103 protein-coding genes and 10 tRNA genes are annotated in these 105,404 nt (G+C 48.8%); 48 read left to right on the forward strand and 65 right to left on the reverse strand.

Annotation, left to right across the window (positions count from 1 at the left end):
• Positions 1–264: 264 nt before the first annotated feature.
• The 16 genes from der to XMD530_RS10700 form a co-directional block, all read right to left on the reverse strand.
• A complete protein-coding gene (gene der, locus XMD530_RS10625) occupies positions 265–1,701 on the reverse strand; it encodes a ribosome biogenesis GTPase Der (protein ID WP_173480725.1) in 1,437 nt (478 codons plus the stop codon).
• An 81-nt stretch (positions 1,702–1,782) separates the two neighbouring features.
• Positions 1,783–2,931, reverse strand: coding sequence for an outer membrane protein assembly factor BamB (gene bamB, locus XMD530_RS10630; RefSeq protein WP_173507126.1), 1,149 nt, complete (start codon positions 2,929–2,931; stop codon positions 1,783–1,785).
• The gene (locus tag XMD530_RS10635) at positions 2,931–3,587 is read right to left on the reverse strand and encodes a tetratricopeptide repeat protein (RefSeq protein WP_173483754.1); all 657 of its coding nucleotides are present in this window, start codon (positions 3,585–3,587) and stop codon (positions 2,931–2,933) included. The genes bamB and XMD530_RS10635 overlap by 1 nt, the downstream gene beginning before the upstream one ends.
• Positions 3,588–3,600: 13 nt before the next feature.
• Entirely contained in the window at positions 3,601–4,878 is a 1,278-nt protein-coding gene (gene hisS, locus XMD530_RS10640; RefSeq protein WP_173480722.1) for a histidine--tRNA ligase, read from the reverse strand.
• 27 nt (positions 4,879–4,905) lie between these two features.
• Positions 4,906–5,892 (reverse strand): RodZ domain-containing protein, encoded by a 987-nt coding sequence (locus tag XMD530_RS10645; protein ID WP_173480721.1) that lies wholly within the window; start codon positions 5,890–5,892, stop codon positions 4,906–4,908.
• Positions 5,889–6,662, reverse strand: coding sequence for a type IV pilus biogenesis/stability protein PilW (gene pilW / locus XMD530_RS10650; protein ID WP_217364186.1), 774 nt, complete (start codon positions 6,660–6,662; stop codon positions 5,889–5,891). The genes XMD530_RS10645 and pilW overlap by 4 nt, the downstream gene beginning before the upstream one ends.
• A 62-nt stretch (positions 6,663–6,724) precedes the next feature.
• On the reverse strand, positions 6,725–7,834 hold the full coding sequence (rlmN, locus tag XMD530_RS10655) for a 23S rRNA (adenine(2503)-C(2))-methyltransferase RlmN (RefSeq protein ID WP_173507127.1): 1,110 nt from the start codon (positions 7,832–7,834) through the stop codon (positions 6,725–6,727).
• Positions 7,835–7,891: 57 nt separating this feature from the next.
• On the reverse strand, positions 7,892–8,299 hold the full coding sequence (ndk, locus tag XMD530_RS10660) for a nucleoside-diphosphate kinase (protein ID WP_169450197.1): 408 nt from the start codon (positions 8,297–8,299) through the stop codon (positions 7,892–7,894).
• Positions 8,300–8,438: 139 nt separating this feature from the next.
• Entirely contained in the window at positions 8,439–8,777 is a 339-nt protein-coding gene (fdx, locus tag XMD530_RS10665; RefSeq protein ID WP_173480719.1) for an ISC system 2Fe-2S type ferredoxin, read from the reverse strand.
• 9 nt (positions 8,778–8,786) lie between these two features.
• Positions 8,787–10,643 carry a Fe-S protein assembly chaperone HscA gene (gene hscA, locus XMD530_RS10670; RefSeq protein WP_173483756.1) on the reverse strand — a complete coding sequence of 619 codons (1,857 nt, stop codon included), beginning with the start codon at positions 10,641–10,643 and terminating at the stop codon, positions 8,787–8,789.
• Positions 10,644–10,645: 2 nt separating this feature from the next.
• Positions 10,646–11,179 carry a Fe-S protein assembly co-chaperone HscB gene (gene hscB, locus XMD530_RS10675; protein ID WP_173507128.1) on the reverse strand — a complete coding sequence of 178 codons (534 nt, stop codon included), beginning with the start codon at positions 11,177–11,179 and terminating at the stop codon, positions 10,646–10,648.
• 19 nt (positions 11,180–11,198) lie between these two features.
• Entirely contained in the window at positions 11,199–11,522 is a 324-nt protein-coding gene (gene iscA / locus XMD530_RS10680) for an iron-sulfur cluster assembly protein IscA (RefSeq protein WP_173480716.1), read from the reverse strand.
• A gap of 42 nt (positions 11,523–11,564) precedes the next feature.
• Positions 11,565–11,945 (reverse strand): Fe-S cluster assembly scaffold IscU, encoded by a 381-nt coding sequence (gene iscU / locus XMD530_RS10685; protein ID WP_173480715.1) that lies wholly within the window; start codon positions 11,943–11,945, stop codon positions 11,565–11,567.
• Positions 11,946–11,967: 22 nt separating this feature from the next.
• A complete protein-coding gene (locus XMD530_RS10690; protein WP_173480714.1) occupies positions 11,968–13,182 on the reverse strand; it encodes an IscS subfamily cysteine desulfurase in 1,215 nt (404 codons plus the stop codon).
• A gap of 37 nt (positions 13,183–13,219) precedes the next feature.
• On the reverse strand, positions 13,220–13,696 hold the full coding sequence (iscR, locus tag XMD530_RS10695; protein WP_173480713.1) for a Fe-S cluster assembly transcriptional regulator IscR: 477 nt from the start codon (positions 13,694–13,696) through the stop codon (positions 13,220–13,222).
• A gap of 89 nt (positions 13,697–13,785) precedes the next feature.
• A complete protein-coding gene (locus XMD530_RS10700; protein ID WP_173480712.1) occupies positions 13,786–14,535 on the reverse strand; it encodes an RNA methyltransferase in 750 nt (249 codons plus the stop codon).
• Between the two features lie 129 nt (positions 14,536–14,664).
• On the opposite strand from XMD530_RS10700, the gene XMD530_RS10705 reads away from it, so the two are divergent.
• The 3 genes from XMD530_RS10705 (at position 14,665) to XMD530_RS10715 (ending at position 18,006) form a co-directional block, all read left to right on the forward strand.
• Positions 14,665–15,465, forward strand: coding sequence for an inositol monophosphatase family protein (locus XMD530_RS10705; protein WP_254442795.1), 801 nt, complete (start codon positions 14,665–14,667; stop codon positions 15,463–15,465).
• Positions 15,466–15,539: 74 nt separating this feature from the next.
• The gene (nosP, locus tag XMD530_RS10710) at positions 15,540–16,685 is read left to right on the forward strand and encodes a nitric oxide-sensing protein NosP (RefSeq protein WP_173480711.1); all 1,146 of its coding nucleotides are present in this window, start codon (positions 15,540–15,542) and stop codon (positions 16,683–16,685) included.
• Positions 16,672–18,006, forward strand: a complete 1,335-nt coding sequence (locus XMD530_RS10715; RefSeq protein WP_173480710.1) for a hybrid sensor histidine kinase/response regulator — start codon at positions 16,672–16,674, stop codon at positions 18,004–18,006. Before nosP ends, XMD530_RS10715 begins: the two co-directional genes overlap by 14 nt.
• Here XMD530_RS10715 and XMD530_RS10720 read toward each other — a convergent pair.
• Positions 18,003–18,650: a response regulator transcription factor gene (locus XMD530_RS10720; protein WP_173507129.1), complete on the reverse strand. Its 648-nt coding sequence runs from the start codon at positions 18,648–18,650 to the stop codon at positions 18,003–18,005. The genes XMD530_RS10715 and XMD530_RS10720 overlap by 4 nt on opposite strands.
• 4 nt (positions 18,651–18,654) lie before the next feature.
• On the reverse strand, positions 18,655–19,107 hold the full coding sequence (locus tag XMD530_RS10725) for a GNAT family N-acetyltransferase (protein WP_173505610.1): 453 nt from the start codon (positions 19,105–19,107) through the stop codon (positions 18,655–18,657).
• 191 nt (positions 19,108–19,298) lie between these two features.
• Here XMD530_RS10725 and XMD530_RS10730 point away from each other — a divergent pair, with 191 nt between their 5' ends.
• A complete protein-coding gene (locus tag XMD530_RS10730; protein ID WP_173480707.1) occupies positions 19,299–20,819 on the forward strand; it encodes an aldehyde dehydrogenase family protein in 1,521 nt (506 codons plus the stop codon).
• A 207-nt stretch (positions 20,820–21,026) separates the two neighbouring features.
• On the opposite strand, the gene XMD530_RS10735 is transcribed toward XMD530_RS10730, so the two are convergent.
• From XMD530_RS10735 to XMD530_RS10790, 12 genes are all read right to left on the reverse strand, one after another.
• Complete coding sequence (locus XMD530_RS10735; protein WP_173483580.1) at positions 21,027–22,322, reverse strand: adenylosuccinate synthase; 1,296 nt, start codon at positions 22,320–22,322, stop codon at positions 21,027–21,029.
• A gap of 23 nt (positions 22,323–22,345) precedes the next feature.
• Positions 22,346–23,521 carry an ATP phosphoribosyltransferase regulatory subunit gene (locus XMD530_RS10740; RefSeq protein ID WP_173483579.1) on the reverse strand — a complete coding sequence of 392 codons (1,176 nt, stop codon included), beginning with the start codon at positions 23,519–23,521 and terminating at the stop codon, positions 22,346–22,348.
• 21 nt (positions 23,522–23,542) lie between these two features.
• Positions 23,543–23,737: a DUF2065 domain-containing protein gene (locus XMD530_RS10745; RefSeq protein ID WP_173480704.1), complete on the reverse strand. Its 195-nt coding sequence runs from the start codon at positions 23,735–23,737 to the stop codon at positions 23,543–23,545.
• 103 nt (positions 23,738–23,840) lie between these two features.
• Positions 23,841–24,722, reverse strand: a complete 882-nt coding sequence (hflC, locus tag XMD530_RS10750; RefSeq protein ID WP_173483577.1) for a protease modulator HflC — start codon at positions 24,720–24,722, stop codon at positions 23,841–23,843.
• A 1-nt stretch (position 24,723) separates the two neighbouring features.
• The gene (gene hflK / locus XMD530_RS10755) at positions 24,724–25,926 is read right to left on the reverse strand and encodes an FtsH protease activity modulator HflK (RefSeq protein ID WP_173507130.1); all 1,203 of its coding nucleotides are present in this window, start codon (positions 25,924–25,926) and stop codon (positions 24,724–24,726) included.
• Positions 25,927–25,970: 44 nt separating this feature from the next.
• On the reverse strand, positions 25,971–27,275 hold the full coding sequence (gene hflX, locus XMD530_RS10760) for a ribosome rescue GTPase HflX (RefSeq protein ID WP_173480701.1): 1,305 nt from the start codon (positions 27,273–27,275) through the stop codon (positions 25,971–25,973).
• A gap of 9 nt (positions 27,276–27,284) precedes the next feature.
• Entirely contained in the window at positions 27,285–27,524 is a 240-nt protein-coding gene (hfq, locus tag XMD530_RS10765) for an RNA chaperone Hfq (protein ID WP_173480700.1), read from the reverse strand.
• A gap of 112 nt (positions 27,525–27,636) precedes the next feature.
• Positions 27,637–28,560: a tRNA (adenosine(37)-N6)-dimethylallyltransferase MiaA gene (miaA, locus tag XMD530_RS10770; protein ID WP_371731766.1), complete on the reverse strand. Its 924-nt coding sequence runs from the start codon at positions 28,558–28,560 to the stop codon at positions 27,637–27,639.
• On the reverse strand, positions 28,560–30,437 hold the full coding sequence (mutL, locus tag XMD530_RS10775; protein ID WP_173483575.1) for a DNA mismatch repair endonuclease MutL: 1,878 nt from the start codon (positions 30,435–30,437) through the stop codon (positions 28,560–28,562). The genes miaA and mutL overlap by 1 nt, the downstream gene beginning before the upstream one ends.
• 1 nt (position 30,438) lies before the next feature.
• Positions 30,439–31,779 carry an N-acetylmuramoyl-L-alanine amidase gene (locus XMD530_RS10780; protein WP_254442794.1) on the reverse strand — a complete coding sequence of 447 codons (1,341 nt, stop codon included), beginning with the start codon at positions 31,777–31,779 and terminating at the stop codon, positions 30,439–30,441.
• Between the two features lie 26 nt (positions 31,780–31,805).
• Complete coding sequence (gene tsaE / locus XMD530_RS10785) at positions 31,806–32,285, reverse strand: tRNA (adenosine(37)-N6)-threonylcarbamoyltransferase complex ATPase subunit type 1 TsaE (protein WP_173483573.1); 480 nt, start codon at positions 32,283–32,285, stop codon at positions 31,806–31,808.
• A gap of 7 nt (positions 32,286–32,292) precedes the next feature.
• Positions 32,293–33,768: an NAD(P)H-hydrate dehydratase gene (locus tag XMD530_RS10790; RefSeq protein ID WP_173507131.1), complete on the reverse strand. Its 1,476-nt coding sequence runs from the start codon at positions 33,766–33,768 to the stop codon at positions 32,293–32,295.
• 66 nt (positions 33,769–33,834) lie between these two features.
• Here XMD530_RS10790 and queG point away from each other — a divergent pair, with 66 nt between their 5' ends.
• Positions 33,835–34,968, forward strand: coding sequence for a tRNA epoxyqueuosine(34) reductase QueG (gene queG, locus XMD530_RS10795; protein WP_173507132.1), 1,134 nt, complete (start codon positions 33,835–33,837; stop codon positions 34,966–34,968).
• On the opposite strand, the gene orn is transcribed toward queG, so the two are convergent.
• On the reverse strand, positions 34,957–35,499 hold the full coding sequence (orn, locus tag XMD530_RS10800) for an oligoribonuclease (protein ID WP_173483570.1): 543 nt from the start codon (positions 35,497–35,499) through the stop codon (positions 34,957–34,959). The two genes, queG and orn, sit on opposite strands and share 12 nt — an antisense overlap.
• Before the next feature lie 89 nt (positions 35,500–35,588).
• Between orn and rsgA the strand changes: the two genes are divergently transcribed.
• The 3 genes from rsgA to XMD530_RS10815 all read left to right on the forward strand — a co-directional run bounded on the left by rsgA (position 35,589) and on the right by XMD530_RS10815 (position 38,455).
• Positions 35,589–36,626: a small ribosomal subunit biogenesis GTPase RsgA gene (rsgA, locus tag XMD530_RS10805; protein WP_173483569.1), complete on the forward strand. Its 1,038-nt coding sequence runs from the start codon at positions 35,589–35,591 to the stop codon at positions 36,624–36,626.
• A gap of 65 nt (positions 36,627–36,691) precedes the next feature.
• Positions 36,692–37,552: an archaetidylserine decarboxylase gene (asd, locus tag XMD530_RS10810; RefSeq protein ID WP_173480692.1), complete on the forward strand. Its 861-nt coding sequence runs from the start codon at positions 36,692–36,694 to the stop codon at positions 37,550–37,552.
• A gap of 33 nt (positions 37,553–37,585) precedes the next feature.
• Positions 37,586–38,455, forward strand: a complete 870-nt coding sequence (locus XMD530_RS10815; RefSeq protein ID WP_173505614.1) for a folate-binding protein YgfZ — start codon at positions 37,586–37,588, stop codon at positions 38,453–38,455.
• A 3-nt stretch (positions 38,456–38,458) separates the two neighbouring features.
• On the opposite strand, the gene ung is transcribed toward XMD530_RS10815, so the two are convergent.
• Genes ung through prfB form a run of 4 tightly spaced genes read right to left on the reverse strand, consistent with a single transcriptional unit; the run spans position 38,459 to position 42,241 of the window.
• A complete protein-coding gene (gene ung, locus XMD530_RS10820; protein WP_173507133.1) occupies positions 38,459–39,151 on the reverse strand; it encodes a uracil-DNA glycosylase in 693 nt (230 codons plus the stop codon).
• A gap of 6 nt (positions 39,152–39,157) precedes the next feature.
• Positions 39,158–39,592 (reverse strand): hypothetical protein, encoded by a 435-nt coding sequence (locus XMD530_RS10825; protein WP_173507134.1) that lies wholly within the window; start codon positions 39,590–39,592, stop codon positions 39,158–39,160.
• Between the two features lie 30 nt (positions 39,593–39,622).
• On the reverse strand, positions 39,623–41,122 hold the full coding sequence (gene lysS, locus XMD530_RS10830; protein WP_173483567.1) for a lysine--tRNA ligase: 1,500 nt from the start codon (positions 41,120–41,122) through the stop codon (positions 39,623–39,625).
• A 24-nt stretch (positions 41,123–41,146) separates the two neighbouring features.
• Positions 41,147–42,241 (reverse strand): peptide chain release factor 2, encoded by a 1,095-nt coding sequence (gene prfB, locus XMD530_RS10835; protein WP_173480687.1) that lies wholly within the window; start codon positions 42,239–42,241, stop codon positions 41,147–41,149.
• A gap of 147 nt (positions 42,242–42,388) precedes the next feature.
• On the opposite strand from prfB, the gene nhaD reads away from it, so the two are divergent.
• Positions 42,389–43,750: a sodium:proton antiporter NhaD gene (gene nhaD, locus XMD530_RS10840; RefSeq protein WP_254442793.1), complete on the forward strand. Its 1,362-nt coding sequence runs from the start codon at positions 42,389–42,391 to the stop codon at positions 43,748–43,750.
• Between the two features lie 28 nt (positions 43,751–43,778).
• Positions 43,779–44,423 carry a cytochrome b/b6 domain-containing protein gene (locus XMD530_RS10845; protein ID WP_173495064.1) on the forward strand — a complete coding sequence of 215 codons (645 nt, stop codon included), beginning with the start codon at positions 43,779–43,781 and terminating at the stop codon, positions 44,421–44,423.
• Positions 44,424–44,431: 8 nt separating this feature from the next.
• Here XMD530_RS10845 and XMD530_RS10850 read toward each other — a convergent pair whose 3' ends face one another.
• Genes XMD530_RS10850 through XMD530_RS10860 form a run of 3 tightly spaced genes read right to left on the reverse strand, consistent with a single transcriptional unit; the run spans position 44,432 to position 45,736 of the window.
• The gene (locus XMD530_RS10850) at positions 44,432–44,881 is read right to left on the reverse strand and encodes a cytochrome c (RefSeq protein ID WP_173483564.1); all 450 of its coding nucleotides are present in this window, start codon (positions 44,879–44,881) and stop codon (positions 44,432–44,434) included.
• 27 nt (positions 44,882–44,908) lie between these two features.
• Complete coding sequence (locus XMD530_RS10855; RefSeq protein WP_173495063.1) at positions 44,909–45,415, reverse strand: flavodoxin; 507 nt, start codon at positions 45,413–45,415, stop codon at positions 44,909–44,911.
• A 3-nt stretch (positions 45,416–45,418) separates the two neighbouring features.
• Positions 45,419–45,736 carry a phasin family protein gene (locus tag XMD530_RS10860; RefSeq protein ID WP_173480682.1) on the reverse strand — a complete coding sequence of 106 codons (318 nt, stop codon included), beginning with the start codon at positions 45,734–45,736 and terminating at the stop codon, positions 45,419–45,421.
• A gap of 188 nt (positions 45,737–45,924) precedes the next feature.
• Here XMD530_RS10860 and XMD530_RS10865 point away from each other — a divergent pair, with 188 nt between their 5' ends.
• The 3 genes from XMD530_RS10865 to XMD530_RS10875 all read left to right on the forward strand — a co-directional run bounded on the left by XMD530_RS10865 (position 45,925) and on the right by XMD530_RS10875 (position 48,588).
• Positions 45,925–46,719, forward strand: coding sequence for a tetratricopeptide repeat protein (locus tag XMD530_RS10865; RefSeq protein WP_173507135.1), 795 nt, complete (start codon positions 45,925–45,927; stop codon positions 46,717–46,719).
• 150 nt (positions 46,720–46,869) lie between these two features.
• The gene (locus XMD530_RS10870; RefSeq protein ID WP_173498924.1) at positions 46,870–48,084 is read left to right on the forward strand and encodes a YeeE/YedE family protein; all 1,215 of its coding nucleotides are present in this window, start codon (positions 46,870–46,872) and stop codon (positions 48,082–48,084) included.
• 39 nt (positions 48,085–48,123) lie between these two features.
• The gene (locus XMD530_RS10875) at positions 48,124–48,588 is read left to right on the forward strand and encodes an RDD family protein (RefSeq protein WP_173480679.1); all 465 of its coding nucleotides are present in this window, start codon (positions 48,124–48,126) and stop codon (positions 48,586–48,588) included.
• On the opposite strand, the gene lptG is transcribed toward XMD530_RS10875, so the two are convergent.
• A complete protein-coding gene (gene lptG, locus XMD530_RS10880) occupies positions 48,585–49,658 on the reverse strand; it encodes an LPS export ABC transporter permease LptG (protein WP_173507136.1) in 1,074 nt (357 codons plus the stop codon). The genes XMD530_RS10875 and lptG overlap by 4 nt on opposite strands.
• Positions 49,655–50,824: an LPS export ABC transporter permease LptF gene (lptF, locus tag XMD530_RS10885; protein ID WP_173483560.1), complete on the reverse strand. Its 1,170-nt coding sequence runs from the start codon at positions 50,822–50,824 to the stop codon at positions 49,655–49,657. The genes lptG and lptF overlap by 4 nt, the downstream gene beginning before the upstream one ends.
• Before the next feature lie 43 nt (positions 50,825–50,867).
• On the opposite strand from lptF, the gene XMD530_RS10890 reads away from it, so the two are divergent.
• From XMD530_RS10890 to XMD530_RS10900, 3 genes are all read left to right on the forward strand, one after another.
• Entirely contained in the window at positions 50,868–52,367 is a 1,500-nt protein-coding gene (locus tag XMD530_RS10890) for a leucyl aminopeptidase (protein WP_173480676.1), read from the forward strand.
• 2 nt (positions 52,368–52,369) lie between these two features.
• A complete protein-coding gene (locus XMD530_RS10895) occupies positions 52,370–52,801 on the forward strand; it encodes a DNA polymerase III subunit chi (protein WP_173483558.1) in 432 nt (143 codons plus the stop codon).
• Positions 52,802–53,023: 222 nt separating this feature from the next.
• Positions 53,024–55,879 carry a valine--tRNA ligase gene (locus tag XMD530_RS10900; RefSeq protein ID WP_173507137.1) on the forward strand — a complete coding sequence of 952 codons (2,856 nt, stop codon included), beginning with the start codon at positions 53,024–53,026 and terminating at the stop codon, positions 55,877–55,879.
• Positions 55,880–55,928: 49 nt separating this feature from the next.
• Here the strand turns inward: XMD530_RS10900 and XMD530_RS10905 are convergent, their stop codons facing one another.
• The 4 genes from XMD530_RS10905 to pdxH form a co-directional block, all read right to left on the reverse strand.
• The gene (locus XMD530_RS10905) at positions 55,929–56,540 is read right to left on the reverse strand and encodes a YigZ family protein (RefSeq protein WP_173484565.1); all 612 of its coding nucleotides are present in this window, start codon (positions 56,538–56,540) and stop codon (positions 55,929–55,931) included.
• Positions 56,541–56,595: 55 nt separating this feature from the next.
• Positions 56,596–56,727 (reverse strand): hypothetical protein, encoded by a 132-nt coding sequence (locus XMD530_RS11460; RefSeq protein ID WP_256368167.1) that lies wholly within the window; start codon positions 56,725–56,727, stop codon positions 56,596–56,598.
• A gap of 136 nt (positions 56,728–56,863) precedes the next feature.
• Positions 56,864–57,325, reverse strand: a complete 462-nt coding sequence (locus tag XMD530_RS10910) for a peptidylprolyl isomerase (protein WP_173480669.1) — start codon at positions 57,323–57,325, stop codon at positions 56,864–56,866.
• Between the two features lie 12 nt (positions 57,326–57,337).
• The gene (pdxH, locus tag XMD530_RS10915; protein WP_173507138.1) at positions 57,338–57,973 is read right to left on the reverse strand and encodes a pyridoxamine 5'-phosphate oxidase; all 636 of its coding nucleotides are present in this window, start codon (positions 57,971–57,973) and stop codon (positions 57,338–57,340) included.
• Between the two features lie 345 nt (positions 57,974–58,318).
• Between pdxH and XMD530_RS10920 the strand changes: the two genes are divergently transcribed.
• Positions 58,319–59,011, forward strand: coding sequence for a hypothetical protein (locus XMD530_RS10920; protein WP_173507139.1), 693 nt, complete (start codon positions 58,319–58,321; stop codon positions 59,009–59,011).
• Here the strand turns inward: XMD530_RS10920 and XMD530_RS10925 are convergent.
• Together XMD530_RS10925 and XMD530_RS10930 are read right to left on the reverse strand one after the other, a co-directional pair.
• Positions 59,008–59,988 carry a hypothetical protein gene (locus XMD530_RS10925; RefSeq protein WP_173483550.1) on the reverse strand — a complete coding sequence of 327 codons (981 nt, stop codon included), beginning with the start codon at positions 59,986–59,988 and terminating at the stop codon, positions 59,008–59,010. The two genes, XMD530_RS10920 and XMD530_RS10925, sit on opposite strands and share 4 nt — an antisense overlap.
• Positions 59,988–60,833: an alpha/beta fold hydrolase gene (locus XMD530_RS10930; protein ID WP_173484566.1), complete on the reverse strand. Its 846-nt coding sequence runs from the start codon at positions 60,831–60,833 to the stop codon at positions 59,988–59,990. Before XMD530_RS10930 ends, XMD530_RS10925 begins: the two co-directional genes overlap by 1 nt.
• A 139-nt stretch (positions 60,834–60,972) precedes the next feature.
• Here XMD530_RS10930 and XMD530_RS10935 point away from each other — a divergent pair, with 139 nt between their 5' ends.
• The 10 genes from XMD530_RS10935 to greB all read left to right on the forward strand — a co-directional run bounded on the left by XMD530_RS10935 (position 60,973) and on the right by greB (position 71,932).
• Complete coding sequence (locus XMD530_RS10935) at positions 60,973–62,208, forward strand: HlyD family efflux transporter periplasmic adaptor subunit (protein ID WP_173507140.1); 1,236 nt, start codon at positions 60,973–60,975, stop codon at positions 62,206–62,208.
• Positions 62,205–65,348, forward strand: a complete 3,144-nt coding sequence (locus XMD530_RS10940) for an efflux RND transporter permease subunit (protein WP_173507141.1) — start codon at positions 62,205–62,207, stop codon at positions 65,346–65,348. The genes XMD530_RS10935 and XMD530_RS10940 overlap by 4 nt, the downstream gene beginning before the upstream one ends.
• Positions 65,349–65,464: 116 nt before the next feature.
• Positions 65,465–66,664: a succinyldiaminopimelate transaminase gene (gene dapC / locus XMD530_RS10945; RefSeq protein ID WP_173498546.1), complete on the forward strand. Its 1,200-nt coding sequence runs from the start codon at positions 65,465–65,467 to the stop codon at positions 66,662–66,664.
• An 8-nt stretch (positions 66,665–66,672) separates the two neighbouring features.
• Positions 66,673–67,014: an arsenate reductase gene (locus tag XMD530_RS10950; RefSeq protein ID WP_254445557.1), complete on the forward strand. Its 342-nt coding sequence runs from the start codon at positions 66,673–66,675 to the stop codon at positions 67,012–67,014.
• Between the two features lie 15 nt (positions 67,015–67,029).
• Complete coding sequence (gene dapD / locus XMD530_RS10955; RefSeq protein ID WP_173480660.1) at positions 67,030–68,061, forward strand: 2,3,4,5-tetrahydropyridine-2,6-dicarboxylate N-succinyltransferase; 1,032 nt, start codon at positions 67,030–67,032, stop codon at positions 68,059–68,061.
• Positions 68,062–68,087: 26 nt separating this feature from the next.
• Positions 68,088–69,230, forward strand: a complete 1,143-nt coding sequence (gene dapE, locus XMD530_RS10960; protein ID WP_173480659.1) for a succinyl-diaminopimelate desuccinylase — start codon at positions 68,088–68,090, stop codon at positions 69,228–69,230.
• 1 nt (position 69,231) lies between these two features.
• Positions 69,232–70,041, forward strand: coding sequence for a putative RNA methyltransferase (locus XMD530_RS10965; protein ID WP_173505624.1), 810 nt, complete (start codon positions 69,232–69,234; stop codon positions 70,039–70,041).
• Between the two features lie 39 nt (positions 70,042–70,080).
• On the forward strand, positions 70,081–70,464 hold the full coding sequence (locus XMD530_RS10970; RefSeq protein WP_173480657.1) for a hypothetical protein: 384 nt from the start codon (positions 70,081–70,083) through the stop codon (positions 70,462–70,464).
• Positions 70,449–71,432 (forward strand): zinc transporter ZntB, encoded by a 984-nt coding sequence (locus XMD530_RS10975; RefSeq protein WP_173484572.1) that lies wholly within the window; start codon positions 70,449–70,451, stop codon positions 71,430–71,432. Before XMD530_RS10970 ends, XMD530_RS10975 begins: the two co-directional genes overlap by 16 nt.
• Positions 71,432–71,932 carry a transcription elongation factor GreB gene (gene greB / locus XMD530_RS10980; protein WP_173480655.1) on the forward strand — a complete coding sequence of 167 codons (501 nt, stop codon included), beginning with the start codon at positions 71,432–71,434 and terminating at the stop codon, positions 71,930–71,932. Before XMD530_RS10975 ends, greB begins: the two co-directional genes overlap by 1 nt.
• Before the next feature lie 7 nt (positions 71,933–71,939).
• On the opposite strand, the gene XMD530_RS10985 is transcribed toward greB, so the two are convergent.
• The 4 genes from XMD530_RS10985 to XMD530_RS11000 all read right to left on the reverse strand — a co-directional run bounded on the left by XMD530_RS10985 (position 71,940) and on the right by XMD530_RS11000 (position 72,319).
• Positions 71,940–72,015, reverse strand: a tRNA-Lys gene (locus tag XMD530_RS10985).
• A gap of 28 nt (positions 72,016–72,043) precedes the next feature.
• Positions 72,044–72,119 (reverse strand) — tRNA-Lys (locus tag XMD530_RS10990).
• Positions 72,120–72,135: 16 nt separating this feature from the next.
• Positions 72,136–72,211, reverse strand: a tRNA-Asn gene (locus tag XMD530_RS10995).
• Positions 72,212–72,231: 20 nt separating this feature from the next.
• Positions 72,232–72,319 (reverse strand) — tRNA-Ser (locus tag XMD530_RS11000).
• 250 nt (positions 72,320–72,569) lie between these two features.
• Between XMD530_RS11000 and XMD530_RS11005 the strand changes: the two genes are divergently transcribed.
• Together XMD530_RS11005 and XMD530_RS11010 are read left to right on the forward strand one after the other, a co-directional pair.
• The gene (locus tag XMD530_RS11005; RefSeq protein WP_173495059.1) at positions 72,570–73,340 is read left to right on the forward strand and encodes a class II aldolase/adducin family protein; all 771 of its coding nucleotides are present in this window, start codon (positions 72,570–72,572) and stop codon (positions 73,338–73,340) included.
• Between the two features lie 17 nt (positions 73,341–73,357).
• Entirely contained in the window at positions 73,358–74,533 is a 1,176-nt protein-coding gene (locus XMD530_RS11010) for a mandelate racemase/muconate lactonizing enzyme family protein (protein ID WP_173507142.1), read from the forward strand.
• Positions 74,534–74,545: 12 nt separating this feature from the next.
• Here the strand turns inward: XMD530_RS11010 and XMD530_RS11015 are convergent, their stop codons facing one another.
• Both XMD530_RS11015 and XMD530_RS11020 read right to left on the reverse strand, forming a co-directional pair.
• Positions 74,546–75,409 carry an amidohydrolase gene (locus tag XMD530_RS11015; protein ID WP_173484575.1) on the reverse strand — a complete coding sequence of 288 codons (864 nt, stop codon included), beginning with the start codon at positions 75,407–75,409 and terminating at the stop codon, positions 74,546–74,548.
• Positions 75,409–76,131: an SDR family NAD(P)-dependent oxidoreductase gene (locus tag XMD530_RS11020; RefSeq protein ID WP_173495058.1), complete on the reverse strand. Its 723-nt coding sequence runs from the start codon at positions 76,129–76,131 to the stop codon at positions 75,409–75,411. The genes XMD530_RS11015 and XMD530_RS11020 overlap by 1 nt, the downstream gene beginning before the upstream one ends.
• A gap of 143 nt (positions 76,132–76,274) precedes the next feature.
• On the opposite strand from XMD530_RS11020, the gene XMD530_RS11025 reads away from it, so the two are divergent.
• From XMD530_RS11025 to XMD530_RS11035, 3 genes are read left to right on the forward strand one after another with little or no spacing between them, the layout of a single operon-like run.
• On the forward strand, positions 76,275–77,720 hold the full coding sequence (locus XMD530_RS11025) for a DUF1800 family protein (protein ID WP_173505627.1): 1,446 nt from the start codon (positions 76,275–76,277) through the stop codon (positions 77,718–77,720).
• Position 77,721: 1 nt separating this feature from the next.
• Positions 77,722–78,846, forward strand: coding sequence for a DUF1501 domain-containing protein (locus XMD530_RS11030; RefSeq protein ID WP_173495056.1), 1,125 nt, complete (start codon positions 77,722–77,724; stop codon positions 78,844–78,846).
• Positions 78,843–79,589 (forward strand): hypothetical protein, encoded by a 747-nt coding sequence (locus XMD530_RS11035; RefSeq protein ID WP_173495055.1) that lies wholly within the window; start codon positions 78,843–78,845, stop codon positions 79,587–79,589. The genes XMD530_RS11030 and XMD530_RS11035 overlap by 4 nt, the downstream gene beginning before the upstream one ends.
• Positions 79,590–79,641: 52 nt before the next feature.
• On the opposite strand, the gene XMD530_RS11040 is transcribed toward XMD530_RS11035, so the two are convergent.
• Positions 79,642–80,376, reverse strand: coding sequence for a glutathione peroxidase (locus tag XMD530_RS11040; protein WP_173507143.1), 735 nt, complete (start codon positions 80,374–80,376; stop codon positions 79,642–79,644).
• A gap of 182 nt (positions 80,377–80,558) precedes the next feature.
• Between XMD530_RS11040 and XMD530_RS11045 the strand changes: the two genes are divergently transcribed.
• From XMD530_RS11045 to XMD530_RS11055, 3 genes are read left to right on the forward strand one after another with little or no spacing between them, the layout of a single operon-like run.
• Positions 80,559–81,911, forward strand: coding sequence for a DEAD/DEAH box helicase (locus tag XMD530_RS11045; RefSeq protein WP_371731499.1), 1,353 nt, complete (start codon positions 80,559–80,561; stop codon positions 81,909–81,911).
• Positions 81,911–82,699, forward strand: a complete 789-nt coding sequence (locus XMD530_RS11050) for a class III extradiol ring-cleavage dioxygenase (RefSeq protein ID WP_173507144.1) — start codon at positions 81,911–81,913, stop codon at positions 82,697–82,699. Before XMD530_RS11045 ends, XMD530_RS11050 begins: the two co-directional genes overlap by 1 nt.
• Positions 82,689–83,270, forward strand: coding sequence for a hypothetical protein (locus XMD530_RS11055; RefSeq protein ID WP_173483586.1), 582 nt, complete (start codon positions 82,689–82,691; stop codon positions 83,268–83,270). The genes XMD530_RS11050 and XMD530_RS11055 overlap by 11 nt, the downstream gene beginning before the upstream one ends.
• A gap of 13 nt (positions 83,271–83,283) precedes the next feature.
• Here XMD530_RS11055 and XMD530_RS11060 read toward each other — a convergent pair whose 3' ends face one another.
• Genes XMD530_RS11060 through hemA form a run of 4 tightly spaced genes read right to left on the reverse strand, consistent with a single transcriptional unit; the run spans position 83,284 to position 87,221 of the window.
• Positions 83,284–84,027: a molybdopterin-synthase adenylyltransferase MoeB gene (locus XMD530_RS11060; protein WP_173480647.1), complete on the reverse strand. Its 744-nt coding sequence runs from the start codon at positions 84,025–84,027 to the stop codon at positions 83,284–83,286.
• Complete coding sequence (prmC, locus tag XMD530_RS11065; RefSeq protein WP_173480646.1) at positions 84,027–84,851, reverse strand: peptide chain release factor N(5)-glutamine methyltransferase; 825 nt, start codon at positions 84,849–84,851, stop codon at positions 84,027–84,029. Before prmC ends, XMD530_RS11060 begins: the two co-directional genes overlap by 1 nt.
• 3 nt (positions 84,852–84,854) lie before the next feature.
• Positions 84,855–85,940, reverse strand: a complete 1,086-nt coding sequence (gene prfA, locus XMD530_RS11070; protein ID WP_173480645.1) for a peptide chain release factor 1 — start codon at positions 85,938–85,940, stop codon at positions 84,855–84,857.
• Positions 85,941–85,955: 15 nt separating this feature from the next.
• Positions 85,956–87,221: a glutamyl-tRNA reductase gene (gene hemA, locus XMD530_RS11075; RefSeq protein ID WP_173480644.1), complete on the reverse strand. Its 1,266-nt coding sequence runs from the start codon at positions 87,219–87,221 to the stop codon at positions 85,956–85,958.
• 164 nt (positions 87,222–87,385) lie between these two features.
• Between hemA and XMD530_RS11080 the strand changes: the two genes are divergently transcribed.
• The 11 genes from XMD530_RS11080 (at position 87,386) to XMD530_RS11130 (ending at position 93,709) form a co-directional block, all read left to right on the forward strand.
• On the forward strand, positions 87,386–89,095 hold the full coding sequence (locus XMD530_RS11080; RefSeq protein ID WP_173507145.1) for a lipopolysaccharide assembly protein LapB: 1,710 nt from the start codon (positions 87,386–87,388) through the stop codon (positions 89,093–89,095).
• Positions 89,077–89,649: a lipoprotein insertase outer membrane protein LolB gene (lolB, locus tag XMD530_RS11085; RefSeq protein WP_173480642.1), complete on the forward strand. Its 573-nt coding sequence runs from the start codon at positions 89,077–89,079 to the stop codon at positions 89,647–89,649. Before XMD530_RS11080 ends, lolB begins: the two co-directional genes overlap by 19 nt.
• A gap of 96 nt (positions 89,650–89,745) precedes the next feature.
• Positions 89,746–89,821 (forward strand) — tRNA-Gln (locus tag XMD530_RS11090).
• 72 nt (positions 89,822–89,893) lie between these two features.
• Positions 89,894–90,835 carry a ribose-phosphate pyrophosphokinase gene (locus tag XMD530_RS11095; RefSeq protein ID WP_173480641.1) on the forward strand — a complete coding sequence of 314 codons (942 nt, stop codon included), beginning with the start codon at positions 89,894–89,896 and terminating at the stop codon, positions 90,833–90,835.
• Positions 90,836–90,946: 111 nt separating this feature from the next.
• A complete protein-coding gene (locus tag XMD530_RS11100) occupies positions 90,947–91,537 on the forward strand; it encodes a 50S ribosomal protein L25/general stress protein Ctc (protein ID WP_173480640.1) in 591 nt (196 codons plus the stop codon).
• 21 nt (positions 91,538–91,558) lie between these two features.
• Entirely contained in the window at positions 91,559–92,152 is a 594-nt protein-coding gene (gene pth / locus XMD530_RS11105) for an aminoacyl-tRNA hydrolase (protein ID WP_173480639.1), read from the forward strand.
• Positions 92,153–92,161: 9 nt separating this feature from the next.
• Entirely contained in the window at positions 92,162–93,253 is a 1,092-nt protein-coding gene (gene ychF, locus XMD530_RS11110; RefSeq protein ID WP_173483590.1) for a redox-regulated ATPase YchF, read from the forward strand.
• A gap of 127 nt (positions 93,254–93,380) precedes the next feature.
• Positions 93,381–93,457 (forward strand) — tRNA-Met (locus XMD530_RS11115).
• A gap of 3 nt (positions 93,458–93,460) precedes the next feature.
• Positions 93,461–93,535, forward strand: a tRNA-Gln gene (locus tag XMD530_RS11120).
• Between the two features lie 18 nt (positions 93,536–93,553).
• Positions 93,554–93,630: transfer RNA gene (locus XMD530_RS11125), tRNA-Met, on the forward strand.
• Positions 93,631–93,634: 4 nt separating this feature from the next.
• Positions 93,635–93,709, forward strand: a tRNA-Gln gene (locus XMD530_RS11130).
• Positions 93,710–94,030: 321 nt separating this feature from the next.
• Here XMD530_RS11130 and serB read toward each other — a convergent pair.
• From serB to queA, 7 genes are all read right to left on the reverse strand, one after another.
• On the reverse strand, positions 94,031–95,242 hold the full coding sequence (gene serB / locus XMD530_RS11135; protein ID WP_173495050.1) for a phosphoserine phosphatase SerB: 1,212 nt from the start codon (positions 95,240–95,242) through the stop codon (positions 94,031–94,033).
• Positions 95,243–95,285: 43 nt separating this feature from the next.
• Complete coding sequence (gene rnr / locus XMD530_RS11140) at positions 95,286–97,760, reverse strand: ribonuclease R (RefSeq protein WP_173507146.1); 2,475 nt, start codon at positions 97,758–97,760, stop codon at positions 95,286–95,288.
• 78 nt (positions 97,761–97,838) lie between these two features.
• Entirely contained in the window at positions 97,839–98,759 is a 921-nt protein-coding gene (gene secF / locus XMD530_RS11145) for a protein translocase subunit SecF (RefSeq protein ID WP_173495048.1), read from the reverse strand.
• Between the two features lie 12 nt (positions 98,760–98,771).
• Positions 98,772–100,625, reverse strand: a complete 1,854-nt coding sequence (gene secD, locus XMD530_RS11150) for a protein translocase subunit SecD (protein WP_173495047.1) — start codon at positions 100,623–100,625, stop codon at positions 98,772–98,774.
• Between the two features lie 70 nt (positions 100,626–100,695).
• Positions 100,696–101,025: a preprotein translocase subunit YajC gene (yajC, locus tag XMD530_RS11155; protein WP_173480633.1), complete on the reverse strand. Its 330-nt coding sequence runs from the start codon at positions 101,023–101,025 to the stop codon at positions 100,696–100,698.
• Positions 101,026–101,067: 42 nt separating this feature from the next.
• Complete coding sequence (tgt, locus tag XMD530_RS11160; protein ID WP_173480763.1) at positions 101,068–102,186, reverse strand: tRNA guanosine(34) transglycosylase Tgt; 1,119 nt, start codon at positions 102,184–102,186, stop codon at positions 101,068–101,070.
• Between the two features lie 30 nt (positions 102,187–102,216).
• Complete coding sequence (gene queA / locus XMD530_RS11165; RefSeq protein ID WP_173480632.1) at positions 102,217–103,251, reverse strand: tRNA preQ1(34) S-adenosylmethionine ribosyltransferase-isomerase QueA; 1,035 nt, start codon at positions 103,249–103,251, stop codon at positions 102,217–102,219.
• Positions 103,252–103,360: 109 nt separating this feature from the next.
• On the opposite strand from queA, the gene XMD530_RS11170 reads away from it, so the two are divergent.
• Both XMD530_RS11170 and XMD530_RS11175 read left to right on the forward strand, forming a co-directional pair.
• A tRNA-Leu gene (locus XMD530_RS11170) sits at positions 103,361–103,446 on the forward strand.
• Between the two features lie 187 nt (positions 103,447–103,633).
• The gene (locus tag XMD530_RS11175) at positions 103,634–104,896 is read left to right on the forward strand and encodes a site-specific integrase (protein WP_173483596.1); all 1,263 of its coding nucleotides are present in this window, start codon (positions 103,634–103,636) and stop codon (positions 104,894–104,896) included.
• Positions 104,897–105,199: 303 nt separating this feature from the next.
• Here XMD530_RS11175 and XMD530_RS11180 read toward each other — a convergent pair.
• Positions 105,200–105,404, reverse strand: a 205-nt coding sequence (locus XMD530_RS11180) for an integrase core domain-containing protein (protein WP_173507147.1), incomplete at its 5' end; no start/stop codon positions are given.

Raw genomic sequence — 105,404 nt, forward strand, 5'->3', positions numbered from 1 at the left:
TTGTCTTGTTAAGCTTTTGTGCTCAACCTCAACAAGCGCCCACACGCATTACCTGATTAATTGTTAAAGAGCGTGCCACCGATCTCTTGGTGGCTGCTTGAGTACTCGTCTCAAGCGAGGTGCGTATATTACCGACACCCGATTTTTATTCAACCCCTTTTTTGTAAAAAAACACACTTTTTTGAACATTTATTTTTACTGGGTTTGCAGTAATGAAAAACGCACCTTTAATAAGGTGCGTTTTTTGTAGGAGTGGGAGAAAGATCAGCGCTTACGCTTTTTATCTTTCGCTCGCTTCTTCATCTCTTTAATGTGCTGACGATGTCTCTCTTTTTTAGCCTCCTGGCGACCGGAGAGTTTATTCACTCTGCCAGAAAAAGGGTTATCGCCCGTTTTAAATTGGAAGCGAATCGGTGTTCCGCGCACTTTTAGAAGCGAGGTAAAGCGATTCTCAAGATAGCGCTTATAAGAGCCCGGCAGTGCGTTGGTCTGATTTCCATGCACTACAATGATAGGCGGGTTTGAACCACCCTGGTGAGCAAAGCGCAACTTAATACGGCGATTATTGACCGCTGGTGGCTGATGATCAGCTACAACATCTTCAAGCAGACGAGTCAGCTCATTAGTCGACCATTTTTTCATTGCACAACGGTAGGCTTCGTTCACTGACCGATAAAGATCGCCAACACCCGTTCCATGCAGCGCCGAGATGAAGTGGAAACGAGCAAAGGTCGCAAACCCCATGCGGCGCTCTACTTGAGTCTTAACCTTCTCTTTTGCTTCATAGTCCATGCCGTCCCACTTATTCAGTGCAACTACCAGAGCTCGGCCAGAGTCGATCACGAAGCCGAGCATGTTTAGATCTTGCTCAGTGACACCATCACGCGCATCAATGATTGCGACAACAACATTGGCATCTTTGATAGCCTGAAGCGTTTTGATGATTGAGAACTTCTCTACCGCCTCTGTCACTTGACGACGACGGCGAACCCCGGCCGTATCAATTAGAGTGTATGGCTGGCCATCTCGCTCGTATGGAATGTAGATACTGTCTCGAGTCGTCCCGGCATGGTCGTATACCACTACGCGCTCTTCACCAAGCATTCGGTTTACCAGCGTAGATTTACCCACATTAGGGCGACCAACAATGGCGATACGAATATTGCCATCATCTTCCTCTTCCGGCTCTGCGCCCTCTTCAGGGTATGGCACACCGGCTTCATCTAATGTCATATCAATCAACTGACGAACACCGCGACCATGAGCCGCTGCAATGGAGAGCGGATCCCCAATACCCAGCGCATAGAAGTCAGAGCGAGCGATATCAGGATCCAATCCATCGGTCTTATTGACTACAAGGTAGACTTTTTTCTCGTGACGACGCAGATGATCTGCAATCATTTCGTCAGCTGGGTTGATACCTGCACGAGCATCCACAAGGAACAGAACGATATCGGCTTCATCAACTGCTTGAAAAGACTGCTGTGCCATTTCACGGTCAATACCGCTCTCGTCACCCGTGATACCACCAGTATCTATGACAATATAGTCTCGCTCCCCTAGATCACCTTCACCGTACTTACGGTCACGTGTCAATCCAGGAAGATCGGCAACCAGCGCATCACGCGATCTGGTCAAGCGGTTAAACAGGGTCGATTTACCGACATTAGGGCGCCCAATTAGGGCAATTACCGGAAGCATATTGCTCACCTGATTCCAAAAAACAGAAGGCGGCAACCCGCTAGTCAGGTCACCGCCTTATATAAAATTAAAAGGCTTTTGCTATTTTAGCGTTAAAGCACTCAATTTACCCGAGTTACTGAGTACAAATGTTGTATCCCCTACCACGACCGGATCCGCCGTGACAGGTGAACTACCCAAATTGACTCGAGCGATAGGACGTCCGTCGATTTGCGACAGGGCATGTAGGTAACCCAGAGCATCCCCAAAAATTACTTCGTTACCAACCATTACCGGTGCCGATAAGCCTCGATTAGCAAAATCAGAGTTGCGCCAAACACTGGCTGACGACGAGACATCAAAGGCCTCAACCGCTCCCTTTGCATCGACCGCATAGACATTACCAAAACCGACCGCCAGCTCTTGATAAGTAGAGAAGGATTGAGTCCAGACTGTTGACGCCGTGCGCGGGTTGATCGCTACCACACGACCTTGATACCCGCCGGTCAGAATAAGATCGTTTGCTATTGCAAAGCCACCATCCAAATCCATTAGACGCTCAAACTCAGAACGACCCATCGCATCAGCCGCACGAATCTCCCAGGCTGGAATACCTGTTTCGCCCGCCAGTGCGACTACCTTACCGTTAGCAAATCCAGCTACGACACCATCACTCAGCATGAGGGGAGTACCGGTACCACGAAGCGTCAGTGCAGGCTCTTGAGCATCATAGACCCAACGAGATTCACCGGTAATGCGATCAAAGGCGGCTAGCTGACCATTCACCTGCTGAACAACAACCAGTGACGTGCCCACTTGTGGCTGAGCCGTCACTTCGGACTTCAGCTGAGCTCGCCACTGTTCCGAACCATCTTTTGCAGATAGCGCCACCAGTTCAGCGCTATCAAGAACCACTAACGCTAGATCAAACCCTGCACCGACACCTGCACTGATTTCGGCATCCAGGTCAACGCTCCAGTTCAGCGCACCCGATTCCAGCGCATAGGATGAGATTCGTCCTTGCTTATCAGAGATCAGTAACGAATCGTTTGTCACACCTGGCTTAAACTGGTGAAACTCATCCCCAAACGACGCACCCACATCTGCACTCCAAACAAGGTTGAAGGCTTTCTCTTGTTCAAACGCGACCAACTCTTGTGGGCCGGACTCTTTTTCACCAGAAAAAATACCGCAACCAGACAAAAGACTGGTTGCAGCTGCTACAACAAAGGCACGTCTAATGAGATTCATTACGATGCATCTCCAGTCGCTAAATCATCATATTTCAGTTTAATCACCTGCTTGCGCTGAGGATCGGCCGACGCCATTGCCGCTTCATACGAAGCTCTCGCTTCCGAAGCGTTACCCATTGCAGCAGCCACATCTCCCTGAACCTCAGCAAATAGTGATGGGAAATCTGAGCCACTTAACTGTGCTAATGACGCTTTAGCTGCTTCAGCTTGCCCTAATCCTAATTGCACTTTCGCTTTACGGATTGTAGCCAAAGACTTCATATCTAATGGCGAGACTTCACTCGTAATCACATAATCGAGCTGCTCAAGCGCACCTTCTAAATCGCCAGCATTCACTGATACACGAGCTAACACCATTGCCGCCATAGGGGCATAAGCGCTCGATGCATAATCTGCGCGAAGATCTTTCCCAACCTGTATCAAGGACGTAACCGCGGCATCATCCAGTGGCAAAGCGGTTGCGACAGGATTGAGAATCGACTCATACATAGCGGAAGCGTTTGCAGCAAAGTCATCTTGATACTGATTCCAGCCACGCCACCCAAACACAGCAGCCACAGCAATTACGACACCCATGATTAGGGATTTACCGTTCTCTTTCCACCAACTTTTGAGCGCTTCAACCTGCTCTTCTTCTGTACGTAGCTCAGCCACTATACTCTCCAACCTAAAGACTAAATTTACCTTTCAATTCACTGACCAGTGAATCTTGAGCAACTCGAACTTGATCGCCATTACCACGCAGCGGTTTTAAACTCACTTCGGACGCAGCACGCTCATCGTCACCGATAAGAATGGCAAAATCTGCTCCACTCTTATCAGCCTTTTTCATCTGACTTTTAAATCCACCGCCGCCGCAATGCAACTGAACTCGAAGGCCCGCCTCGTGACGAAGCGTTTCAGCAACACTCATCGCGGTCGCTAGATTATCATCCCCCATTCCGATGACATAGACATCGATACGTTGACGAACACTCTCAGGAACCAGTTGCAGCTCTTCAAGGAGAAGAACCAGACGCTCGACACCCATTGCGAAACCGACAGCCGGGGTTGGCTTGCCACCTAATTGACTCACCAGTCCATCGTATCGGCCACCGGCACAGACAGTACCCTGGGCGCCTAACGCATCGGTCACCCACTCAAATACGGTCTTACCGTAGTAGTCTAGACCACGCACCAAGCGAGAATTAACACGGTATTCGATACCCGCAGCCTCGAGCAGTGACTTCAACTGTTCAAAGTGTGCTTTGGACTCTTCGTCGATGTAATCATGAAAATGAGGTGCATCGTTCAATAGCTGCTGGGTGTTTTGATCTTTAGAGTCCAATATTCTGAGTGGATTAGACTCAAGGCGACGCTGACTGTCAGCATCTAGCTGATCTTTACGAGCCGACAGATAGCTGACAAGGTCCTCTTTAAACCGTGCACGAGCTTCAGCTGAACCCAAGGTATTTAATTGAAGCTCAACGGAGTTGATCAACCCTAAGCGCTTCCAAAGTTGAGCACTCATGATGATCACTTCTGCGTCAATATCAGGACCATCCATACCGAAAGCTTCAGCACCTACCTGGTGGAACTGACGATAGCGACCTTTCTGCGGGCGCTCATGACGAAACATTGGACCAGTGTACCAAAGGCGTTGGACTTGATTGTAAAGAAGGCCGTGCTGTTCTGCTGCACGAACACAACTTGCAGTCCCTTCCGGGCGAAGTGTCAAACTATCACCGTTACGATCTTCGAAGGTGTACATTTCCTTCTCAACGATATCGGTTACTTCACCAATTGAGCGTTTGAATAACTCAGTTTGTTCTACGATAGGGGTACGAATCTCAGCATAGCCATAAGCCTGCAGGACCGTTTTTACTTGAGTTTCTAGATACTGCCAGACCGGTGACTGGTCTGGCAGAAGATCATTCATACCACGAATGGCTTGTAGCTTTGCCAATTTTATAACCCGTAATGTGCGATCTAATTATCGCGATAATGTTAAACGGGCTACATTCTTTCTGGTATGAGGTTCTAAATCAACTGTTGAGCCATCAAAAGTTACAGAACTGACTGCATTCGCACGTCCAATGACAATTGAAAACGGGGCTTTACCTTTGATTGTCAGATCCTGTCCTTTTTTTGATAGCCCGTTAAACAGCGCTTCACCGGTAGCATCTTTGATATTCAGCCAACTGACATCGCTAAATTTAATCGTCACACCATCTGAACCACTCGTATTAACAGGTGAAGCGGTCAAGGGTTCGTTAGGCTCGGACTTTTCCGCCGGTTTGGGCTGCTCTGTTTTGACTGGAACGGCCGCCGTTTTAGATTCGAGATCAGGCGTTTCAGCAGGCTTAGGTAGCTCAATCGCTTTGGGCGCTTCAACCACCGCATCTTCATTAGACTCTTGAGTCATTGTTTTGATAGGTATTGAAAGACCCTCAGACTCTCCTGCCAATGGCGGAAGCGCCTGACTGCTCTGCTGCTCTTCAGGTTCAGAACCACCAAACAAACCGGACAGCCCAAGTGTCGGCCAATTAATTTGAGAAGCCCCAAAAGCAAGACCTGCTAAAAGAGCCGCAATGATGACCAACCGAAAGAGGAGTGTTAATAGCGAACTTGCACGACGCGGGTTGAGTTTCATCACCGTACCGGCGGTCGCTGAACCCGCTGATTTAATGGCTGAGCGGCGTTTAACAGGCCGCTGACCAATAGCCGCATTGTACTGTTCAACAAAGGTCTCGGGATCCAACCCAACTCGATTACAGTAGTTACGAATATAACCACGCGCAAACACCGGCTGACCCAATTGATCAAGGTCACCCGCTTCAATCGCAGAAAAAACAGCACTGGTTAGCTTCAGATCTCGCTGCAGCGCACCAGCAGAGATACCCAATGATTCACGGGCAGCAATCAGCTTGTGGTTTTCAAATCCTGAGAGGCTATCGCCCAATAGATCATGGTCTGTCACAGGCCAGTATCCTTAAATTTATTATACTCTTCGGAATTCGGATAAAGGTTCTTCAAAAGCAGCGCATAACTTGCCGCTTTTGATGGGTTCCCACTATGTCTGGCTAACCTTACACCAACCCAAAGACTTTTGGCAAAGTGCTGGGTCTCTTGAGCATCAAGTTGCTGTTGAAAGATTGCATAGTGTTGAGCGGCCAGTGAAGCCTGTCCTTTATCTAAGTAAAGATCTGCAAGCTCAATATGAGCCGTCACCCGAAGTGGTGACAGTGTCACTGAACGATTAAAGACGTGCTCCGCAGCGGAATCACGATCGATCAGACGGTAGCAGCGACCCAAGTTTTCAAATGCTTGTGCTCGCTGTGTATAGAAAGGATCTTCAGTTGATCTTGCTAAGGCTTTACAGGCCTCTTCAAACCGCTGCTGAGAAAAAAGAAAGGCGCCATAGTTGTTAAAGATCATGGCAGAGTTAGGGTCTGCTTGAGTGGCTCTTTGAAAATATTGATCGGCCAGTTCTGGTTCACGCTCGGCTTGAAACACCATTGCCAAACCATTCAACGCTGGGGCATAGCCAGGGTCGGCCAAAGCAGCCTGTTGAAGAGACTCTTTTGCCGATGCCGTATCACCCGCCTGGAGATATTGCATACCCAGCTTGGTGTAGGTTGCTAGGGCAGATTGATCTATTCGCCCTTTAGGTTGTTCACTCGATGAAAAAGCGGAACAGCCTGCCAAAGTAATAGAGCAAAAAAGAGTTACTGCTTTGAATAGGGACACAAAATACCGTTTAGAAACTTAAAGTTAGTTTCATTAACGATAGTAGAATAGTGTCAATAAATCTAGCTCGTTTGATTGTGAAGTTCGATGTACTTCGCACTGCGACGAGTCTTATCCTCAACCTGACCGACGAGCTGACCACAAGCCGCATCCACATCATCGCCACGAGTACGGCGAACGGTCGTAAGGATATTCCCTTTCAACATCTCAGACTTAAATGCCTGAATTGCCTGCTCAGAGGGGCGATCGTATCCAGAATTTGGAAAAGGATTAAATGGAATCAGGTTAAGCTTACAAGGCACCTGACGAAGCAACTTAACCAGCTGACGAGCATGCTCACGCTGATCGTTCACACCAGCAATCAGTGTGTACTCGATCGTTGCTACACGTCGATCCGACAGCTTATCGAAATAGCGTTTGACCGAAGCCATTAGCTCTTCGATCGGGTAGCGCTTATTGATAGGCACTAACTGATCACGCAGTTCATTGTTTGGAGCATGCAGAGAGATCGCTAATGAGACATCAGCACCTAACTCAGCAAGCTTGTCGATTTTAGGAACCACACCGGCCGTACTCAGGGTCACACGACGCTTAGAGAGACCATAGGCGTTATCTTCCATCATCAACTGTACTGCATCAAACACAGCATCAAAGTTCATCAGCGGCTCACCCATACCCATTAACACGACGTTGGATACGCGTCGTTCACCACTTGGGTCAAACGGCCCAAAGGAACGGATAGCAACACGAAGCTGAGCGATGATTTCGGCAGCGCTAAGGTTTCGGTTGAAGCCTTGCTTGCCTGTTGAACAGAAGCTGCAGTCCAAAGAACAACCCACCTGTGAAGAGACACAGAGCGTGCGGCGATCCCCTTCAGGAATCAAGACCATCTCAATCGCTGAACCACCATCCATCTGGATGACCCATTTACGGGTACCATCTTTGGACGTTTTATCCAGTAACACCTCTGGCTCACGAATTTCAGCAACCTCAGATAGGCGTTCACGTAGGACTTTGCTGATGTTCGTCATCTCATCAAACGAACTGGCACCCTGCTGGTGAATCCACTTTAGGACTTGAGTTGCACGAAAACGCTTCTCACCCATCTCCTCAAAGAAATCTTCAAGCTTAGTAGGTGATAGACCGATAAGGTTTACTTTCTGTTCTGCCATGAGCTTTGGACCAAAAAAAAGGCGCCCTCCGATCAACGGAGAGCACCTTGGGCGTCATTATGCGCCGAAGAAGTATTCGATTTCGCGTGCTGCAGAAGTAGCAGAGTCAGAACCGTGTACTGCGTTCGCATCGATAGACTCAGCAAAGTCACGACGGATAGTGCCTTCAGCTGCTTCTTGTGGGTTAGTTGCACCCATTAGTTCACGGTTTTTAGCGATAGCGTTTTCACCTTCAAGAACCTGAACAACAACTGGACCAGACGTCATGAAAGAGACTAGGTCGCCGAAGAAAGGACGCTCTTTGTGCTCTGCGTAGAAACCTTCAGCATCAGCTTGTGAAAGCTGTTTCATCTGCATAGCAGAAACTTTTAGGCCTGCTTTTTCGAAACGAGAAACGATCTCACCGATAACGTTTTTAGCAACAGCATCTGGTTTGATGATAGATAGAGTACGTTCAGTAGCCATGACTGTGTAATCCTTTAATTAAATTATGGGTTAAAATTTGTGCGCGGATTATACGTTATGCGACGAAAGATAAATAGCCCTTCAACCACAACAAAAAAGGCCCGCTTTACGGACCCTTTTCAGAGATGCTTTAGAAGGATCAATGCCCTTCTGATACCTGATTGATGGTGTATTTAGGAATCTCAACAACAAGATCTTCATCACCGACAACGGCCTGGCAACTTAGTCTCGATTCAGGCTCAAGGCCCCAGGCCTTATCGAGCATGTCATCTTCTAACTCGTCGGACTCCTCGAGGCTATCAAAACCCTCACGGACGACGACATGACAAGTAGTGCAAGCACAAGATTTTTCACAAGCGTGCTCAATATGAATATCGTTCGCCAGTGCTGCATCACAGATCGTAACACCCGGCTCCACATCGATCACTTTGCCGTCTGGGCACAACTCTTCATGGGGTAGGAAGATCACTTGAGTCATTACATTTACCTAATCTAATTGATCAACGCGCTGGCCTTGCAACGCTTTTTGGATTGATTGATCCATTCTGCGGGCTGCGAAGAAGTCACTTACTTGGGCGAGATGCTCTACGCCGGACTCTATCGCTTTAGAGCTCGCACCATCACGAAGCGAACGCAGAACGTCAATTTCTGAAAGAAGATCCTGTCGCTCCTGATCGCTCAGCAACTGCTCGCCATCTTCAGCAATCGCCGCTTCAAGCGATACGATTAAACGATCTGCCTCAACCTGCTGTTCACGCAAGGCGCGCCGCTCTTTATCATCTGCAGCAAACTGATAAGAATCCGTTAGCATCTGAGTAATTTCAGAGTCACTCAAACCGTAAGAGGGTTTCACTTGAACCGCACTCTCAATACCGGTTGATAGCTCTTTGGCTGAGACATTCAATAGACCATCCGCATCAACCTGAAAGGTGACTCGGATTTTAGCGGCGCCAGCCGCCATAGGAGGGATACCGCGCAGAGTAAATTGAGCCAGTGATCGGCAGTCATCTACCAACTCACGCTCACCTTGCAGCACATGCACCAACATAGCCGTTTGACCATCTTGGTAGGTTGTAAACTCTTGAGCGCGAGCAACAGGAATCGGCGTATTGCGATGAATTACCTTCTCAACCAAACCACCCATAGTCTCCAACCCTAAAGAGAGAGGGAGCACATCTAACAGCAGCAGCTCTGCATCCGGTTTATTGCCCGCTAAAATATCGGCCTGAAGAGCTGCACCCACCGCCACCACACGATCAGGATCTATGTCGGTATGAGGCTGGCGATTAAAGAACGCCTCGACCCCAGCAACAACGGCTGGCACACGAGTTGAACCACCCACCATCACAACATCGTTGATCTCATCTGGCTTGATGCCCGCATCTTTTAAGGTACGTTTGCAGGCACGAAGCGTTTTCGACACAAGGGGTGCCGTCAACTGTTCAAACTGCTGACGCGTCACCAAAACTTCTTGATCATTAGCCAAGGTTAGAGTGACTGAATCTGAATCCGTCAGTGACTCTTTTGCACGGCGCGCTTGAACCATAAGAGATCGCATAACCGCAGGTGTACGCTCTAGCTCAGGCGCTTGCTCTAGCAACCATTCAGCTAAAGCGTGATCAAAATCATCACCCCCAAGCGCCGAATCTCCACCCGTAGCCAGCACCTCAAACACACCCTTAGTCAGGCGCAGTATAGAGATATCAAAGGTACCGCCACCTAAATCGTAAACCGCTACGACGCCTTTATCCTGTTGATCTAAACCGTAAGCGACCGCTGCCGCAGTAGGCTCATTCAGAAGGCGAAGAACTTTCAAGCCGGCCAGCGTGGCCGCATCTTTGGTGGCCTGACGCTGTGCATCATCAAAGTAGGCTGGAACCGTAATAACAGCCCCTTCAAGCTCACCACCCAAAGATTCGGCAGCACGAGCTGAAAGCGCTTTAAGAATATCCGCAGAGATTTGAACCGGACTCAAATCACCCAAGGCTGTTTTGAGGTAGGGCATCCCCCCCTCGCCTTCTGAAAACTGATAAGGAAGTTGATCGCCTAAAGTTAACACTTCATTTGAGGAGCGACCCATTAAGCGCTTAATGGATTGAATCGTGTTAAATGGATCGTCGCTTACTCTCGACAGCGCTTCAGCACCGACGATGGCACCAGCCTCTGAGTAGTGGACAACCGAGGGCAGCAAATGGCGCCCTGCCTCATCAGAAAGTGTCTCTGCAACACCATTTCTAACCGACGCCACCAGTGAATTAGTGGTGCCTAAATCGATCCCTACCGCCAACTTACGTTGATGGGGATCCAAACTCATTCCGGGCTCTGCAATTTGCAAAAGCGCCATGACTAAAACTCCTCATCGAGGCGATCTTCCATGGCCTCTATCTCAGACAGTAGTTTCTTTAAAAATTGCAGCTTGCGAACAGACTCTTCAGCCGACTCCAAATCACCACCCGCATAAGCCACCTGAAAATGATCAAAGCAGGCTTTTTCCAACTCCACAGTTTGTGACTCTAAAGCTTCTAGAGTAGCGAAAGGGTCTGCGGCTTCGGGCGCTTCAGCTAAGGTTTCGCGAAGCTCCATCTGCTGCATTAAAAAGTCCATTGGCAGCTGCTTTCTTGACTCTTCACCGGTCAGCACACCTTGTAATGAGAGAAGGTACTGTGCACGCGAGAGTGGTGACTTAAGCGTTTCATAGGCGGTGTTGAGGTGAGTACTGTTCTGCACAGCCTGGCGCTGTTCAGCATCACCTTTGTGAGCAAATCGGTCTGGGTGATACTCTTTTTGCAGCTCTCGAAACGCTGTATCGAGGAGTGCACGATCAAGAACAAAACCTGCTTCAAGACCGAAGAGTTCGAAATAGTTTTGAGAAAGATTCAAGAATTAAGCCTTAACCGGTTTAAACATGGAAACTTTCGCCGCAACCACACTCACTGGCGACGTTCGGGTTATTGAACTGAAAGCCTTCGTTGAGCCCCTCTTTGACGAAGTCGAGCTCTGTACCCTCTAGATAGACAAGGCTTTTTGGATCAACAACAACCTTAACGCCCTCAAACTCGTATACAGAGTCTTCACTGTTAAGTTCGTCAACATACTCCAGAACGTACGCCATGCCTGAACATCCTGAGGTCTTAACCCCTAAACGGATACCAATGCCCTTGCCGCGTTTTTCTAAATACTTAGCCACATGGTTAGCAGCTGCTGACGTCATCGAAATTGACATAAAAACCTTCTACCTAAACTGTCTACCAGAGGTTAAATGCGATTACTTCTGCTTGCCGCGGTAATCTTCAATGGCTGCTTTGATTGCATCTTCTGCCAAAACTGAACAGTGAATCTTAACTGGAGGAAGCGCTAGCTCTTCAGCGATTTTAGCATTTTTCAGCTCAGCCGCCTCGTCCAGTGTCATACCTTTGACCCATTCAGTCACTAATGAGCTAGATGCAATGGCAGAGCCACAACCATAGGTTTTAAACTTTGCATCCTCAATCACGCCGTCATCACTGACTTTGATTTGAAGTCTCATTACGTCACCACATGCAGGTGCACCGACCATGCCGGTACCTACGTGTGGATCATCACTTTCCATTTTGCCAACATTACGAGGATTCTCGTAGTGATCAATTACTTTATCGCTGTAAGCCATGCTGATCTCCTCTCACTGAGTATTAGTGATGTACCCACTCAACCTTAGTTAAATCCACACCGTCCTTGTACATATCCCACAAAGGCGATAATTCACGAAGTTTTTCTACGGCCACACGTGCTTGTGCCGCTGCGTAATCCACCTCTTCATCGGTCGTAAATCGACCAAAAGAGAAACGGATCGAGCTGTGCGCCATCTCATCATTGAGGCCCAATGCACGTAGCACGTAAGAGGGCTCAAGGCTTGCTGATGTACAAGCAGAACCAGAAGAGACCGCCAAATCTTTCAGAGACATCAGAAGTGATTCACCCTCAACAAAGGCAAAACTCACATTCAGGTTGCCTGGGTAGCGCTGCTCAACAGAACCATTGATATGAACCTCTTCCATATCGCTGATTTGTGACCAGAAACGATCACGAAGTTCAGCCAAACGCTTATGCTCTTGCTCCATCGATGCTTGAGCAATCGCGCAGGCTTCACCCATACCAACCAACTGGTGAGTTGCCAAAGTACCTGAGCGCATACCGCGCTCATGGCCACCACCATGTATTTGAGCTTCAATACGTACACGTGGCTTACGACGCACATACAGTGCACCGACACCTTTCGGGCCATACATTTTGTGGCCACAAAGTGACATTAGATCGACCTTCATCTCGGCCATATCGATTGGTAACTTGCCAGCACTTTGCGCAGCATCTACGTGGAACAGCACACCGTGCTTACGAGTCAATTCACCGATCGCCGCAATATCAGTAATCGTGCCAATCTCATTGTTGACGTGCATCAGAGAGACAAGAATGGTGTCATCGCGAAGCGCATCTGCCACCATCTGTGGCGTAATCAGACCGTCGCTACCCGGTGTTAGGTAGGTCACTTCATACCCTTCACGCTCTAATTGGCGACAGGTGTCGAGGACCGCTTTGTGCTCAATCTTAGAGGTAATGATGTGCTTACCCTTCTTATGGTAGAAGTGCGCAACACCTTTAATGGCCAAGTTATCTGATTCGGTAGCGCCTGAGGTCCAGACGATTTCACGAGGGTCTGCACCAATCAACTCTGCTACCTGGCGACGGGCAGTCTCAGCCGCCTCTTCCGCCTTCCAACCAAACAGGTGCGAACGTGACGCTGGGTTACCAAAGTTACCATCTGGGGTAAGGCACGCCATCATCTTTTCAGCAACACGAGGGTCCACCGGTGTTGTCGCTGAGTAATCTAGATAGATCGGCAGTTTCATACTCTCTCTCCAAAAACGTTAAACTGAGTTATGGCTCTTATGCGCTGGCAACAGAGGGAATTAACCCGTCAGCTGCCGTACTTTGGCTTTGACGATCTGCAACAGCCATTACATCCCTGCGTTTCAAAAGATCTGCAAGGCTAATATCACTAAGAAAGTTGTGGATCTGATCGCTAAGATCGCTCCACAGATGGTGCGTCAAACAGGTCTCACCGGCCTGACAGTTACCTTGGCTGTTACAGCCTGTAGCATCAATCGATTCATTAACCGCATCGATGATAGATGCTACAGTAATCTGTTCGCACTCCAGATTGAGCAGGTAGCCTCCACCTGGCCCCCGCACACTGGTCACCAGTGCGCACTTACGCAACTTGGCAAAAAGCTGCTCAAGATAGGATAAAGAGATACCCTGTCTTTCAGAAATATCCGCCAAACTGACTGGTCCTTTCTCTTTGTTGAGCGCCAAATCAAGCATCGCGGTTACGGCATATCGCCCTTTGGTTGTAAGTCGCATAAGACCTTCCTACACCCTATTGTGTTAAAGGTATTATCTAAAACCCTACAAAAACAGTCAACTATTAATCCTACAATTTTAGTCAACTATTAATCTTTACGGATTGAGCGATTTATCTTGGTCAAAATGCCACGCAAAATATTGACCTCTACTTTGTCTGGTACCGCCCTTAGTAGCAGTCTTCTTAACCGAGTCATTAACTGTCTTGGATTATCAGGCTCGAGAAACTTAATATCGATCAGTGTCTGCTCAAGATGATTAAACATCAGCTCAATCTCTTTTTGATCTGCCAACTCAATATCCCAATCCACACCCCATTGCGGCGCTTCTTCAACCACCGACTCTTGCAGCGCCATGCGCAGTTCATACGCGATCACCTGCACAGCTGCGCCGACATTTAATGAGCTAAAATCGGGATTGGTCGGAATATGAACATGCAGATGACAAGCGTGCAGCTCTTCATTGGTTAAGCCACGATCTTCACGACCAAACAGAATAGCTACTTTGAAATCATCTGAAGAGTGGGAGAGTCGCTCTGAAACTTGAGCTGATAACTCTCTAGGGTTAACGATCGGCCAAGGGATGTGACGACCTCGAGCACTGGTGCCCACCACCAACTGACAATCCGCAACTGCTTCCTGTAACGACTCAACGACCAGTGCAGATTCAAGAATATCATCCGCTCTCGAAGAGCGAGCATTGGCTTCAGGGTGAGGAAAGAGTTTGGGCTCTACCAGACAGAGTTCAGACAGCCCCATATTCTTCATAGCACGCGCAGCAGCACCAATGTTCCCTGGGTGGGTGGTATTAACTAACACGATTCGGATTTTATCTAACATCTGTCTCTCCCTGAGCGGGCGTGATTCTAACAGATGACGCCATGAATCACATCTGCTCGATAGTAGCGGTTTTGTAGCGGTCTGAGGTATAATGAAATTCGCTCTTTTAACAATTCCGGATACTTACTGATGCAACCAATGGTTAACATCGCCCTACGGGCTGCCCGTCAGGCTAGTGAACAGATCACTCACGCTTTAGAACGTCTCGACCTCATTAAAAGCGAGCAGTCGAGTGTCGCTACTTTTTTAAGCGATACGTGCAAAAACGTTGAACGCACTATTGCGTTTAACATCCAAAAAGCGAACCCACACCACAGCATCTTCGGTGAGTATTCAGGTGAGTACCCAGCTCAAGAAGAGGGCCCTAACCCTTGTGAGTGGCGAGTACACCCTATCGACAGTGTTGTTCACTTTTCAAACGCAATCCCCTCTTTTGCGCTGTGCATTACTGGAACTATCCGCGGTAAAGTTGAACACGCACTGATTCTTAACCCCATTACCGGTGAAGAGTTTACTGCGAGCAACGGTCAAGGCGCACAGCTAAACGGCAAACGCCTTCGTGTCAGCAACAGCAAAGCGCTTGATAGCACTCTGATCGGAACCGGTTTCTTGGGTCGTCCTTCAGACAAGAGCAACCTTGATCTACAACTGAACATTAACCGCGCATTGATTGAAGCGAACGCTGACATTTTCAGCACCGGTTCTGTCGCACTGAATCTAGCTTACACTGCAGCCGGTCGAATTGACGGCGTTGTTCAGAAAGGCGTGGTGGCAGAAGAGATCGATGCAGGCCTACTCATTCTTCGCGAAGCGGGTGGCCTATCGGCTGATTTTACAGGCGGAACTGACATCCGCGGCAAAGGTGAGCTGATCGCCGCTAACCCGAAACTGTTTAAAGCACTGGTTACCAAGGTTCATAGCCTTAAATAATCATTCTAAAGGCGGGTTGATCCCGCCTCTGTTTTTTCTATACTGGGTGTTCTAAAAACAAAAAGAACACAACAGTGAACGCTCAATCGATATTTACCGCTTCGTCCAGCAACAGCGATCCCGAACTGGCCGTGAAAGAGCTGAAACATCAGCTCAACGATCCCTCAATTCAATTTGTACTGTTCTTCTGTTCAGCCTCTTTCAATCTTGCGAAGTTGGGCTATGCATTAAACGAACAGTTTCATGACATTGGCATTTCAGGCTGCACGACAGCCGGAGAGATAACCCCTAACGGCTATGAGCGCGGGTCGATTACAGCCATTGGTTTCTCTAACCAGGATTTTTGTGTTCAAGTCGGCTCCGTGAAGAACCTGAAACGCTTCACTCTAGGCAATGCTCAAACCATGCTGGATCAGTTGCGGTCACAGTGCACCCTTTCAAGCGCTGCACTGAACGGCTTTGCCATTACTTTGGTTGATGGCCTTTCAATTGACGAAGAGATCTTTCTTGCCACCCTCAACTCTGCACTTGGCTCAATCCCCAGCTTTGGCGGATCGGCGGGTGATGACGTCAATCTAGCCACCACCCATGTCTTTTTTGACGGTGATTTCCATACCGACGCGGCGGCCGTTTTGATGGTCAATACACGATTTGAGTTTGAGGTTTTTACAACCCACCACCTACTCCCAACCGATAACAAGTTTGTGGTGACGGACGCTGAACCGCAAAACAGAAAAGTCAATGAACTCAATGCCGACCTAGCGGCGACCGAGTATGCCGATGCACTTGAGCTATCAGTCGATCAGTTAAATAACGATATCTGCACGCTCAACCCCTTGGCTGTCAAAATTGGTGAGCAGTATTTTATTCGCTCCATCCAATCCATTGAGCCCGATTCCAGCCTGACGTTCTTTTGCGCAATGGAGAATGGCATCGCGTTAACACTGATGCAGCCCAAGGATTTAAAAGAGAATCTGATCGATCTATTCAATGGCATTGAGAGTCGCATTGGAAAACCACAGATAGTGATTGGCTGCGACTGTTTTTTACGACGCAGGGAAGCCGAACTTAAAGGTGAAGATCAGCAGGTTTCAGAACTTCTAAAAGCCTTTAATGTGATTGGTTTGAACACCTACGGTGAGCAATTCTCAGGCATGCATATTAACCAAACTTTTACTGCAGTCGCCATCGGACAGAGACGGTTGAATGAGTCAGTCTGAGTTAGACGCTGCGCAGAAAGAGAACGCAAAGCTGCGCAAGATCAACCAAGCGCTGATAGAGCGACTGGAGTCAGGCGCCGTTCAACTGGCAAACCCCTACTCCGCCTTTGAGCATTCCGTTACGCTTGCTGAACAGGTCAGAGAGCGCACCGATGCACTGAACCAAGCGCTGGAAAAGCTTAACCTAAGCCATAGAGAGCTGAGTCAAGCCAACCAAGTCGCCGAGCAAGCCAATCTCTCAAAAACGAAATTCCTAGCGGCCGTTAGCCATGATCTACTGCAACCTCTGAATGCCGCCAGACTGTTCGCCACCACTCTCGCCGAGCAACCCTTGGATGATCGTCCAAAGTCACTGGTAGATTCGATGACTCGTTCACTCAACGATGTAGAGAACCTTTTGAGAACGCTGGTCGATATCTCCAAGTTGGATGCAGGCGTTGTCCATGCGGATAAAACCAATATCAGAGTTGCACCGATTTTGGAGCAACTCTCAACGGAGTTTGAGGCTGCGGCTCAACATGCCGGACTGAAGTTTAAACATCGAACCTGTAACGCTTGGGTACACAGTGACTCGCTGCTACTGATTCGATTACTGCGCAATCTTCTGACCAACGCGATCCGCTATACCAAAACAGGCGGCGTCCTACTCTCCGCAAGGCAACGTGGTGACAAATTGCTGATACAGGTATGGGACACTGGTGAGGGAATTAGCCAAGAGGATCAGAAGAGCATCTTTGATGAGTTCAAACGACTACCCAATGCGGACAAAGCGCACGATAAAGGGTTAGGGCTTGGCCTATCGATCGTCGATAAAATTGCAAAGGTGTTAAACCATACGTTGACTGTGACATCGACACTGGGCAAAGGATCAGTCTTCAGCCTTGAGATCCCAATTTTAAATAGAGCACAGGAGCCGGCTAACGATCCATCCCCCCTCCATCCTTCTCTCTCCTCATCCCTTCAGGGTAAACAGATCCTCGTGGTCGATAACGATGCGACCATTTGTGAAGCCATGAGTCAGCTTCTCACACACTGGGGGGCTAATGTCGCGACCTCACTGAACGGTGAAGCCTTAGGGGATAAGATCGATCTGGGAAGCGTTGATCTGTTAATCGTAGATTACCATCTGGATCAGGGTACCGGCATCGATCTAGCAAAGCGTTTACTTGAGCAGAGCTCCATCGATATTCCTGTACTGGTCGTGACGGCCAACCATAGCCAGAGTCTCAATGAGACGATTCGACAAGAGGGTTTTAGCCTGCTGCACAAACCGCTAAAGCCTTTACTCTTTAGGCAGCGCTTGCGACAGCTGTTGGGCTAGAGATAGATCGAAAAGTCTATGGAAGAGGCTTGATTAGCCGCCTGAACACGGTTATCGACACCCAATCGACGCAGTATTTCAGAGACGTGCGTTTTAATTGTGCTCTCTGAAAGGTTTAACTCATCACCAATCTGTTTGTTTGAGCGCCCTTGGGCAAGCTGCTCTAACACCAAAAGCTGTTTTCGAGTCAGCGCCCTCAGCGTATCGTGAAGCTGATGACTACCATTCTGCTGAAGTGACGCTTGGCGCAACAGCTCTGCAGGCATGTAGAGATCACCCGCCAGTATTTTCTCTATCGCCTTACCGAGGGCCTGCTTAGGCAGAGACTTGGGCACATAACCCACGGCTCCAAGTGCTAAAGCTTGCAGTACTAGTTGTTTATTCTCCTCTGCGGAGACAATGGCAACCGCAACATCGGGATGGTGAGATCGAATGTGTTGCAGTCCTGATAAACCTTGAACCCCAGGCATATTAAGATCCAATAGAACCAGGTCCGGCTGCTGCGCTTCAATGAGTTGATCAACCTCGCTGAATTGACCGCACTCGGCGACTTGCTCATCGGGGTAGAGGTCGATTAAAACATTAACGACCGCCTCTCTATATAGGGGGTGATCATCAACGACTAGGAACTGGTAAGAAGGCATAGGTTTAAGCGTCTCGAATCATGCCAATGTGAGCAATACCGCACTCATCGTAGACTTCACCATAGGATTGAAAACCAAAGCGCTGATAAAACGCCTCGACGGGTAGTTGTGCCGACAAGCGAATAGCGACACCCGGCGCGAGGGTCTCCAGTATATGAATCGCCTCTTCTGTTAGGGTGTTTGCAAACCCTTTTCCCCGTTCGACTTTGGGAACTAGGACCCTACCGATCGAGGATTCAGCATAGACTTGGTTGGGTAAGAATAGTCGTGCATAAGCAACCAGTTCACCGGCACTGTTTTCTAACCAGAGGTGCTGCGCAATCTGATCTTTATCATCCAGATCTTCACATTGACAGCTCTGCTCTAAGAAAAAAACGTTCGAGCGGTGTTTCATGATCTTGTAAAGCTGATCAATCGATAGCTCGTCAAAAGTTTTGAGAAAACGTTTTGTGGTCACTGACTACTCCTTGAAAGTAGTTCGATTCTATCACTACTTTCCCGCACACCACATTGCTCTTTCAAAAACGGTACTTTAGTACCAATTAAAAAGAGCCTTATGGCCGATAGGGGATCTTATCGAAACTCTTCATAGTGAGGTCAGGCTAATCAATAGCCCCTCGACTAAAAAAAACAAATGAGGATTCTTCGATGATCTATGCAAATCCAGGCAGCGCAGGCGCTGTTGTCTCTTTCAAAGCAAAATACGGCAACTACATCGGCGGCCAATGGGTAGAACCAGTTAAAGGCCAATACTTCACAAACCACACTCCTGTAAACGGTGAAGCGATTTGTGAAATCCCACGTTCGACTGAAGAGGATATCAACCTAGCGATTGATGCTGCTGAAGCAGCTAAAGATGCATGGGGCACAACCTCTGTTACAGAACGCTCTAACCTACTGTTAAAAATTGCTGACGTTATCGATGCAAACAGTGAAATGCTGGCGGTTGCTGAAACTTGGGACAACGGTAAAGCCGTTCGTGAAACCCTAGCAGCCGATATCCCACTCTCTTCTGACCACTTCCGTTACTTTGCCGGCTGTATTCGTGCACAAGAGGGAAGCATTGGTGAAATTGATAATAAAACGGTTGCCTACCACTTCCACGAGCCACTGGGCGTGGTTGGACAGATTATCCCATGGAACTTCCCACTACTGATGGCTGCCTGGAAACTGGCACCAGCTCTTGCCGCCGGTAACTGTGTGGTTCTTAAGCCTGCAGAGCAGACTCCTGCCTCAATTTTGGTTCTAATGGAGCTGATTGGCGATCTTCTACCTGCGGGCGTACTTAATATTGTAAACGGCTTTGGTGAAGAGGCTGGGCAGGCACTGGCTAGCAGTAAACGCATTGCCAAGATTGCCTTCACAGGCTCTACGCCTGTTGGTTCGCACATCATGAAATGTGCAGCAGAAAACATTATTCCATCAACCACTGAGCTAGGCGGTAAATCACCTAACATCTACTTCTCTGATGTCATGAATGCTGAGCCTGAATTTGTCAGCAAAGCCGTTGAGGGTGCGGTTCTAGCCTTCTTCAACCAGGGTGAAGTGTGTACCTGTCCATCACGTCTTCTTGTACAAGAAGATATTGCAGACGAGTTCCTTGCGATGGTGGTTGAACGCGCTAAACAGATCAAACGTGGTAACCCACTGGATACTGACACCATGGTGGGTGCTCAGGCATCACAAGAGCAGTTCGATCGCATTCTTAACTACCTACAGATCGGTCGTGATGAGGGTGCAGAGGTATTGATGGGTGGTGACGTTCACGCAGTGGATGGCGATCTATCCAAAGGCTACTACATCCAACCAACTCTTCTTAAAGGCAGCAATGACATGCGCGTCTTCCAAGAGGAGATCTTTGGACCGGTTGTCTCAGTCTGTACCTTCAAAGACGAAGCGGAAGCACTGGCAATCGCTAACGATACCACTTTCGGTCTTGGTGCTGGTGTATGGACACGCGATAGCAACGTTCAATACCGTATGGGTCGCGGCATTCAAGCCGGTCGTGTATGGATGAACTGTTACCACCTCTACCCTGCTCACGCAGCATTTGGTGGATACAAGAAATCAGGTGTTGGCCGTGAAACGCACAAGATGATGCTGGATCACTACCAACAGACCAAGAACATGCTTATCAGTTACGACATTAACCCACTGGGTTTCTTCTAACGCTTCCAAAGTGCTTGCCCCCGCCAGGGGGCTTTTTTATTCCCAGGATGGGATGTATCCAGCGGTTTCAGGGATGAAATAGAGCTGGGCATATCCAGGATGGGATGTATCCAGCGGTTTCACGGATGAAATGGAGCTGGGAATACCAGCTTTGCTGGCAAAAAAAAGCCGGCTTATTAAGCCGGCTTTCTAGTATCAAGCAACGAATTACGCGTCGTAGGGATCACGTAAAACGATGGTTTCAACACGGTCTGGACCCGTCGAAACGATGTCGATAGGCGCTTCCATTAGCTCTTCGAGCTTAGCGATGTATGCACGCGCATTCTCTGGCAACTGTTCTAGAGTTTGAGCACCGATTGTCGACTCACTCCAACCAGGCACTGACAGGTACTGTGGAGTCACTTTTTCGTAATCTTCACTGCCGTTCAAAGAGTATACGTCGTTACCTTCAGCATCTTTATAGCCGGTACAGATCTTGATCTCTTCCAGGCCATCCAATACGTCCAGTTTAGTCAGACAGATACCAGACACAGAGTTCACTTGAATCGCATGTTTCAGTGCAACTGCGTCGAACCAACCACAACGACGAGCACGACCTGTAGTCGAGCCAAATTCATGGCCACGTTCAGCAAGGCGCTGGCCGATTTCACAATCCAATTCAGTTGGGAAAGGACCACCACCAACACGTGTCGTGTAAGCTTTAGTAATACCTAGGATGTAATCTAGGTAGAGTGGACCAAAACCAGAACCCGTAGAAGTACCACCCGCCGTTGTATTCGAAGAGGTTACGTATGGGTAAGTACCGTGGTCGATATCAAGAAGAGAGCCCTGCGCCCCTTCAAACATGATATTTTGACCCGCTTTACGCATTTCGTGCAGTTTAGCGGTCACATCCACGACAAGCGGAAGCAACTCTTCTGCCATTTCGAAACACTCTTTAAGGACCGCTTCGTAGCTTACCGGTTCTACTTTGTAGTAATTCTCTAGCATGAAGTTATGGTACGCCATCACCTCTTCTAGTTTCTTAGCGAACATCTCGCGATCCTGAAGATCACCAAGACGTAGACCACGGCGAGATACTTTGTCTTCGTATGCTGGTCCAATACCACGACCTGTAGTACCGATCTTGGCATTACCGCGAGCGATCTCACGCGCCTGATCCAGCGCAATGTGGTAAGGCAGAATCAGGGGGCAAGCTGGGCTAAGACGTAGACGTTCACGAACAGGAACACCGGTCTCTTCAAGCTGCTTCATCTCTTTTAACAGAGCGTGCGGAGACAACACCACACCGTTACCAATCAAACACTGAACGTTTTCACGAAGAATGCCTGAAGGAATCAGGTGAAGGACGGTCTTTTCACCATCGATTACCAGAGTGTGGCCCGCATTGTGTCCGCCTTGAAAGCGAACAACCGCTGATGCTTTATCCGTTAGAAGGTCAACGATTTTACCCTTGCCCTCGTCACCCCATTGGGTACCGAGAACTACGACATTTTTGCCCATTAGTATCTCAACTATTCGTTTACTTAGAGAGTGGTAACAGTCCACTCAGAATTTTCTTTTACCAGACGACGATCGCAGTGCGTTGGCACTGCTGCATTGTCTAGCTCATAAACCACTCGTTCGCCCTGCGCACGCAGTGCTGCGACAGCTAGGACCAACGATGAATCTTCCATTTTCGGCGCCAAAATCGCCAAACTTGGCTCTGGCACTTCATCCAACGCCAATGTAACCAGTGTTTTCAGATCGGCACTGAAGCCAGTAGCGGGACGCGCACGACCAAAGTCCGCACCGATCTGGTCATAGCGACCACCTTTTGCCAGCGCTTGGCCAAACTTAGGCGAGTAGGCTGCGAAAACAACACCTGTATGGTAGCTGTAACCGCGCAGCTCACCCAGGTCAATGTAGATACCGATTGATGGGTGCGCTGTTTTAACACGATCAGCAATCGCAGCAACGTGATCGACAGCAGCAAGAATGGCCGCGTTATCCGCAAAGAGTTCGCGTGCACGCTCCAGCGCCTGCTCTGAGCCATTTAAGGTACCCAAGGCGGCAAGCTTGTTTTTGATCGAGTCTGATTGATCAAGCTGATCAACAAATTGCGACAGCTCAGGCAACGCCTTACGCTCTAGAATATCGATGTAGCTGGCAATCTCCGCTTCAGAAAGACCCGCTTCGGCAACCAATTCAGTGAATACACCTACATGGCCTAGATCCAGATTGATTGCTCCTTTGACACCGACCTGAACCAAAGTGTCGAGCATCAGAGCGATGACTTCTGCATCACTGTCAACGCCTTCGTGCCCGAACAACTCAGCGCCAATCTGCATGGGGTTGCGCGATGCCAACATATTCACCGCACGAGTGTGAAGTACTGAACCACAGTAACAGAGACGGCTCACGCCATCTGAACGCAGACGATGGGCATCAATACGCGCGACCTGTGGCGTAATATCCGCTCGAATACCGAGCATGTGACCAGAAGTCTCATCGGTCACTTTGAAGGTACGCAGACCTAAGTCACCACCCACACCGGTCAACAGTGACTCAAGGTGCTCAGCAACCGGAGGCATCACTAACTCGTACCCCCAGCCATGAAACAGATCCAACACTCGACGACGAACCAGCTCAACCTCGCGCGCAACGGGAGGGAGCAACTCTTTCATACCGTCAGGAAGTAGCCAGCGATCAGCCAACGCCATTATAAAAAACTCCGATACTCTTTATTTAGAAAGTATGAGTAGTGCAGTGCCTATTAACATAGAGGCCAGGCCAAAAGCACGAAGGGTCTTATCATTCACCATCGCCAGTTGACTCACCATAGAGCGCCAGCGGTGTGGATAGAGAAAAGGAATGATCCCTTCTATCACTAAAACCAAACAAAATGCGAGCCAAAGCTCGTGCCAAAGTTCAGACATCTTAAGTACTGCTAAATCACAAAAAAACCGGGGCACGCCCGGTTGATCAATTTTAACACGAAAACGGGTGCCAATGGCACCCGCTTTTTAACACGACCTTGGTTTAGTTGGTCGCGTTTGGAGATGCGTTCTGCAGGTAACGGAAGAACTCACTATCCGGCTTCAGCAGCAGTACATCAGATCCATTATTGAATGACTCTTTGTAGGCAAGAAGACTGCGGTAGAAAGAGTAGAATTCACTGTCCTTGTTAAATGCTTCTGCATAAATACGTGCCGCTTCTGCATCACCCTCACCTCGAGTCACCTCCGACTCACGATAAGCGTTCGCTAGGATAACGGTGCTCTGACGGTCAGCATCTGCACGGATACCTTCTGCAAGCTCTTGACCACGTGAACGAAGCTCACGTGCCAGACGCTCACGCTCTGTGCGCATACGTTGGTAGACCGAGTTTGACACTTCAGACGGTAGATCGATTCGTTTAACACGAACATCAATCACGCTTAAGCCTAGCTCTTTTTCACTCAGCTCTGTCAGTGATGAAACGACGGTATCCATCACCTCTTCACGCTCACCAGAGACAACCTCAGTTAGGGTACGAGTACCAAACTGGTTACGCAGACTGGTCTCAATACGCGTCGACAAAAGATCTGCCGCACGGAACGAGTCACCAGAGGTTGCGGTGTAGTACTTCTCTACATCCGAGATAATCCACTTAACGTAAGAGTCTACCACTAGACGTTTTTTCTCTAGGGTAAGGAACGACTGTGGGCGAGTATCCAAGGTTTGAACACGAGCATCGAACTTACGAACGGTGTTCACAAATGGAATTTTAAAGTGCAAACCGGGTTTTAGATCGCTTTCGACCACTTCACCAAACTGCAGCTTCACGCCACGCTCGGTCTCTTTAACGATGTAGACCGAGTTACTAACAATCAACAACACCAATACGGCAAGTACCGATGTAAACATCGAAGTCGGTTTCATATTAACGACCCTCCCGTAGTGTACTAGTGCTTGAGCTGCCGATGCGGTTAATCACCTGCTGCGTTAACTCACGCATGCTGGAGTCATCTAAACGCACAGAGCGTGGCGTGTTAGCAATGGTATCTGCTTGGCGCTTCATCAATTGATCCAGCGGTAGGTACATCATGTTATTACCACCATCGACATCCACCATCACCTTAGGCGTTTTGCCCAACACCTCTTGCATCATATCGATGTAGAGACGTTCACGGGTGACACCAGGAGCCATCTGATATGCTTGCAGAAGTGATGTGAAACGATCAGCTTCACCGCTTGCTCGAGCAACGACTTCCTCTTTGTAAGCATTCGCTTCTTCGATCACACGCTGAGCGGTACCACGAGCTTCAGGAACAATACCGTTAGCGTAGGTTTCCGCCTCGTTTTTAACACGTTGCTCATCCTCACGCGCTTTGATCACGTCATCAAACGCATCTTGAACCTGCTGTGGTGCGGTTGCGTTTTTGATATTGACACGTGAAAGAGCAAGACCTGTGCCGTAACTGTCCATGTAGCTTTGTAAGCGTGACTGAACCTGTGTCGCGAGAATCTCACGACCTTCGGTCAAGATGCCGTCAAGGTTAGTCGAACCAACCGTATGGCGAAGTGATGATTCAGATGCATGTGACAGACTGGTTTCAGGGTCACGAACATTGAGAACAAATGCACGTGGATCACTGATCACATACTGCACCGTCATCTCAACATTTACGATATTCTCATCACGAGTCAGCATCAAAGAGCCGTGGTCGTGGGTACGAACTCGAGTCACATTCACCTTAGTGACTTCATCCAGTAGTGGCGGGTTCCACTGCAGACCTGGCTGTACAGTTTCATGGTACTTACCAAGGCGCAGAACAACACCACGTTCCTGTTGATCGACTGTGTAGAAACCAAAGCCAGCCCAAGCAACCACTACAACCAGAGCAATGATGCCGAAAAAACCTGCACCAGGTCCTTTAACATCACCACCATTAGAACCACCAGAACCCCCAGAGCGTTTACCGCCAAAGATAGAGTTCAAGCGTTCTTGCAGCTTCTGCAACGCTTCATCTAGATCGGGTGGTCCCTGTTCAGGGCCGCCTGATCCACCACGGCGGCCATTATTGCCACCTGAGTTCCATGGATCCTGGTTGTCTTTACGACCACCGGGCTCATTCCAAGCCATAGTATTGCTCCATTACTTTAAAAATCTAAAACAAGCTAAACTTGTTACCACTGCTCTTCTTCAGCCGGTAGATAACGCTCATGCGGAATATCTAAACGGCTTAAAATCTTTCTCAGCTCCTTCTCTTGGAGCCTTACCTCTAACCTAATACGACCGTCATCGGTAAACTGTTCATCGACCACCGCGTTTTGTGCAAAGAGCATGGCTCTGAACTGCCCCTGGTTATGATCAAGCTCCACAATTTCGTGGAACATATCATTGGCCAGACGCTCGCGCAGTGCTTGAACAAGAAGATCAGTACCTACACCGGTTCTAGCCGATAACCAAACCCTAACAGGCACGCCTTGATCATCTCGATCGATACGAGGCTCTACACCCTCGAGTCCATCAATTTTATTGTAGACCTCCAGTGTAGGAACTTCATCCGCCCCTATCTCGTGTAACACATTATTAACTTGTGCAATGTGCTCACGACGCTCTTCATCCACCGCATCAATGACATGAAGAAGCAGTGTAGCTTCAACCGTCTCTTGAAGGGTCGCACGAAAGGACTCTACTAGTTTATGGGGGAGGTCTCGGATAAATCCAACCGTGTCAGCCAAAATAACTGAACCAATATCACTTAGCTCTAACTTTCTTAGGGTTGGATCGAGTGTCGCAAACAGCTGGTCGGCTGCATAGACGTCCGCTTCGGTAATTCGATTAAACAGTGTCGATTTACCTGCGTTGGTGTAACCAACCAAAGAGAGCGTCGGAATCTCTGCACGGGCACGTGCTCTACGGCCCTGTTCTCGCTGCTTACGAACCTTCTCTAGGCGACCGGTAATCGCTTTAATTCTGGCGCGCAGTAGACGTCGGTCGGTTTCAAGCTGGGTTTCACCAGGGCCACGCAGACCGATACCACCCTTTTGACGCTCAAGGTGGGTCCAACCTCTGATTAGGCGAGTCGACATATGTTCAAGCTGAGCCAACTCAACCTGCAGCTTCCCCTCATGGGTTCGAGCGCGTTGTGCGAAAATATCAAGAATCAGGCCTGTACGATCAAGTACTCGACACTCAATTTCACGTTCGATATTTCGTTCTTGGCCGGGGGTTAGAGAATGATCAAAGATAACCAGTTTGGCATCATGCAGGCGCACGAGCTCTGCAAGCTCTTCAACCTTACCTTTGCCTAAAAAGAATTTTGAACTGGGTTCGGAGCGAGTCCCGAAGAGATACTCAACGGGATCAGCACCGGCAGAGAGAGCCAGCTCTTCTAGCTCTCTAGGATTGTCATTCGCATTAGGTCCAGGGAAATCAATGTGGACGAGAATCGCTGTCTCGCCCGATTCGGGACGATCGAAAAACAATTAGAAACCTCAGTCAGCTGGCTTTTCGTCAACCTGAGGTAGTTTTACAGGACGAGATGGAACCACTGTAGAAACAGCGTGCTTGTAGACCATCTGGCTAACGGTGTTTTTAAGCAGAATGACAAATTGATCGAAAGACTCAATTTGGCCTTGTAGCTTGATGCCGTTCACTAGGAAGATTGATACTGGAACGCGCTCTTTGCGCAGAACGTTCAAGTAAGGGTCTTGTAGGGTTTGCCCTTTTGACATAGTCATCACCTTTAGAGTAATCGTTATTAAGAATCTACAACCGCCGCCCAACATTTCAGGCTCGAGACAATCCTCGATACAGCCATTACGTAGAGATAAAATGATATTAGATTCATGGAATCAATGCCAAAGTTTTCTTAAAAAGATTTTCACCAAAGGGATCAATCACCTCTGCACCCTGCCAGCTGCGCAACCATGTCATCTGACGTTTAGCTAGCTGACGTGTCGCTACCACTCCTTTATGGTGCATCTCTTGCCAATCCAATTCACCCTCCAAATACTGCCACATTTGGCGATAACCAACACAACGCATTGAAGGCAGATTCAGATTCAGATCCCCACGCTGACGAAGCCTAACCACTTCCGCCTCAAAGCCTTGCTCCAACATCAGATTGAAACGCAGCTCAATACGCTGATGCAGTTGAGCGCGATCTTCTGGCATTAACGCGACGGGAATGAGGTTCCACGGCAACTCTAGGGCTTTCTGTTCCTGCCAGTGGCTCTCAATACTTCGGCCTGTCATCAGAAAGACTTCCAATGCACGCTGGATTCGCTGTTGATCGTTGGGCCCCAAACGCTCACCCGAAGCCGGATCTAACTGAGCTAAGCGAGCGTGAACGGCCGGCCAACCCTCCTGCTCAGCCTGAGCCTCAATCTCCGCTCTGATCTCTGCATTGGCTTCGGGGAGTTTTGCCAACCCTTCTGCCAACGCCTTAAAGTAGAGAATGCTCCCCCCCACAAGAACAGGCAACTTGCCCTGCGCGTGTGCTTGATCGATTAATTGACGTGCATCCTCAGCAAAGTCTGAGGCTGAATAGACCTCTGTTGCATCTAAAATATCCACCAACGCATGCGGGTACTTTTCCAATGTCTCGCGATCAGGTTTGGCCGTACCAATATCCATCTCTCGGTATATAAGAGCACTATCAACACTGATAATCTCAACGTCCATATGATCAAACAGATTAAGGGCAAGGTCCGTTTTGCCTGAGGCTGTTGGCCCCATCAAAAAGAGTACTGGCAACTTTTCGGCCACTACTGCCCCCTTAGGAAGAGCTTATCCAGCTCATTCATGGTCATCTGCACATAGGTAGGACGGCCGTGGTTGCACTGACCACTTCGTTCAGTCGCTTCCATATCACGCAATAGAGCATTCATCTCTGGTAGCGTAAGCTGGCGGTTGGCCCGAACCGAGCCATGGCATGCCATGGTCGCCAACAGCTCATTAATGCTCTCTTCAATACGGCTGCTACTGCCATAAACCTTCATATCGGATAGAACATCACGAACCAAGAGCGACACATCCGATCGAGCCAGTGCAACAGGCACTTCACGAATCACAACAGACTCTTGGCCCATTCGCTCAACAGAGAAGCCTAACTTAGCAAACACCTCGGAGCGCTCTTCAGCAATATCCACTTCGGCTTCACTTAAATTCAGAGTAACCGGAACCAATAGCGGCTGACTGCGCAATCCATCAGATTCCCATGCACTCTTCATTCGCTCGTAAACAATACGTTCATGCGCGGCGTGCATATCGACCAAGATGAGTCCTTCTGCAGTTTGGGACAAAATGTAGATGCCATGCAGTTGCGCCAATGCAAACCCCATTGGGGGAATATCTTGAGTCTCTGACGACGGGTTCAATGAACCATCCTGATTCAGTGTAGAGGTAGGATGAAGAGCCCCATAACCGGCTAGCTGCTGCTTCACCTCACCGGCTGATGGCGTTGCAGGTCGAACGTAATTAGAGAAGTTAATCCCTGAAGTGCTACTACCTAGCCCAGTACCTGAACCGGTTGACTGAAGTGAGATGCGCTGCTGATCAAACTGCTGCTGAATCGGTTGAGCCTGCCCCTGCAAAAGGGATGACACAGAGGTATCGCTGTTCTGTTCACCGGGACGCGTTTCCGCGATCACCCGGTGAATGGTACGGAATATGAAATCGTGAACTAAGCGCCCTTCTCGGAATCGAACTTCATGTTTGGTTGGGTGTACGTTGACATCAACCAGCGCCGGATCGAGCTCTAGATAGAGAACATAACAAGGATGTCGACCGTTATAGAGAACGTCTGCATAGGCTTGGCGAATAGCATGAGTCACCAGTTTGTCACGAATGATACGTCCATTAACAAAGAAATATTGCTGATCAGCTTGCGAGCGTGAATAGGTTGGCAAACCGATCCAACCCCACAATCTGAGACCTGAAGCTTCTGCACTGATGTCTAAGCTGAGTGCATTATCAATAAAGCCAGATCCTAACAGTGAGGCTATACGGCGCTCTCGCATCTGCTCACTGTTGGCCGGCTTCAGTTGATGCACCACACGGTTGTTATTGCTGAGCTGAAACTGAAGATCGAAACGACTCAATGCTAGACGTTTAACCACCTCTTCAAGGTGTCGATACTCAGTATTCTCTGTCTTCAAAAATTTACGGCGCGCAGGGGTATTAAAGAACAGGTCGCGCATCTCAACGGTTGTCCCTTGCGGATGAGCTGCAGGTGATACCTCAGCGACCATGTCCCGCCCCTCCGCCTTGACCTGCCAGGCGCTATTATCATCGACTGAGCGCGACGTGAGAGTTAAACGAGAGACCGAACTGATACTGGCCAGTGCCTCACCGCGAAAGCCGAGGCTTGCCACCGCTTCAAGATCCTCAAGCGCTGTGATCTTTGAAGTCGCATGACGACTCAACGCCAGTGGCAGATCCTCTTTATCGATCCCCTTACCATCATCACGAATACGGATCAGCTTCACACCGCCCTGTTCAACCTCGACCGAGATCTTTTCTGCACCCGCATCGATGGCATTTTCCAAAACCTCCTTGACGACGGATGCGGGGCGTTCTACCACTTCACCGGCAGCGATCTGGTTGGCTAACTGCGGCGATAAAAGATGTATTCGACTGCTCATATTAACCTGCAGGTATCTTTAGAACCTGACCTACTCTAATACGATCAGACTTCAAATTATTATAACGACGCAGTGCGTCCAAACTGACGCCATTACGCTCGGCAATCATTGAGAGACTGTCACCCGGAACCACTTTATGGCTACGATTAATATCCTTAGGCATTTTCCCCTGAGCCTTCAAAGAGGCGACAAGCGTAGCCGCGGGCGGGCGCTTCCAAAAATGACTAATAATGCCGTCCGCAATCGCTTTCGCCATCCGCTTTTGGTACTTAGGATCACGAAGCTTTTTAGCCTCTTGTGAATTCGAAATGAAGCCCGTTTCAACAAGAATGGAGGGGATGTCAGGAGATTTAAGCACCACAAACCCCGCTTTCTCCACGTAGCTTTTGTGCATTTTGGCAAAGCGCGCGATGTTCTGATGAACCGCTAGCGCCACCTCTGAGCTACTGGTACGCGCATAGGTCATCGACATATCCAGCAGCACACTGGCGAGCGTCTCATCTTTATCTTCAAGACTGACACTACCGACACCGCCGATTAAATCAGCTGCGTTCTCTTTTTTCGCCAGCCAACGACCCATCTCACTGGTGGCACCGCGGTTTGAAAGAACCCAGACAGAGGCTCCACGTGCCCGCTTATTTTGTGCGGCGTCTGCATGAATCGATACAAACAGGTCGGCATTTTTTTGGCGCGCTTTCTTGGTACGATCACGAAGGCGGATAAAGTAATCACCGGTTCGTGTTAGCTCAGCACGAAAGCCCGGCTGCTGATCAATCAGCTTTTTAACCTCTTTGGTGATGGCGAGAACAACCTGCTTCTCTTTAAGGCGTCCGGGGCCAAGCGCACCCGGATCTTCGCCACCATGCCCCGCATCTAATACAACAACAATTTCGCGCTGTCCTATAGGCAGTGTCACAGGCTTAGGCGGCGCAGTGGGTTTTAATTGCGCTCCACCTTGATGGGCCAGGTCGATTACCAATCGATCCCCATACTTCTCATTTGGCGCTAACGTAAAACTCGAGGGTTTCACCGGTTGCGATAGATCTAGAACGATACGCAACTTATCACTCTGTTCACCGGTTCGAATGCGACTGATAGGACTTCCCGTCAAATCAACGGTACTAAAATTGGATTTCGCTCGACCCTTGGGTATATCAATAACAATTCGATCCGGATTATCGAGGGTAAACAGGGAGTGTTCGGTGGAGCTATCCAGATCAAAGACCAATCGAGTGCTGTCAGGCGACTGCCACAAGCGCAAACTATCAACCGAAGCAGCCCAAGAGAGCAGAGGAAGCACTAACAGAGCGCAACCAAAGAAGAGTCTCTTAAACTGATTCAACGCTGATTGATTCCTTAATAACATCATTAAGCCTTAACAGACCTCAACTCTTGGAGTCTCTGCACAATGGATTGACCTAACTCGGTGCGAGCGTAGATTGTTATTTTACGTCCCAATGCTTCGGGTTCAAGGAAGAGATCTAGATCAGCTGCCGGCAAGAAACCTTCGCCCTTCTCTGACCACTCCACCAAACAGAGCGAACTGTTCTCAAAATAGTCGCGAATCCCCATATACTCGAGCTCTTCAGGATCACCCAAGCGGTAAAGGTCGAAGTGATAGACCCTACGATCATCAAACTCATAAGGTTCTACCAACGTGTAGGTAGGACTCTTCACTGCGCCTTGATGGCCTAACGACTGAATTACACCACGTGCGAGGGTCGTCTTACCCATGCCAAGGTTGCCATGCAGAAAGAGGACCCCCGAACTCATTGCACGGGAAATCAATGCACCAGCAGCGATTGTTTCAGCCTCATCTGCAAGAGACCATGAGATCGATTGTGTCACGAATTCATTACCCTAATAAACTTCTGATATGAGGAAGAAGGTCTGTCGCAATCAACCCTCTTTCACCCTCGGCACTGGCCATATCACCCGCTTTAGCATGGAGCCAAACACCTATCTGCGCAGAATCTAACAGAGAGTAGCCCTGCGCCAAAAACGTTGCGATGATACCAGAAAGCAGATCCCCCATCCCAGCCGTTGCCATACCTGGATTGCCTAGGTTGCAGATAAAGGCTTTATGACCATCGCAGACAATGCTGCCGGCACCTTTTAACACGATGACACCACCCAACTGGCTCTGAAGCGCAAATGCACTCCCGACAGGGTCAGACTGGACTTCTGCTATAGAAGAGCCCAACAATCTAGCAGCCTCACCGGGGTGTGGCGTAAAGACAGCATGACGATGAAAACTAACTTTATTCTGTGCAATAAGGTTCAGTGCATCCGCATCCACTACAGTCGGTTTATCTAAAGAGTAGACCCTTTCTAAACAGCTGAGAGCCCAATCGCTCTGCCCCAAACCGGGACCTATCGCAATGGCATCCATGGATTGAATCATCGACTCAAAAGCCGCAATATCATTGGCTAAACGCACCATCACCTCTGGAGTACGAGTGAGCATCGCCGTGACCGCCGATTCACTATTGGTCAGTAGCGTGACCCGCCCCGCTCCTGTTCTGAGCGCAGCTTCACTAGAGAGAATCGGTGCACCGCCAAACCCAACATCACCGCCAATCACTACAAGGGACCCTTGACTGCCTTTGTGCGCAGCGCGATTCAGCGGTGCTATTCGATTCAAAGGTTCAGAGATCAATTGACTCTGTGGCTCTGGGAAAAGTTCTGCTGGCACGCCCAAGCTATCCACCATCACACGACCCACATAGTCGCGGGCTTGGTTGATGAACATCCCCTGCTTGGGAGCGATAAAGGTCAAGGTCGCATCGGCTTTAACGGCAGAACCCAGCACTGATCCTGTATCAGCAGACAGACCGGATGGGATATCTAGTGAAAACACAGGCCTTTGCTGCCGGTTCATCCAATGAATGATAGCAGCCGAATCTGTGCGAACCTCGCCATTCAGACCGATCCCTAGCAGAGCATCCACGATGAGATCTGAATCATCATTAACGGCCGAATCAAAGGGTTGTTTTGGAAGGACATCAGGCAGGTCATTCCAAGCCTCCAGAGCTTCACCGGTTAGCTGACTTTCAAAATCAGTGCTCGCCAGAGTGACTGTCACAGCGTGACCTGACTCAAACAGCATCTTGGCTAACGCCAATCCATCCCCGCCATTATTGCCTGCACCGCATACAACATTAAACGAGCTGGCCTTTGGATAGAGTCGTGTGATCCAGTGTTGCGCTGATCGTGCAGCACGACACATCAATTGATAACCCGGTATCGGCATAGACTCAATGGCTGAGCGATCAATCACTTTGCATTGAGCGGCAGTAAAGAGCGAAGAGCCAATTGGGGACTCATTCATTCGAAGCACTCCTGATGCTGACTTATTTGACGTATAGTAACACCTCATCATGAAAACAAGCTGATAATGACTCGCGTGCACAAGATCGAACTGTCCAATATTGCCGAAGGTTTAAAAGAGAGAGCGAAGCAGCTTGGATTTCAGCAGTGCGCCATCACCCTGCCAGATCTACAACATGAAGCGAGCCACCTGCGCAGCTGGTTGGATAAGCACTACCAGGGCGAAATGAGGTTTCTTGCCGAGCATTTCGAAAAACGAATCGATCCAACCCTGCTGGTTGAAGGCACTCAGCGAGTGGTTCTACTACGCATGGATTACCTTCCCGCCGATGTCAGCCTGTTCAAAACGTTGACCAATGCCGACAAGGGTTACATAGCACGTTACGCATTGGGGCGTGATTATCACAAGTTGATTCGAAAACGCATTAAACAGCTTGGACAGTGGTTGGAAGAGCAGTGCCAGACCTCTATTAACTTCCGCCCTTTTGTCGACAGCGCCCCGATATTAGAGCGCCCTCTTGCTCGTGACGCTGGGTTGGGCTGGATCGGCAAAAACACTCTGCTATTAAATCAAACCGCAGGGTCTTGGTTTTTTTTAGGCTCACTGTTTACCGATGTCGAGCTGCCCATCGACCCACCCGAAACGGCTTCACACTGCGGGTCATGCACCGCTTGTTTGGATGTCTGCCCCACCAATGCATTTCCCAAACCCTATGAGCTAGATGCTCGACGATGCATCTCCTATTTGACCATAGAGTACTCTGGCAGTATTCCAGAAGAGTTGCGCCCGCTGATGGGCAATCGCATCTTTGGCTGTGACGATTGCCAACTGGTCTGCCCGTGGAACCGTTTTGCCCAACACACCCAGGAAAGTGATTTCTCGCCACGCCATCAACTCGACGATATCGATCTGATTGAGCTGTTTAAGTGGAGCGAAGAGACGTTTCTGCAAAAAACTGAAGGGTCAGCCATTCGCAGAACGGGCTACCAGGGATTTAAACGAAACATTGCGGTAGCCCTAGGCAACAGCAAGGGTGGTGACAGAGTCATTGAACTGCTTGAAGCTTGTTTAGCCTCTGACGAGAGCGAGCTAATAAAAGAGCACGTTCAATGGGCGGTTGAGCATTTAAAGAACAGAACGGCCGATGCGAGCGCACTGAAAATTATCGATTTCCCACTTGCTCAACGTTTAGACCTGTAAAAAGTGCTCACGATAGACTTTTAACTCTTCAATGGAGTCACGAATATCATCCAGGGCTAAATGAGCCCCCTTTTTAACCACCTTTTCAGTCACATCAGGGCGCCAGCGGCGTGCAAGCTCCTTCAACGTGCTGACATCCAGATTACGGTAGTGGAAGAAGGCTTCTAGTTCGGGCATGTAACGATGCAAAAACTTACGATCTTGATGGATAGAGTTTCCACAAATCGGCGAAGCACCCTGGTCGACATGCTCTCTCAAAAACGCCAACATCTGCTGTTCTGCTTCGGATTCACTGGTACGGCTCTGTTTAACTCGTTCAATCAAACCTGAGCCACCATGCTGCTTGGTATTCCACTCATCCATGGCATCAAGCAGTGCATCGGATTGATGAACAGTAATCACAGGACCTTCGGCAAGGGTGTTCAATTCAGAGTCGGTCACAATCGCAGCCATCTCAATGATGCGCTCACGCTCGACATCCAGCCCCGTCATCTCTAGATCGATCCAGATAAGATTATCTTGTCGTGACATGCCAAAGCTCCCTTTAAAGTGTCTAATCTTTTATGAACAAAGTATGATGCACAGTATACCGACTAACACAGCGATTTAGCAGAGATTGAATGGCGCAACGTAAAGTTAATCGCCGCCAAGCATGGCGTATTAAGAAGATTCAAGAAGAGCGTGCCGCTCGAGCCAATAAACGTGACACACAGATCGACTCACAACTCGAAGGGGGCGATTTAGGTGCCGAACAGCGCGGCCTGATCATCTCGCACTACGGAAAACAGGTCGATATTGAAGCCTTAGATGGCGATCGTCGTGGTGAAATCATTCGCTGCCATATGCGCACCCACTTAGGGCAATTGGTGACCGGGGATAGAGTGATCTGGCGCCCTTCACCCGATGCCGGCGTGGTCGTTGCTGTGGAAGATCGCCACTCCGAACTTAAGCGTCCAAATAACCATGGTGAGTTAAAGCCAGTCGCGGCCAACATCGATGCGATATTGATTGTCATCGCCGTCGAACCCCATGCGCACGCCAACCTGATTGATCGTTATTTAGTTGCCTCTGAACTCTCTGGCATAGAGCCTATTATTGTCTTAAACAAGACCGATCTACTCGATGACAAGCATCGTGAACGATTGATACCTCTTCTGGATAGCTATGCTGAAATTGGCTACCGCACTATCTATGCATCCACAGAGAACTCCAACGGCTTAGATGAGCTGCACGAATTCTTAAAAGATCGCACGACCGTCTTTGTTGGACAGTCTGGTGTAGGGAAATCGTCACTGGTCAATGCGCTGCTTCCTGGCGTTGATCTAAAAGTGGGAGCCCTGTCTGAGTCGAATCGAACCGGTAAACACACAACAACCACCGCGCGTCTATTCCACATACCCGAAGGGGGCGATCTCATCGACTCTCCTGGCATCCGTGAATTTGGTCTATGGCACATTGATCCCAACGATCTGATTGACGGATTTAAGGAGTTTCGCCAGGTCACAGGCCACTGCAAGTTCAGAGACTGCAAGCACGAACAGGAGCCTGGCTGTGCCTTCTATGATGCGATCGATATGGGCGTCATCAGCGAGCAGCGCTTTTTCAGTTACAAACAGATTTTGGACTCCATGTTGGAATCTGACTTCACGGTGCGATAGTGAAAAAGCACTAGCTCAGGTATCATCACAACCCAACTTAAAGAATCACTCAGGCGGAGTTTTTAGTGAAAGATAAACTGTTCATTCTGTTTCAATACATCGTGCCACAGCACTTGTTATCACGTGCCGTTGGCCGCCTAGCTGAGTGCACAAATAGCCGTATTAAGAACTGGATTATTCAGCGATTTATAAAACAGTTTAACGTCGATATGAGTGAAGCGGAGCGCCAGCAACCGGAACAATTTATCAACTTCAATGACTTCTTCACTCGCGCCCTTAAAGAGGGAGCTAGACCGATTGCAGAGGGCGAAGATGTCGTGGTGTCGCCTGCTGACGGGGCTATCTCAGAGATGGGTACCCTTCAATATGGGCGTATTTTGCAAGCAAAGGGACATAGTTACAGCGCCGTTTCTCTGCTGGGTGGTTGTACCGAGCGAGCAAAACCCTTCATCAATGGCGAGTTCGCGACCATCTACCTATCACCAAAAGATTACCACCGCGTACACATGCCAGTAGCCGGTGCACTTAAAGAGGCCTACTACGTTCCTGGTGATCTTTTCTCGGTCAACCAAACCACAGCCAACAATGTTGACAGCCTGTTTGCTCGTAATGAACGCCTAGTCTGTCTATTTGAGACAGAGCGTGGCCCAATGGCGATGGTACTCGTCGGCGCAATGATTGTTGCCGGTATAGAGACCGTCTGGAGTGGCCAGGTAGCCCCTCTCAAAAAAGAGGCTATGAAACTGTTTAGCACAGAAGCTGACGCCCCTCTTCTACTGGAGAAAGGTGCAGAAATGGGCCGATTCAAACTCGGTTCAACGGTGATCCTTCTCTACCCTGAAGGCGTAATCAATTGGCGCGACCATCTAGCGGCCGGCGCACCGGTCAAGATGGGTGAAGTCATTGCCCATCAAACAGAGTCTTAAGTGATACCACAACCCTTTTTAGTGAGCTGAGCTATGAACATTGCGATAACGGATGCCAAACTGTTCTCCGTCGAAGGCGTTGATGCAGCCTCTTTTTTACAAGGCCAGCTAACCGCCGATGTGGCTGCACTTAACATCGGTGAGCACCTCATCGCCGCACACTGCTCAATTAAGGGAAGCATGGTTGGGCTTTTCAGAGTCATGCGCATCAGTGACGAATGTTTTTGGCTGCGGGTCCATCAAGAGATCGCCGAGAGCGCCTTTAACAACCTAAAGAAATACAGCATCTTTTCCAAGGTGCAGCTTAATTTCATAGATAGCGCCAATGGGTTTTGCCTATCGAGCGACTATTTAGAGCCTGTTAAAAGTTCTGAAAGTGACCGATCCTTTGCGGCTCAAATCGATGCCGAGCACGTTGAGTTCTGGACCACCGATCTTGAAGTACAAAATAGATTGGCCAAGGATGCTACCGGCTCATTAGAGGCTTGGTATGAGATCAATGTCCGCGCTGGCATCTTCGATTTAAGAGAGGCCACCCAAGAGACATTCATTCCTCAGATGTGTAATTTACAAGCCATTGATGGCGTCAGCTTCAGTAAGGGGTGTTACACCGGTCAGGAGATAGTAACCCGTCTACAGCATCGCGGTATTTTGAAAAAAGCGATGTACGGGTTCACGCTACCGCAGGGCCATTCCATCAGCATTGGGGAGCCACTGTTTAATGCTGACCAAGTTGAGGTCGGCAGCGTAGTACTGACTAGCTCAACTGATCAAACCTCTCTACTTGCTGTCATTCAACAGTCAGAAAAAGAGGGTGCGATTTTTACAGAGAGTGGCGCAGCCCTAAACGCTTTGGAACTACCTTACACCTTAGATCCAAAGCTATTTGAATCCAAGCGTTAGCCATCAACCGAACAGATCTGCTTGTCCTATCACCGGCAGCTCCCAGTTGATCTCAGAAAATCCCTTCTCAGCGAGCCAACTGTTGGCTTTAGAAAACGGCTGACTACCAAAAAAGCCTCGGTGTGCTGATAGAGGCGAAGGGTGAGGTGATTGAATCACCAAATGCTTTGCCTGATCGATCATGCTCGCCTTTTTCTGAGCATAACTTCCCCAGAGGATAAACACAGTCCCTATGGAGCACTCATTAACCTGCTGAATGATACGATCGGTGACACTCTCCCAACCTCTACCTTGATGGGCATTGGCGTTGCTATCCTCTACCGTCAGGACCGCATTGAGTAGTAGGACACCTTGCTCTGCCCAGGCTTCAAGAAAACCGTGTTCTGGTGCAGCTATCCCTAAATCACTACTCAACTCTTTGTAGATATTCCTTAGGGATGGTGGTACTTGAATACCAGGTAAGACAGAGAAACTTAAACCATGCGCTTGGCCTGCCTGATGATAAGGATCTTGCCCAAGAATGACGACGCGCGTCGACTCTAGCGGGGTCAGCTCCAAAGCACGAAACCACTGATCTTGAGGTGGGTATATTGTGACTCCCTCAGCTGTTCGTTGATCCAGAAACGCCATAAGAGATTGATAGTTTGGCGTCACGGATATCTCTTTCAGCAGCTGCTGCCAACCCTTAGAAAGCATCGACACCTACCTTGAATGCGACTGATTAAAGCTGAGTTCAGCTGAGCTTTTTACGACTCGCCCTAACAAGGGTGAGTAGTATCGAACCTTGCCAGGTGCGTGTGAAAAGTAGCCTGAGATAATGACGATCAGACAGAACAGTACTGTTGTCAGGTGAGGGGCGTTCATCGCTAACAACAGTAGAAAAATTTTAGTAATGACTGCCAAACCCCGCAGTTGAATAAACCAAATTGCATCAACGTAGAGTTCGACCAGTAGCATTAAGGAGCCAGTCGTCAGCGCCAGTATGGCATAGGGCCGCCAAAGCGATTCCGGTAAGTCGTACAAGAAAAAGCCCGCAAAACCTGCAATACCAAAAAGGTGCAGAGTTCGCAGGCTTATACTGAGATAGCGTTTCGCTGTGAAGTCACGTTTCTGTTTGGGAAACAGCCTAGACAACACAGCAAAACCCTTCTGTACGCTTAATTGCGCTTAAGCGCGTGGACGCATTGCAGGGAATAGAATGACGTCACGAATCGATGGTGAGTCAGTCAGTAGCATCACCAAACGGTCAATACCGATCCCTTCACCTGCTGTTGGTGGCAGTCCATACTCAAGTGCCGCAACGAAATCAGCGTCAAAGTGCATCGCCTCATCATCGCCTGCATCTTTCTCAGCGACCTGTTTGCGGAAACGTTCAGCTTGATCTTCAGCGTCATTCAACTCCGAGAAGCCATTTGCTAGCTCACGACCCGCGACGAAGAACTCGAATCGATCGGTCACAAATGGGTTGTCGTCACTTCGACGAGCGAGAGGAGAGACCTCGGTAGGGTATTCTGTAATGAAGGTTGGTTGCTGCAGAAGGTGTTCAACGGTCTCTTCAAAAATCTCAATCTGGATTTTACCCAGACCCCAGCTATCTTTTACGTCGATGTCCAGACGCTCGGCAATCTGACGAGCGGCATGTTCATTCGCCAATGCTTCCGCTGTGATATCAGGGTTGTACTGCAGAATGGCATCAAATACTGACAATCGGGTAAACGGCTTAGCAAGGTCGTACTCAAACGTCTCTAGCACCTCACCCTCTTCATTACGAACCGTATTGATGATGGTTGTTGTGCCTAGCACCTGCTGTGCAACGGTACGAAGCATCTCTTCCGTTAGGTCCATTAGATCTTTGTAATCAGCATACGCCTGATAGAACTCGATCATGGTGAACTCTGGGTTGTGACGTGTTGAGAGACCCTCATTACGGAAGTTACGGTTGATCTCAAATACGCGCTCGAAACCACCGACAACCAGGCGTTTCAGGTAGAGCTCTGGCGCGATGCGAAGATACATATCGATATCAAGTGCGTTGTGGTGTGTCACAAAAGGACGAGCCGATGCACCACCAGGAATCGCCTGAAGCATTGGCGTTTCCGCTTCAAGGAAACGGCGCTCACTTAAGAACTGACGAATCGCGGCAATCACCTTAAAACGCGTCTCAAACACATCACGTGATTCAGGGTTAGTAATCAGATCAACATAACGCTGACGGTAGCGCATTTCAGTATCTTGAAGCCCTTTGTGTTTATCTGGCAGTGGGCGCAAGCTCTTTGTCAGCAACTGGTACTCTGCCATATCAACGTAGAGATCACCTTTACCTGACTTGTGCAATTCACCGCTAATGCCGACGATATCACCAAGGTCTAGCTGCTTAGCAAAGCTACGAGCCTCTTTGTTAACGTACGCCTGGATGCGGCCAGACATATCTTGGATCACCATGAACGCGCCACGGTTGAGCATCACTCGACCGGCAATAGAGACCTTAATGCCTGCAGCTTCTAGCTCCTCTTTGCTCTTCTCACCGTGTTCAGACTGCAGATCCTCTGCGTAGCTGTCGCGACGAAAAGTGTTCGGGAAGGCTTGGCCCTGCTCACGCAGTGCAGAGAGTTTTTCACGGCGCTCTGCAATCAAGCGGTTTTCATCAAGCTGTGTGTTATCAGACATGGTGTCTATTTCCTGTGTTAACTTTTAGAGACCAGCTTTTAAGCTAGCTTCAATAAACATATCCAGATCGCCGTCGAGCACGCGATCACAATTCGACGATTGAACGCCAGTGCGAAGATCTTTGATACGCTGATCATCCAGTACGTAACTGCGAATCTGACTGCCCCAACCGATATCGGCTTTAGTATCTTCAACCTCTTGGGCAGCCTCACGACGTTTCAGCATCTCCATTTCGTAAAGCTTGGAGCGTAACTGCTTCATACAGTTATCTTTATTCTGGTGCTGCGAACGCTGCGACTGACTCTGTACAACGATTCCAGATGGACCGTGGGTAATACGGACCGCCGACTCAGTTCGGTTGACGTGCTGACCACCCGCACCGGATGCACGATAAACATCGACACGAAGATCAGCCGGGTTAATGTCGATCTCAACATTGTCGTCGATCTCAGGAGAGACGAAGACAGATGAGAAAGAGGTATGGCGGCGACCACCAGAATCGAATGGGCTCTTACGAACGAGACGGTGAACACCCGTTTCTGTTCTTAACCAACCGAAGGCGTACTCACCCTCAAAACGAATCGTTGCAGATTTAATACCGGCCACGTCACCGTCAGACACTTCCATCAACTCGGTTTTAAAGCCTTTGCTCTCACCCCAACGAAGGAACATTCGAAGCATCATATTGGCCCAATCCTGAGCCTCGGTACCACCCGAACCCGCCTGGATATCCAAGAAGGCGTTACTTGAATCCGCTTCACCCGAGAACATACGGCGAAACTCAAGTTGCGATAACATGCCGCCTAGACGCTCAACTTCACTGCGAACCTCTTCAACGGTATCTTCGTCATCCTCTTCAACTGCCATCTCCAGCAGCTCCAGGCAATCAGCAGTCCCCTCAGTCAGCTCATCGATGGTCTTAATCACAGACTCAAGGCTTGATCGTTCGCGACCTAGCTTTTGTGCATGCTCTTGATCATTCCAAATATTGGGATCTTCAAGCTCACGCTCAACCTCTTCAAAGCGCTCAAGCTTCTCGTCATATTCGAGATAGCCACGCAACTCTTTAGTGCGTTCGGCATACTCTTTAAGGCTGTTAACAATCGGATTAATTTCCATAGTCGAGCAAATGTCCAAAAGGTCTTAAAAAAGGGGGCACATTTTACAGGATTTATCCTCACCTTTAAATCACCGTCTCGGCCTTTATTTCAACGTTTTTCATGCACCTCTATTGAGATAACGGACAAGCTAGTCCATCGTATGGGAATGACAAATTTTATCGATTTAACAGGCACCCTATATGGCTACCTAGCGGTACTCACCTTCCTTGTCGGGTACTATTTTGTGATCAGCGAAGACCGCACTCACCTAGCCAAATCCAAGCCGATGATGGTGGCCGCTGGTTTAATCTGGTTATTAGTCGGCCTTAGCTATTCCATCAATGGCCAACCAGAGCAAGCTGGCGCACTACTGGAACAGACCCTGCTTGAGTACGCAGAGCTTTTTCTGTTCCTGCTCAGCGCCATGACATTTATCCACGCCCTTGAGGAGCGCCACCTATTTTTGGCATTGCGTAGCTGGCTGATTGCTAGAGACTTTTCCCTAAGAACCGTGTTCTGGGTCACGGGTGGGTTGACCTTTGTCCTATCCCCCATTGCTGACAACCTCTCGACAGCGCTACTGATGGGCTCAGTCGTGATGGCTGTTGGCACCAGAACAGCGTCGTTCGTAGTGCTCGGCTTGATCAACGTGGTTATTGCCGCCAATGCAGGGGGCGTTTTCTCCCCCTTCGGCGATATTACTTCACTGATGGTTTGGCAGCAGGAGAAACTAAAATTCCTTGAATTTACCCATCTTATTGTTCCCGCACTGATCAGCTGGTTCGTGCCTGCTTTAGTGCTTAACCATTATCTTCCGACAGGCCCAGCGCAACTCCCGCATGAACAACAATCCATGAAGCCTGGAGCGATCGGCATGCTGATACTCTTTTTAGCCACGATAACGGCGTCAGTGTTAATCCATTCACTTCTGAAATTACCCCCGGTAATTGGAATGATGACGGGGCTAGGCGCGTTAAAGATTTATGGATACCTATTGTCAAAACAGGATCCTCTGTTGCAAGAGAGTGAATTGCGTGGACACCACATGGGTGCGATGACAAAACACCTCAAAGGGGATCACGGTGAAGTCGTCATGCGTTTTGATAATTTCCGAGTGGTTGAACGCGCCAGCTGGGATACATTAATGTTCTTCTATGGCGTTGTACTGAGCGTTGGTGGTTTAGCTGCCCTGGGCTATTTAGCCCTGATCTCAACGTCGCTTTACGGCAACTTTGGAGAGACCACCACCCATCTAATCATCGGCCTAAGCTCCTCATTGATCGATAACATACCCGTGATGTACGCCATTCTGAGCATGGATATGCCGATGTCGACTAACCAATGGCTATTGGCGACCCTCTGTATTGGCATTGGTGGCTCTCTGCTATCGATTGGCTCAGCGGCAGGTGTGGCTCTGATGGGCCAGGCGAATGGCATCTACACTTTCAGAGCCCACCTCAAATGGAGTTGGGCGATACTCCTTGGGTATGCACTATCAACCGGATACCATATAGTTTTTACATTGTGATTTTGTATTCATTAGCGAGCTTATCAACATGCAGAAAAAAATTGTCACCGTCTGGGATCTAAGCACTCGACTCTTTCACTGGCTTCTAGTCATGCTATTTGGCTTAAGCTGGCTGAGTGCAGAATTAGGTGGCAACTGGATGATCTGGCACACTCGCTTTGGATTTGTAGCTGCAGGCTTAATCACATTCCGCATTATTTGGGGAGTGATTGGCAGCGACTCCTCTCGATTCTCCCAATTCGTGAAACGTCCAAGCAGCGTCATAGCCTACCTCAAGGGAGAGGGGCAAAGAGACTACAACACACATAATCCTGCTGGCGCACTCAGTGTCATAGCCCTGCTAGGCTTAATGTTTCTACAGATGACGACGGGGCTGTTTAGTAACGATGACATTTTTATTGAAGGGCCATTAGCCTATCTAATCTCTTACGACGCTCAACTAGCGATGACGGAACTGCATGAGGCGATTTTTAATCTATTGATTTTGTTTGTCGCCCTGCATCTTGCTGCCATTATTTGGTATCAACGTTTCAAAGGTGAAAAACTGGTGCAAGCCATGCTGCATGGTAGAAAGGAGAGTGAAGAGGAAGCACCTAAGATTCGAGGCGGCATTCCTCTTTTTGTAGCAATCCTAGTAGGAGCGACTGTCAGCGCACTCCTATTTTGGATCTGATTAAAGGGTTAACGTTTCTCGCGGTAGTTGTCGTGACACCCTTTGCAGGATTTCGCGACAGCACCAAAGGCTGCTTTGGCATCCGCCAATTCACCACCAGATACGGCGACTAGCTTTTCAGCGGCTTCAGTCATAGTAACAAAGCGCTGATTGACATCATCTAAATTCTCCCAAAGCTCATCTTTAGCAGACGTCTCACCAAAATCAGAACCTTCGATAAACCCCTCAGCAGCAAGCGGCGCAACCGCTAAGAACGACTTAGCGTGATGAGCAAATTGCTCTGCATCATAATCAACCTTACCGCGAACCATGGCACCCATAGCACCAAAGTGCCAACCGTAGGCTTTAAAGATCCCTTGGCGATATTCAATAGCATCTTCCGCTCGATCAGCCTGTGCCAAAGGCGCAGCCAATAAAGCACAAGACAAAGTCGTTAAAACAACTTTCTTCAAAGACATAATCTCTCTCCGAGTTAACACTTCAATTTACAATTGTGGATAGATCAGATTGAACCAACGCTCCACACGATCTCTTGTTTCAAAGGACTGTGTATCCTCATCCAAGGCCAAACCCACGAAGGCCGTTTCACAAGGGATTAGCGCTTTTGAGGACTCAAAATCGTAACCTTCGACAGGCCATTCACCTATCAGCTTAGCACCCTTTTGTGAAATCTGTGCGGCAACTGTACCCATCGCATCAAGAAACCAATCGCCATATCCCAATTGATCACCCAATCCAAACAGTGCTACGCGTTTGCCACTGAAGTCGATTTCACAAAAACTCGACCAAACTTCTTCGAAATCTTCTTGTAACTCACCAAAGTTCCAAGTGGGCACACCAATAATCAGTGACGAAGCCTGTTCAACATCGGCATTAATCATGCTATCGATTGAAATTAGCTTTAGAGGCACCTCCCCTGGCCAGCACTCAACCATGAGTTGCGCTACGCGTTCAGTATTGCCTGTAGTACTTCCGTAAATGAGAGGGATCAAAAACTATTTGCCACCCATCGATTGAGAGGCAATTTTTTGAATCTCCTCTTGGGCGTTTTGAACCGTTTTCATATTCTGCTCAGCAGCCGCTTTAAGTGCAGCCTCTAAGCGCTGTGTATACTCTTTTTGCGCTTCGATGAACTCTTCAGGTGATTTTAGACCCTGAAGTGAATTAGCCTGATTCATGGTCGCTTGGATACACTGCTGGGTGTACTCAATCTGCTGATTGGTAATGCGCTGTAGCATCTCTTGTTGAACCTTCGCCAACTCTTGAAATGATTCAACACTCTGTTCGAACAGCTTTGTCATATCTTGAAACATTTGATAATCCTCAATGTCCATTTAAATTGACAGGTTTAACCTGCGCTACATCAATCATTACGTTACTCATAATAGAAATTCAGAGCAAGCGCTGTGGATTATGCAGTGAAAAGGTTATGATAGGGCCACTTTGATAACACTAACGGTTATTGACCATTAATTTGTTGGAATAGAATAGGAGGTCAGGTTTGACCAAAGCTCGTCTATTATCACTAGCCTTTGCATTGGCTCTTCCAGTCATGTCTGTTGAAGCCGCATCCATCATCGCAGCTGAGCGTGCCATTCAGTCAGCCGATTACACCAAAGCCCTTGAAGAGCTTAAGCCTCTAGCCAAAGAAGGTGATTTAGATGCTCTCTATCTAATGGGTACGCTGTACCGTGATGGCCAAGGTGTTGAAAAGAGCAAAGAGGATGCCAAGCAGTACTTCAGCAGTGCCGCTCGCCAGGGCCACCTAAAAAGTATCAATGCGCTTCGCGTCATGCGAAATGAGGTATACCTTGCCGAGTTCACACAACTTCTTCCCAAAGCGGAAGCGGGTGATGCCGATGCACAAAACCGAATTGGTGAAATGTACGAGTTTGGCCAAGGCGTCGAACGCGATCTAAACCTTGCCCTGCAATGGTTCGATAAAGCCTCTAACAATGGTTCACTGGTCGGGCTTCACAACTTGGCTAGAAGCTACAACTTCGGAAGCGGTACCGAGCAAAACTTTGCACAGGCAGAGAAGCTATACCTGCAAGCTGCTGAATCGGGATACACTGAATCGATGTTCTTCTTAGGCACGCTGTACGCTACGGGTAATGGTAATGACCTTTCAGTAAATCCAGACATTACTGCTTACGCATGGATGAAAGCGGCAGCCAATGCTGGCTCAACGACGGCTCAAACCATTGAGGCACGCCTGCTGATGAAACTGTCTGATACCGAACAGAGCGAAGCCAAAGCACTTGCTGACAAGCTCTCACAGCAGTACATAAAATAACCAATATCAGATGGGCCATGAAGAGCGCTACGGCGCTCTTTTTTATAAGTGGAATATTTTTGATAACTTATTTGTATATAAAATCACCAAACATTCTTGGAAGAGTTATTAAAAGATCATTAGTATTGCCACTCCTAAAAGGAGTCGAGCATGAATACTTTAAACACGACATCTACAGACTTTAAAACCCAGCTTCTTGAGCCAAACAAGCTATTCTGGCTTATGCTCTCTTCTGCTTTGTTGATTGCTTCCGCTGTTTATGTGTTTAATGAGCACGGCACATTTGAACTACTTGCTCTCATTTTAGGTGCAGCCCTAGGTGTCTGTTTGCTTCAAGCTTCATTTGGTTTCACGACCGCATGGAGAGAGCTTATCTCTAAACGTCGTGGTGCGGGCATCCGCGCTCAGATGATCATGCTCTCCCTGAGTGTACTGCTATTTTTCCCGACCCTGGCCTCAGGCGAGCTGTTTGGTCAATCGGTCACAGGATTTGTTAGACCTCTCGGCCTCTCCGTTGTTGCCGGCGCGTTCATGTTCGGTGTAGGTATGCAGATCGCAAGTGGCTGTGCTTCGGGTAATCTTTACCATCTTGGCGGTGGCCAACTGAGAGCCATTCCCGTCATGGCAGGCTTTAGTGCCGGTGCGCTATGGGCAACAGCTGACTATGAGTGGTGGACAACCTTGCCACAACTAGCGCCCATTGGATTGATCGAACTGCTGGGTCCAATCACCGCCATCGGTCTAAACCTGCTGTTATTCACTGCTATCTATCAGTTCACTAAACGTCTTGAAATTAAAGCTCACGGCTCGCTTGAAGAGTGTCAAAGTACTGGCACGACCAGCTTTGCAAGCAAACTGATTGCTGGACCCTGGCCACTGATTTGGGGAGCGGTTGGACTCACCATTCTAAACTTCGCAACACTCGCATTAATGGGCCGTCCATGGGCTGTCGCCCTTGCCTACCCTGTATGGGGTGCGAAAGTTGCTCAATGGTTAGAGCTCGATCTAGAGATCGACTTCTGGACCTACTGGATGTCACCTGGCCGTGAAGAGGCGCTCTACAACAGTCTCAGCCAGGACCCCGCATCATTGATGAATGGTGGTGTCATCCTAGGCGCTTTCTTAGCGGCGGCGATCGCCGGCAAATTCACACTCAAGATGAAAATGCCGATTCAAAATTTCTTAGCCTCCCTGCTAGGTGGTGTGTTATTGGGCTACGGTGCAACCATCGCTTATGGCTGTAACATTGGCGCATTTGTAGGCGGAGTGGTCTCTGGCAGTTTACACGGCTGGCTGTGGATCTTGTTTGCGTTTGCCGGTTCAGTGATCGGACTTAAGCTTCGTCCACTGCTTCGTTTAAAGTAAACTTTTCAGTACACTACGGCTCCGACAAAGGAGTTCAGTATGCCCAGACCGTTTCACGATGATGCTAACCAACATCAACTACCCTCTCTAATCATTAGAGTGATGGCAATGGTCTATGACACGCTGATCATTCTTGCCATTTGGTTCCTAATTGGTGCTGTTGGAGTCATCCTAAATCAAGGTGAAGCGGTCGACAGTTTTCTCGGCCAAGCGGCCTTAAAGTCGGCACTGCTCTGCTCAACATTCCTATTCTTTGGATACTCTTGGACCCGTTCCGGTCAGACGATCGGCATGATGGCATGGCGACTGCGAGCGCAGAGTGAAAAGGGGTTTTCGTTAACCTGGACTCAGGCACTGATTCGCTTTTTTGGTGCCGCTATCTCTATTGTCACTCTAGGAGCCGGTTACTGGGCGACACTGTTAAGTGATGAGCGCCTAACCTGGCATGAGCGCTGGTCAAACAGTGTAACCGTTCGACTACCAAAACCTGCCAAAAAGAGTTAGCGAACTCTAGAGAGTAACCATAAAGCGATGGCAAAGCTGATCGCAATGGGTAACAGCGCGGCCAGTAACGGAGAAAATCCTAGCACCTGACTGGCCGGCGCCAAAAGATCCTGACTGAATTTAAATACCAGTCCAATCACGACACCGGTGATAATTCTTTGGCCTACCGTAACACCGCGCAGCGGTCCAAAAATAAACGCAACGCCAATCATCACCAAAGCGATAATTGACAAGGGTTGTAGCAATTTATTCCAAAGGGCTAACTCATAAGAGGTTGAATCCACCCCTTGATCATTCAGATAGCTAGAGTAAGAAGATAGACCTGAGATAGGGAGTTCAACAGGGGGCACCAAAATGACTCGCAGCATCTCTTCCGTCAATTCGGTTGACCAAAAAGTCTCATCTAAATGACCTTTTTCAATACGCTGATCATTGATCAGTGCCGTCAATTCAACGTCAGTTAGCAACCAACCTTGACGCTCTTCAGAGTAATACCCCGACTTGGCAAAACTGGTTTGTTTGAGCCTAAGCTCTGAATCAAATTGGTGACGAGTGACACCTAAAATTTGCCCGTCAGGAGTGATTGCAGAGACATGAATGTATTCACCCGGTTGACGATACCAGCCGCCATCACCGTTATTTATTCGTCCAGACTCAGATTGAGCGGAAGCTTTAATGGCCCTAGCCGACTGCTGAGACTCAGGAACGCCCAACTGACTTGCTATTAGAGCAATGAATGCGATCAAACTAATCGGCTTTGCTACCGATAGAATCAAACGCATCATTGAAACGCCTGCAGCTCGCATCACCGTTAACTCGGAGTTAGAGGCCAAAACCCCCATACCGATCAACGTCCCTACAAGAGCACTCAGGGGTAATAGCTGATAGGCCAATCCCGGTATGCTTAATAAGGTGTAGCTGAACGCCGCACCGGATGTGTAGTGTTTATCAACCTCTCCCAGCTCATCCAAATAGAGCGAAATTCCCATCAAACCGACGATAATTAACAGAACAACGGCGATAGCAGAGAGAATATGAACGGCAATGTATCGATCGATTCGACTGATCACGATGCCTCCTTATTTCGAAACGGGAGAGCTGGAATCTTAGGTAGCTTATTCATGACTCGCTCCCAAGCCCCCTCATACAACACCATGTTGACGCCCACACCTAGAGCAATCAGATGCACAAACCAAATCATCCAACTACCTGCATCGCCCTGCTCTACTGCTGATCGAGCAGCCGTCAAACTTCCGATGTATATTTGATACATCAATATTGCAGGAATTAATTTGGCGTACCGCCCTTGGCGCGGACTGGTTTTAGCCAATTGAACGGCCAACAACACCACAATGATCGGGATAAAAGGCAGAGAGAGGCGCCAGTGCAGTCGGCTCACATACGCCGGTCGATCACTGCCTATCAAATCGAGCGTAGGGATAGCATCTAGATGATCAACCCTGACCGACAGTTCTGGATCATCAATCTTCAGCCCGTACTGCTCAAAGCCTATCTCTTCTAAAGCGAAATTTTCAGGGAAGTTGTAACGGTATCCTTCGTTAAATACCAAAAAGCGGCCCTGATCCTCAATGAACTGCTGCTGACCTTCACCGGCAACCAGAAGGTAGGATCGGCCCTGTTGATCACGACCAGAGACAAACAGATCAACCAGGTTACCAGCCTCATCAATTTTGCGAGCATAAGAGACCTGAGTGTTAGAGTTCGACACTTGGAATACGCCGGGTACCAACATATCGAGTTCGCTTCTCGAGCGCTGTTCGGCAACGATACGCTTCGCCTCATGCATGCCTGTAGGGGTCAGGTAGAGACTGATTGAAGCAACGATTGCAGCGACCAATAGAGCCGGCCCCATCGCATACCCGATCAGTTTCCAGGGCCCAGCGCCACAGGCCTTAAGAACCACCATTTCACTTTCAAGATAGAGACGACCATAGGCCAGCAAAATGCCCAAAAAGAAGCCAAGCGGAAGCAGAAGTTCTAGGATGAGCGGGATTCGGTTAACAACCAAATCCAGAATAACAGCAGTATCCAACTCCCCCGTAGCGGCGTCGGTTAAGTAGCCAATTAAACGGGTGCTGACAATGATAAGAAGCAAAATCGCCGTTACTGCAAAGGTTGTCGTCAACACTTCACGGGAAAGATAACGAAAAACAATCAAACGGCCGTTCCTACTAGGTGCATGGATTTCAAACTGATGCGATACTGTAGGGCACATTATCACCTAAACCTAAGTGCTTGTCTTGTTAGAGGAAACAGAAATGGATTTTGAGATCGTTAACGGATCGATTGAGAGTGTAGAAGCAGATTGTATCGTTATTGCGATTGCGGCAGACGGTGAACTTTCGGACTCGGCTAAAGCGATTGATAAAGCCAGTTCAGGGGCCATAAGCGATGTTGTTGCATCGGGTGATTTTTCCGGCAAACAGGGCTCTCTGCTTCTACTGCGCAGCCTTCCTGGTATCAACACTAAGCGCATCCTGTTAGCTGGTGTAGGGGCACAGAGTGAACGAACCATCATCAAACAGCAGCAACTGATTAAAAGCGCGGTGGATACCATCAAAACTCTGGGTGTTAAAACACTCTGCTTTGCCCTGGATCGGATCAGCGGCAATAGCGACGACATCTACCGTGACACACGAACTCTAGTAGAAGCTTCGTCGGCCGCGCTCTACCAATACGACACCACCAAATCCAAGTCTGCACCTGCATTAACACTTGAGCACATTCATATCCACCTACCTGAGGAAGATACTGAATTTGGAGAGGGTGCCCTTCTGGATGGCGTTGCTATCGCCAATGGGGTATCAACTGCTCGTGAGCTGGGTAATTTGCCAGGCAATATCTGTACACCTCTCTACTTGGCAGAGCATGCTCAAAATCTTGCGGAAGAGTTCGACAGTGTCAGCTGTGACATTCTAGATGAGAAACAGATAGAAGAGCTGGGTATGGGTGCGCTTCTAAGCGTCGGCAAAGGCAGTGTCATTCCGCCTCGCCTCATTGTATTGAAATACCAAGGTGCAGAGGATGCTAATGAGGCTCCGTATGCTCTGGTTGGTAAAGGCATCACCTTCGATACCGGCGGCATCTCATTGAAACCAGGCCCTGAGATGGACGAGATGAAATTCGACATGTGTGGTGCAGCCAGCGTGTTAGGTGCCTTCGAATCAGTGGCAGAGATGAACTTGCCATTGAACCTTATTACGATCGTTGCTGCGGCTGAGAACATGCCTTCAGGTGAAGCCTCTAAACCAGGTGACGTGGTAACGACCATGTCAGGTCAAACAGTAGAGATCCTTAACACCGACGCTGAAGGCCGACTGGTACTTTGTGATGCTTTGACCTATGTGCAACAGTTCAATCCTCAAGCCGTCATCGATGTCGCGACCCTGACAGGCGCCTGTATTATTGCACTTGGACATCAAGCAACGGGAGTTCTTGCGAACGATAATGAGCTTGCAGCTAAGTTGCTTGATGCAGGTGAATTTGCTGGCGATCGTGGCTGGCAGCTACCTTTATGGGACGAGTACCAATCACAACTGGATAGCAATTTTGCCGATATGGCTAACATCGGAGGTCGACCTGCAGGGACCATTACCGCGGCCTGCTTCCTATCACGCTTTACCAAAGAGGTTAGCTGGGCTCACCTAGATATAGCCGGTGTTGCTTGGAATAGCGGCAAAGCCAAAGGGGCAACGGGACGTTGTGTTCCTATGCTGACGCAATATCTTCTCGATATTGCTGAGCAGATTGAGGCCTAAACGTGCCTCGCGCAGACTACTACATACTCCCCAGCAGTGATCACGACAGTCGTGAACTGCTGGCGTGTAAACTCTGTGAAAAAGCCTTATCCCTTGGCCAACGCATCCATATACACACTGAAAATGAAGCTGATCTACATCAGCTAGATCAGACTTTGTGGAATTTTCGATCGGACAGCTTTGTACCGCATGCCATACTGGGTACTGAACTTAAATCGCCTGTCTCTATAGCCTGTGGTGAATTGCCCTCAGAACCTATTGATCTGTTTATCAATCTAGGTTTAACCGCACCAGAGGGTTGTCAATCAGCTTCTCGCTGCATCGAGATTGTCACTCAATCCGAAACGGTACTAGCGGCCACACGACACTCATGGGCCATGCGAAAAGCAGCCGGCTGGGAGTTACAGAGGCAAGATCTTAGAGATCGATCTTAAATTTGTCCTACGGAGGATATTAAATAAAAAACTGCTTATCCTCCCCGCCCTGAAAGCCGCCAAAATCGAACCTATATAAGCGTTGCAGAGCGAATAAAGAACCGCTCAACCACTGTCTATAAGGGTTCTCAAAGGGTATACTCCCACCCTTTAAATTTTTTCCAAAAGTAGAGAGGAGCTATCCTCTGCTACCGAACTAGAAAACAGAGACTACAGCACCTCATGGATAAGACGTATCAACCGCAAGCAATCGAGCAAAAGTGGTACCAAGACTGGGAAGAGAAAGGCTTTTTCGCACCGTCAGGTGAAGGTGATGCCTACTCAATCATGATCCCACCGCCCAACGTCACGGGCAGCTTGCATATGGGTCACGCATTCCAGCACACCCTGATGGATACTTTAGTTCGATACCGTCGTATGCAGGGCCGCAACACGCTCTGGCAGGTTGGTACTGACCATGCAGGCATCGCCACTCAGATGGTAGTTGAGCGCAAACTAGCTGCTGAGACCGGCGAGAGTCGTTACGATCTTGGTCGCGATGCGTTCATTGAAAAAGTCTGGGAGTGGAAAGGCGAATCGGGTGGCACCATTACCCGCCAAATGCGTCGTCTAGGTAACTCTGTCGATTGGCCAACCGAACGTTTCACTATGGACTCTGGTTTTTACCATGCCGTTCAAGAGGTCTTTGTACGCCTTTACGACGACGGCTTAATCTATCGTGGTAAGCGCCTCGTTAACTGGGATCCAAAACTTCACACTGCAATCTCCGACCTTGAAGTGGAGAACCGTGAAGTGACTGGCAAAATGTGGTATATCCGTTACCCGCTTGCTGATGGTGTGACAACCAAAGAGGGTAAAGATTACATTGTCGTGGGTACCACGCGTCCAGAGACACTGCTAGGTGACACTGGTGTCGCAGTTAACCCTGAAGATGAACGCTACGATGACCTAATCGGTAAAGAGATCCTACTGCCATTAGTCGGTCGTCGCATCCCCATTGTTGCCGATGAACATGCCAGCATGGAAAAAGGGACTGGCTGTGTAAAAATCACACCGGCGCACGATTTCAATGACTACGAGGTGGGTAAGCGTAACAAGCTGCCAATGATCAACGTTCTGACCCTTAACGCAGATATTCGTGATGAGGCTCAAACCTTTAACTTCGATGGCAGTGTTAACAAAGAGATCGATCCAACGCTACCTGAAAAATATCGTGGCATGGAACGTTTTGCTGCACGCCGTGCCATCGTCGCTGAATTGGAAGAGCTAGACCTTCTCGTGAAAATCGAAGAGAACGCGATGACCATTCCTTACGGTGACCGTGGCGGCGTGGTAATTGAACCGATGCTAACCGATCAGTGGTTCTGTGATGCTAAGACACTGGCTAAGCCAGCGATCAAAGCAGTTGAAGATGGCGACATTAAATTTGTCCCTAAGCAGTACGAAAACATGTACTTTGCTTGGATGCGTGACATTCAGGACTGGTGTATCTCACGTCAGCTGTGGTGGGGTCACCGAATTCCTGCATTCTATGATGCTCAGGGTAACGTCTACGTTGCGAACTCAGCTGAAGCTGCACGTGAAAAATACAACTTGGCGGCAGATGTAGAGCTTCATCAAGATGATGACGTCCTAGACACCTGGTTCAGCTCGGCACTGTGGACCTTTGGTACTCTTGGCTGGCCTGAAAACACGGAACGTTTGAAAACCTTCCACCCTACCGACACGCTTGTAACCGGTTTTGACATTATCTTCTTCTGGGTTGCTCGCATGATCATGATGACCATGCACTTCATGAAAGATGAAAATGGCAAACCTCAAGTGCCATTTAAAAACGTCTATGTGACAGGTCTTATCCGCGATGAGAGCGGCGATAAGATGTCGAAATCGAAAGGCAACGTGCTTGACCCTCTCGATATGATCGATGGCATCTCACTTGAAGATCTGTTGGAAAAACGTACCGGTAACATGATGCAACCTCAGCTAGCCGAGAAAATCGGCAAACGTACTGAGAAACAGTTCCCTGAGGGCATTACGGCGCACGGTACTGATGCATTGCGCTTTACATTAGCAGCACTCGCTTCAACGGGTCGTGATATCAACTGGGATATGAAGCGACTAGAGGGTTACCGTAACTTTTGTAACAAACTCTGGAATGCTGCCCGCTATGTCATGATGAATACCGAAGGTGAAGATTGCGGCAACAATCAAGAGCCAGTGGAACTCTCACTGGCTGACCGCTGGATTATCAGCCAGTTACAACGCACCGAAGCGACCGTCACCAAACAGCTAGACGAGTACCGCTTTGACCTTGCTGCACAGACACTCTACGACTTTATTTGGAACCAGTACTGTGACTGGTACCTAGAGCTGTCAAAACCTGTTCTATGGGATGAGCAAGCGTCTGAAGCGGCTAAACGTGGCACACGTCGTACACTGGTTCGCGTTCTTGAGACGATTCTCCGTTTAAGCCACCCTATCATGCCATTCATTACTGAAGAGATCTGGCAGACAATCAAAGGGCTGGCCGGTGTTGAGGGTGAGACACTGATGCTTAAGGAGTTCCCTGTTGCATCAGAAGAGAAGATTGACGAGCAAGCAGAAGCTGACATCGAGTGGCTTAAGGGCGTGATCACAGCGGTTCGAAACATTCGTGGTGAGATGAAAATTGCACCATCACAGGATCTTGAACTTCTGCTATCTAACTGCAGCAGTGAAGACACTCGTCGTTTAGCTGAGAACCAAACATTCTTGATGAAACTAGCCAAATTGAGCAGCATCACGACCCTAAACGAAGGTGATGATAAACCTCTTGCCGCGACTCAGCTGGTTGGCGCAATGGAACTGTTGGTTCCTATGGCGGATCTTATCGATAAAGAGGCTGAAATGGCTCGCCTTCAGAAAGAGATTGATCGCCTACAAGGTGAGATTGACCGAGTTGATAAGAAACTGTCTAACGAGAAGTTTGTTGCCAACGCACCTGAAGCCGTTGTGACTAAAGAGCGCGCTAAGGCTGATGATGCTGCACGCTCTAAAGTTCAACTAGAGAAACAGTTAGAGTCGATTAAAAACCTTTAAGCGACGTTGATAGTTAAAAAGGGGCTCAATCTAAGATTGCGCCCCTTTTTTATACCTCTAGCGTTAGCGATACACCTCTATACTCCAGAGCCAAAATCGCCACTTTGAAGGTCTCTAATTGAGCCAATTCAACTAACAGTGTTTTATCTACTATCTCTGTATAGCTAGCCGATAGCTCTTCAGCCGCTACGGCAGCGATGACCTGTTGAATGTCAGCCTCTAGCTCGTAAGGATATCGGATCTGGCACTCAATCTTAGGAGCACATTCAATGGTCGGCAGATGTTCTGAGAGCTCACTAACCGAGGCACCATAGGCTCTAATTAACCCACCGGCTCCCAGTTTAGTGCCACCAAAGTAACGTGTCACGACGACACCGATGTCTCCCAAATTTTTATGCATGAGGATATTAAGCATCGGCTTACCCGCTGTACCACTGGGTTCGCCGTCATCACTGGAGCCAGCGGCCTTAGGTGCCTGAGGTGCGCCTAAAATATAGGCCAAACAGTGGTGGCTGGCTTTAGGGTGCAGACGCTGCATCTCTGATTGCAGCTGATAGAGTGCATCAGTGGAACTAAGAGGGATTGCGGTCGCTATGAAACGACTTTTTTTGACTTCGATCTCATACTCAAATCGATCGACTGGGGAGAAGTAAGCAGCCATAAGCCTCCTTAAAGAAGAGGCTTAGACTACTGACATGAAGAGGAATGTAAAGTGATTACTTTTTCTGATCTTCGTTCATCAGGTTCTTCACTTTGAAGAAACCCCAAGTCATTACACCTGCCATTGCAGCCACACCTAGAAGGCTTGGCCAAACTGTTTCAAAAGTGTATGCATCAATACCGAACATTTCGTTACTCCTAGTTATCAAGTTTTAATAACTGTAACTCGAAGGCGGCAACAATATATTGATATAACTCAAGCTTGCAGGGCAGACTCAAGAACATTCGGATTTAACAGGGTCTGTTTTATAGCCAATAGCAATATTACTCGGCTAACTCGGCTAGCTCCTCTTCAGTGGCCATGCGGACATCAATCACCTCAACATCAAAGTTTAAATCCTGCCCTGCAAATGGGTGGTTAAGATCAACCTTCACCTCGCGGATATCGATCTCTGCAACTCGACCCAAGCGCGGCTCGCCATCTTCATCCTCTAGCTGAACCAACATCCCTTTTTGCAAACCTGGCATATCAGCAAAGGCCTCACGAGGAAGTACATCGAACAGCTCCTCATCACGTTCGCCATAGCCGCGACCCGCTTCTACAAGAACCTGAAAATGATCACCAGCCGATCGCCCGTCTAGCGCCTGCTCAAGACCCGGCACCAGCATCTTGTAACCATGGACGTAGGTGAGCGGTTCATCATTTCTCGAACCATCTTTTACCTCACTCTCATCACTTACAATGGCGTAGTGAAAGGTGACGTAAGCATCTTTACAAATATTCATTATCCAAAATCCTTAAGGTTGCAGGCGGGTAACGACCCAACCTGTGTCTGATGGTTCAAAACGAAAACGGTCGTGCAGGCGACTTTCACGCCCTTGCCAAAACTCAAAACGGGTCGGTACAAGTCGATAACCGCCCCAGTTATCGGGACACGGAACCTCAGTCATATCTGACAGCTGATTGACCGCTTGTTCAAGCACAGCTCGAGATTCGACTGGCTGACTTTGATGAGACACAGCAGCACTTCTCTGGCTACCCACTGGGCGAGAGTGGAAGTAGGTTTCACTCTCAATGCGATCGATCTTTTCAACCTGTCCGCGAACGCGAACTTGACGCTCTAACATCGGCCAGTAGAAAAGAAGTTCTGCTTGCGGATTGGCCGCTAACTGCTCCCCTTTCTCACTCGAATAGTTAGTAAACCAGGTAAACCCTTCTGAACTAAACTCTTTTAACAGAACAATACGCGCACTGGGCATCCCCGACTGATCAGAGGTCGCCAGAGTCATAGAGGTAGCATCTTTAGGATCCACAGCCAATGCATCCTGCATCCATGCATCAAACTGCTGAATCGGATCTCTGACTAAATTATCTTCATGAAGACCTGCAGCCAGGTATTCACGACGCACATCACTTAATTGGGTTGTCGACATCGAAACTCCTATCATTCAGATTTTCGAGAGTTATACTTAGGGAATCTAAGAATAAGTCCATGGCATCTCAGGTTTACAGTCAAATTCATCATCAAGGCGTGTTTTCGAAGGCCTAGCCAGCTAAGTCAAGAAAGCACAACACCGAGGGTGGATTTGACTGTGAACCCCGAAGGGCGTGGCCTTATACATGCATCTACGGTGTTGCTTCTCTTGCTAATGGCTAGACCATTAGCGGCGAAAAGCGCCTTGTATCTGCAAATATCAGGCCTCGCTGAGATACTATGTACTTGTTCGTAGATTCCCTAAACATATTATTACCGGTATCTGATCAGGATCCCAGCTCAAATGGCTAGAACTGCACAAATAGTGACGCTCATCATGGCACTCGCTCTTAACGGCTGTGTCGGTGTTCAAAACAAAGAGCTTCGCCTGCAGAACCTCGCCAAGTCTGAAGTCGATATGATCGTCGATCAACACATAAAGACGATCAACGCGATGAGTCGTGAACTCACCATCAAACTCTACAAACGCAACCCGCGCGAACTCAAAAAAGCGGCCGCTGGTACAACCGTTGAGACGCGCCTGAAACAGCTTTTAAGTTACCCAAGGCCCATCAGTCATCGAGAACTAAATAACCTCTACGGAGTTGATGCGCTCAAACTGGCTTTTGATGAGGAGTATCAAGGGGACCGAGTCTTCGCTCTAATGGTGGCTATCACAGGTATGGTTCACGCCTCATACAACTACCGTGAAGAGTTCTTTATGCTCAACGAAATCGATTCGCAAAAGCTATATAACTCAGCACGTAATTTAGAGAAGATCGCTTGGCAACTGCACAACTTCAAAACATCGAGTGGCGAACTGTTCATTCTGACTGACAGCATGAATGAGGGAGTCATCAACCTCAGCTACGAGCGACTCTTCGGGAAGATGATTGCCACTCAGGATATGCTCGCTGAGATTGTTGCGCAGACGACGGACCGAACCATCAATCGAATTGTGCTAAGCGTCGCTACAGCTCCCTTTCTGCCCATTTAAGGCAGTATAATCTTCTCAATCTTGTGGTTGGCATTCAGCGCTAACGTAATGTCCGCTCGTGTTGGAATCTCATCGAGCATCCAACGCGTCAATCGCTCATAGTGCGCTATGAAACGTGTAATCTCAGTGCCATCCATAATCCGCAATGGGTCTGCAGGAGCTATTTCGTCATACAGCAATGAGGCTCGATCTTTGAGTTTCTGCTCTTGGACCGTACGCCAATCGTACACCGCCTGCATGTTGGGCACTTTGAGCATGACGAGCATATCTAAAAAGCTGAACAGCTCTTGATAAGAGGTTGCCAGCTGTTGATTGACATAATGTCGCCAGATACCCTCAGGGTCTTCGAGGGTTTCAAGCTCATTAACAGGTGCAGCGAGCGACTCTTCAGGCTCGGCGATACCACCGACACACCATCCATCAAAAATAATGACATCCGCTGAACCATGCCATTCATGCCACATCTGTTCTGGCACACGCTCATCGGTCGATTTATCAAAAATTGGGATCCGAGTAAGGTCGTCTGGCCCCGCGTGCTTGAGTCGATTTAATAGCTCTATACCCAAATCGACATCATGGGTACCAGGCACTCCACGTGTCTTTAAAAGAGGGTGAACGGACTGTGCCAACGCGTCCCTCTCAGCACGCGTCAGATAGAGATCATCAATCGAAAAACCCGTCACCTTTAACCCAAAACCCTCGGTGAGAATCACCTCTAGGAGGTTATAAAGTGTCGCTTTTCCCGCCCCTTGTGCACCATTAATTCCGACAACCAAAGGGGAACCCGGCATTAGTCGATCCAATATAGAGCAAGCAACGGGCACGTAGATCTGCTCAAACAGCTCATTCAAACCAAGATCGACATCTAAAGACTCGACGGTCGGCGCAAATGCTCGAGTGACCGCATCAAGCGCCTTCGCTCTCATCTCTGGGGAACCAGGCAGCCTATGTTTAGGCCAGGTCACTATGCTGCCCATCAGGCATCACTCCTTTTAAGAAACTCTGTAATTGCTTGGACCTCAAAGGGCGTCATTAGAGGCGGCGCGTGTCCAAGACCCTGTAACTGCAACAACTCCAAATCGGGCTTGTGTTCAAGCATTGCATCCACAATCTCTTGCGTCAGCAAGTCAGATGCGGTGCCGTGAATCAGCATCTGCGGGCACTCTATCACTTGCCATAATGGCATAAGATCAATGTCTTCGTTAGAACCCAAGCGAACGTTAGTGGCAATGGCTGGGTCATAGTGAAGATGCAGGCCATCATCAGCCTGTCGTGAACCATATTGAGCCACTCGCTGCCATTGCACTTCGGATAAATCGCGAAAACTGGGGTAAGTGCGTTTGATGTGATCAATAAGCGCCTGTTGATCGGTAAACAGAGGATCTTTAACGTAGGCTGCAATGCGCTGCAGAGACGCTTTGGGTATGTGACAACCCACGTCGTTCAGAACAAGTTTTTCAATATTGGCTAGCTTCAGGCTTGCGGCAGCCATAGCCAGAATCCCACCAAGGGAGGTACCCACCCAATGGACAGGCCGGTTATCTACAGCGTTCAACACCGCACTGATAGCCGGCAGATAGCTCTCTGGACTGTACTGCTCAGGTTGTTTCAACCAATCACTCTGACCACGTCCAGGCAGATCAATAGCAATACAAAGAAAATCATCCCTTAGCGCTTCGATCAACTCATCAAAATCACGACTACGGCCTAACAGTCCGTGAACACAAAACAACACTTTTTTTGCCAAAGGAGAACCACTCTGCCAATAAGCGACACGATAGCCGTCACCGTCCAAATGATAGGTAGTCGATTTTAATTCCATGAAATCTCAAACGCTGGGTAAAGTTTTGTAAAATCTTGCCTGATCTCATTGAAACGGTCCAGTTTCGCTGTGCGAACGTAGATCTCAAGCGGTATACTTACTGACAATTTAATTTAACTTTGTAGGGAGAAAAGCCTCCGTGAAACGGTTACTGAAATGGCTTCTACCAATCATCATTCTTGGCATCGCTATTGCTGGATTCATCTCGTTAAAATCAAGCAAACCCAAAATGCCACCCAAACCGATCACGGAACGATCTTGGAGCGTTAATGCAATTGCCGCGTCACCTCAATCGATCGCGCCAGAGATTGAGCTCTATGCTGAAGTTGAAAACCCCCGCCAAGTGGTTCTGCGCGCCTCGATTGCTGCCGATGTTCAATCGGTTGAAGTGCGTGAAGGGGCAACGATTAAACAGGGTGATCTACTGATTCAACTCGATACCCGCGACATCGATCTTCAAATCGCTCAACAGCGAGCCCAAATCGATGCTCTAAAAGCACAACTGTCGGCAGAACTGCTTCGTTTTGAAACCGATAAAAAGGCCTTGGCGATTGAAGAAGAGATGCTGGTGATTGCGCAACGCTCTCAACAGCGCCAACTTAACTTATCAGGTAAAAAACTCGCCAGCCAAGAGCAGCTTGATACCGCTGAGATGAACACCCAACAACGTCAATTGAGCCTTGTAACTCGCAAGCAGTCTTTGGCGGACCACCCCAACCGCGTTGCGCAACTCAGAGCATCGATTGCCCAGTCACAGGCTCAATTAGATAAATCTCTGCTTGATCGTGAACGTGCTTTCGTAAAAGCACCTTTCGATGGTCGTGCAACCAAAATTTCAATTGCCGTCGGTGACCGCCTAAGAGCCAATGATGCGCTTGCCTCTGTCTATCCGAACTCAGATCTTGAAGTTCGTGCTCAACTACCTAGCCGTGCGCTAGCACTTATTAAGAGTCAATCGTCACTCGCTGACCTTGAGGCTGTCGCAAAGATTGATGGTCAGCAGTTCGAACTTGAACTTGATCGTCTCAGTGCCGAAGTTGCGACTGGATCGACCGGTGTGGATGGCCTGTTCCGTTTTGTCGATTCTGACTACCTACCCGAGCCTGGTCGCACCATCAGCGTTGCACTGACGCTACCAGAGCTGAATGATGTCATCGCACTGCCGCCAGTGGCGCTTTACGGCACGGATCGCATCTATCGTGTCACCGACTCTCGACTCGAAGCGGTCACAGTCAACCACCTCGGTTATCGAACTAACTCAGATGAGAAGCGTGAGATTTTGATCAAAAGCGATCAGCTCAACGCCGGTGATAAAATCATTACAACCCAGCTACCCAACGCGGTCAGCGGCATGTTGGTTGAGGTGAAACAGTGAGTCAGGCTACCGGTCTAAAAGGGTTTGTCAGCCTATTTACGACCCACCGGGTTGCGGCAAACCTGTTAATGATATTGATGTTGGCAGCCGGTCTTTTGGGCCTTAACCGTCTTAACATCCAGTTCTTCCCAACCTTTGAGCTCGATATTATCAACATAACCGTTCCCTGGAGCGGTGCCAGTGCTGAGGATGTGCAGACCTCTATCGTGGTTCCTGTAGAGGAGGAGCTTCGTGCGCTTGAGGGGATCAAAAAGCTCTCGGCCATTTCACGTGATGGCAGCGCCGTTTTTCGTCTAGAGATTGAAGATGGTACCGATGTAGATTACACCCTATCAGAGGCAAAGCAGAAGATGGATGCTGCACGTTCAGCACTGCCTTCTGATGCAGAAGACGCTGTTGTACAGCTACTGACGCGATACGACAACATTGCTGATCTTATCGTCACCAGTGATCGCGCCTCTCTTGAAGAGCTAAGAACTCTCGCGCGCACCTACGAGCAGCAACTTCTTCAGAGTGGCATTCGTAAAATCGATTTTACCGGCATGCCTGAGCAAGAAATTGCTATCCAATTCAGTCCAGACAACCTTAATCAACTAGGCCTTACGCTGAGCGATATTTCGGGATTAATTCGCCAACGCTCAGTTGACCTACCTGCTGGCGTTGCAGCACAGGATGATGGCGCTCGAAGAATTCGCAGTTTAGGCCAACAACGCGATGTTACCGGCTTTGAAGAGCTACCTCTGATCACTGCAGGCCAAGGCAAACTGGTTCGCCTTGGCGATATCGCGTTGATCGAGCAGCGTGACAAAGAGGATCAAGTACGCCTCTACCATGAAGGTAACCCAGCAATTGTTCTAAGCCTGAAACGAACGGAATCAGAGAACAGCTTAAAGACGGCCAATCTGTTTAACACTTGGCTGGAAGAGACCCGCCCTACTCTGCCAGAAGGCGTTGAACTGCTGACCTACAATGAGCAGTGGACACTGATCAAAGACCGTATCGATCTTCTTATCGAAAACGGTGCGAGCGGCTTGGTTCTAGTTGTCTTGATTCTATTCCTCTTCCTAAACGGCCGTGTCGCGTTCTGGGTGACCATTGGTATTCCAACTTCCTTTATGGCGACCCTAGCGGTGCTCTACTTAGTAGGCGGCTCGATCAATATGATTTCGCTGTTTGCACTGATCATGGCTCTGGGCATCATTGTCGATGATGCGATTGTCGTTGGTGAAGATACCCTCGCACATGCTCAGATGGGAGAGAGCTCTCGACGTGCCGCTGTTGGTGGCGCGCTTCGAATGCTCGCTCCTGTGACCGCCTCATCGATGACCACCATCGCGGCCTTTCTGCCACTGATGATGATCGGCGGTATCATTGGCAACATTCTGTTTGATATCCCGCTGGTGATCATCTGCGTCATCATCGCCTCGCTGGTTGAGAGCTTCTTGGTGTTACCAGGCCACCTCCACCACTCATTAGCACGAGGGGATGCAGCCCACCCATCGAAAATCCGAATCAAGCTGGATAATGGGTTTAACTACTTCCGAGACCGCATCTTCAGACGTTTCGTTGAAACGGCAATCAACTATCGTTGGGCATCCATTGCAACCGGTGTCGGTGTACTGATCTTTGCTGTGGGCCTACTTCTCGGTGGTCGAATTCAATTCACCTTTTTCCCAAGTACCGACCAAGACACCTTCTCGATCAACACTCAGTTTGTCTCTGGTACCAGTGGTGATCAGGTCAGTGAGTTTCTCTTCTACATCGAAGATCAACTTCACAAAACAGATCAAGAGCTGGGTGGTGGCATTCTTAAGTTCGCGCTTATTCGCCAAAACATCTCCCAACCATCACGTAATGCGTCGCCTAAACGCGGTGATATTTATGGGTCGATTCAGGTCGAGCTTACCCCAGGGGACAACCGAGAGGTCTCGACTAAAGCCTTTACAAGAGCTCTGCGCAAAAACATTGAGCAACCTGCCGGCCTAGAGCGCTTATCGATCGATGTCGATCGAGGTGGCCCTCCAGGTAAACCGGTTGAAGTTCAACTCACCGGCAGCAATATCAACCTGTTGAAACAAGCCTCACTTGAGCTCCAAGAGAAGCTGAAGGTTTATAACGGGCTCAGTAATATCGATGATGACCTCCCGTTTGGTACTTCTCAGCTAATCTACACCCTGACTCCGGCTGGTGAAGCGGCAGGTTTAAGACTTGAGCAGGTTGGACGTCAGTTAAGAGCTGCCTTTGATGGCCAAGAGGTACAGAGCTACTTTGAGGGCCGTGATGAGATCAGTGTGCGCGTTCAGATGCTCGATGAGCAGAAGAATCAACTAAGCTCGCTCAGTCAGCTACCGATCGTGTTACCGGATGGCCGAGTGACACCGGTATCCAACGTCGTCAACTTCACCGCACGTCAGGGTTTCGATTCACTTCAACGTATCGATGGTCTTCTGTCGATCAACGTATCGGCTGACCTTGATGAGAGCGCCAACAATGCCAATGAGATCATCGCTGACCTGCAACAGAAGGTGATGCCTGAGATCCTTGGTAAGTATGGAGTTGATTCGAGCTTTGAGGGTAAAAACCGTGATCAACGCGAAACCCTGGGTGATATGAAAACCGGCCTAGTCATTGCATTGGTGCTGATCTACGTGATTCTGGCTTGGGTATTTGGTTCCTACAGCTGGCCAATCACGATCATGCTGACCATTCCGCTTGGATTAACCGGCGCCCTATTGGGACACTGGGTGTTAGGACTGGATCTGACCATCCTGTCACTGTTTGGCTTCTTCGGTCTTTCCGGGATCGTGATCAATGACTCAATCGTCTTGGTGACGTTCTACAAGAAGTTACGTGAACAGGGTATGGCGATTAAAGAGGCGGCTATTGAAGCCTCCTGCCAGCGCCTGCGTGCCGTGCTGCTAACATCACTAACAACCATTGGCGGCCTGACACCCATCCTATTTGAAACCTCCATTCAAGCTCAGTTCTTGATCCCAATGGCGGCTGCCATCGTATTTGGATTAGGTTATGGCACCTTGTTAATACTGGTTGTGGTTCCATCCCTGCTGACACTGATCGAAGGGGGTCGGGAGAAGCTAGGAATGAAACCGATCAGCTCTTACTCGGTCGATACACCTTAAAGCAAATTACGACCTGTGTTCTAAGGCGGCGATCCATTTATTGGATCGCCGCCTTACGTTATACTGTCGCACCCATTTTTAATGACTAGAGCGCTTGGTCGCTTGAGACACTGTTTATGAATCGAGATCTTTCGTTACTACAGCCTTATCCTTTTGAAAAACTGGCAAAGCTATTGGGCGGTCTAAGACCACCTCAAGAGATGGAGCACATCTCATTGGGCATCGGTGAACCGAAACACCCTGCCCCTGAGTGTGTGACTAAGGTGTTAAACGAAACCGTCGATCTTGTTGCAAACTACCCAACGACCAAAGGCAGTGCCGAGCTTCGCGATACGATTGCCGCTTGGGCCACACGACGCTTCAAACTGAAGAGCGATAGCCTAACTGGAGAGCAGAACGTGCTACCGGTAATGGGTACTCGTGAAGCGATCTTTGCTTTCACTCAGTGTGCAGTCGATCGCAAACCAGGGGCTTTGGTACTATCACCAGATCCCTTCTACCAGATCTATGAAGGGGCCGCTTACCTAGCGGGAGCAGAGCCTTACTTCTTACCCACTTTGGCTGAAAATGGGTTTATTCCAGATTACGACTCGATCACTGATGATATTTGGGAACGTTGTGAGCTGCTATTTATCTGTTCACCCAACAACCCAAGCGGTTCAGTCCACTCTGCAGAGACCATCAAAAAGCTGATTGCGCTAGCGGATAAATTCAACTTTATCCTAGCCTCTGATGAGTGCTATTCCGAGATCTATTTTGACGAAGCGAACCCACCCGTAGGTCTCCTAGAGGTCTGTGCGCAACTTGGCCGTCACGATTACAAAAATTGTGTCGTATTCCACAGTCTCTCAAAACGTTCCAACCTGCCTGGACTTCGCTCAGGTTTTATCGCCGGTGATGCCGCTCTAATCAAGCCGTTCCTGTTGTTCCGCACCTACCATGGATGTGCGATGCCACTTCAGGTTCAGAAAGGCTCCATTGCTGCTTGGAATGATGAGACTCACGTCCAAGATAACCGTGAACAGTACCGTCAGAAATTTGCGGCCGTTCTTGAGATTCTTGCACCGGTTATGGATGTCAAAATGCCGGATGCTAGCTTCTACCTTTGGGCGAAGACACCGATCGATGACGACGCTTTTACCGCAGGACTGTTTGAACAACAAAACCTAACAGTGCTACCCGGTCGTTACCTATCGCGTGAAACCGATGCAGGTCTCTACCCTGGTGCCGGTTATGTTCGTATGGCACTGGTAGCAACGGTTGAAGAGTGTGTCGAAGCGGCTTGGCGAATTCGCCGTTACATCGAGTCGCTGTAAGGATGGCTATGAACCTTTACGGCATTCCAAACTGCGACACGGTAAAAAAAGCGCGCAAGTGGCTCACTGATCAGGGTGTGGAGTTTACCTTCATCGACTTTAAAAAGAGCCCACCCACCGTTGAACAGATTAAGCAGTGGGTTGACGCGGCCGGTATTGAGGTTGTCCTAAACAAACGCGGTACAACCTGGCGCAAGTTGGACGATGCCACAAAAGCGATTACAGATGAGTCTGTATTGATCAATTTGATGAGCGAACAGCCCAGCATGATCAAACGCCCAATTTTTGAATTCAATGGTCAGATTGAGGTCGGTTTTACCCCTGATACTCAATCGGCATTAACGATTTAACACGAGGATATAGAGATGACTAATTTTGCATTTGGCCTAGGTGTAGGTACTAAATCAGCGGCTGGCGACTTGCTAGAGGTCTACTACAACCAACCACTGCTTAATGCAGACTCAGCACTGGTTAATGCTGCAGGTAAAGCCGTGGGTTACACCGGTGGCAACGCTGCGATCGAGGTAGATGCCGCTCAGCTAAAAGCTCTAGAGGCTGCATTTTTGAGCGTTGGCGCTGAAGATCAAGCCGAGATTGTCGAGGTTCTTGAAGGAACCGCACAGCCCGTCATCTTGACAATCCTTGAATCTGACGATGCACCAACGACCACGGCTGAAGTCTACCTTAAGCTGTCATTGATCTCGCACCGTCTCGTTAAGCCTCACGGCCAGAACCTAACCGGTATCTTTGGTCTGCTACCGAACATCGCCTGGACGAACGAAGGTCCAATCGCGGTCGATGAGCTCTCTAAGCGCCAGCTAGCCGCTCGTGCACAGGGTCGCATGCTTCACGTTCACTCAGTCGACAAGTTCCCACAGATGGCGAACTACGTTGTGCCAACGGGTGTTCGTATCGGTGCCGCATCTCGAATCCGCCTAGGTGCTCACGTAGGTGAAGGCACCACTGTTATGCACGAAGGCTTCATCAACTTCAACGCAGGCACTATGGGTGTCAGCATGGTTGAAGGTCGTATCTCTGCCGGCGTCGTCGTAGGAAACGGCTCAGACCTAGGCGGTGGTTGTTCGACTATGGGCACTCTCTCTGGCGGCAACAATGTCATCATCTCTGTTGGTGAGAACGCACTGCTAGGTGCCAATGCAGGTCTAGGCATTCCACTAGGGGATCGCTGCACACTGGAAGCGGGCCTCTATGTAACAGGCGGCTCGAAAGTGACCATTCTTGATGACCAAAACAACGAAGTAACCACGGTTAAAGCGTCTGAACTGGCTGGCAAGTCGGATCTACTGTTCCGTCGTAACTCACAAAACGGCCGTATCGAAGTTAAAACAAACAAGTCAGCAATTGAGTTGAATGAAGAGCTACACGCTCACAACTAATCCTGAAAGACAAAGGTAGATAGAAGATGACTCAGCGCTCCGCCACTCTCGAACTTGCTTGCGATCTAATCAGCCGCCCTTCTGTTACCCCAGAGGACGCAGGTTGCCAAGCAATGATGTGTGAGCGCCTTGAAGCGCTGGGCTTCACTATCGATCATATGCCGTTTGAAGAGGTGACCAACTTCTGGGCACGTCGAAACCAAGAGGGTCCTGTACTCTGTTTCGCAGGACACACTGATGTTGTGCCAACCGGCCCTATTGAGCGCTGGAAAACTCCACCCTTTGAACCGACCATCATTGATGGTCAGCTGCACGGGCGCGGCGCGGCTGATATGAAAGGCAGTATCGCTGCCTTTATGACGGCACTGGATCGATTCGTTGCTAAACATCCGGATCATAAAGGCTCTATCGCTCTTCTGATCACCAGTGATGAAGAGGGTCCCTACGTCAATGGCACAACGCGAGTCATTGATACCTTGGAAGCTCGCAACGAGAAGATCACCTGGGCAATTGTGGGCGAGCCATCGAGCACAACCTTGGTTGGCGATGTCATCAAGAACGGTCGTCGCGGATCGCTTGGCGCCACCCTGAAAGTGAAAGGGGTTCAAGGCCATGTCGCCTACCCTCATCTGGTGCGCAACCCCATTCACGAATTCGCGCCAGCATTAGCCGAACTGTCACAAACTGAGTGGGATCAGGGCAACGACTTCTTCCCACCCACCAGTTTTCAAGTCTCTAATATCAACGCAGGCACCGGTGCGACCAACGTTGTACCTGGCGAAGTCGAAGTGAAGTTTAATTTTCGTTTCTCAACCGAGGTGACTGACACTGAACTGCGAACGCGTGTTGAATCGATTCTAGAGAAGCACAATGTTGAGTATGAGATTGAGTGGAACCTATCGGGTCAGCCTTTCCTTACGGCAGCCGGTGATCTAGTCGATGCGGCTCGTGATGCCATTCGATCGGTCACAGGTCGAGAGACCGAACTATCGACCAGCGGTGGTACATCAGACGGTCGCTTTATCGCTCCGACAGGTGCACAGGTGGTTGAGCTAGGCCCTGTTAATGCCACCATTCATAAGATCGATGAAAACGTCTCTGTCGCCGATCTAGACACCCTCTCCGAGATTTATGAACAGGTCATGATCAACCTGTTGACTGACGCCTAACATGGAGCTGATCTGCCCTGTCTGTCAGGAGCGACTATCACTCAACGAGCAAAAGAAAACGCTCCGATGTGATAACAATCACAGCTTTGATCGAGCCAAACAAGGCTACTGGAACCTGCTTTTAGTGCAAAACAAACGCAGTAAGGATCCTGGTGACAACCCCGAGATGATTGCTGCGCGAAGTGACTTCTTGAATGCCGGCTATTACGCCCCAGTCTCAGACACTTTGAACGAACTAGCTCGGCAATATACTGACACCCACCCAAGCGTTATCGATTTAGGCTGCGGCGAAGGCTACTACACCCTCGCACTGCAAAACACCTTAGATCAGGCCGAGATTCTAGGCTTAGATATTTCCAAACACGCCATCAAAGCGGCCTGCAAACGCTCGAAGTCAATCACCTGGGTGGTTGGATCATCAGCTAACATCCCAACAGAGAATCACAGCTTAGATCTCGCTGTCATCGTATTCAGCCGCATACTCGGCGAGCCTATCGCAAACGCCCTGAAAGAAGATGGACACTTAATCATTGCCTATCCAGGCGAGCGCCACCTCTACTCACTGCGCGAAGCGATCTACGATGAGGTGCGAGAAACCGACTCTTCACCCGAAAGCGCTTTAGGTACACAGTTCGAACGCATTGATGAGCGACGTGTTCATTTTGAGATTGAACTCACCTCACGCGACGCACTGCATAACCTATTTATGATGACCCCCCACGGCCAACGCGCAGCAAAACAGCTGGCTGATTATCAACAATTCACGACCGAAGTGGATATTCATCTCGCAGTTTTCAAGAAAAGCGCCTAAATTACCCCTATACCCTGTCATTCGCGTTAAGGAACAGTGATGAGCGAGCAACGCCACCCCGACATCGAGGTCTACGTCAAAGAGCGCACAGCCCAACAGATCCTAGAGTGGGTCCAAACACTCGGCACCCTGACAACCGATAAGAGCACTAAAGAGTCGATAAAATCTAAGCTCCTCATCGGCGATGTTGAAATCCCCGTTTTGATTCAACAGCGTGTTATCGGTAAAGCGTGGAGCTCTGTTTGGTTTGATAGCAGCGAGACACCCTGGGCAACCGATCTCGAATGTGCGCATCAAATCGCGAAAGAGATGGAGACTCAAACTCGCTGTATCGCCTCCGGCTGGCAAGAGGGAGATGAGCCCGATGAGTGGTATAAAGTCCACCAGGGGGTCGAGGAGAAAATTGTATGGAATACGAACTAAAACAGCCTGCACTACTCCACGCTCTTTTGCTAGATGGTCAGGGCGGTGCTATTGCACTGAATTCTGAACAGATCTCTCAGCGGAGTGAGCTTGACGGTGAAGTTTGGATACATTTGGACTACACCGAAAAAGAGAGCCACACCTGGCTAGAGGAGCACTCAGGTCTATCGCAATCAGCGATCGATACCCTTCTAGCTGATAAGGTTCGTCCAAGAACAACCAGACTCGATGATGAACTGCTCATCGCATTGCGAGGGGTCAACTTAAACGTCAATTCTGACCCTGAAGACATGGTCTCTATACGCCTTCTTCTTAAACAGAATTGTCTCATCACGACACGCAAGCGTCGCCTACAATCTGTGACACAACTGGTTGAACAGCTCCAACAGGGCAAAGGTCCACACACCCTCTCGGATCTGATCACAGAGTTGGCAGACGGCCTGACAGAACGTATTGGTCGTTTAGTAGAAGAGTTAGATGTGCGGCTTGAGTCCCTTGAAGAGCAACTGGAGCAACAGGGCTCAAAGAGCCTGCGTGAACCGCTAGCCGAGATGCGTACGACTAACGCTCGACTCAAACGTTATTTAGGCCCACAAAAAGAGGCTCTGACACAATTGATAGCCTCTAAGAGCACTCTTCTCAATGACGATCATCGCGCCTCGCTGTTTGAGACGAATGACCACCTCACTCGTCATATAGAAGATCTAGACATGTTGCGAGAACGCGCAGGTGCGGCACAAGATAGCATCATGGCCCAGCTGTCAGAGCAACTGAATGAGCGTCTATACCTTCTCGCCATCATCTCCGGACTCTTTCTACCCTTAGGATTTTTAACCGGTCTACTCGGAGTAAATCTTGGTGGTATACCCGGTGCTGACAACAGTTCAGCGTTTTTCATTTTCCTAGCGGCTCTATCGGGTACGACCGGCTTACTGGTCTACCTACTTAAGCGCAAAGGCTGGCTCTAGTGGGCCGTTGGCGACCCCCTGCAGAGAAGAGCTCCCCCTACATTACCAAAGAGGGGTATGAGCGCTTGAATGCAGAGCTTAAACATCTTTGGAAGGTCCGACGTCCTGAGGTCACACAAGCCCTCAAAGAGGCTGCTGCAGAGGGCGATCGCTCAGAGAATGCCGAGTACATCTATCGTAAAAAAGAGCTCAGAGAGATCGATAGGCGCGTTCGATACCTCGCTAAACGTATGGATCACTTTAAAGTGGTCGAGCATCTACCAGAGCAACGCGATACCGTCTTCTTTGGTGCTTGGGTGACCCTAGTTGATGAAGAGGATAACGAGATTGAGTACCGAATTGTCGGAGCCGATGAGATCAACCCTAAACTAGGTTACATCAGCGTTGACGCCCCACTGTCGAAAAAACTGCTAAAGCGTCAACTGGGCGAAGAGATAGAACACAATACACCAGACGGAAGAACACTCTGGTATGAGATATTGGCGATACGATATGAGTAGCAAGAAATGGTGGGTCGTATAGGATTCGAACCTATGACCAATTGATTAAAAGTCAACTGCTCTACCAACTGAGCTAACGACCCTGAACAGGTAATGTGAGATTTGTGAGAATGGTGGGTCGTATAGGATTCGAACCTATGACCAATTGATTAAAAGTCAACTGCTCTACCAACTGAGCTAACGACCCACTCCAAATCTCGGTTTGGCTCCTCGAGCTGGACTCGAACCAGCGACCAATAGATTAACAGTCTACTGCTCTACCAACTGAGCTATCGAGGAATAAACCTTGGACATCCTAATGGCGGAGGGACAGGGATTCGAACCCTGGGAGCCTCTCGACTCGTCGGTTTTCAAGACCGGTGCTTTCGACCACTCAGCCATCCCTCCGTTAGGATGGGCGCAGATGTTACCGTCCTCAGTTTTTCTGTCAACCATTAGCCACAAAAAATTCACAAAAAAGTGAAAAAAAGTTCTTTTTTGATCACCCAATGATCAGTTTGTTCAAGGATTGATCAGACAAGCGACATAAATCGGAAATCTTCCAACAAACGCCTTAGCGAATTGTGATGAATGTCAGTACTTGCAGCGACCGCCCTGTGATAGGATTCGACTAACAATTTCTACATTGAGTAACGCTATGTACAACATTCCTAAGGTCAATCTTCGGGGCAAAGTATCTGATATCGAGTGGCAAACACGCATCGATTTAGCTGCAGCCTACCGACTGGTCGTACTGCATGGTTGGGATGATCTTATCTATACCCACATCTCGGCACGTATCCCCGGTACCGAAGAGCTACTGATCAACCCGTTCGGCCTACGATTCGATGAGGTAACCGCTTCCAATCTGGTCAAGATCGACATTGATGGCAATAAAATCGATCCGGACTTTCCGTATGACATTAACCCTGCGGGTTTTACCATTCATAGCGCGGTGCACCTCGCACGCCACGAAGACCAGTGCTCATTTCACCTGCATCACCCTGATCTGATTGCGGTTGCGACTCGCAAAGAGGGACTACTGCCATTAAGTCAGTACTCAGCCTTTGCGTTAGCCAGCATCGCTTACCACGAGTATGAAGGTCTGGCGGTTAATCCAGAGGAGATCAAGCGTCTACAGGATGATCTTGGCAACGCTAACTTCTTCATGCTGCGAAATCATGGTGCACTGACAATGGGCAAAACCATTGGCGACGCTTTCATGCACATGTACGACCTGATTATGGCCTGTGAAGTGCAGGTCAAAATGCAGCATAACGCGACTGATATTGTTCCTGTTCCACAAAGCGTGATCGATGGCATCAAAGCCCAGGCCAATGTCGTACACACTGGAACAACGGGTGGCCAAAAAGCTTGGCCAGCGATGCTACGAAAAGTTAAACAAGCTTACCCAGAATTTGATCAATAATTATTAGAGTTTAAGCAATGAAAATCACCGAAGTAGAGATTTTTGATATTCACTGTCCAGAGCGTCCACCCTGGAACCCTGTCTTTGTCCGCATTCATACCGATGAAGGCATTCACGGCCTCGGTGAAGCGGGCCTCGCCTACGACTGGGGACACAGTGCAGCGGCCGCAATGATTAAAGAGATCGCCGAAGCGGTTCTGATCGGCTTTGATCCGTTTAAGACAGAGCTTTTATGGTCACGCATGCTACGTGAGAGCTTCTGGGGACTTGGTGGAGGCCCTGTTCTATATTCGGCGATGAGTGCCATCGACACAGCACTGTGGGATATCAAAGGTAAAGCACTCGGACTCCCTGTCTACCAAATGTTAGGTGGCAAGACCAATGACAACCTGCGCACCTATGCCAGCCAACTGCAGTTCGACTGGGATAAAGATTGCACCAAGATGCTAACGCCTGCTGATTACGCCCGTGCAGCCTCAAAGGCGATGGCAGAAGGCTACGATGCCGTTAAAGTCGATCCGATCGTCTACGATGCTAACGGTGATTCAAGCTTTGACCGCACCAAGCTCTTTACACCTGCGCAGATGAAGTTGTTTGGGGATCGACTGCGTGCCATTCGTAACGAAGTCGGTGACGAAGTCGACATTATCTTCGAATCACACTCTTTAATGGGTGCCGCATCGGCCATCCAAATGGGTAAAGTGATCGAAGAGGTGGGCTGCATGATGTACGAAGAGCCTGTGAACTACCTCAACTCTAAAGTGCACAAAAAAGTATCCGAGGGTGTTAACGTGCCCATCGCAGGGGGTGAACGGCTATATCACCGCTGGGATGTTCGTCAGTACTTTGAAGATCAATCGATCGACGTGCTTCAACCTGACGTCGGCCTTTGTGGCGGCTTCACTGAAGCTAAGAAGGTGTGTGACTACGCCGATGTCTACGACATTCGCATTCAAGCCCACGTGTGTGGTGGACCCGTAGCAACCGCCGCGTCACTGCAACTGGAAGCAGCGATACCTAACTTCCTAATACATGAGCACCATACCTATGCCATCAAGTCTTGGAACCGCGAACTCTGTATTCAGGATTATCAGCCAGTGAACGGCAAGTTCAGCGTACCGGATCTTCCAGGCATCGGTATTGAGCTAAATGATGAGATTGTCTACCGCTCACCCAACGTGAAGGTTAAATAATCCCGGAAGAAGCTAGAAACGGTAGATCTCACGCGCGTTGAGATCTACCAACCGCTCTAAATCCAATCCCGATTTACGCACAGATTCAACAACCAACAACCAATAGGCCTCATAGCTCATAGAGAGGGTTATCAGCGGGAAATTAGACGCCACCATCACCCTACTCTGACCAAAAAGAGTCACAAGCTGCTCAAGCGTCTGTTGAAGTGTCTGTGCAGTAAATGCTCTATCCAACATCTCGAACCCTGAACACTTAACGTACAGGTTTGGCAGCTCAGCAAGCTTCGTTAAACCGGTTAGCCAATGGTGCTTTTGCTCGCTAGAGAACGCGGCTGAACCAAAGCCTTGGTGATTCAAAACCACCGTCAGATTAGGTAGCTGTTTGAAAAGCACTACGACCTTATCGACAGCCACTTCATCCGTAGCATCAAATTGCAGCTCAAAGAGCAGTCCGGCCGACTCTAGGATTTTAAGATTAGACAGGGTGTTAGGGTGGCTAATGATCAAATCTAACTGATCATCAAAGATATGACGCACCCCCACCATGGATGAGCGCTCGGTTAGCTCTGAAATAGCGTTTCTGAACTCAGACTGTGAACGACAAAGATCTACACAGCCTATCGTTCGAACAGGGAGGCTGGCCTGTGATTCAATCCAATCGATCTCAAGCCAGGATTGATCATTACTAAAACCCGCTTCAATGTGTGTATAACCCGCCAAGCGCATTGGTTCAGATAGACGTATATCTGACTCAGTAAAATTACGAAGCAAGGCTGATTTATCAGGCCAATTAGGCCCTTGATTAGGCTGAAGCCAACCATACTCACCCTGTGAAAGATTAAACAGATGCAGGTGCGGATCAGTAATATTGATCATTAGCGTGCAGTGTATCCACCATCAATCGGCAGCATGGCACCGGTGACAAAACCCGCCTCATCACTGGCCAAGTAAGCCACCATCGCGGCCACCTCATTAGGTTGTCCAATGCGCCCGATAGGCTGCTCATTGGCCTCTGCCTGATGCACCTCATTGAGATCTGAACCCGAGCGAGCACAATAGGCCTCGACCGCTTTAGTGTAGAGCGGCGTCTCTATCGTACCTGGGCAGACAATATTGGAGCGGATATTAAACTGGGCGTAATCGATTGCAGTGGTTTTGGCGAGTGAAGCCAGAGCGTGCTTAGTCATGTTGTAAGCACAAGAGTTCGACTTAGCCACTGACGATTGATCTGAACCGATAAAAATGATCGAACCGCCCTGCTCCTTCATGTGCGGAACAGAAGCCTGCACCAGGGAGAAGGCGCCCTTCACGTTCAGATCAAACATCGCAACGAAATCCGCTTCGCTCGTCTGTTCAATATTAGCTGATAGATGACGCCCCGCATTCGATACGACCACATCGATGCCGTATTGATCGGCAATCTGATCAACCGCGTTTGTTACCGCTTGATGATCCGTCACATCACAGATCAACGTCTCGCCAACGGAGCCTTCACTGATGTCGAGGTTAAAGACCCTATCGCCCAGCTCAGCAAAGCGCTCAGCAATCGCCAAACCTATCCCCGAAGCACCACCTGTAATCACAACTGTTCGCTGCATAACTCACCTATCTAGACTGAACAAGCATTGTAACCATCAGTCGTCTGACCCGTCTATTAGGCTAGAGTGAGTAATAGTTTTTTTCGACTTTTATTTCTCAGAAAATGTACTAATCTAAAGTTTCATTAAAAGAGCGATCGACTATGTCTGCCAAGTCACCAGAACTAAACTACACAATGCGGGTCGGGCTTATCCCTCGCCTCGGCAACTCAATTCCCAACGACCCCGTTAATTGGGCAATTGATCAACTGAGTTATAACAAACCACTTAAATCGCCGGCTGCTAATCGGAGTACAGATCCAGTCTATGAAGAGTGGCCTGCTCATTTAGATCCAGGATTAAAAGAGCGCTTAATCAATGTATGGCGTTGGGACGAAGCAAGGGAGTCACTTCGAAAACAGCATGCAAATGAGGAGCGACTTTTAAGGCAAAAGTTGGATGAGGCTCAATTCAAGTATGACCTAAGGTGGTTTGATGCAGCTAAATTTAACCACTATGGAGCATACGGTGAAGACCCCGTTAGACAGCGTCTTGGGCACTTCTGGTTCAACCATTTCACCATTGGCTCGTACGACTCTTTTTACACAGCCGGTGATTTTTACGAGCATCGTATTCTAAAAAATTTGAACGGTAGCTTTGCTGATCTACTCTACGAAGCAACCACGCACTACTCGATGCTACGCTATCTCGACAATGTCGATAACGTTTCACCCAATTCTGAGCAGGGACGTCATCGAAGGCAGAAGGGCAAACAGGTCGGACTCAATGACAATTTAGCTCGTGAGATCATGGAGCTTCATAGCTGCTCTCCTGCTCAGGGTTACACCGAAGAGGACATTCACAACGCAGCAAGAATACTGGCCGGATGGGGAGACTATGCTTTTAATCCACGCTGGGCCTATCAAGATTGGAAAAGTGCAGATTACCCGTACATTCGAAAGCGTGCCGATACCGGTACCAAAGTGGTAATGGGTAAAAAATATGGTCGTGGCAGCTCTGCACTTAAAGAGTTTACCAATGACCTTGCCGCACTGGATAAAACGCGAGAATACATATGCCACAAACTTGCACTGCACTTCATCAGTGACAATCCCAGTAAAAAGGTCACACAAGCCCTAGAAAGTAGCTGGAAAAACTCCAATGGCAACTTACTCGCAGTTCATACAACACTTTTAGAGCTCGCCTGGAGTGAGGGAGAAAACAAAGTCCTGTGGCCAAGCCATTGGCTATTCAACATAGTAAGAGCCGCTGATGCACACTATTTTGATAGTCACCAAGACATTACCTCTTGGCAGATGGGGCGTGAGGTGGTTAAGCCGATGCGGGAGCTCGGCAACAGTTTTTGGGAAGAGCGTCAGCCCAATGGCTTCCCTCTCAAATCTAGAGAGTGGATAAGCCTAGAGCACCTTGATAGGCGTGTGCGATTTGCTCAATCCGTCTGGAACAGAGCTTTTGTTACCGCCAAACCTGAAGAGATTATGGATCACCTACAGGTTCCTCTGAGCTACCAATCAAAGGTGATGGAATTTGGTCAGGGGCATGAGCAATTCATTGCATTAACTGTGAACCGCTGGATGATGGAGGTGTAATTTGAAACGTAGAGACTTTTTGAAATTATCAGGCGGTTCATTAGCACTTGCGTCTGTTCCAACCTGGGCACGCTCCAACAACCCAAATCGACGCTTAGTTGTCTTCTTCTTAGAGGGTGGTCTAGATGGCCTAAGTGCATTGATACCCAAAGCGGAAGGTGCACTGGAGAGCCACAGGGAATCGTTGTTACCTACCTCACTTCTAGATCTCAATAGTCACTGGGCATTGGACCCATCGCTTCGAAACACGCACAAACTGATGCTGAGTCAGGACATACTTGGAGTCCATGCAACCAATTTCCCTTACACCAAACGTTCCCATTTTGAGGGACAAAACTTCATACAGGGCGCTGGCAAAGCTCCTTTTACAGAGAGTACTGGCTGGATAGGTCGAGGCTTAGATTTAGTCAACTACGGTGGACGGGCGATGAGCTTGGACACCCCTCTTCTACTCAGAGGAACGACTAGCATCGACAACTACTATCCGGCTCATGTAAAGGGTGCCTACAACCCCTCTTCCGATCTCTTAAAAAGAATTCACTCAGGTCTATCAGAGCAGTGGCAAACCACCAATGAAAAACTGATTGCTAGGGTGACTAAAAACACTTACCAATCCAATGATCGAAGTCCGAATGCATTAGCGCGAGAAGCCGGCAAAGCACTATCACAAAAGGATGGCCCCATCGCCGCAATGATTCGACTAGGGGGGTATGACACTCATGCAGGACAAGGATCTCGTTTAGGATCTAAGCTAACTGAGCTAGATCTATGCATCAGTTCATTAAAAGATTCACTCGGTGAGGCTTGGGATAACACGACATTTATTACTCTCACCGAGTTTGGCCGAACCGTCAAAGTGAATGGCAGCAGCGGCTCTGACCATGGCTACGGCACCTGTATGTTTATTGGGGGTGGCGCTGTTAATGGTGGTGCGGTATTGGCTGACTGGCCCGGATTGGCAAAGAGTGACCTATTTGAGCGACGCGACCTGATGGCTACTTTGGATTCACGAAGTCTGTGTGCAGCTGCACTAGAGCACACACTTGGCCTTGAGCACGACGAAATCGCGGAACGCGTATTTTTTGAGCCAAACCTAAAACGAGTTACTGACAGGATATATCTATGAAGCTAGCTTATCTGGCGGTCGTTACCGCTATGCTGGCAGGGTGTCAGTCAGCACCACAAAAACCCAATGGAACCGGTTCTGTTGAACGAATTAACATTGAGTCACAAACCTATCAAGAGGGAATGCACCGATACCCAGTCGATGCCGAGTTTTTAAAACCTAAGCTGAGCATTGCACAACAGCAGTTAGCGAAACGAGAGGCTGAAAAAGAGCGAAATCGCAAACGCAATTTAGAAATGGCCGAGGATGTTCAACTAGCCTCTAAATTTTATGCCGAGAAAGATGGCTGGTTCACATGGGTTACAGATCAAAAGCAATTCATAGCTGCTCCCAATCTAAAATCCAAACCGATGCGACTTTTGATGGCGGATGGCAGAGAACAGATCGTTAAAGGACAACTCGGCAACAGACAAATCGAAGCCCGCGCAAAGGTGATTCATTTTGGGGTATTAACAGACCGAAGCGTCATGTTGATTATTGCCCCGATTAATAGCACTCCGGGCTCTGAAACCAGCATATCTATATTCAATGATGCAGTTGCAGCCTGTGGAACCGCACTGCCTTACGCCTTTGGAGATATTCACTTTATCTCCAAAACCACAAACCCTGCTGTAGCTGCTAAACAGGCATGCATCGTAGAAAAAACGCAGCATGATCGATTCTTAAGAGTTTTCTACAACAACGCACTCTCTATCGAGCAACAGGTTGAAGGGGCTGAGTTGGAGTTGGGACTCTCCTCATAAAAAACAGCCACTCAGCTCTGATGAGCTGAGTGGCTAGCAAAGAGTAAGACAGTTAACGATTAGCCAACCAAGCCTCTAGATCGTCAGCTCCACCGACTCGCTGACCATCAATGAATACCTGCGGTGTTGTTCCCTGACCAGTTACAGCGGCTAGTGTCGAGTAACTTAGTCCTTTCGCACCTAGGTTGATCTCTTCGTAGCTGAAACCAGCCTCACTCAATGCTTTCTTAGCACGCGTACAGTGCGGGCATCCTGGTTTGGTAAACACAGTGACGCGTTTAGGCTGCTCCGCATTGGCGTTGATGTAGTTCAACATTGTGTCGGCATCGGACACTTGGAGTGGGTCACCTGGCACATCCGGTTCGATGAACATCTTCTCAATGACGCCATCTTTAACCAGCATCGAGTAGCGCCAGCTGCGCTTACCAAAGCCAAGATCCGCTTTATCAACCAACATACCCATGCCGTCGGTAAACTCGCCATTACCATCAGGAAGCATGTAGATATTCTCTGCACCCTGATCACCAGCCCAGGCATCCATCACAAATGGATCATTCACTGATAGGCAGATGATGCTATCCACACCCTCTTTGGCGAAGACAGGAGCCAATTCGTTATAGCGAGGCAAATGGGTGCTTGAACAGGTCGGTGTAAATGCTCCGGGTAATGCAAACACAATGACCGTTTTACCCTTAAAAAGATCATCTGTAGTGACTTTAGCCCACTCGTTACTTTCACGAATTGGAAATGTAACCTGTGGGACTGTTTGTCCTTCTCGATTCATCATGGCTTGACTCCTTTTATGTAAAGCTCGTTCGTTTCGATAGATTTAGAATATGAGAAATAGATATTTTAATAAAATTAATTAAAACTAATCACTTCATATTTAAAACCTATAGCAACAATAAATAGAGAGCCCTGTTGCCTAATCTGATAGAATCGCGCCATTCATTTATGTAGGAACTTTGCGTGTTTAGCGAACTCGATATCAGTGATCGTATCTTAAAAGCGATCGACCAAATGGGCATTACTCAACCCACCCCAGTGCAACAGGAGAGCATCCCTGTCGCGTTAGAAGGTAAAGACCTTCTGGTTGGTGCAGAAACAGGCAGCGGTAAAACACTCGCTTTTGTTGTGCCACTGCTACAAAAGCTGCTCGACACGCCTAAACCTCGCTCGGGCACACGCGGACTGATTCTGACCCCTACACGAGAGCTGGCTGAACAGGTCGAAAACATGTGTGCAGAGCTAGCGGCATTTACACAAATTCAGGTTCAGAGCGTGTGTGGCGGTGAAAACTGGTCAAACCAGGTCGCTCGTCTACGTAAAAACCCAGAAATTTTAGTAGGCACACCAGGTCGTTTGAAAGAGCACCTTGAGCGCAACACCCTCGATTTTGATGATCTTGAGTACCTTGTTCTTGATGAAGCCGATCGCATGCTCGACATGGGCTTTAAAGATGAGATGAGCTTTATTATTGATGCCTGCCCTGCACAGCGTCAGACGCTTCTGCTCTCTGCAACGCTCAACCACAGCAAACTGCAAAGCCTCATCAATGTTGGTCTTAAAGAGCCAGTTCGATTGCAGCTTGCGACTGCACAAGATGCTGTTGAGACGATCACACAGCAGATGATCCTAGCTGATCACCCTGGTCACAAAGAGAAGATACTACTTTGGCTGCTAGATAACGAAGAGCATGAGAAAGGGATTATCTTCTGTAATACCCGTGCCTTTGCAGAGCAGCTTGGTACTAAATTACAACGTGAAGGTCGTCGCATTGGCATTCTTCATGGCGAGATGGAGCAGCCCGAGCGTAAGCGTATTCTGCAGCTATTCAGAGATGGCCGCATCAACCACCTAATCGCAACCGATGTTGCAGCACGTGGATTGGACATTGAAGGTGTCGACCTCGTCATCAACTTTGATATGGCGCGTAAGGGTGATGAGTACGTTCACCGTATCGGCCGCAGTGGTCGACAGGGTCGCAAAGGCTTGGCTATCAACCTGATCATGTCGAACGAGTGGAACCTATCCGCGACCATCCAGCGCTACCTTAAAGTGACGTTTGAGATGCGATCCATTGCGGGACTGAAAGGTCACTACAAGGGGCCTGAAAAAGTTCGTAAGAACGGCCGCGCAGCGGGTACTAAAAAGCGCAAAGAGTCTGATAAACGTAAGAGCAGCGATAAGCCTAAGGTTAAACAGCGCGCTCGCGATAAGAAGGATATCGGCAAGCGTCGTCAACCAGCAGCTGCTGCATTAGGCGATGGCAATGCACCAATGATGCGCCGTAAGACAACGGGACTGGATCCAAACGACTGATGAAACAAGCACTACCCTCTTTCTATTTGAGCCACGGCTCACCGCTTGATGCATTAGTGTTCGGGGAATCTGAACAACAGCGCCTTGATGAGCTAGCAAAATACCCGCAACCCAAAGCGATACTCATCATGTCGCCACACTGGTTTACTGGCGGGATTAAACTGACCTCATCACTCCAGCCTGAAACCATTCATGACTTTTACGGTTTCCCTGATGAGCTGTTTGCCATTCAATACCCTGCCAAAGGGGATTTAGAGTTGGCGATTTATGCCCAGTCACTACTCACCTTTGCCGGTTATGAAGTGGAGTTGGATGCACAACGCGGCTTAGATCACGGAGTCTGGGCCCCGCTTAGACATCTCTATCAAGACGCAGATGTTCCGGTTGTAGCACTCTCGATGCCAAGAACGAGCACGCCTGAATCACTCTACAAGATGGGGTATGCACTGCGTTCCTTAAGACAAGAGGGAGTGCTCGTCATTGGATCCGGCAGCACAACCCACAATCTAAGAGATGTTCGCCAACCTGGGCAGCCTGAGTACGTAAGCATGTTTACCGACTGGCTAAAAACTCGACTGGAAAAACGTGAACTGGCCACTCTACTGAACTACCGTTCAGTGGCCCCTTATGCACAAGCCGCCCACCCCACTGATGAACACCTTATCCCGCTCTACTTTGCACTGGGTGCGGCCGGTGATGAGTGGGTCAATCTGAAACATATGAACGACGAAGTCCGACACAGCGCTATCGCCATGGACTCTTGGATGTTTGGCATCAATGCTGAGTAAGTTGTTTAAATCAAACATCGATAAACTCAAAAAGGCTCTTCTCAAAGAGGATCTCAAAGGCTTTAGGGAGATCCTAAACAGAGTCGACCCTGCTGATCTATCAGCTGCATCCACACAGCTCATTGAAGCGGCGATTCACGAGTCCGCACCTGACTATCTAGAGTCACTTCTGCAGAAGCTGCAGATCTCTGATACTGAAAAATTGCTCAATTACGGGCTATTAGCCTGCACCACTGAACAGCCGATCAAGACCCTAAGAGTGTTACTAAGAGAGGGGTTAAATCGCATCTCCAACCAGCAAATCAATCAGCTGAGTAGGTTTATTGTAAACAATAGGGAGAGTGATCGAATGGCCCTGCTCAGCCTAGTGTCACAACATGGCTGTGACCTCAACGGTGCGACTGAAGCGATTGTGTTCGCAATTAAAAATGAAGATAGAGAGCTGATGAAGTTTTTGATTGAGTCCGGTGTCAGACTGAACGAGCAACAGTTAACAGAAGCCTCTGAAACCTTTCAAAGCTACGCCAGCCGCATTGTAGCTGACAAAACATTGAGAGACAGTTGGCTTTAAATCCCACTAAGATTTAACCACAGACCTCACAAGTTGCTCGCTTAGATAACTTCAACGTTTGAAATTGCATCGTCTTGGCATCAATAAGCAGCAACCGCCCTTCTAAAACCTCGCCGATGCTAGCCAACACTTTGAGTGCTTCCGCTGCTTGAATCGTACCGACCATACCAACAAGAGGCGCAAACACGCCAGAGGTTGAACAGTTTTGATCAACATTGGCATCCGCAGGATAGAGGCACTGATAGCAAGGTGTTTCAGGGTGGCGAGGATCATAAACACTGACCTGCCCTTCAAAACGAATCGCAGCACCTGAGACCAGCGGCTTACCGGCCTCAAAACAGGCTCGATTCAGTGCATGGCGGGTTTGGAAGTTATCGGTACAATCAACGACCAGATCCACACTGCTGACGGTGCGTTGCAACAACTCACCATCTAATCGATCAGTGATCACGCTGGCCTGGGTATTGGGATTGATCTCAGCAATCTGCGCTTGGGCCGACTCTACTTTAAACTCACCCAATCGTTGATGCGTATGGATCACCTGACGCTGAAGGTTGCTTAGCTCGACTCGATCATCATCAGCCAGTACCAACTCACCCACACCTGCCGAAGCCAAATAGAGTGCAACTGGGCTGCCTAATCCACCCAAGCCAACGATCAACACTTTGGCGTTTAACCAAGCCTCTTGACCGGCCGCGTCGACTTCCGGCAACAGAAGGTGTCGGCTGTATTGCAATAACTGTTCATCATTTAACATCAGACTCTCCAACAACCACCGGTAATTCTGGGATTACCCCCATAATCTTGCCGTGTTTCAACCTGTTCAAATCCAACCTGTTTAAGTTTATTGGCCACCTGCTCCGCTTGATCATAGCCATGCTCTAGTAGCAACCAGCCATCACCCTTCAAATAGGCTGGAGCTATCTCAATAATATAGAAGAGATCGGCTAGCCCTTCATCCTCGGCAGTCAATGCCGTTAGGGGTTCAAAGCGGACATCACCCTGCTCTAAATGAGTATCTTTAGGATCAATATAGGGTGGATTTGAAACGATTAAATCGTACTGACCGGCCAAAGGTTCAAACCAAGAACCGGATAGCACCGTTAAATTAGAGGCGCCTAAACGAACTGCGTTTCGTCTTGCCAACTCAGCGGCCTCTGCAACGAACTCCACAGCACTCACTTGCCATGCAGGGTTTTCCAGCGCCAACGCGATGGCGATAGCACCCGTTCCTGTACCTAGGTCGACTGCAGATGCTTTCGAATTGAGAGGCAACTCAAGGGCCCACTCAACCAAGGTTTCGGTATCAGGACGAGGAATTAACGTGTGTTGATTGACCTCTAGATCAAACGACCAGAAGCCACGACGTCCCGTTAAGTGAGCGACAGGAGTGCCCTGTGACCGTTTAACTAGGAGTGAATCAAACTGGCTAAGCTGCTCTGCTGTCAGCTCTTTTTCCGGCCAAGTTCTAAGATAACTGGGGTCTTTTTGAAGGACAAAGCAGAGTAGATGTTCTACATCGACGCGAGCAGAGTCTGATTTCAGCTCTGCCGATTTCGCTAGGGCCTCGTCGATGCGCATCAATTAATCGTCAGACAGCGCCGTTAGCTGCTCTGCCTGATACTCCTGCATTAGCGTATTGAGAACCTCATCCATATCACCCTGCATCACCTCATTTAGCTTGTAGAGGGTCAGGTTGATACGGTGATCGGTCAGACGTCCCTGAGGGTAGTTGTAGGTACGAATACGTTCTGAACGATCGCCCGATCCAACCAAGCTTTTACGGGCGCTGGCCTGTTCCGCTTGCACCTTATCGATCTCTGCCTGCTGCAGACGTGAGGCGAGCAGCGCCATCGCTTTAGCACGGTTTTTGTGCTGCGAACGCTCCTCCTGACACTCAACCACTACACCTGTTGGGATGTGCGTAATACGAATTGCGGAGTCTGTTTTGTTGACGTGCTGACCACCGGCACCGGATGCACGGAAGGTATCAACTCGCAGGTCCGCTTTATTGATATCGATTTCGGCCGACTCATCCATCTCAGGCATTACCGCAACGGTACAGGCCGAAGTATGAATGCGTCCCTGGGATTCGGTTTCAGGCACACGTTGTACACGGTGCGCACCCGATTCGAACTTCAGTCGAGAGTAAACGGCATCGCCGATAACACGAGTTATGATCTCTTTGTAACCGCCGTGCTCACCTTCATTCGCACTGATGACCTCTACCCGCCAACCGATCTTCTCGGCATAGCGTGAGTACATTCGAAACAGATCACCGGCAAAAATAGCCGCCTCATCACCACCGGTTCCCGCTCGAATTTCAAGAAAGACGTTACGACCATCATTAGGGTCTTTCGGCAGCATCAAAATTTGCAGATCAGCATCAAGTTGCTCTTCTAGGGCTTTAGCCTCTTTGAACTCCTCTTGCGCCATCTCTTTTAGATCAGCGTCGTCCTCTTCCATCATCAGAAGCGCGGTCTCTTGATCCTCTTTCGCCTGATTCCACTGGTTAAAGGTGGCGACGATCGGCTCTAGGTCCGAATATTCACGTGAGTAATCACGGAACTGATCTTGATTGCTAATAACACTCGGATCGCTCAGCAGAGCCGACAGCTCTTCAAAACGATCAACCAACGACTCCAGTCGCTGACGTATGGATTCTTTCATCTTTAATTTCCGACGCTAATCTTTCGATTGCGGATTGAGTTGAAACAGCTCTTGAACCGATCGCTGCAGATCGTCACGACCCTCGGCAGACGCTTTGCGCAACTGCACACTAGGCTCGTGTAAAAACTTGTTGGTTAAACCATTCGCTAAACGCTTTAGCACCTCTTCAGGTGACTTACCATTTTGCAGTTGCGATAGCGCCTTCTCTAGCTCTTCATCGGCTATGCTCATCTGCTGCTGTCGAAGAGCAGTCAATGTATCGACGGCATCCAACTCACGCAATTGACGCATGAAAAGTTCTGCACCCTGCTCAATGATCGCCTCAGCCTCTTGTGCGGCCTCCTGTCGTGAGCGCTGATTCTCTTCGATCACCTCCGTCAGGTCATCAACGGTGTAGAGGTAGACATCCTCAAGATCGCCCACCTCGGCTTCGATGTCACGAGGAACGGCAATATCCACCATAAACATAGGACGGTGACGACGAACCTTGAGCGCACGCTCAACACTGCCTTTACCCAAAATAGGCAACTGCGATGCCGTAGAGGTAATCACGATATCCGCGTTAGGAAGCTCATCAGGGATAGAGGCAAACTCAACCGCTTTACCATCTACCTCATCAGCCAATGCCAGAGCACGTGATAGCGTTCGGTTCGCGATGGTAATCGATTTGATTCCAGCATTTTTCAGGTGTCGAGCCACCAGCTCGATGGTTTCACCGGCACCAATCAGTAGCGCTCGGCTATCCGCCAAATCGGCAAAAATGTGCTGCGCCAAGCTGACCGACGCATAGGCAACAGAGACTGGGTTCTGTCCAATACTGGTCTCGGTTCGAACCTGTTTGGCCACAGAAAAAGTCTGTCTAAAGAGTCGACCTAACTCTGCATGCGCTCGTCCCGCCTCTTGCGAAACAGAGTATGAGTCTTTCAACTGCCCAAGGATTTGAGGTTCGCCCAACACTAAGGAGTCCAAACCCGATGCGACACGCATCATGTGACGTGCAGCACCTAAATCCCAGTGCTCATAGATACAGTTGGCGAGTTGTGACTTATCGACCTGGTGATAGCTAGCCAACCAGTTGAGCAACTGATCTGATCCATCACCCTCTAAACGGCAGTACAACTCAGTACGGTTACAGGTAGAGAGTATAGCCACCTCTTCAAGTGCGGCCTCTTCACAGGCTTGCTTTACAGCGTCAACCAAAGATTCGGGCGCAAAAGAGACACGCTCCCTGATCTCAACCGGAGCGGTTTTATGGTTAATCCCTAAAGCGAGTAAAGACATGATCCCTTTTGTACCTAAATATTACAGGTCGCTAATAATACACGGTAAAGACTAGTCTAATAAGACCTAGGCCACTGTTTTTGGTCTGTTTTGCCGCTTATACACATGACAACACCCAATCGGTTTTCTATAGTGATGAGATTGGTAACCCCAGGAGTTGAGATTTGAGATCGACATTAATCAGTTCATTGGCCCTATCGGCTCTTCTAGCGGGTTGCACTCCTACTAAGCCAAACAGCCCTTCAGAGCAGGCAGAGCTTAATAGCGCCGACTCGACTACCATCTACACACCAGGTGAACTGAACCAAGAGTCGCTGCTCGATCTGATCAGCGCCGAGCTCTACGGTCAGAATCGGGAATTTTCTCAATCTCAGGCACTTTTTTTCAAGCAGGCACAGCTCTCGCAAAGCCCTGAACTGGCTGAACGCGCAACTCGCATTTCACAATTTATGCGCGACGCTGCACTCGTAGAGCAGTCGGCAACACTTTGGCAAACGCTCGATCCAGACAAATCCTTACCCTTTCAAATTTTGCTCAACCTCTACTTTCAAGAGGGCAAAATCGATCAAGCGTTAGAGCTCCTAGCGGATCGTTCTGAGTTGAGTGCAGAGACCTATGGGCTGATTGAGAGCCACCGCGCAACCTTGCAACCCACGGAACTCAATGCACTTTTCGATCTCCTTCAGCACCTAGGGCCAGAGCAGCAGCAAAAACTACCCAATATTCTGCTTCAAGCGCGCATCCAACGTTCGCTTCAACAACCCAACAAGGCCATTGACCTGCTTGATCAGGGGCTGGCCATTGATCCAAATAATGCTGATCTTACTCTTGATAAGGCACGCATAATTGGCATCGACCTTGAAGAGATCGCACGCGCACTGGATCTGATGCAGCCTGCACTAAAAGAGCATACGGATCACAGAGAGCTTCAGGCTTTCCAAATTCGACTGCTTCTAATAGAGAGTCCAGATCAAGTCCCTAACCTAGTTGAGTTGGCCATCAACCAGAGTAATGAAGATCCACAACTGATCTACTACTACGCACTGTTACTGCTGGAAAACGAATTACTCGACCCAGCTGAGCGTTGGATAGACCGTCTGATTGCCATGGATCCAGAGAACAACGATATCTACCTCTACAAAGGGGCTATCGAGCAACAGCGTGGCAACACCGAAGCGGCCCTGAACGCTTACGGCAAGGTTAAATTAGGTGACAATCTACTAAACGCTTTTGCAAGAACCCTAGAGCTCATTGATCCAGCAACATCTAGCAGTGAGTTAGAGGTGCGCCTAACGACGCTCATCAAGCAAGATCCAGAACGTATAGAGCCTTTGACCCGCATCGCCGCCGAATGGTTACTGGATCAACAACGCAACCAAGAGGCGATCGATCTGATCGACGAACAGCTAAAAATTGTTCCACAAGCCAACTCGCTGATTTATGCGAAAGCGATCGCTTTTGAACCGATCGATCCTGAGCAGATGCTGATCAACCTTGAACTAGCACTCTCATTGGATGAAGAGAACCCAAGCCTTAAGAATGCTCTAGGCTACTCAATGCTGCTCTATTCAGACGATTTTGAGAGGGCATTTAACCTGATTAAAGAGGCTTACCAGTCAACCCCGGACGATCCAGCAGTCATCGACTCTATGGGGTGGGCGTTTTATCTATCAAATAACTATCAAGAAGCTCTGATCTACATCGAACAAGCCTTTAAAGCCTTTCCCGACCCAGAGGTCGCTAAACACTACATTCAGGTGCTGGCCAAATTGGAACGGATTGACGAAGCCAAGACATTACTGGACACTCTGCTTCAAGATCACCCTGAAAACCGTCATACCCTTGAGGCCGAGCAGTGGCTAAACAGCTTGTAAAACTTTTTATACTGATCAGCTCAATCGCGTACCTAAGCGGGTGCATAACAAAACCTAAACCTATTCCTGTGCAACCGCTGACTGAACCCGTTCACTTCTCCTTTAGTGTGAGCGGAAAACTCGGTGTACGCGGAGATCAGATCAGCGAAAGCGCCCGCTTTAACTGGACCCAAAACCAACAGACGTTTGACCTAGCGCTGATCGACCCCTTTGGCCGCCAGGTCATGAGACTGACCGGCAATGATCGTTTTGCAAAGCTCGAAACGGACGATCAACAGAGCTACGTAGCAGATTCAGCCGAAGCCTTGATGCAGGAGTTATTGGGCTGGCAACTTCCAGTAAATCATGCCCTCTACTGGATTCAAGGCAGACCCGATCCAAGACAACCCTTCGTTGCAAAAGAGCCTGGGCAATTTCTGCAAAACGACTGGCAGATTAGCACGCTCGCACAGACGACTCTTAGCAGCGGCAAGACAGCACCTCGCAAGCTTAAAATGAGCCACACCCAACTGGATGTCACCTTAATCATCTCTGACTGGCAATTCCCACACTGATTCTGTGTAAAAAACAGTCAACAGGGGTTGATTTATAGCGCCTCTAATTTAAAATATGCGCCTCTTAAATTTAGTGGGAAACCACTGGAGAGCGCTAGGGGTATAGCCAAGTTGGTAAGGCACTGGATTCTGATTCCAGCATTCGTAGGTTCGAGTCCTGCTACCCCTGCCATTTATTACGATGACAGATCCTCAACAAACGACTTCATCATACATTTCTTTTGACAAAGAGCAGGACTACGACGTGTCTAAGATGATGGTATTTACTGGCAATGCAAACCCAGCATTGGCAGAACGTGTAGCAGAGCGCCTAGATTTGGATCTTGGCCAAGCGACAGTATCCCGCTTCAGCGATGGTGAAGTAAGTGTAGAGATTCAAGAGAACGTTCGCGGTAAAGACGTTTTCATCGTGCAGTCGACCTGCGCACCGACAAACGACAACCTAATGGAGCTTATGGTCTTCATTGATGCTATCCGTCGTGCGTCAGCAACACGTATCACAGCGGTAATTCCTTACTTCGGTTACGCCCGCCAAGATCGTCGTCCACGTTCAGCACGTGTACCGATTAGCGCTAAAGTTGTGGCGACCATGCTAACCAACGTAGGCGTTGACCGCGTTTTGACAGTAGACCTGCACGCAGACCAGATCCAGGGTTTCTTCGATATCCCTGTTGATAACGTCTACGGTTCACCTGTTCTTCTAGACGACATTAACGACCAGAACTATGACGATGTTGTGGTTGTATCACCAGACATCGGTGGTGTTGTTCGTGCTCGCGCAGTCGCCAAACAGCTTGATACGGATCTTGCGATCATCGATAAGCGTCGTGAGCGTGCGAATGAATCACAGGTTATGAACCTCATCGGCGACGTTGAAGGTCGTACTTGTATTCTTGTTGATGACATGTGTGATACAGCAGGCACACTGTGTAAAGCAGCAGCTGCATTGAAAGAGAAAGGCGCGAAACGCGTTGTCTCTTACATCACACACCCGGTTTTCTCTGGCCCAGCCATTGATAACATTGCAAATTCTCAGCTTGATGAGATGGTTGTTACTGACAGCATCCCACTAAGCGAAGCCGCGAAAGGCTGTAGCAAAATTCGCCAACTTTCACTGGCACCCATGTTGGCAGAAGCGGTACGCCGTGTCTGCAACGAAGAATCAATCAGCGCGATGTTCCGTTAAGAACAGCTGATTTTAAGAGCTTCGGCTCACTAAACGCCCTTCGGGGCAAACAAAGCTGTAGAGATCTGGTCGCGGGTCCCTGCAGTTTTTAAATTTATATAGGTATATAAAATGTCTAACTTCACTCTAAATGTAACTGCCCGCGAAGATCAGGGGAAAGGTGCGAGCCGCCGCCTGCGTCGCGCTGGCCAAGTACCAGCAATCGTTTACGGTTCAGCTGAGCCACAGAGCATCAGCCTAAGCGCAAACGAACTAAGTAAAGCACTACAAAACGATGCGTTCTACTCATCGCCAATCGCGCTAGACCTAGACGGTACTAAGACAGTTGTAATCATCAAAGATCTACAGCGCCACCCTGCGAAGCCTGTTGTTCTTCACGCTGACTTCCAGCGCATCGATGACAACCAGCGCATTAAGATCCGCGTTCCACTTCAGTTCGTTAACTTCGAAAAATCAGCGGCTGCTAAAGCATCTGCTAAATTCGCTGCAGAAACAGCTGTTGTAGAAGTAACTTGTCTAGCTAAAGACCTTCCTGAGTCAGTCTCTTGTGACCTTTCTCAGATCCAGACTGGTCAGATTGCTCACCTTTCAGACATCGCTCTGCCAGAAGGTGTTGAAATCGTTGCTCTGCGTCGCGGCGAAGACCACGACCAAGGCATCGGTTACTGTTACTCACCACGCGGTGCTAAAGTAGCAGGCTAATAGCCTAATACGTGCCAGCTTATGGAAGGTATCAGCCTCATTGTCGGACTAGGCAACCCAGGTGCTGAGTATCACGAAACACGCCATAACGCTGGTGCAGAACTGGTTGAGCAGCTCGCTGCTCAACACAGTTCACCTCTTCAGCCCAACAAAAACTACTTTGGGCTCTACAGCAAGATCCTAATCAACGGACAACCCGTTCATCTATTGGTCCCAACGACCTTTATGAACCGGTCAGGCAAAGCCGTTGCAGCACTTGCAAACTTTTTTAAGATTCCCATTCAATCCATTTTGGTCGCTCACGATGAGCTAGATCTACCACCGGGTGTATCACGTCTAAAAAAAGGCGGCGGTCACGGTGGACACAATGGTTTGCGTGACATTATTGCCAGCATGGGCAATAACAAAGATTTTTACCGCCTCCGTTTAGGTATTGGACATCCGGGCAGCGCTCAACAGGTTGCAGGATTTGTACTGCGCAAAGCACCGATTGCTGAACGTAACTCTACCCAACAGGCGATTGATGAAACGTTGAGATACATCCCGATGATTGTCTCAGGGGATCATGCCAAAGCAATGAACACACTTCACAGTTTTAACGCATCAGCGAAATAGGACAGTATCATGGGATTTAAATGTGGCATCGTCGGCCTACCAAACGTCGGCAAATCAACGCTCTTTAACGCGCTTACTAAAGCGGGTATCGATGCAGAGAATTTCCCATTCTGTACCATCGAGCCGAACTCAGGCATCGTTCCTATGCCAGATCCACGCCTAAACGCACTGGCGGAGATCGTAAACCCAGAGCGCATCCTGCCAACCACGATGGAGTTTGTGGACATTGCAGGCTTGGTAGCAGGCGCCTCAAAAGGCGAAGGTCTTGGTAACAAATTCCTTGCTAACATCCGTGAAACGGATGCCATTGCACACGTGGTTCGCTGTTTCGAAGATGATAATGTCATTCACGTCGCTAACCGTATCCACCCACTTGAAGACATTGAGACGATCAACCTAGAGTTGGCTCTGTCGGATCTGGAGTCCTGTGAAAAGCAGCTGCAGCGTGTACAACGTTCAGCTAAAGGCGGTGACAAAGAGGCGGTTGCACAGAAAGCACTGCTGGAAAAACTAATCCCTCACCTATCAGAGGGTCAGCCAGTTCGCTCACTAGAGCTCTCTGATGACGAGCAGAAACTAGCGAAGGGATTCCACCTACTAACGACTAAACCGACCATGTACATCGCTAACGTCTCTGAAGAGGGTTTTGAAGATAACCCTCATCTAGATGCGGTTCGTGAGTTTGCCGCTAATGAGAACGCTGAAGTCGTTGCGATCTGTAACAAGCTAGAGTCTGAAATCTCAGAACTGGAAGATGACGAACGCCTTGAGTTCCTACAAGACATGGGTATGGAAGAGCCAGGCTTGGATCGTGTAATTCGTGCAGGTTACCAGCTACTGGGTCTGCAAACTTACTTCACAGCCGGTGTTAAAGAGGTCCGCGCTTGGACCGTCAAGATCGGTGCTACTGCACCCCAGGCTGCAGGCGTCATCCACACCGATTTCGAAAAAGGCTTCATCCGTGCTGAGACGATCAGCTACGATGATTTCATCGAATATAAAGGTGAAAAAGGCGCTAAAGAGGCGGGTAAAGCTCGCCTAGAAGGTAAAGATTACATCGTCAAAGATGGCGACGTTATCCACTTCCGTTTCAACGTTTAAAACGAAAATTTGTGAATTGATCAGCGATTGATCGATTCACAATTTTATCAGGCCGAATTTGGGTTTTTCCCTTAGATTCTATTGACATAGAAGCCTATAGAAGGAATAATTCGCGGCCTTGAAAGATGGCAATGTAGCTCAGTTGGTTAGAGCAACGCATTCATAATGCGTGGGTCACAGGTTCGAATCCCGTCATTGCCACCATCTAGGGGTATAGCCAAGTGGTAAGGCAGGAGGTTTTGATCCTCCCATGCGCAGGTTCGAGTCCTGCTACCCCTGCCATCTAAGTCTTTCAAGCATGGCAATGTAGCTCAGTTGGTTAGAGCAACGCATTCATAATGCGTGGGTCACAGGTTCGAATCCCGTCATTGCCACCATTCTAGGGGTATAGCCAAGTGGTAAGGCAGGAGGTTTTGATCCTCCCATGCGCAGGTTCGAGTCCTGCTACCCCTGCCATTTTTTTGAGTAATACTGCTTCATCACCACATCAATCTCATATTTCCATCGCGACCTTTTCAAGGACGCTCCAACAGTTAAAACTAAACACTAATGACTTTAGCATTGTTGGAGCCTTATCGCAGATGAGGCGATTTTCTAGGTATTGATCGCGACCTTTTCAAGGACGCTCCAACAGTTAAAACTAAACACTAGTGACTTTAGCATTGTTGGAGCCTTATCGCAGATGAGGCGATTTTCTGGGTATTGATCGCGACCTCTTTAAGAGATGCTTCAACAAAAAACCTCGCCGAAGCGAGGTTTTTTGATTCAGACGCTCAATCACACATCCCGATCGCGGAAACCAATCAAGTATAGAATACCATCTAGGCCAAGAGTGCTGATCGACTGTTTAGCATTCTCACGCACTAGAGGTTTGGCTCTAAAGGCAATGCCTAAGCCCGCGATAGAGAGCATTGGCAGGTCGTTTGCACCATCACCTACTGCGATAGTCTGTTCTAGAGAGACACCCTCTTTGGCGGCAATCTCACGAAGCAGTTCTGCTTTACGCTCACCATTGACTACCGTACCGACCACTTTACCGGTCACTTTGCCATCTTGGATGTCGAGCTCATTGGCGTGAATGTAATCAAAACCTAAACGCTTCTGCAGGAACTTGGCAAAGTAGGTAAAGCCACCCGAAAGGATCGCGGTCTTATATCCAGTGCGTTTAAGCTGTGACATTAACTGTTCGGCACCTTCGGTCATTTTCAGGCGCTGAGCGATGCCTTCAAGGACCGACTCATCCAACCCTTCCAGAAGAGCCACACGACGCTTAAAGCTCTCATTGAAGTCGATCTCACCGCGCATAGCCGCTTCGGTAATCTCTGACACCTGATCGCCGACACCAGCCTCTTTCGCCAACTCATCGATGACTTCAGCTTCAATCAGTGTCGAGTCCATATCGAACACCACCAGACGGCGGTTACGACGATAGATGTCGTCACGCTGGAAGGCGATATCCACACCCAGCTCTGATGCCAAAGTTAGCAGAGTCTCACGCACTTCAGCTTCATCCGCAGACATATCACGTACAGAGAACTCGACACAGGCCTTGCTGCTCTCCTCTTCAACCTCATCAATTGAGACACGGCCAGATAGGCGTGAGATGTTGTCGATATTAAGATCGTAACGCGCAGCCACCTCAGTCACTTTGGCGATATGCTCAGCCGAAATGCGTCGTGCTAGCAGAGTGATAATGTGACGTGACTTACCCTGTGCACCGACCCAGCTTTGGTACTCTTCTAGAGTGACCGGTTCAAAGCGCGGCACCATGTTCATCTCGTGCGCTTTGAACAGCAGATCACGCAGCAGCGGTGAAGATTCAGCCTCATGAGGTACTTTTAACAGTAAACCTAGGGATAGGGTGTTGTGAATGACTGCTTGACCGATGTCTAGAACCTCAACATCGTATTTAGCCAAAATCGTAGTAATACCCGCGGTGACGCCCGGTTTATCGGAACCAGACAAGGTCAACAAAATCAGTTCGTTCATTCTCTTACTCGAGTCAAAGAAAGCTGTATGCGATTATACCCAGTTAAGAGCGCTTGCGCTTAGACGCGCCGCTCTTTTTTGCTCCACGGCTTTTGCTGGCTGTCTTACCGCCAAACTTTTCACCAGAGCCGCCGCCTGAACGACCACCGCTTGAACGCCCAGAGCCTGAACCCTTTCCGCGCGCACCTGATTTAGCACCGCCCTTACCTTTCTGATCAAACAGCCCCATGGCCAAACGCTCTCGGACTGATGGTTTTTTCGTCGGTTTATTTTTCTCTGAATCGAGCAGTTCGAAATCAATCTTGCGCTCATCCAGATTGACCTGTGCAACGCGCACGCCTAATCGATCGCCTAGCTTAAAGACGCGTCTTGTACGTTCGCCGATCAAACGCTGCTTGCCCGCTTCGAACTGGTAGTAATCACTTGGTAGACTGGTGATATGAACGAGACCATCGACAAAAAGATCATCCAACTCAACAAACACACCAAAGCCTGTTACCGCAGAGACAACGCCAGTGAACTCTTCACCAATCTGGCTCTGCATGTACTCACACTTCAGCCAAGAGATCACGTCACGAGTCGCCTCATCGGCACGACGCTCGGTCATCGAGCAGTGTTCACCGAATTGCAGCATCTGCTCTGCACTGTAGTTCATGACAAAGCTTGGGTTGCGTACAAAACCATCCGGTCTCGCTACCCCTTTAATCTTCTTATCTTCGTGAATCGCTGATCGAATCATACGGTGGACAAGCAGGTCAGGGTAACGTCGAATCGGTGAGGTAAAGTGAGTGTACTCCTCATACGCCAAACCAAAGTGACCATGATTATCAGGGCTATACACAGCCTGCTGCATCGAGCGAAGCATCATGGTTTGGATAATGTGTCGATCTGGGCGATTTTCGATCGCCGACGCCAGTTTTAGATAGTCCTTAGGCTCCGGTGAATCACCGCCCGGCAACGCCAGACCCAACTCCCCCAAAAAGGCACGCAGGTTTTCCAGACGCTGCTCTTTAGGGCCGTCATGGATACGGTAGATCGCAGGCTTTTTACGCTTCGCTAGGAACTTAGCCGTTGCCACATTGGCAGCCAACATACACTCTTCGATGAGCTTATGCGCATCATTACGTGTCACGGGTACTATGTTCTGAATCTTACGCTCATCACTAAAGACGATGCGTGTTTCGGTGGTATCGAAATCGATCGCACCCCGATCATCGCGCGCTTCACGAAGCCGGTGGAACAACCCATGAAGCGTCTGAAGATGAGGTAGCACTTGTTTGTATTGATCACGCCACAACTCAGCGTCAGCAGAATCATCATCACGATCCAACATAGCACCCACTTTGGTGTAGGTCAGACGGGCTTTAGAGTTTATGATCCCTTCAAAAAACTCTGCATCACCGATAGATCCATCTCGTTTAATATTGAGCTTACAGACCATCGCCAAACGATCAACGTTGGGATTCAGCGAACAGAGTCCGTTGGATAACAGCTCAGGCAGCATCGGCACAACATACTCTGGAAAGTAGACAGAGTTACCACGTTTAACAGCCTCTTTATCCAGCTCGCTGTTCGGTTTAACGTAGTAAGAGACATCGGCAATTGCAACCCATAGGGGCCAGCCACCCATACGCTTCTTCTCAGCGTATACAGCATCATCAAAATCGCGAGCATCTTCACCATCAATCGTAACAAACGGAAGATCACGCAGATCGACACGATTGGTCTTGTCCTCTTCCCGAACTTCCGGTGTTAAATCACCGATCTCTTGATGAACGCCGGCATTCCATTCATTGGGAATGTCGTGGTTATGAATGGCAACTTGAATCTCCATCCCCGGCGCCAAGTGATCACCCAGCACTTCAACCACTTTAGCGCGCGCAGGGTGGCGCTTATCCGGTTGTTGAACCAACTCAACAACAATCAGCTGACCATCTTCGTATTTAAGATCTTTATCAGGATCCGGCATCACCACAATCTGATTGGTAATGCGTTGGTTCTCTGGAATCAGTGAACCGAAGCCATTCTCCCCATCAAAACGTCCCACGACCTTTTTCAAAGGGCGTTCTAGCAGCTCGATAACTTTACCTTCAGGTCGGCCTCGATGATCAGAGCCGATCTCTTGAACGAGAACGCGGTCGCCATCGAATAGCTGTTTCATCTGGCGAGCACTGATAAACAGATCATCACCGCCCGCATCGGGCTTAACAAAGCCAAAGCCATCTCGGTGACCAATGACACGACCAGGAATCAGATCCATCTTCTCGATCAAACCGAATTGATTGCGACGATCCGATATCAACTGCCCATCACGGCACATTGCGATCAAACGGCGACGCACCGCTTCAATATCATCAGGATGACTGAGCTTTAGCTCGGCACAAAGGTGCGCATGGCTTATAGGAGCCCCCCACTTTCGAAGAAACTCAATAATGTAGTCTCGACTGGGCACAGGTCGGTCGTATTTACCCGCCTCTTCCTGTGCGTTGGGGTCGTTATCGCGCCACTGTTTACTCATTAATCATCCAATCCATAATAGTGTTTCAGTCATATTAACCTGAAATAAAAAAGCCGGCATCAAGAGCCGGCTTTAACCTTAGGGCATTTCGTCTATTTCTGACTCTTCTTTAGGCGGAGGAATCAGATCCTCCTTCGTAATCTTGAGTGCCAAAAGCAGATTCGCTGCGACATAGATTGAAGAGTAGGTACCAATCACAACACCCGCCAGCAGCGCAATCGCAAAGCCACGGATGGTCTCACCACCGAAGACCAACAGCGCAACCAATACGAGCGCCGTGGTTAAAGAGGTCACCAATGTACGGCTCAACGTCTGCGACAGCGAGCTGTTCATTATCTCAAGTGGACCACCTTTACGCATGATGCGGAAGTTTTCACGGATACGGTCATAGACAACAATCGTATCGTTCAACGAGTAACCGATCACCGCAAGCACCGCCGCCAAGACCGTTAGATCGAAATCCAACTGCATGATCGAGAAGAAGCCGAGCACGATGGTCACGTCGTGAACCAAGGCCAAAACAGCACCAAGAGAGAACTTAAATTGGAAACGGAAAGCAAGGTAGACCATGATCATCGCGAGCGCCAGCAGCATGCCTAAGCCGCCCTGCTCGCGAAGCTCTTCACCGACCTGAGCACCGACATACTCGTTACGACGCAACTCGACAGCAGAACCATCGGCTTTTAGCGCCTCAACTACTTTGTCACCCAACTTAGGGTCGTGCGTCTCACCCAAGCGGATTAACACATCGGTACTAGACCCAAAGTTTTGCACGACGGCATCTTCATAACCCGCCGTCGACAGCTGCTGACGAATAAGGTTCAGATCCGCTGACTCTTCATAGCCCACTTCAACCAAGCTACCGCCTGTGAAGTCGAGACCAAAGCGAAGACCGTTAACCGCTAATGACGCGACTGATGCGATCATCAAAACGATCGAGAAGATACCAAGGGCCTTGCGTAGGCCCATGAAATTATAGAGTTTGTGAACTTCTGACATCTCTAGACCCCCTTACAGCTTGATCGACTTAAGTTGTTTGCGGCCATACACCAGATTCACCATCAGGCGAGTCACAAGGATGGCTGTAAACATTGAGGTCAAAATACCGACTGACAGTGTAATCGCGAACCCTTTCACCGGCCCCGTACCCATCGCAAATAGGATCAACGCTGCGATCAATGTCGTGACGTTGGCATCCAAAATCGTTGTGAAGGCACGTGCAAAACCGGAGTGAATCGCTGACTGCACCGGCATGCCGACTTTAAGCTCCTCTTTGATGCGCTCAAAGATCAGCACGTTGGCATCTACCGCCATACCGACGGTCAAAACAATACCCGCGATACCCGGCAGGGTCAGAGTGGCCGATAGAATCGACATAACCGACACCAGCATCACCAGGTTAAGTGTCAATGCAATGTTGGCGATTAAACCAAATACACGGTAGTAAGCCAGCATAAAGAGCATCACCACAGCGAAACCGATTTGAACGGACGTCAAACCAAGCTCGATGTTTTCAGCACCCATCGATGGACCTACGGTACGCTCTTCGACGAAGTAGATAGGTGCTGCTAGTGCACCAGCGCGTAGCAACAGCGCCAACTCAGACGCTTCTTGCGGGTTATCTAGACCGGTAATACGGAAACTAGAGCCCAACGCACTCTGAATCGTTGCAAGGGAGATGATCTTCTTCTCAACGTATGGCACACGTTTTTCAACCTGCTGACCATCAACCGTCTCAGTCACCATACGCGCTTTAAACTCGACAAACAGAACCGCCATGCGACGTTGAATAGCATCACGCGTCGTGCGGTTCATCAGCTGTCCCCCTTTGGAATCAAGGCTGATTGATACCTGAGGCATGCCGTTCTCATCGAAGTTCGACTGCGCATTAGAGACGCTAGAGCCGGTAATGATGACATCACGTTCAAGGTTCGCTTTACGGTTCTCATCTGAACGGAATGAGTAGGTCTCAGTCAGCGCACGAGAGGTGTCAGGTTTTGCTTCTAGACGGAACTCAAGGTTAGCGGTTTTACCAATGATACGTTTAGCGGCGGCCGCATCCTGAATACCCGGCAACTGAACCACGATACGGTTACGACCTTGGCGCTGTACCAGCGGCTCAGCCACACCCAGTTCGTTGACACGGTTACGCAGCGTTGTCAGGTTCTGCTTAACGGCATAATCTTCAATATCACGCAGTGTCTGCTCACTCAAAGAGATCTGCAGGCTCGAGTAGTCCTCTTCATCCAGATCAGTGATCAAAAACTCCTGGTAGCTCTTTCTGAGTAGCGAAGAGGCCTCATCACGCGTAGCAGCATCGGCAAAGCGAACCGCTAGCGTACCATCATCCAGAGTCTCTACCTGACGGTAACGCAGACGCTCTTTACGCAGGTTAGATTTGATCTCACTGACGTACACTTCAAGACGCTGAGAGACGGCAGTCACCATATCCACTTCTAGCAGGAAGTGGACACCACCACGAAGGTCCAGACCCAGTTTCATTGGGCCGGCACCGATGTCTGTCAGCCAGCTAGGTGTCGTGGGTGCTAGGTTTAAAGCTACGGTGTAATTTTCACCCAGGATACGGCCGATCACTTCACGGCCACGTAGCTGAGCATCACCATCGGCAAAGCGGATCAGACCTTTACCCTCTTCTGCTTCAAGCGATTTGTACTCGATCTGGTTGTTATCCAGAGCAGCCGTCACGCGAGCAAGAGTGCGATCATCCACTTTAAAATCTTGTTTGGAACCCGACACTTGAACCGCAAAGTCGTCAGGGTATAGGTTTGGCATAGCGTAGATAGCTGCGAACAAAAGTGTCACAACAATCATCAAGCTTTTCCAAAGGGGAAAACGATTGAGCATTACAGGCCCATCCTTTTAAAAACAGAAAAGCGCCGTTACCGTTCAGTAACAGCGCTGTAAGCAAGGTCGATTAAATACCTTTAATAGTGCCTTTTGGCAGTTCAGACGCAACGTGAGTCTTCTGGAACTTAAGCTCAACACCTTCTGATACTTCAAGTGCAATGTAGTCGTCAGATACACGAACAACCTTACCGATGATACCGCCAGCAGTGATCACTTCATCACCTTTAGCAAGACCAGAAACCAGTGCTTTGTGCTCCTTCTGACGTTTTGCTTGTGGGCGCCACATGAAGAAGTAGAAGATCAGACCGAAACCCAGTAGGAAAATAAGGTTAAACATACCTGGATCGGTAGCACCAGCTGCACCTTCAGCGTAAGCAGGTGAAATAAAGAAGCTCATTAAAAGCACTCCTGTAACATCATTTATATAAGTTTATTTAAGTTATTCAGCCAACGCTGGCGTTTCCATGCCACGTCGACGGTAGAACTCATCTACGAAGGCGGTCAATGTACCCTGTTCAAGGGCTCCACGCAAACCTGCCATCAAGTCTTGGTAGTAGTGCAAGTTGTGAATCGTATTCAACTGCGAACCTAGAATCTCGCCGCACTTATCAAGGTGGTGCAGGTAAGATCGACTGAAGTTCTGACAGGTGTAACAACCGCACTCCGCATCCACTGGTCCAATATCTGTTTTATGGGACGAGTTACGGATTTTTACAACCCCTTCACGGGTAAATAAAAAGCCGTTTCGTGCATTACGGGTTGGCATGACACAATCGAACATATCAACCCCACGACGCACCCCTTCCACCAAATCTTCAGGCTTACCCACGCCCATCAGATAACGTGGCTTATCCTCCGGCATCTTATGCGCCAAATGATCCAACACTTTGATCATCTCATGCTTAGGCTCACCCACCGACAGACCACCAATCGCATAGCCGTCAAAGCCAATATTAGTGAGCCCCTCTAGAGATTCATCACGCAGGTGTTCATACATACCACCCTGCACAATACCGAACAGAGCCGAAGGACTTTCACCGTGCGCATCTTTAGATCGCTGTGCCCATCGCAGAGAGAGACGCATAGAGTCAGCCGCCTCCTGCTCAGTGGCAGGGTAAGGCGTACACTCATCAAAGATCATGACGATGTCAGACCCTAGCTTGCGCTGGACTTCCATCGAGACTTCGGGGCTGACAAAGACCTTATCGCCATTCACAGGCGATTGAAAAGAGACACCCTCTTCTGTGATCTTGCGCATTTTACCTAGGCTAAATACCTGGAAACCGCCTGAATCTGTCAGTATCGGTTTATCCCACTGCATAAAGTCGTGCAGATCGCCATGAAGTTCGATCAGATCGGTACCAGGACGCAACATCAGGTGGAATGTGTTACCTAATAAGATATGAGCACCTGTCGCCTCAACATCACGTGGCAGCATACCCTTTACAGTTCCATAGGTACCCACAGGCATAAACGCAGGGGTTTCGACCTCACCACGCGGGAAGGTCAAACGACCACGACGCGCTTTACCTTCGCTCGTAATCGTCTCAAATTTCATAAAACAGTGACGGCTCATCTACTTTCCTGCTTAACCTTGGGTGTTGCGCGTTAAGAACATCGCATCACCGTAACTAAAAAATCGATATTTCTGTTCAACGGCCTCTTTATAAGCCGCCATGGTGGTTTCATATCCAGCAAACGCAGAGACCAACATCAACAGTGTCGACTCCGGTAGGTGGAAATTGGTGACCAGAGCATCCACCACTTTGTATTGATAGCCTGGGTAGATAAAGATCTGCGTATCGCCAAAAGTTGGCTCAATACGGCCTGATTGGGCTGCTGATTCAAGCGAGCGCACACTGGTCGTTCCCACCGCAATGACTCGATTCCCCCTCGCCTTGACCGCGTTTACCGCATCACATACCGATTGATCGACCTCGATGTACTCGGCATGCATCTCATGGTTTTTAATGTCATCCACCTTTACTGGACGAAAGGTACCCGCGCCGACATGCAGAGTGACAAACGCACGCTCTACACCTTTGGCTTCTAACTTAGCGATCAACTCATCATCAAAGTGCAGACCAGCAGTTGGCGCTGCGACAGCCCCGGGCTTTTTGTTGTAAACAGTCTGATAACGTTCACGGTCAGAGAGTTGGTCCTCACGTTTGATATATGGCGGCAATGGCATGTGGCCAACACGCTCTAGCGCTTCAATGATCGACTCGTCAATATCAAACTGCAGATCGAACAGGCCATTTTCACGACCTACGACCTCTGCGTTTATACCCCCTTCGAACTGCAGTTTAGCGCCCTCTTTTGGAGTACGACTGGCACGCAGATGGACAAGGGCACGCTTCTCACCGATGACACGCTCCACCAACAACTCAACCTTTCCGCCACTCTCTTTCTGCCCAAACAGACGTGCCGGAATGACCCGAGTATCGTTAAAGACCATCAGATCACCAGGTTCGACCAGATCGAGAATGTCGCCAAACGAGCCATGCACACGTTCACCCGTATTCCCATCGACCTGCAACAGGCGACTGGCGGTACGTTGTTCTAACGGGAAGTGTGCGATCAACTCTTCAGGCAGATCAAAATCAAAATCACTAAGCTTCATAGATACCGAGCGTTAAAATTGCGGGGCGCAAATATTAACAAAATCTACTTAAAAACGTCACAGAAGATTGACCTATTCTGAAACCCGCTTATAATGCGCCACACTCTCTGCCGGTGTGGTGGAATTGGTAGACACGACGGATTCAAAATCCGTTGCCTATAAAGCGTGTCGGTTCGAGTCCGACCATCGGTACCAATATCTTGTTGGTAAATATTGAGAGTATGTAGCTAAAATGCACGAATACGCAGGTATCGTGCATTTTTCATTTCTGCCATATTAAAATATCTTTCTTAGCACACTCGGTGCACACTTTTTTAGAGCTATTGCTCGCTATTTTTACGACGCTATAATCCATTTATATCCACTAAAAAAGTGCGAAAAAATGGCTGAAATGGTTACAGTAATTCCTGGACTGATCGTGCTTTATCGACGTTCACGCAGTGCGCGATGGCAAGCACGGATTAAAATTGAAGGCGAATGGATTAGACGAAGCACTGGCTCAGCAGATATCGATGAAGCTCGTGAGAATGCACTAGATATTCGTACGGAATTAAAAACACACGTTAAAAATAATCTACCACTAACAACAACCAAATTTCGTGCTGTCGCAGAAAATGCAATTAAACGCATGGAAAATGAACTCGCTAGCAGACGTGGCAAGGTTGTTTACAAAGATTACATCTCCGCTCTTCGCAAATATCACATTCCATACCTTGGAAAATTCAACATCAATCAAATCACAAACGAACGCTTAGACGGTTTTGATGATTGGCGACTAGAGCAAATGGGCAAAGCTGAAATGTCCAAAAGTACTCACAACACACATAACAGTGCATTGAATAAAGTATTTCAGCTAGCGCTCGACAGAGGCTGGATGAAGCCAACTGATGTTCCAAGCTTTCGTGTTGCTGGTATCAAATCAAATAGCCGCCCTACTTTTACCCGTGCTGAATACGCAAAACTTACACGAAGTCTTCGCTATTGGGCTGAAAGCGGATTTGTAGATGCAACAACCAGTACTAACAAATTTTTGGTTGGTGAGCGTAAGCCTAAGCAAACAACAGCAGAAATACGTGAGCTTTTACGTGATTACGTTCTGATCCTTGCGAATACAGGGATACGCCATGGCACTGAGATGACAAATCTTAAATGGAAACATTTGGATTGGTATGTAAATGAAGCTGGCGAACGATTTTTAGAGATTACAGTGGATGGAAAGACTGGAAACAGACAGCTGATAGCTCGCCATGTCGCCATACGTTATTTCAAGCGTATTCAAAGCCGTTTTCCTGAGTTAGCAGATATGACGTTCGATCAACTGCTAAAAAAACGCGTGGATAAGCATGTCTTCAGACTGCGAAGTGGTGAGCAAACTAAACAGCTCAACAAAAACTTTGAGCAGTACCTTACCAAAATGGATCTGCTGTATGGCACAACCAGTGACAAGATGCCGAGAACCCTTTATTCACTTCGACATTTCTATGCAACACGAATGATCCAACAAGGCATCAGCTTAGCCATCATTGCAAAACAAATGGGAACTAGTGTTGGGATGCTTGAGAAGTTCTACAGTAAGTTTATCCCTCACATGAGTGCTCAAACGTTAGCTGGGGAGCGATTTGATGAGACAGTTTTAGCTAACTAGCTTCCTACAGAATAAAACCTAAAAAGTATACTTGTAAGATTTAATAGAACTGTTGTTTAATAGATCTAAGCCATCCAGATAGACAGGGACAGTTAATCTGAATGGCCTTTTTCATTCTCGCAGAGTCAATGCAGTTTATGGGGCTTGTTTGTTAAACAGCCCCCTTTTTTTAGGACGTTAAAGCTGCCTTTTTTCTAATAGCTCGCCCAAATTGAGCTTGCTGCTCGATAAGTGGGTCCAACTCACCTTTCTCTGCTGCTGACCTTTCCCCTTAGTTAGTACCACTTCTTCGATGAGATTTTGCTAAGCAGCACGCTTAGCGAATTCCTCTGGTGGCACATAGCCAAGTGCACTATGTGGTCTTACTTTATTGTAATGATGTCGCCATAAATCGATCTCATATCTTGCTTCATCCAGCGTTCTAAACCAATGCTGATTTAGGCATTCGTTTCTAAATTTGCCATTCAAGCTCTCAACAAAAGCGTTTTGAGTGGGTTTGCCTGGCTGA

This window comes from Marinobacterium sp. xm-d-530, assembly GCF_013283365.1.
Taxonomy (GTDB): Bacteria; Pseudomonadota; Gammaproteobacteria; order Pseudomonadales; family Balneatricaceae; genus Marinobacterium_E.

Bases quoted from the DNA above. Each gene is read 5' to 3' on its own strand.
- der (WP_173480725.1), bottom strand. From the start codon at position 1,701: ATGCTTCCGGTAATTGCCCTAATTGGGCGCCCTAATGTCGGTAAATCG.
- bamB (WP_173507126.1), bottom strand. From the start codon at position 2,931: ATGAATCTCATTAGACGTGCCTTTGTTGTAGCAGCTGCAACCAGTCTT.
- rlmN (WP_173507127.1), bottom strand. From the start codon at position 7,834: ATGGCAGAACAGAAAGTAAACCTTATCGGTCTATCACCTACTAAGCTT.
- ndk (WP_169450197.1), bottom strand. From the start codon at position 8,299: ATGGCTACTGAACGTACTCTATCTATCATCAAACCAGATGCTGTTGCT.
- fdx (WP_173480719.1), bottom strand. From the start codon at position 8,777: ATGACTCAAGTGATCTTCCTACCCCATGAAGAGTTGTGCCCAGACGGC.
- hscA (WP_173483756.1), bottom strand. From the start codon at position 10,643: ATGGCGCTTTTGCAAATTGCAGAGCCCGGAATGAGTTTGGATCCCCAT.
- iscA (WP_173480716.1), bottom strand. From the start codon at position 11,522: ATGTCAATTTCGATGACGTCAGCAGCTGCTAACCATGTGGCTAAGTAT.
- iscU (WP_173480715.1), bottom strand. From the start codon at position 11,945: ATGGCTTACAGCGATAAAGTAATTGATCACTACGAGAATCCTCGTAAT.
- XMD530_RS10690 (WP_173480714.1), bottom strand. From the start codon at position 13,182: ATGAAACTGCCGATCTATCTAGATTACTCAGCGACAACACCGGTGGAC.
- iscR (WP_173480713.1), bottom strand. From the start codon at position 13,696: ATGCGACTTACAACCAAAGGGCGATATGCCGTAACCGCGATGCTTGAT.
- XMD530_RS10700 (WP_173480712.1), bottom strand. From the start codon at position 14,535: ATGTTAGATAAAATCCGAATCGTGTTAGTTAATACCACCCACCCAGGG.
- XMD530_RS10705 (WP_254442795.1), top strand. From the start codon at position 14,665: ATGCAACCAATGGTTAACATCGCCCTACGGGCTGCCCGTCAGGCTAGT.
- XMD530_RS10715 (WP_173480710.1), top strand. From the start codon at position 16,672: ATGAGTCAGTCTGAGTTAGACGCTGCGCAGAAAGAGAACGCAAAGCTG.
- XMD530_RS10720 (WP_173507129.1), bottom strand. From the start codon at position 18,650: ATGCCTTCTTACCAGTTCCTAGTCGTTGATGATCACCCCCTATATAGA.
- XMD530_RS10730 (WP_173480707.1), top strand. From the start codon at position 19,299: ATGATCTATGCAAATCCAGGCAGCGCAGGCGCTGTTGTCTCTTTCAAA.
- XMD530_RS10735 (WP_173483580.1), bottom strand. From the start codon at position 22,322: ATGGGCAAAAATGTCGTAGTTCTCGGTACCCAATGGGGTGACGAGGGC.
- XMD530_RS10740 (WP_173483579.1), bottom strand. From the start codon at position 23,521: ATGGCGTTGGCTGATCGCTGGCTACTTCCTGACGGTATGAAAGAGTTG.
- XMD530_RS10745 (WP_173480704.1), bottom strand. From the start codon at position 23,737: ATGTCTGAACTTTGGCACGAGCTTTGGCTCGCATTTTGTTTGGTTTTA.
- hflC (WP_173483577.1), bottom strand. From the start codon at position 24,722: ATGAAACCGACTTCGATGTTTACATCGGTACTTGCCGTATTGGTGTTG.
- hflK (WP_173507130.1), bottom strand. From the start codon at position 25,926: ATGGCTTGGAATGAGCCCGGTGGTCGTAAAGACAACCAGGATCCATGG.
- hfq (WP_173480700.1), bottom strand. From the start codon at position 27,524: ATGTCAAAAGGGCAAACCCTACAAGACCCTTACTTGAACGTTCTGCGC.
- mutL (WP_173483575.1), bottom strand. From the start codon at position 30,437: ATGAGCAGTCGAATACATCTTTTATCGCCGCAGTTAGCCAACCAGATC.
- XMD530_RS10790 (WP_173507131.1), bottom strand. From the start codon at position 33,768: ATGAATGAGTCCCCAATTGGCTCTTCGCTCTTTACTGCCGCTCAATGC.
- queG (WP_173507132.1), top strand. From the start codon at position 33,835: ATGACTCGCGTGCACAAGATCGAACTGTCCAATATTGCCGAAGGTTTA.
- orn (WP_173483570.1), bottom strand. From the start codon at position 35,499: ATGTCACGACAAGATAATCTTATCTGGATCGATCTAGAGATGACGGGG.
- rsgA (WP_173483569.1), top strand. From the start codon at position 35,589: ATGGCGCAACGTAAAGTTAATCGCCGCCAAGCATGGCGTATTAAGAAG.
- XMD530_RS10815 (WP_173505614.1), top strand. From the start codon at position 37,586: ATGAACATTGCGATAACGGATGCCAAACTGTTCTCCGTCGAAGGCGTT.
- ung (WP_173507133.1), bottom strand. From the start codon at position 39,151: ATGCTTTCTAAGGGTTGGCAGCAGCTGCTGAAAGAGATATCCGTGACG.
- lysS (WP_173483567.1), bottom strand. From the start codon at position 41,122: ATGTCTGATAACACACAGCTTGATGAAAACCGCTTGATTGCAGAGCGC.
- prfB (WP_173480687.1), bottom strand. From the start codon at position 42,241: ATGGAAATTAATCCGATTGTTAACAGCCTTAAAGAGTATGCCGAACGC.
- nhaD (WP_254442793.1), top strand. From the start codon at position 42,389: ATGACAAATTTTATCGATTTAACAGGCACCCTATATGGCTACCTAGCG.
- XMD530_RS10845 (WP_173495064.1), top strand. From the start codon at position 43,779: ATGCAGAAAAAAATTGTCACCGTCTGGGATCTAAGCACTCGACTCTTT.
- XMD530_RS10850 (WP_173483564.1), bottom strand. From the start codon at position 44,881: ATGTCTTTGAAGAAAGTTGTTTTAACGACTTTGTCTTGTGCTTTATTG.
- XMD530_RS10860 (WP_173480682.1), bottom strand. From the start codon at position 45,736: ATGTTTCAAGATATGACAAAGCTGTTCGAACAGAGTGTTGAATCATTT.
- XMD530_RS10870 (WP_173498924.1), top strand. From the start codon at position 46,870: ATGAATACTTTAAACACGACATCTACAGACTTTAAAACCCAGCTTCTT.
- XMD530_RS10875 (WP_173480679.1), top strand. From the start codon at position 48,124: ATGCCCAGACCGTTTCACGATGATGCTAACCAACATCAACTACCCTCT.
- lptF (WP_173483560.1), bottom strand. From the start codon at position 50,824: ATGTGCCCTACAGTATCGCATCAGTTTGAAATCCATGCACCTAGTAGG.
- XMD530_RS10890 (WP_173480676.1), top strand. From the start codon at position 50,868: ATGGATTTTGAGATCGTTAACGGATCGATTGAGAGTGTAGAAGCAGAT.
- XMD530_RS10900 (WP_173507137.1), top strand. From the start codon at position 53,024: ATGGATAAGACGTATCAACCGCAAGCAATCGAGCAAAAGTGGTACCAA.
- XMD530_RS10905 (WP_173484565.1), bottom strand. From the start codon at position 56,540: ATGGCTGCTTACTTCTCCCCAGTCGATCGATTTGAGTATGAGATCGAA.
- XMD530_RS11460 (WP_256368167.1), bottom strand. From the start codon at position 56,727: ATGTTCGGTATTGATGCATACACTTTTGAAACAGTTTGGCCAAGCCTT.
- XMD530_RS10910 (WP_173480669.1), bottom strand. From the start codon at position 57,325: ATGAATATTTGTAAAGATGCTTACGTCACCTTTCACTACGCCATTGTA.
- pdxH (WP_173507138.1), bottom strand. From the start codon at position 57,973: ATGTCGACAACCCAATTAAGTGATGTGCGTCGTGAATACCTGGCTGCA.
- XMD530_RS10920 (WP_173507139.1), top strand. From the start codon at position 58,319: ATGGCTAGAACTGCACAAATAGTGACGCTCATCATGGCACTCGCTCTT.
- XMD530_RS10925 (WP_173483550.1), bottom strand. From the start codon at position 59,988: ATGGGCAGCATAGTGACCTGGCCTAAACATAGGCTGCCTGGTTCCCCA.
- XMD530_RS10930 (WP_173484566.1), bottom strand. From the start codon at position 60,833: ATGGAATTAAAATCGACTACCTATCATTTGGACGGTGACGGCTATCGT.
- dapC (WP_173498546.1), top strand. From the start codon at position 65,465: ATGAATCGAGATCTTTCGTTACTACAGCCTTATCCTTTTGAAAAACTG.
- XMD530_RS10950 (WP_254445557.1), top strand. From the start codon at position 66,673: ATGAACCTTTACGGCATTCCAAACTGCGACACGGTAAAAAAAGCGCGC.
- dapD (WP_173480660.1), top strand. From the start codon at position 67,030: ATGACTAATTTTGCATTTGGCCTAGGTGTAGGTACTAAATCAGCGGCT.
- dapE (WP_173480659.1), top strand. From the start codon at position 68,088: ATGACTCAGCGCTCCGCCACTCTCGAACTTGCTTGCGATCTAATCAGC.
- XMD530_RS10965 (WP_173505624.1), top strand. From the start codon at position 69,232: ATGGAGCTGATCTGCCCTGTCTGTCAGGAGCGACTATCACTCAACGAG.
- XMD530_RS10970 (WP_173480657.1), top strand. From the start codon at position 70,081: ATGAGCGAGCAACGCCACCCCGACATCGAGGTCTACGTCAAAGAGCGC.
- XMD530_RS10975 (WP_173484572.1), top strand. From the start codon at position 70,449: ATGGAATACGAACTAAAACAGCCTGCACTACTCCACGCTCTTTTGCTA.
- XMD530_RS11005 (WP_173495059.1), top strand. From the start codon at position 72,570: ATGTACAACATTCCTAAGGTCAATCTTCGGGGCAAAGTATCTGATATC.
- XMD530_RS11010 (WP_173507142.1), top strand. From the start codon at position 73,358: ATGAAAATCACCGAAGTAGAGATTTTTGATATTCACTGTCCAGAGCGT.
- XMD530_RS11015 (WP_173484575.1), bottom strand. From the start codon at position 75,409: ATGATCAATATTACTGATCCGCACCTGCATCTGTTTAATCTTTCACAG.
- XMD530_RS11020 (WP_173495058.1), bottom strand. From the start codon at position 76,131: ATGCAGCGAACAGTTGTGATTACAGGTGGTGCTTCGGGGATAGGTTTG.
- XMD530_RS11025 (WP_173505627.1), top strand. From the start codon at position 76,275: ATGTCTGCCAAGTCACCAGAACTAAACTACACAATGCGGGTCGGGCTT.
- XMD530_RS11035 (WP_173495055.1), top strand. From the start codon at position 78,843: ATGAAGCTAGCTTATCTGGCGGTCGTTACCGCTATGCTGGCAGGGTGT.
- XMD530_RS11040 (WP_173507143.1), bottom strand. From the start codon at position 80,376: ATGATGAATCGAGAAGGACAAACAGTCCCACAGGTTACATTTCCAATT.
- XMD530_RS11050 (WP_173507144.1), top strand. From the start codon at position 81,911: ATGAAACAAGCACTACCCTCTTTCTATTTGAGCCACGGCTCACCGCTT.
- XMD530_RS11055 (WP_173483586.1), top strand. From the start codon at position 82,689: ATGCTGAGTAAGTTGTTTAAATCAAACATCGATAAACTCAAAAAGGCT.
- XMD530_RS11060 (WP_173480647.1), bottom strand. From the start codon at position 84,027: ATGTTAAATGATGAACAGTTATTGCAATACAGCCGACACCTTCTGTTG.
- prmC (WP_173480646.1), bottom strand. From the start codon at position 84,851: ATGCGCATCGACGAGGCCCTAGCGAAATCGGCAGAGCTGAAATCAGAC.
- prfA (WP_173480645.1), bottom strand. From the start codon at position 85,940: ATGAAAGAATCCATACGTCAGCGACTGGAGTCGTTGGTTGATCGTTTT.
- hemA (WP_173480644.1), bottom strand. From the start codon at position 87,221: ATGTCTTTACTCGCTTTAGGGATTAACCATAAAACCGCTCCGGTTGAG.
- XMD530_RS11100 (WP_173480640.1), top strand. From the start codon at position 90,947: ATGTCTAACTTCACTCTAAATGTAACTGCCCGCGAAGATCAGGGGAAA.
- pth (WP_173480639.1), top strand. From the start codon at position 91,559: ATGGAAGGTATCAGCCTCATTGTCGGACTAGGCAACCCAGGTGCTGAG.
- ychF (WP_173483590.1), top strand. From the start codon at position 92,162: ATGGGATTTAAATGTGGCATCGTCGGCCTACCAAACGTCGGCAAATCA.
- serB (WP_173495050.1), bottom strand. From the start codon at position 95,242: ATGAACGAACTGATTTTGTTGACCTTGTCTGGTTCCGATAAACCGGGC.
- rnr (WP_173507146.1), bottom strand. From the start codon at position 97,760: ATGAGTAAACAGTGGCGCGATAACGACCCCAACGCACAGGAAGAGGCG.
- secF (WP_173495048.1), bottom strand. From the start codon at position 98,759: ATGTCAGAAGTTCACAAACTCTATAATTTCATGGGCCTACGCAAGGCC.
- secD (WP_173495047.1), bottom strand. From the start codon at position 100,625: ATGCTCAATCGTTTTCCCCTTTGGAAAAGCTTGATGATTGTTGTGACA.
- yajC (WP_173480633.1), bottom strand. From the start codon at position 101,025: ATGAGCTTCTTTATTTCACCTGCTTACGCTGAAGGTGCAGCTGGTGCT.
- tgt (WP_173480763.1), bottom strand. From the start codon at position 102,186: ATGAAATTTGAGACGATTACGAGCGAAGGTAAAGCGCGTCGTGGTCGT.
- queA (WP_173480632.1), bottom strand. From the start codon at position 103,251: ATGAAGCTTAGTGATTTTGATTTTGATCTGCCTGAAGAGTTGATCGCA.
- XMD530_RS11175 (WP_173483596.1), top strand. From the start codon at position 103,634: ATGGCTGAAATGGTTACAGTAATTCCTGGACTGATCGTGCTTTATCGA.